Origin of the sequence: Polynucleobacter sp. AP-Sving-400A-A2 (assembly GCF_018688155.1) — a bacterium.
Taxonomy (GTDB): domain Bacteria; phylum Pseudomonadota; class Gammaproteobacteria; order Burkholderiales; family Burkholderiaceae; genus Polynucleobacter.
This window is the reverse complement of the sequence record NZ_CP061312.1, coordinates 1,254,785-1,370,127: the sequence shown is the minus strand read 5'-3', so window position 1 is coordinate 1,370,127 and position 115,343 is coordinate 1,254,785. Positions and strand designations below refer to the sequence as shown.

The window sequence follows — 115,343 nt, the reverse complement described above, 5'->3', positions numbered from 1 at the left end:
CTCTAAGTGATCTAGTGCATCTGTAGGGCTTAAGTCAAGCTGTTTACTGGCAATCCAGAGGGCTTCACTTTGCGCATCAATAGCACCATGACCATAATGTAAATCTGCTGTTTCTAGTTCTTGTGCAATCTGATCAATGCATTGATCAAGCGTCAGAGATTGCTGGGGCGCAGGGTCCATGAAGAGTTTTTTTATTTGAAAAGTAATTGACGAAACAGGCTTAAGCAACAAGTTGCTCGAGTGTCTTGCGATAAATATTTTTGAGTGGCACCACATCGTCCACAATCACGCACTCATCAATCTTGTGGCTAGTCGCATTGAGCGGGCCAAACTCAACCACTTCTTTGCAGATCTTTGCAATGAATCGACCATCACTAGTGCCGCCAGTGGTGGAGAGTTCTGTATCAATTTTGGTTTCAGCTTTAATAGCTTTACGAAGGGCGTCAGCAAGAGCACCATCACCGGTAATGAATGGACTACCACCTAAGACCCAATCAATTTCAAAATCAAGACCTGCGCCACTGAGAATGCCCTCTAGGCGACTGCGCAACTCTTCTGGCTTGCTCTCAGTGGAGAAGCGGAAGTTGAAATCAATCGCCAGCTCACCAGGAATGACGTTATTCGCGCCAGTGCCTGCATGTATGTTCGAAATCTGAAAGCTTGTGGGCTGGAAATATTGATTACCCTTATCCCACTCAGTCTCAACAAGCGCCTGAATCGCAGGCGCTGAGAGGTGAATCGGGTTTTTACCAAGGTGAGGGTATGCGATATGCGCCTGAATACCTTTCACCCTAAGCTTGCCTGAGAGGGAGCCGCGACGACCGTTCTTAATCATGTCACCGAGTTGATCAACTGAAGTTGGTTCACCAATCACGCAGTAATCTAAACGCTGACCTTGTTTTTGCAAGCGCTCGCACATGATGACAGTACCATCGTTCCCAGGACCTTCTTCGTCACTAGTAATCAAAAAGGCAATCGTGCCCTTGTGATCTGGGTGGGTGATGACAAACTCTTCAGTAGCGATCACAAATCCTGCAAGAGAGGTTTTCATATCCGCAGCGCCACGACCGTAAAGCACCCCATCTCTAATGGTTGGAGTAAATGGATCATTGGTCCATTTTTCCAGCGGGCCAGTAGGCACAACATCAGTATGACCGGCAAACACTAGAACCTTGCCCTGATCTCCAGATGCACCCTTTTTGATTGCCCACAAATTCGTAACCTGAAAGTTCTCAGGCCCACTCACAACGCTCTCAGTATGAAAACCAATGGCTTGAAGGCGCTTGGCAATGAGTTCCTGGCAACCTCCATCCGCCGGGGTTACCGAACGGCAGGAGATAAGGGCTTGTGTTAACTCTAGGGTAGCGCTCATGTAATTAGCTTTAAAACTTAATCACGTAAGAGTTCGTTAATCGCAGTCTTAGCTCTAGTTTGGGCATCCACCTTTTTCACGATGATTGCAGCGTACAGGCTGTATTTACCGCAAGCAGAAGGAAGGGAGCCTGGAACTACAACAGAACCTGCTGGTACACGACCGTAATGGATTTCACCGGTTTCGCGGTCGTAGATCTTGGTACTTTGACCAATGTAAACACCCATGGAGAGAACAGCATTTTCTTCAATGACCACGCCTTCAACCACCTCAGAGCGGGCGCCAATAAAGCAGTTATCTTCAATAATCACTGGACCGGCTTGGATTGGCTCCAAAACACCACCAATGCCAACGCCACCAGAAAGATGCACGTTTTTACCGATTTGGGCACATGAACCTACGGTTGCCCAGGTATCGACCATGGTGCCTTCACCGACATAAGCGCCGATATTGACATAGGAAGGCATTAAAACGGCATTCTTACCGATAAATGAGCCGCGACGAGCCATTGCAGGTGGAACCACACGGAAACCGCCATTGGCGAAGTCCTCTGCGGTGTAGTTTTCAAACTTGCTCGGTACCTTATCGTAGAACTGGGTATAGCCACCAGCGCCCATCGGTTTGTTGTCTTCCAAGCGGAAAGACAGCAAAACTGCCTTTTTGACCCACTGGTTTACTTCCCATTTGCCAACGCTACGGCGCTCGGCCACGCGAATACTGCCTGTATTTAGGCCCTCGAGTACGGCGTTCACAGCGTTGCGGATTTCCCCAGAAACGGCCTCTGGAGACAGGTTTGCGCGGTTTTCCCAGGCTTGATCGATGATGCTTTGTGGTGATTTGCTCATGCTTTTCAGTTAACTATCAGATTGTTAAGGGGTTTTGTCCCTGGATATAGATTGATCATTATATCGGTGGGGCAAAAACCCGTGTGGGGAGCCTTAAGCTTGCTATCATCTTCCCACTTTAGTAATAATTTTTACCCCCTTATTTGAACCCCTTTTTTCCCTGCAAAGTACGCCGTGCAACTGAAATCCATCAAACTTTCCGGCTTTAAGTCCTTCGTCGATCCAACCCATTTTGAAATGCCAGGTCAATTGATTGGTGTTGTGGGTCCTAACGGTTGCGGGAAGTCGAACATTATTGACGCCGTACGCTGGGTTTTGGGTGAGTCTCGCGCTAGTGAATTGCGTGGCGAATCGATGCAAGACGTGATCTTTAATGGCTCTGGTTTGCGCAAACCTTCGGGTCGTGCCAGCGTGGAACTCATTTTTGATAATTCAGAAGGACGCGCTCAAGGTCAGTGGAGTGCTTTTACAGAATTGGGCATCAAACGCGTTTTGACACGTGATGGTAATTCTAGTTATTACGTTAATAATCAAGTTGTGCGCCGTAAAGACATTCAAGATATTTTCTTGGGTACCGGTATGGGCCCCAGAGGTTACGCCATTATTGGACAGGGCACCATCAACCGCATCTTAGAAGCAAAGCCGGAAGAGTTGCGTGTGTTTTTAGAGGAAGCGGCTGGTGTTTCTAAATACAAAGAGCGCCGTAAAGAAACTGCATCCCGCCTTGAAGATACAAAAGAAAACCTAGTACGCGTAGAAGATATTCTGCGTGAGCTCGATCAGCAAGTGACTCGTTTAGAGAAGCAGGCCACTGTTGCTGAGCGCCATGCTGAATTATCTGCTTCAATGAAATCGCAACAGCAGTTACTCTGGTTTGTACGTCAGACCGAAGCTGGCAAGGAGCAAGAGCGTCACGCCAACGGTATTCGTGACACGCAAGTCAGCTTGGAAGAGCAGACTGCCAAAATGCGCCACGTGGAGACCGAGCTCGAGACAATGCGTACCGAGCAGTACGCCCTACAAGATAAAGTCTCTCAAGCTCAAGGTGATCTGTATCAAACCAATGCTGATGTCAGTCAGGTAGAGTCACAAATTCGTTATGTGCAAGAAGCGCGCCAGCGTCTACAACAACAATCTCAAGATTTACTAGCTCAACTGCAACGTTGGACCGTTCAAGAAACCGATGCAGCGCAAGCACAGCGCACTGCTGAGCATGAGCTCAGCCTAGCTGCAGAAAAAGAGCAAACATTAATCACGGATTTATCTGGCCTGCAAGAGCAAATGCCAGCCTGCGAAGAGGCCTATCAAGTTCATGTGCGCGAGCTCAATGATGCGCGCGAGAACTTAGCTACGATTGACCAGCGCTTAGCCAGTTTAGGCGAGCGTGTGAAAGCTATCACTTCACAAGTAGAAGAACTCAAGGGGCGCGATACCCGTCTTGAAGCTGAGCTTGCAGGTATGCGTAGACCTGATGCCGAAGCATTGCAAATGGCTATTGATCGTCATGCGATGGCGCAACGCAAGGTAGACGAAGCGAGACAAAAAGCAAGCGAGGCGCAACAACGCGTTCCTGCAGCTGATGAAGCTCGTAATACCGCACAACAACAGATTCAATCTGCTAACCAAGAGTTGGCACAAACCGAAGCTAAACTCACTGCACTGACTGCTTTACAAGCGAGCGTTCAAGCTCAAGGCAAGATTGGTCCATGGCTCGAGAGCAAAGGCTTAAAAGAGAGCAAGCGTTTGTGGCAAGAGCTCAAGGTGGAGAGTGGTTGGGAAGCTGCCTTGGAGTCCGTCTTGCGCGAGCGCTTAGCTGCGGTTACCGCTAAGAGTGTTCAAGAAACTTTAGCCTTAGCGAATGATGCGCCTCCAAGTCGTTTGGCGATTTTGCTCACAGAAGATATTTCTCCTGCTCACACTACTGTGCCAGCCGATTTCACACCATTATTAACTCGCGTTCAAAGCGCGGGTGCACCACGCGTAGCTGCTGTATTGCAGGAGTGGTTAGATAATATTTATATTGCTAATAGTTTGGAAGATGCATTACATCGCCGCGAGAAGTTACCTGCTGGCGGTGCTTTTGTTACTCAGCAAGGTCACTTAGTGAGCCGTGTGGGTGTGCAGTTGTATGCAGCGGACTCCGAGCAGGCCGGTATGTTGGCACGTGCTCAAGAGATGGAGGGTCTCGAGAAGCAATTGCGTGCACAGAAGTTAATTCAGAGTGAGTTGCAAGGTGAGCTGGATCAATGTGTTGCCAATTACCAAGCTGCCCATCAAGCTGCTGAACAAACCCGCATTGCCGCAGAGCATGCCGTACAAGAAGTACACGGCTTTGAAGTAGAAAGAATGCAGTTAACTCAGGCTGAAGAAAAGTATAGCCAACGCGCTGAACAAATCCAGGGTGAGTTAAGTGAGTTGCGTCAGCAAATGGAGCAATTGACCCAAACTCAAGCGCAATCCTCTGAGGAGCTCGCTCAGTCAGAAGAATCTAAGCAAGGCTTGCAAGAAAATCTCGCCATCGCGCAAGAAAAGTTGGAGTTAGCCACTCAAGAGCGCGATCGTCTTCGCGAATCTTTGCGTTCATCCGAGATGTCAGCTCAAGAAGCAGCATTTACAACCCGTTCTTTACAGCAGCGGATTGCTGACTTACAGCGTGATCAAAGTACTGCGCGTGTACAGATCATGGAGATTCAGGATAAGCAAGCTACCTCTGAGCAAGAGCTTGAAACTCTGAGTGATGAAGAGGCTCAAGATAAATTGCAGGGACTCTTGCTGGCTCGCAGTGCTCGCGAAGCCGCATTGGCAAATGCCCGTACAGAACAAGATGCACTGTTGCATCAATTACGTGAAGCAGATGAAGTGCGCTTGCAGATTGAACGCAGTCTTCAACCTATGCGTGACAAAGTAGTTGACTTACAGTTGCGAGAACAGGCTGCCCGTCTGAACTTTGAGCAGTTTGCGACCTTGCTATCAGACGCTGAAGCAGACTTAACTTCATTAGAAGCCAGCTTTAGCCCGGATTTGAAGGTTGGGGCATTGCAAACCGAAGTCAATCGCCTCAATTCTGAGATTCAATCTTTAGGCCCAGTCAATATGGCTGCCTTGGATGAGCTCTCTAGTTCACGTGAGCGTAAGCAGTTCTTGGATGCCCAATCTGCTGACTTAAATGAAGCAATGCAAACTCTGACTGACGCGATTGCTAAAATTGATGCGGAAACCCGTGATCTATTGCAGGGCACCTTTGATCAGGTCAATATCCATTTCGGTAAGTTATTCCCCGAGCTGTTTGGTGGTGGTCATGCGGAGTTAGTCATGACTGGTGAGGAGATCTTGGATGCTGGTGTTCAGGTCATGGCTCAGCCTCCTGGCAAGAAGCTTAGCTCCATCTATTTGTTATCCGGCGGCGAAAAAGCCCTAACCGCAATTGCCCTAGTCTTTTCTCTCTTCCTACTCAATCCTGCGCCGTTCTGCTTACTCGATGAGGTTGATGCGCCATTAGATGATGCGAACACCTTGCGTTATGCGCAGATGGTTGCCAAAATGTCTAATAAGACGCAGTTTGTATTTATTTCTCATAATAAGATCACTATGGAAATCGCTCATCAGTTGATTGGTGTCACCATGCAAGAGCAGGGTGTGTCTCGCATTGTGGCAGTGGATATTTCTTCTGCAGTATCGATGGTGGAGGCAGCTTAAGTGGCTCTAGAGCAATTCATGACAATGCTAGGTTTGTCTGACTTGCAATTTGCTTTAGCTGTTATCGGCCTACTGATTCTGATTTTAGTGGCTATTCTGAATATTAAATATGCTCGCGCACTGCGTAAAGCAAATGCGAGTGTTGAGTATTACGCCGCTGAGCGAAGTGCGCGTGAACCAACTTTTGGGGCCGGTTTTGCTGACCCCATACCGGGCGAACAGGTTGAGCCGCTTTTTAAACAAGTCGCCTTGCCAGTCTTTACGATTGATCCAAGAATAGATTGCGTTATTACTTTGCGTTTTTCCCAGCCAATTATGGGATCAGAGATCCTAAAAGAAATGCATTCCTGGGAAGATTTATCTGCTCCATCATCAGCCCGTTGGATGTGCGAGGGTTTCAATGTGGATCATGACTCTTCTGAGGCATGGGGTTTGCTTGTGCCTGACTCTTCTTATTCAGAGCTTCAGCTGGCTATTCAATTGGCAAGTCGTCGTGGTTCCATAGGCGTGCTCGAGTTATCCGACTTTTGTTCTAGAGCTCAGGCGCTTGCCTTAACACTTGGTTCTCAGATTGATATGCCAGGTGTCACTACGATGTTGGATAAGGCTAAAGATTTGGATTTCATGGCTGCCGAAAGTGATATCCAATTGAGTATTAATGTGCTCTTTGATGAAGCATACCCTTGGGCCAACCTAGATAATTTGATGCGTCAACGCGGATTTATCTTGTCGCGCAGTGGCCGCACTTATGATTACTTCAGTAATCGAGCACCTATTTTTAGTAGCAGCGACCTTAATCCTGGCAAGCCTGTGCAGCAACTTACCTTACTTCTGGAATTGCCCCTAGTTTCTTCTGAGGAGAGAGCATTCGAGCGCATGCTTGCCGAGGGACTTGAAATTGCACAAGTTGCTCATGGTCGTTTAGTTGATGACAACGGCATCAATTTATCTGAAATTTCTATTCAAAGCATTCGTAAACACCTCGATGGTTTATATGAAAACCTCGAGAGAAACGGTGTTCCTGCAGGATCCTCTGCTGCCAGCAGACTTTTTAGCTGAGGAATCACTTGTCGTCCTCTAATCCGACAAATTTAGCGGATCGCTATGCATTATTACAAATCGATCTAGCACGCTTTGAGCATGCCTACTACGTTCTTGATAACCCAATAGTTCCTGATAGTGAGTACGACCGCCTATATCGTGAGTTACTAGATATAGAGGCTTTGCATCCCGAATGGATTACAAAGAATTCACTTTCGCAAAGGGTAGGCGGCGCTGCGCTGAAGGAATTTGATTCGGTAACTCACGCAGTGCCGATGCTCTCTTTAAACAATGCGTTTGAAGATGCTGAGTTAATTGCCTTTGATCGTCGCTGCCGTGAAAGCCTTCATACTGATCAATTGGATTACGCAGGCGAACTTAAATTCGATGGCCTAGCAATCTCCTTGCGCTACGAGCATGGTTCTTTAGTCAGAGCCGCTACTCGAGGTGATGGCGCCAGTGGTGAAGATGTCACTGTCAACATTAAAACTATTCGAGCTATTCCACTCAAGCTGACAGGTGACAATATCCCGGCAGTATTAGAAGTGCGCGGTGAAGTCTTTATGTATCTAAAGGATTTCCAGAAAATGAATGCGCAAGCTGCTGCCCAGGGTGAGAAAGAGTTTGCGAATCCCCGAAATGCTGCAGCTGGCAGCTTGCGTCAGTTAGATTCAAAGATCACTGCAAAGCGACCGCTATCATTCTTTGCTTATGGGCTTGGGGCGCTAGAGCCACAATCTTGGTTGCCAAAAACCCATGAAGAATTACTCAATGCTTACGTCAAACTGGGTTTACCAGTTTGCGCAGAACGCCGTGTTCTCAAATCAGTAGATGATATTTTGGCTTTCTACAACCAAGTTGGCGCAAAGCGAGATGCTTTACCTTATGACATTGATGGTGTGGTCTATAAGGTTAACTCCTTTGCAGAGCAGGCTAAGCTAGGCTTTGTATCTAGGGCCCCACGCTTTGCCTTGGCTCATAAGTTCCCAGCACAAGAAGCTTTAACCACTGTGCTCGGTATTGATGTCCAAGTGGGGCGCACTGGCGCAATCACACCAGTTGCAAGACTTGCTCCCGTCGAGGTAGGCGGAGTGACTGTTACCAATGCCACTCTGCACAATGAAGACGAGGTAAAGCGTAAAGATGTCCGCATTGGCGATACCGTTTCCGTCAGAAGAGCAGGTGATGTCATTCCAGAAGTAGTTTCGGTGGTGAAAGAGCGTAGACCAGCCAATACATCAGAATTTGTCATGCCAACAAATTGCCCAGTATGTGATTCCCATATTGAGCGCTTAGCTGATGGAGCCATTGCCCGTTGCAGTGGTGGCTTATTTTGTGGCGCACAACGTAAGCAGGCATTAATTCATTTTGCACATAGAAGAGCTCTTGATATTGAGGGCTTAGGTGAAAAGATCGTTGATCAATTAGTCGATCACAATCTAGTCAGAACCCCGGCTGATCTCTATCGCCTCGGTTTTACTGCAATCGCCAACTTAGAGCGTATGGGCGAAAAGTCGGCTGATAATCTCATTCAATCTATTAACCAATCCAGAAACACGACGCTAGCGAGGTTTATCTTTGCCTTAGGTATACGTCACGTAGGTGAGACAACCGCCAAAGACCTGGCTAATCACTATCAGTCCATGCATGCCCTCATGGATGCCAAGCTCGAAGACTTGCTGACAGTAAAAGATGTTGGTCCTGTGGTCGCAGACTCGATAACCAGCTTTATGGAAGAAGCCCACAACCGTGAAGTGATTGAGCAACTCTTAGCTTCAGGAATGCAGCTCTCAGTAGAAGAAAAAGTCATCAGTGCAGCAGTTGCAGGAAAAACCTTTGTACTCACAGGCACATTCCCAACGATGACAAGAGATGAAGCAAAAGATCTTCTTGAAAAAGCAGGCGCAAAAGTTGCCGGCTCAGTCTCCAAGAAAACCGACTACGTTGTTGCAGGATCAGATGCCGGAAGCAAACTCACCAAAGCAGAAGAGTTAGGCATTCCAGTGATTGATGAAGCTGCAATGCTGGAGTTGTTGGAATAATTCACATTGTTACTTTTGGTTAACTTGTAGGCCATTTCTTACCAAAGATTCGGGTAGCAAATGTCTATTGAGCTCATTAAGATTTTGTATTTAGGAGTCTTAAATGCAAATGCCTTCAAGCTTTTTCCAATCAATTATTGACCCTTTACGTTATAAGGATGTGGATAGCGTAATTGTTGTTATACATGCTGGCGTTGAGGTAGATAACTTCTTGCAGGCGATATCTCAGTTCGCTAGGATAGCTGCTGTAATTCCAAAGAGCAGCTCCAAAAAATTTTCAAATTTAACTTTATTAAAGCAACGCTACCCAGTTGTTGATGTGGATCGTCATTACATAAAAAATCGCACCTCTAATTTTATTGATGTTGTGGATGGGTTAACTGCAAATGAGAGATTTGCAGTTGTGGATATGGGGGGTTATTTTTCACGAATAACTATCGATTTAGCGGTGCGATTTGGAGGCAGATTTATTGGGGTAGTAGAAGATACTGAGAATGGGCACCAAAAATATGATGTTGCTGTGCAAATACATAATCAATTCGAATCTATTTTTCCAATTATCTCGGTAGCCCGAAGCTCTCTTAAGGATCCGGAAGATGCTTTAGTGGGGCAGGCAATTGTATTTTCAGCAGAGTCCGTGATGCGTGAGCGCGGAAATATTTTATTGGGAAAGGTAGTTGGGGTTATCGGATTTGGCAAAATCGGACGATCGATTGCATTTTCACTTGTCTCAAGAGGTGCAAGGGTAGATGTATATGATACAAATCCAATTCTGGTTGCTACGGCACTTTCACTGGGTTTTCATGCGTGTTGTAGGTCTGATTTTTTAAGTCGAGCTGACATTTTATTTTGCGCAACAGGGAATAAGTCCATTTCAACTTTGGATGGTGTTTATTTAAAAAATGGGTTGCATATCTTTTGTGCAACATCATCTGATGATGAGTTATCAATTTGCTTTCGTAAAAAATTACATACCGAATCTTTTTTAGAGTCACCCCATACCCGCAGAGTAGTTTTATCCAACAAAAATATTTATATTCATAACGATGGAAATTCAATTAATTTTTTACATGGTGCAGTTGTTGATAAATTTATAGAGCTTGTACAGGGTGAAATTATTTATTCACTTGGGAGTTTGGGTGGGGCACCGCGTGGCCGGATCTCATATCTTCCAGATCTCGATAAAAAATATATTGCTCGCCAATGGATTTCTAAATACGGCCATGGTCGAGCATTATTATGCTGACGTATGAAGCTCTTCCAATGGTTGCATCACTCATTTCATCCATTAGCCGAGCAGGTTTAAATGTGGTTGATAGACAGCAATTTATAAATACCTCTATATGCCCTATTAATATTAGCTATTGGAATAACTTTCTTCCTGTTGTGTTGATGGCTCCATTGATATTATTTTCCCCGGCAGCGGAATTTTTGTCTGCAGATCTTATTTCCTTTTATGTTGTACTTCTGGCTTTATTAACCCAATTGGTTGCATATTCATTTGGCTATGCATTTAGAGCCCTGCGGGTCACCGATATAGCTATTCTTTCAAAGTCTGCTGATATTACCGTTCCGGCTTTCCTTTCTTTGGTCGGGGTTTATTCGATTCACTCGGGTGTGATTTGGATTTTGCCTGCAATACTATGTATGTTTGTATTGGCTGCTGGCATTCAAGCAGCAAAAAGATCAATTTGGGCATCTATTGCACTAGTGACCATACTATCCTCTCAGGGGATCTATTCATATTTTGTTGGTTTTAATTCGTCATTAGATAGTGGGCATTGGGGGCTACTATCTTTTACATTTGCAGTGCTAATTTGGCGATTTATTTTTTCATTTTTAATCTTAATTCAAAAAGAGGAATTTGCGAGAGCATTCAAATTTCCTGGGGAAATTTTGACTTTAGGTAGGTTTTATACCCGTGGCTTTTTAACGGCAATTACTCAAATTACATTTTTACTTGCAATTAGCGCTAATCAGCTGATGCTCGTATGGCCAATACTGAATACCACTGGTTTTATGGGGGCAATATTTGCATATTTATTCTTGGGAGAGAGGTTGCATGTGAGAGATTTGTTATTTATTTTGTTAACTTTCCTGCTTACAGTTTTGGCTATGTATTTGCTTAATTATGAAAAATTTCACACGTTTTTTTAGAAAAAGTTTTGATATTTCGATAGTCCCTGAACAATTTTTGGGGATATTTCTTAAGATTTCCTCTGAAGAGAATCCATTTTCTAGGCTTAATATGGCTGGCCACATTACAGCTAGCGGGCTTGTAATTAAAGATGACTTTGCGCTCTTAATCTACCATCCCTATATTAAGCAATGGTTCCAGCCTGGCGGCCATATTGATAATGGAGAGTCTCCAATTGAGGCGGCAATAAGAGAGGTTTATGAGGAGACGGGAATTCTTTGCGAGTCTACTGAAGGTCAATTAGATCCAGTTGATATTGATCTGCACGAAATCCCTGCAAATCCAAAAAAAGGTGAGGACGCACACTTGCACATCGATCTTTTATTTGTGTTGCAGGTGATTGAGGAGCGAGAGTCACCTGAAGATATTCAAAAAGCATGGGTACCTTTTAAACAAATTACTTGCCCACGTATTTGGCGGGCACTGCAAAAGCTGCAAGCTTATTCCTAAGCCCCTAAAGCCTCGAGTAAATCTGTCTCCAACAAGATCTGTAGCTTGGGGTTCTTGCTTAAGTTAGCTGCATCTAATAAAAATACGTCTTCTACACGCTCGCCTAATGTATTGATGCGTGCAGTGTGTAATGAGACTTGATGTTTGGCTAATACTCTAGAGATTGCATACAGTAAGCCGGTGCGATCACTCGTTGAGAGGGATAGAGCATAGTAATGACCACGCTCATCTGGAGTCATATGCACTCGTGGCTGAATGGGGAAGGTGCGGGACTGTCTCGAGAGTCTTCCCATGCTGGGTGATGGTAGCGGATCATTGATTTGCAGTGCAGCTGTGAGCTCGTACTCCACTAACTGAATCAGGTCGCGATAGCTTCCACCTTCATCTACTAAATTACTGCCTGAGATTTGGAATGTATCGAGTGCATAGCCATGCTTTGTTGTATGAATACGGGCATCCCAAATCGAGAAGCCATGACGTTCAAAGTAAGCACAAATTCTGGCGAAGAGATCTTCTTGATCCTTGACATAGACAGCAATCTGCAATCCTTCGCCAACTGGGGAGAGGCGAGCGCGTACGACCGGAGTTGCGCTATCCACCTTATTAAATAGATGGCGAGTCAACCAAGCAATATCAGCGGCATCTTGGCGCAAGAAGAAGGCAACATCTAATTGTTTCCAGAGATTTTCATAAGCAGAATCCTCAATTGCATTGAGGCGCAACATGGCGCGGGATTCTTCTTGATGTTGTGCGAGTTCAGAAGAAGCATCTGGCTTTGCACCACCCAATACTCGGAGAGTTACACGATAGAGGTCCTCTAAAAGCTTGCCTTTCCAGGCATTCCATACTTTAGGGCTGGTTCCACGGACATCCGCAACCGTTAATAGATACAGTGCAGTGAGATGGCGCTCATCACCCACCTTTTTAGCAAACGCTTGCACCACATCTGGATCGGTAATGTCTTGTTTCTGAGCTACTTGACTCATATTCAAGTGTTCTGAGACCAGCCAAACTAAGAGTTCAGTATCTGCTTTGTCTAAACCATGGTCTTTGGCAAACTTGCGCATGTCTGCCTTACCCAGTTCGGAGTGATCACCACCACGCCCCTTCGCAATGTCATGAAAGAGTGCGGCGATGACTAGTAGCCAAGGTTTTTCAAAATGGGCAATTAGGCTACTGCAGAAGGGAAACTCATGCGCATGCTCAACCACCATAAAGCGGCGTACGTTACGCAGTACCATCAGGATATGTTGATCCACTGTGTAAACGTGAAACAAGTCATGCTGCATCTGACCAACGATTCTTCTGAAGGCTGGCAGATAGCGACCGAGTACGCTGGTGCGGTTCATGAGTTGAAAAGCGCGACTGACTCCGTCAGGCTCTTTGAGGATTTCCATAAAGAGCGCGCGGTTGACCGGATCTTTACGCCATTGACTATCCATCTTTTGGCGAGCGTTATACAAGGCTCTGAAGATCGTTGCCGATAGACTCTTGACGTTTGCTGTTTGCGCAAAAACCAAGAAGGTCCGTAGGATCTGTTCTGGATGTTTCTGAAACAACTGAGGGTCAGTAATATCTAGGACGCCTTGACGCTCAATAAAGCATTCATTACCTTTACCAGCAATGGCATGGGTTGTTTTAGATTCTTGAGGGAAAAGGAGGGCCTCAATGTTTTGAAGTAGTACATCATTTAACTGACTGACTGCTTTGGCCGCCCAGTAGTAGCGGCGCATGATGGCCTCACTGGCTAGTCTAGATGACTCTTCTGTGATGCCCATGGTCGCTGCTAAGGGTGTCTGTAAGTCAAATACCAAAACATCCTGCCTACGCTTTGCTAGTAAATGCAAGTTCGCGCGTAGAGTTTCTAAAAAACGCTGGTTACGATTAAGCTCGGTCAACTCGCGTTGGGTAATGAGGCCGGTAAGACTGAGATCCTTAAATGTATTACCTAAGTGCGCTGCTTTACTTACCCAGGAAATCACCTGTAAGTCACGCAAGCCACCGGGACTCTCTTTGCAGTTAGGCTCCAATGAGTATGGTGTGTCTTGATATTTATAGTGACGCTGGATTTGCTCTGCTAGCTTAGCCTGAAAGAATGATTTTGGATCCAAAGTCTTTTCATAAACAGATTCAAACTCTTTGAAGAGGGCTTTCTTGCCGCAGATGAGTCTTGATTCCAGAAGGGAGGTGCGAACAGTGATGTCTTGCTCTGCCTCAGATGCACACTCGGCAACAGTTCGAACTGAGGAGCCAATTTCTAATCCGGTATCCCAGCATTGCGCTACAAACTTTTCAATCTTGCTGGCAAGAACCTCTTCAAAGTATTGCTTATCTGCGGGTAGCAAAATCAGAATATCAATATCGGAGTAAGGGAAGAGTGCGCCCCTGCCAAATCCACCAACTGCTACCAGAGCAACATCCGCATTTAAATCACAGGAATTCCACAAACTAATAAGAAGCTCATCGCTGAGCTTGCTCAGTTGCTTAGTTAATCGCCCAACCACTTGATTTTCACGAAAATCATCGTAGGCTAATTCTCGTGCAGCCTTTAGGCTGGCAATGTCTGAAATCGGTTTCATTGCTGCGAGAGTTCGACCCATTACGCTTGAGCTACTTCAGTAATCAAGCGTTGGCTAAATTTGGTCTAAATGAGAGACCCTTAACGCAATCAGGAATTGGATTACTGCCCTCTGACCAAGTTAATACTTCAACGCCAGTTGCTGTCACTAAAAGTGTGTGCTCCCATTGTGCCGAGAGGCTGCGGTCTTTAGTCTTCACCGTCCATTGATCAGGCATTGTCCGAATATCGCGCTTACCAGCATTGATCATCGGCTCAATAGTGAAAGTCATACCTTCTGTTAACTTTTCACCTGTGCCAGGACGACCGTAGTGAAGAATCTGTGGATCTTGATGAAACACCTTGCCAATGCCATGACCGCAGTATTCACGAACTACTGAATAGCCGGCCTTTTCAGCATGGGTCTGAATGACATGGCCAATATCACCTAGCGATGCGCCAGGCTTCACTTGCGCAATACCAAGCCACATGCATTCAAAGGTAATTTGAGTGAGACGTTTGGCTAATACTGAAACTTCACCAACCATAAACATGCGGCTGGTATCACCGTAGTAGCCATCAGGCGTAATGACGGTAATGTCGAGGTTGACAACATCGCCGGTTTTTAAAATCTTCTCGCCAGGAATGCCATGGCAGATTACATCGTTGACCGAGGTGCAAATGGATGCCGGAAAAGGTGGGTAGCCAGGTGGCTGGTAGTTCAGCGGGGCTGGGATAGTCTTTTGAACATCGCGCATGTATTCGTGGCAGATGCGATCTAGTTCAGCTGTACTGACACCTGCATTCACGTGCGGAGCAACGTGGTCAAGAACTTCACTGGCTAAGCGGCCAGCTTCGCGCATCCCTTGGATGTCTTTTTCGGCGGTAAATACACTATTCATGCCTTGATTATCAACGACTTGGGGCTTTTTGCCAGTAGGAATTTGCCCAAATAATAGGCAGATGCACCATTTAATGGCATTTCTGAGTAGGTTTTCTAGTGATGCGCTAGGGGTAGGGCGTCTAGAGCATTGATATTTAAGCTATAATTTTGTTCTCAAGTCAATTTTTGATCTGAAATAGCGGGTTGAGCCTTCCAGGGTGGCGCTTTTTAGCGTAGCTAGGACTCAATCTCAGAAACCAACCCTTAGGAGAAGTTATGTCAGTAACTATGCGTCAAATGCTGGAAGCCGGTTGCCATTTTGGTCACCAAACCCGTTTCTGGTCCCCAAGAATGGCCCCTTATATTTTTGGCCATCGCAACAAAATTCACATCATCAACTTAGAAAAAACATTGCCAATGTTTCAGGACGCCCTGAAATTTGCAAAACAAGTTGCTGCTAACCGTGGAACCATCTTATTCGTTGGTACTAAGCGTCAATCACGCGAGATCATTGCTGAAGAAGCTGCTCGTGCTGGTATGCCTTACATCGACAGCCGTTGGTTGGGCGGTACGCTCACCAACTTCAAAACTGTTAAAGGTTCCCTCAAGCGTCTGAAAGATATGGCAGTTGCTAAAGAAGCTGGCGACTGGGAAAAGCTTTCCAAGAAAGAAGCTTTGACTAATGATCGCGATCTCGACAAGTTGCAAAAAGCACTTGGCGGTATTCAAGATTTGAACGGCGTTCCTGATGCGATTTTCGTAGTGGACGTTGGCTATCACAAGATTGCAATTACCGAAGCTAACAAGCTTGGTATTCCAGTTATCGCTGTAGTGGATACCAACCATTCACCTGAAGGTGTTGATTACATCATCCCTGGTAACGATGACTCCAGCAAGGCTGTTCTTCTCTACGCTCGTGGCATTGCTGACGCAATCCTTGAAGGTAAGTCAAACTCTGTTCAAGAAATCCTGACTGCCGTTAAAGAAGGCGAAGAAGAGTTTGTTGAAGAAGGGAAAGCTGAATAATGGCTGCTATTACCGCTGCAATGGTTGGCGAGTTACGCGCCAAGACTGATGCTCCGATGATGGAGTGCAAAAAAGCATTGACTGAGGCTGATGGCGATATGGCTCGTGCAGAAGAAATTCTGCGTGTAAAGCTCGGTAGCAAAGCTGGTAAAGCCGCATCCCGCGTTACTGCTGAAGGTATTGTGGTTTCATTCATCAATGGCACTACTGGTGCTTTGTTGGAAGTGAACTGCGAAACTGACTTTGTTTCTAAGAACGATGACTTCTTGGCCTTTACTGCTGAATGCGTCAAGTTAGTTGCTGAAAAGAATCCAGCTGATGTTGCTGCCTTACTTGCATTGCCAATGAATGGTCAAACTGTGGATGAAGTTCGTAGCGCCTTGATCGGTAAGATCGGCGAGAACATCATGCCGCGTCGCTTTAAGCGTTTCGCTGGTAGCAGCAAGTTGGTCTCTTACCTCCACGGCACTCGTATCGGTGTGATGGTGGAGTTTGAAGGTGATGAGACTGCAGCTAAAGACGTAGCAATGCATATTGCTGCAATGAAGCCAGTGGCTTTGTCGATGGCTGATGTTCCTGCTGAAGCTATTGCTGTTGAGCGTAGTGTTGCTGTTCAAAAGGCTGCTGAATCTGGCAAACCACCAGAAATCGTTGAGAAGATGGTTGAAGGCTCTATTCAGAAGTACCTTAAAGAAGTTTCTTTGTTGAACCAAACTTTCGTTAAAAACGATAAGCAATCGGTTGAGCAAATGCTTAAAGCTGCTAACACCACAATCAAGAGTTTCACTATGTTTGTTGTGGGTGAGGGCATTGAGAAGCGTCAAGACGACTTTGCAGCTGAAGTGGCTGCTCAGGTTGCCGCTGCTAAAGGTGTTTAATTAGCCCCAAGCTTCCTGGACTCTTCCAGTATGGCTGTAATACCTAAAAGGGCATAGAAACCTCGGTTTCTATGCCCTTTTCTTTGATCTGTGCCAAGCCCTTTATAATTTGGGCAAGATATTAAAAGTACTTAAAGATCAATAAGCTAAGCAGATAATTTGCTTAGCAAATTACGGAAAATAAAACGATGCCAGCCTACAAGCGTGTTCTCTTAAAACTCTCTGGTGAAGCCCTCATGGGGGATGATGCTTTTGGTATCAACCCAATCACGATCGATTCCATGGTGAAAGAAATAGCCGAGGTAGTCAATAGCGGCGTTCAATTGGCTATTGTGATTGGTGGCGGAAATATTTTCCGAGGTGTAGCAGGCGGCGCGGCCGGCATGGATCGGGCAACCGCTGACTACATGGGAATGCTGGCTACCATGATGAACTCGCTTGCACTGCAAGATGCTTTGCGTCAAAAAGGGGTTGAAGCTCGCGTGCAGTCTGCTTTGAGAATGGATCAAGTGGTGGAGCCTTACATTCGCCCTCGTGCGATTCGTGCTTTGAGTGAGGGTAAGGTAGTAATCTTTGCAGCTGGTACGGGTAATCCATTTTTTACTACCGATACTGCTGCCGCTTTGCGTGGCGCAGAGATGGGGGTTGAGATCATGCTCAAGGCTACTAAGGTAGACGGCATCTACAGCGCTGATCCAATGAAAGACCCGACAGCTACCTTGTATAAAACAATGACTTTTGACGAGGCAATCATCAAAAACTTGCAGGTCATGGACGCAACCGCTTTTGCATTGTGCCGTGATCGCAAATTACCCATTAAGGTGTTTTCGATTCTCAAACCAGGCGCATTGATGCGTGTGGTTCAGGGTGAATCTGAAGGCACTTTAGTACACGTTTAATAGGAGGCCTGATGTCCGCAGCAGAAATTAAAACCACTACCGATCAAAAGATGCAGAAGTCTCTTGAGGCTCTGAAATCCAATTTAGCGAAGATTCGCTCTGGTCGTGCAAATCCTGGAATCTTAGAGCACATCCAAGTGGATTATTACGGCAATCCAACGCCACTAAGCCAAGTGGCTAGCTTAGGTTTGGCTGATGCCAGAACAATCAACGTACAGCCATTTGAAAAAACGATGGTTGGCGCAATTGAGAAGGCCATTCGTGATTCAGATTTGGGTCTGAACCCAGCCTCGCAAGGCACCGTCATCCGCGTACCTATGCCTGCGTTGACTGAAGAGCGTCGTCGTGATTTGACTAAGGTTGTCAAAAACGAAGGTGAAGATACGAAAATTGCTGTACGTAATTTACGCCGCGATGCCAATGAGCATTTAAAGCGACTCACCAAAGATAAAGAAATTTCTGAGGACGATGAGCGTCGTGCAACGGACGATATTCAAAAGATGACTGATCGTGCGGTGATTGATATCGACAAGATCGTGTCTGAAAAAGAAAAAGAGATCATGACGGTTTAATCGTCAGATTCATTCTTAATATTCGACTTATGACTCAGCACACTAGCTCAACCTTAGTTATTCCAAAGGTAAGTGCTATTCCTCGCCATGCCGCCATCATCATGGACGGCAATGGGCGGTGGGCCAGTAAGCGCTTCATGCCGCGAGTAGCTGGTCACTCAGAAGGTTTGAGTGCTGTTCGTAAGATTGTTCAAGAGTGCCGCCAACTAGGCGTGGAATATCTCACTCTGTTTGCGTTTAGCTCTGAAAACTGGCGTCGCCCTCCCGAAGAGGTTAGCTTTTTAATGAAGCTATTCCTGAAATCCTTAAAGGGTGAAGTCTCTCGTTTAGCTGAAAACGATATCCGTCTTCGTCTCATTGGGGATTTAAGCCGCTTTGATTCTGGGATTCAGGAGATGGTGCAGTTCTCGGAAGAAAAAACAGCTGCCTGTAAGGGTCTTACCCTCACTATTGCTGCTAACTATGGTGGGCGCTGGGATATTTTGCAGGCGATGCGCCAAGCTTTGGCTGCCAACCCAGGTTTGACACCAGAACAAGTATCTGAAGAATTATTGCAACCCTATCTGTCTATGGCTTATGCGCCAGAACCAGATTTGTTTATTCGAACTGGTGGCGAGCAGCGCGTCAGCAACTTCCTGCTATGGCAGTTGGCCTATACCGAGCTGTACTTCACAGATACTCTCTGGCCTGATTTTGATGAAGCTCAGTTACATAAAGCTTTTGATTGGTTTAGTCAGCGCGAGCGTCGCTTTGGGCGCACTAGCGCTCAGTTAGCATCTGAGTCATTGATTGACGCAGTCTAAAACTCTCCTTATTTCCCCATGCTAAAAACCCGAATCATTACTGCCACAATCCTGATGGCAGTGCTATTACCTATTTTATTTTTCTTGCCACCGATTTACCTAGGTATTTTTTTCCTGATTGCCCTGGTTGCTGCCGCTTGGGAGTGGAGTCGTATGATTGCTCCTGAAGCGAAAAAGGCGGCATGGCTCTACGCTGTTTTTTGTTTGGTCATCATCTTATTGTTGCTGGGCATGCAAGCAATCACATGGCAGTTTTCTTTGCTCATGATGGCGGTTTTGTTTTGGTTCTTTTTAGCGCCATTCATCTTGGCTAAAGGAATGGACCTCTCGCTTCAAAAATTCAAACCTTTCTACAGCATTGTCGGCTTGATCATTCTGCCAGCAACTTGGTTTGCATTAGTCTTCTTGCGTGAATTAGGCCTAGTCTTTTTACTGACAGCGATGGCCTTAGTTTGGGTTGCTGATATTGGCGCCTATTTTGTTGGTAAAGCTTTTGGTAAGCACAAGCTGGCCGCAAATATTAGTCCGGGAAAATCGATTGAGGGCGCGCTGGGTGGTTTACTCCTTTGCTATCTCTATGCATTCTTATGCGTTACTTATTTACCACTAGGCGATACTTTATTTGGTGCTTGGGCTATCCAATTTGGTTGGGTGCCAATGTTTCTGATGGTGACAGTATTAACAGCATTCAGCATCTTCGGAGATTTATTTGAATCCCAGTTAAAGCGTTTGGCTGGCGTCAAAGATAGTAGTCATTTGCTGCCAGGTCATGGTGGCGTACTAGACCGCGTTGATGCACTCATTCCAACAATGCCGATTGCTGCATTACTAGCAGGGTGGATTTAATGGCTCTGAAACAGCTTGCTATCCTAGGATCTACTGGATCGATTGGTGTTAATACCTTAGACGTCATCCGTGCCCATCCTGATCGCTTTAAGGTAGTCGCTCTGACTGCCGCAAAACAAATTGAGCGTTTAGCAGAGCAATGTATCGAGTTCAAGCCTGCTATTGCAGTGGTAGCCGACGCTGATGGCGCCTCTCAATTGAGTCAACTGTTGCAAGATAAAAAGATTTCTACTCAAGTTCTCTATGGACCAGAGGCTTTAGTTAGTGCAGTAACAGAATCTGGGTGCGATACCGTGATGGCAGCGATCGTGGGAGCCGCTGGTCTAGTCCCAACTTTGGCAGCAGCAAAAGCAGGTAAGCGAGTATTGCTGGCTAACAAAGAAGCGTTAGTGATGTCGGGCAATTTATTTATGCAGGCGATGAAATCGGGCGGCGGTGAATTACTTCCAATTGATAGCGAGCACAATGCGATTTTCCAATGCCTACCCGATCGCTTTACAAAAAACCCATCCGTCCATTTAGGCGTTGAAGAGCTCTGGTTAACTGCCTCTGGAGGACCGTTTAGGGATAGGCCTCTCGCAGATTTAGCGGCTATTACGCCTGATCAAGCTTGCGCCCACCCGAATTGGGTGATGGGCCGAAAGATTTCGGTTGATTCTGCGACGATGATGAATAAAGGTCTTGAAGTCATTGAGGCTTTTTGGTTATTTGGTTTGCCGCTAGAAAAAATTAAAGTTTTGATTCATCCACAGAGCGTAGTGCACTCGATGGTCCGTTATCGAGATGGCTCAGTCTTAGCGCAAATGGGTCAACCTGATATGCGCACACCGATTGCCTATGGACTAGCTTGGCCTGAACGGATTGCTGCTGGTGTTGCCCCCTTGAATCTGACACAGTTGAGTGGCCTTAGTTTTACAGAACCTAATTTTGCTCAATTTCCTTGTTTGAGCTTGGCCTTTACCGCTGCAAAAGCAGGGGGAACTTCGCCTGCTGTATTAAACGCCGCCAATGAGATAGCCGTTGCAGCTTTCTTAGAGGATGGATTACCTTACTTAAGTATTCCGAAGGTAGTGGAGCACTGCTTAAATGTTATGCCATCAACTCCTGCAGATTCTTTAGAGATCATTCTTGGGGCTGATGCTCAGGCTCGTCAAGCTGCCAATCAATTTATTCGCAACCTTCAGAAATAGATTGGTCTCTCGATGCAGGCCTTAATCACTCTTGCTGCATTCTTAGTCACACTCGGTGTGCTGGTCAGTTTTCACGAGTACGGCCATTTTCTGGCAGCTCGTTTGTGCGGAGTTAGAGTACTTCGCTTTGCCCTGGGATTTGGTAAGCCGCTTTTTACTTATCACGCTAGTAACGGTACTGAGTGGGTTCTGGCTTCCATTCCTTTGGGTGGTTATGTCAAATTACTGGACGGCCGTGATCGTGAGCAAATCATTTCAGCACAAGAGCGCTCCCAATCCTTCGATGTAAAGCCTCTGTGGCAACGTTCCACAATTGTGGCAGCAGGCCCCTTTGCTAATTTCCTGTTGGCAGTCATTTTGTTCTCAGTGATTTATGTCTCGGGTGTGCCTCAGCTTCCCGCTCGACTTCAAACTCCACCAGAGCAATCGATTGCTGCAAAACTGGGGGTAGCGGCAGGTGATCAGGTTATTGGTTGGCAATCCCTTTCATCTGATAACAGCGGCACCCCTATTATTGAAGAGTTTGACTCAGTCCCGAGTTGGAATGCATTGCGTTGGCTTCTCTTAGATGCCATTACCGGGGAGCAGGGTTTTGCCCTAGAGATCCGGGATGTTGCTGGCACCCGTCAGATCAAATCCTTCAGGCAGGGTGATTTACCCCCGATTGCACCTGAATCCGATCCATTTCAGGCGCTGGGCTTGTTTCCCCAAGTGAGCCCACCCTCGGAGTGGATAGAGCTCAAGTTAGGGCCGATAGATGCCATCGGTTTTGCGTATCAGCGGGTTTGCCTGATAAGCAAGGTCTCCGTAAGGCTCATGTTGGGTTTATTTACGGGTAAAACGACCTTAAAGCAGCTCGGTGGACCCCTAAGCATTGCGGATATGGCAGGTAAGTCTGCTCAGGTTGGCTGGCAACCATTTTTAGCATTTTTAGCCCTCATGAGTATCAGTATTGGACTCTTGAATTTAGTGCCTTTACCAATGCTCGATGGGGGTCAGCTCCTGTATGATGCATGGGAGTTGGTTGCTGGTAAGCGAATGTCTTTATCACTGCAGGAAAAGCTCCAAAAAGCGGGTTTTTTGCTTCTGATATCCCTTTCCTTACTAGCCTTGTTTAACGATTTGCAACGCTACCTTTCATCTTGAATTTTCTGATCCCATCTTTTCGCTCTGTAACTCGATTTGCTGCGCAAGCCGCTCTGATTATTGCGGCAGGTTTTTGTATTCATGCACAAGCTGCTGACTCCTTTGTGATCAAAGATATTCGCATCGAGGGTTTGCAACGGGTGGAGCCGGGAACTGTATTTAGCTATCTGCCTGTTCAAGTGGGTGATACCTTTACTGATGAGAAGAGTGCTGAGGCTATTAAGGCTTTGTATAGCACCGGTTTTTTCCGAGATGTACAGATTCAGGCCCAAGGCAATGTGTTGATTGTGATCGTTGAAGAGCGTCCCACCATCTCCCGGATTGAATTTACGGGGATGAAAGAGTTTGATCAAGAAATCGTCCGTAAATCCTTAAAGGCAGTAGGCGTAGCTGAAGCCCGCTTCTATGACAAAGCGCTGATTGACAAAGCGGAGCAAGAGCTTAAGCGTCAGTATGTTGGCAAGGGTATGTACGCCGCTGAAGTAGTTGCAACTGTTACCCCGGTAGAGCGTAATCAGGTGGCAATTTATTTCAATATTGATGAAGGGCCTGTAGCCAAGATTCAAGAAATTAACTTTATCGGCAATAGCGTCTTTAGCGAGAGCACCCTCAAAAGCGAGATGCAATTGAAGACAGGTGGATGGCTTTCTTGGTATAGCAAAGATAATTTGTACTCAAAGCAAAAGCTTACTGCCGACTTAGAGAACATTCGCTCTTATTACCTCAATCGTGGTTACCTCGAGTTTGTGATTGAGTCCACTCAGGTTTCCATTACTCCGGACAAAAAAGGCATCTTTCTTACGGTGAGTATTCGTGAGGGTAATAAGTTCACAGTGAAGAATGTGCGTTTAGCTGGGGATCTATTGGGTAAAGAGGCTGAGCTCATTCAGCTGGTAAGTCTTAAAGCAGGCGATACCTTTTCATCGGCTAAGTTGACTGAGAGTACCAAGGCGATTGCTGAAATTCTGGGTTCATATGGCTATGCGTTTGCAACCATCAACCCGCAGCCGGATATCCGTCGTGATTTAAGTGAGGTTGATCTCACTCTGGTAGTTGACCCTGGTCGACGTGTTTATGTTCGCCAAGTGAACGTCACCGGTAATGCCAAGACAAGAGATATGGTGATTCGTCGTGAGATGCGCCAGTTTGAAAGTTCTTGGTTCGATAGTGAAAAGATTGACCTGTCTAAAAAACGTTTAGGACGTTTGGGTTACTTTACCGAGACTGATGTTTCTACTCAGGATGTTCCTGGATCACCAGATCAAGTGGACGTCAATGTGAAGGTAACTGAGAAGCCAACCGGTGCCGTTACGATTGGTGCGGGCTTCTCTTCAACTGAAAAATTGATCCTTTCTGCTGGTATTAACCAAGAGAATGCATTTGGTACGGGTACTTCAGTCGGTTTGAATATGTCCTTGGGTAAGATTAATCAGAGCTTGGCCTTGTCAAACTACGACCCTTATTTCACTGAGGATGGCATCAGTCGTTATACCGATTTGTACTACCGATCATCCAAGCCTTTGTATTACGTTGGCGATCCTAATTATCAAATTAAGTCTGTAGGTAGCAATATCAAGTTTGGCGTTCCGTATACAGAAGTTGACCGGGTCTTCTTTGGAACGGGCATAGAGGCATTTCAGATTCAGACTACAAACAATACTCCCATCCCATATTTAAATTATGCTCAAAGCTACGGTATAGCTTCACCTGGGTATCCTGCTACATTGACTACTTATAACGTGCCCGTCACAGTAGGCTGGTCACGCGATGGTCGCGATAGCGCTTTAATTCCGTCTACTGGTTCTTTGCAACAATTAAGTGCTGAGGTGGGAACCCCTGTTGGAAATATGACTTTCTACCGTATATTCGGCCAGTACCAGAAATACCATTCTTTCTCAAAAGGCAATATTTTGTCCTACAACGGGGAGCTAGGTTACGGCGAAGCTTACGGCAACAATCCGTTTCCGATTACTAAAAACTATTATGTTGGCGGTATCGGCTCGGTTCGCGGTTACTCACCTGGCTCACTTGGACCCACTTATTACAACTCGTACATCGGTCGCTATCAGCCCACCGGCGGACAGTCAAAAATCGTAAATAATGTCGAGTACACCGTGCCAGTTCCAGGCTCTGGAGTGGATAAAACCCTGCGGGTATTTGGTTTCGTGGACGGTGGTAATGTTTATAACGAGAATATCAACCTCGTATTGCGATATTCTTATGGCTTAGGTTTATCATGGATATCACCTTTGGGTCCGCTCAAGTTTAGTTACGGTATTCCGATCAAATCATTGCCGACGGATAACATCCAGCGACTGCAGTTCCAGGTGGGTACAGCGTTTTAATTGTTTAAGGAAAGTTTTATGAAGCTTCGTCAATCTTCCAAATGGATTCAGTACGGCTTAATTGCTGTTTCATCATTCATCACTTTGCCATTGGCATTTGCTCAAGATGCTGGAACCCGGGTTGCAGCTGTGAACGTTGAAAAAGTATTCAACGAATCGAACATGGCCAAAGCTAGTCAGACTAAGTTGCAGAATGAGTTTACAAAACGCCAAAATGAAATTCGTGACAGCGCCCAAAAAATCAAATCTGCTGCAGAAAAGTTAGATCGTGATTCAGCTGTCATGTCTGAGGCAGAGCGTTCACGTCGTCAGCGCGAGTTAGCCGACCAGGATCGTGAATTGCAGCGTAAACAGCGTGAGTACACCGAGGATCTCAATCAACGTAACTTTGAAGAGCGTGCCAAGATTGCTGAAAAAGCCAATCAAGCCCTCAGGCAGATTGCTGAACAAAGAAAAATTGATGTCATTATTCAAGATCCAGCCTATGCCAATCCCAAGGTTGACGTTACTGATGATGTCATCAAGGCTTTGAATAGTCTTAAGTAAGTTTTATGCCCACCGCCATCGAGCTGGCCGAACAGTTTCAAGTAAGCTTGGTGGGGGATGGCTCCCTATTGCTTCAAGGCCTTGCTCCTCTCGAGCGTGCCCAATCCAGTCAAATCTCCTTTCTTTCAAATCCGCTGTATCGCCAACAGGCTAGTGATAGTTCTGCAGGCGGTTTGATTGTCAGTCAGGCGGACTTAGATTTTCTCCAGGTAAACCCAGGAAGCAACTCAGCGGGTAGAGTATTTTTTGTCTCTAAAAACCCGTACGCTACATTTGCCAGAATGGCGCAGCATTTTGCTAAAGCTTCTGCACCTGTTTATGCGCCCGGAGTACATCCCAGTGCCGCCGTTGACCCTAGTGTCAGTATTCCAGCTTCATGCCATATCGGCCCATTTGTACAAATCGGTTCTGGCGTTAAATTAGGTGAGCGAGTTGTTCTGTTGGGAAATACTTCTGTTGCCAGAAATTCCAATATTGGCAGCGATACCTTGATCTATCCCAATGTCTCTGTTTATTCAGAAACCAAGCTGGGTGAACGCTGCATTATTCATAGTGGAGCGGTGATTGGTGCAGATGGCTTTGGCTTTGCCCCTGACTTTTCTGCTACCGGTGCTGAGTGGGTGAAGATACCGCAAACAGGTGCTGTTGTTATCGGAAATGATGTTGAGGTGGGCGCTTCAAGCACAATTGATCGTGGCGCTATGAGTGACACCATTATTGGCAATGGGACCAAGATAGATAACCAAGTTCAAATTGCTCACAACGTAGTGGTAGGCAATTGCTGTGTGATTGCTGGTTGTGCTGCCATTTCGGGAAGTACCAAGATTGGCAACTTTTGCATTATTGGGGGCGCAGCCAATTTTGCTGGTCATCTCACGATTGCAGATAGAACAACAGTGTCCGGTAATACCTCAATTATTCGTTCAATTACTGAGCCGGGGCAGCATTACACGGGCGTTTACCCTTCAATGCCCCATAGTGCTTGGGAGAAAAACGCGGCAATTTTGCGGGGTCTTGATAAAATACGCCAACGCTTACGATTATTAGACAAATCTAAATAATTTCACCACCATATTTAAAAAACTAAAAACTTTATTCAGCAGGTAATTACATGAGCAAACCCATCGCTATCGACATCAATCAAATTTTGAAGTTGCTGCCGCATCGCTATCCATTTCTATTGGTTGATCGCGTATTGGAGATTGAGCCTCGTCAAAGTATTACCGCGCTGAAGAATGTCACCATGAATGAGCCATTCTTTCAGGGTCACTTCCCAGATTTTCCAGTCATGCCGGGAGTGTTGATTATTGAAGCGCTTGCCCAAACTGCAGCTCTCTTGACCTTTTCTGAAGTGCGTGAAGAAAATGCAGTTTATTACTTTGCCGGTATTGATGGTGCTCGCTTTAAGAAGCCGGTACTGCCTGGGGATCAACTGATCATGACGGCTAAGCTAGAGCGTGAACGTGCTGGCATCTATAAGTTCCAAGTGCAGGCGACCGTGGATGGCGAGTTGGCCGCCGAGGCGAATATCACTTGTGCCGTTCGTACGAAAGGTGCGTAATGACTCGGATTCATGCGACTGCTGTAGTTGATAGTAAGGCTGAGATTGCCAGCGACGTAGAGATTGGTCCATTCTCTGTTATTGGGCCAAACGTCAAAATTGGCGCTGCTTGCAAGATTGGCTCTCACACTGTGATCGAGGGTCACACCACGATCGGTAAAGAAAATAACTTTGCGCACTTCGCTGCCATTGGTGGCGCTCCCCAGGATATGAAATACCGTGGCGAACCTACCCAGTTGATTATCGGAGATCGCAACACCATTCGTGAGTTCACGACCATTCATACGGGTACATCGCAGGATGAGGGCATCACCAGAATCGGTGATGACAACTGGATCATGGCTTATGTGCATATTGCGCATGACTGCCAAATCGGTAACCATACGATTTTCTCGAGTAACGCACAAATTGCTGGTCACGTGAAGGTGAGTGACTGGGCGATTATGGGTGGCATGTCTGGTGTGCATCAATTTGTCCGCATTGGCCAACATGCGATGTTGGGTGGTGCCTCCGCCTTAGTGCAAGATATTCCACCATTTGTGATTGCAGCAGGCGATAAAGCATCCCCGCATGGCATCAATGTGGAAGGTCTGAAGCGCCGTGGTTTCTCAAGCGAGACGATTTCTGCATTACGTCAGGCATATAAGGTTCTTTATAAAGATGGCCTCAGCTTTGAAGAAGCTAAGGTAGAGATTCAGAAGATGGTGCTGGCCAGTGCATCCGATGCTCAAACTGCAGAAAAGCTGACCGAGTTCCATGACTTTATTGCCGCCTCTACGCGCGGCATTATTCGATAGAGAAAATCTAGTGTCTAAACTTGCTTGTGTTGTCGGAGAGCCTTCGGGTGACCTGCTGGCAGCGCCAGTATTGAGTGCACTAAAGCAGATCCCCAACACCTCAAATTTAGAGGTCTACGGTATTGGTGGTCCTCGTATGCAGGCAGAGGGCCTGCGCTCAGATTGGCCAATGGAGACATTAAGTGTCCGTGGTTACGTAGAGGCAATTAAACAGTTACCCGCTATTCTGAAACTGCGTAAAGAGTTGATTGCCAATTTCACTGGCGAAGGTCGCCCCGATGTCTATCTAGGGATTGATGCACCAGATTTCAATTTAGGCGTCGAGTTAGCTTTGCGTAAAGCAGGTATTCCAACTTTGCATTTTGTTTCTCCATCCATTTGGGCCTGGAGAGCAGGGCGCATTACGAAGATCAAGCAAGCAGTTGAACGCATGCTCTGTATTTTTCCCTTTGAAACTGAGATCTATGAGCGTGCTGGCATCAGCGCAACTTATGTTGGGCATCCACTAGCGAGCGAGATTCCCCTGGAGCCCAATCCAATAAGCGCTAAGCACAGAATAGAAGAAATCCTAAACCTGCCAGCCAATACGTTAGATGGAATTGTGATTTCCGTTCTACCTGGTAGTCGCGGTTCTGAGATTGAACTGATTGCACCAGTCTTTTTTGAAACCATGGCCGAGCTTGCAAAGCGCATGCCAGGACAGCTTCTGCATTTTGTAATCCCGGTGGCAACACCACGCCTGCGTGAGCCGCTAGAGGTATTACTCAAAAGTACCCTCGAGAAAAATCCTGATCTCAAAATTTATCTGATTGATGGCGAGGCTGATGTAGTGCTTGAGGCCGCTGATGTTGTGCTGATTGCTAGTGGGACAGCGACATTACAGGCGGCGCTCTGGAAAAAGCCGATGGTGATTTCTTATAAGGTGCCTTGGTTGACAGCACAGATCATGAAACGGCAGGGCTATCTACCGTATGTTGGTTTACCTAATATTCTCTGTGGAGAGTTTGTTGTCCCAGAGCTTTTGCAGGATGATGCAACTCCAATGAAGTTGGCCGATGCCTTGCTAGCTTGGTTAAACAACCCCAGTAAAGTTACTCAACTCAAAACCCGTTTTGCAGAAATGCATGAGACCTTGCGCAGACCCACTGGTTTATTAGTGGCACAGGCCCTAGCGCAAACTATTACCGCCGTAAGAAATCGGGTTATTGTGTGAGCCTGATTTGGGTATGTGGTGTTGATGAAGCGGGGCGTGGCCCATTAGCGGGAGCAGTTGTCGCTGGTGCTGTCGTACTCGATCCTGATAATCCCATTAGCGGATTAAAAGATTCTAAGAAGCTATCGGCCGCAAGACGTGAGTTTTTGTTTGAGCAAATTCAGCTTAAGGCTAAAGCCTGGGGTATTGGGGAGGCGAGCCCAGTCGAGATTGATGAGATCAATATTTTGCAAGCGACGATGTTGGCAATGCGCCGTGCAATTGAAGATCTCACTACCCGTCTAGGTGGCTGGCCAGATAAGGCCTTGATTGATGGCAATCGCTGTCCTGAGCTTCCCATAGCAGCCGAGGCTATTGTGAAGGGTGATACTAAAGAGCCAGCAATTTCAGCGGCATCGATTTTGGCTAAGGTGATACGCGATCGTCAAATGATGGTCTTACATGAACTGCATCCCCAGTATGGCTTTGCTCAGCACATGGGGTACCCAACTGAAGCGCATTTCGCAGCACTAAAGGCATTTGGTGCGTGCGAGCAACATCGCCGTAGTTTTTCTCCGGTCCGTAATGTATTAGCACTGCATAGTCGATAATCCCAACTATGAAAATGGAATTTATCAGTTCAAAAGACAACTCCTTGTTTAGGGAGATTCGTCAATTACAAGCTACTGGTCCCAAAGGACAAAAGGCGAGATTTGCTTGTGGTCAGGCTTTGCTTGAAGGAATTCATTTAGTGCAGACCTGGGTGGGTAATCCGGCACTCAAGACATTGATTACCTCCGAGTTGGGTTTACAAAATCCTGAAATTGCTCAAGCCGTTTATGACCATGTAGAAATCTGTCCCGAGACTCGCGTCTATCAATTAGATAAGGGTTTATGGGACTTACTTAGTGATCTGGTCAATGCGCCGCAGATTGCAGGCCTGCTAGACCTTCCACAATCCGCATTAAACCCGCAAAAGTCAGTTGCTACGCTTGAAGGCGATGTCATTATTTTGGATCGCATTCAGGATGCAGGTAATGTGGGCTCTATCTTGCGCACTGCCGCGGCAGCAGGTTTTACTCAAGTAGTTGCACTATCAGGTTGTGCCCACCTATGGTCAAGCAAAGTATTACGCGCTGGTATGGGCGCTCATCGCTTGCTCGATCTTTATGAGGGCTGGTCATCTCAGCAAGTACTGAGTGCAGTCACTGCGCCTTTGCTCGCTGCTACTGCTAATGGCGAGCTCGATCTCTACAACATGCCCAAGGTATTGATTCATCCTGTTGCCTGGGTAATGGGAAGTGAAGGACAGGGCGTTTCTGAAGATCTGATGGCTCAAGCCAAAGGTGTATCAATCCCGATTGATCCCAGAGTTGAATCGCTTAATGTATCTACTGCTGCGGCAATCTGTCTATTTGAAACCGTGAGAATTCGTCGCAACTAAAATTAGCTAATACATTAGCCCAGAATTGTTTTATCCGACTTCATAGATTGCAAGACAGTAGTGGCAATCTCTTCAATTGATTTGCTGGTTGTAGCCACCCAAGGAATAGATTCTTTTTTCATCATGGCGGTGGCTTCATTAATTTCATAGCGGCAGTTTTCTAACTTAGCGTAATTACTGCCAGGGCGCCGCTCATTACGAATCTCTGACAAACGCTCGGCATCAATCATCAAGCCAAAGATCTTACTGCGAAACGGGATTAAATCTTTAGGTAGTTGCCCACGTTCGAAGTCTTCTGGAATAAGAGGGTAGTTTGCTGCTTTCATGCCATATTGCATTGCTAAGTAAAGACTAGTTGGTGTTTTACCAACCCGGGAAATGCCAACCAGAATGACGTCAGCCTCGGCTAGGTTTTTATTAGATTGACCATAATCATGGGCCAAAGAGTAGTTAATGGCCTCGATCCGATTTTTGTAGGCCTCAGTATCCGCATTGTGGTGCAGGCGGTTCATCGCATGGGTTGATTTAACCCCGAGAGCCTGCTCCAAAGGTGCCACAAAAGTTTGGAACATATCCAAAATCAGACCATTGGCTTTGCTGACAATGGCGTTCAGTTCGGGATTCACTAAAGTAGTGAAAACAATCGGCTGGACCTCATATTTAGAGGCTGCCTGATTGATGCTAGAGACCGCATCGTGGGCTTTGTCAGGACTATCTACAAAAGGTACCCGAATATGCTTAAAAGTGGCCTCAAATTGGGCCAAAATTGATTGGCTGAAGTTCTCGGCAGTAATGCCGGTGCCATCAGAAACAATAAAAACAATACGCGTTTGGGTAGACATGAGATTGGCCTAGAGGTCTTGGTCAGCACTACAATATGTAGTTAATGAAGTATGCCGCATTTTATCCGGCCGCTCGACCAGTTTCCTTATCCTTAGAGAGTATTTTATGTCCAACCAACAGCAACAAAGTAACGATGTAGCAAATGCCTATGTTCTGCCTTTTGAGCAACTCCGCATGACCGATGTTGAGTCAGTCGGCGGTAAAAATGCCTCACTTGGCGAGATGATTTCTCAGCTGTCCTCCACGGGTGTTCGTGTGCCTACTGGATTTGCCACTACCTCATTGGCATTTCGTGATTTCTTAGAGCACAACAACTTAACTGAGCGCATTCAGAAGCGCTTAGAAAATCTCAATATTGATGATGTGCGTGCGCTAGCCGAGGCCGGAAAAGAAATCCGCGGCTGGATTGAGACTGCCCCATTTCAGGCGCGTCTGGATGAAGAGGTTCGTACCGCATTCAAAACATTAGATGACTCTGGTAAAGGCTCCTTTGCAGTGCGCTCTTCTGCGACCGCAGAAGACTTGCCTGATGCTTCGTTTGCCGGACAGCAAGAAACTTTCTTGAACGTTGAAGGCATTGATGATGTTCTCAAGAAGATTCGTGAAGTATTTGCCTCCTTATATAACGACCGTGCGATTTCTTATCGCGTTCACAAGGGTTTTGCCCACTCTGAAGTAGCCTTGTCTGCCGGTATTCAGCGTATGGTGCGCTCTGACCTGGGTGCAGCTGGCGTGATGTTTACTTTAGATACAGAGTCAGGCTTCGAAGATGTGGTCTTTATCACTTCTAGCTATGGCTTAGGCGAGACAGTAGTGCAGGGTGCAGTGAACCCAGATGAGTTCTATGTGTTCAAAACTACCTTGGCAAAAGATAAGAAGGCGATTATTCGTCGCTCTTTAGGTTCCAAATTGATCCAGATGCAATTTGCCCCAGCAGGCTCTGCTGAGAAGGTGATGACTGTGGATGTTGTTCCAGAAAAGCGTAATCGTTTTTCATTGGAAGATGCTGACATTACTGAATTAGCAAAATACGCGGTCATTATTGAAAAGCACTATGGCCGTCCAATGGACATCGAGTGGGGTAAGGATGGTCAAGATGGCCGTATTTATATCCTGCAAGCTCGCCCAGAGACAGTGAAGAGCCAAGCTGCAGGTCAAGTGGAGATGCGCTACAAGTTAAAAGGTAGCTCCAAAGTGTTAGCCAAGGGTCGTGCAATTGGTCAAAAGATTGGCGCAGGCCCGGTTCGTATTATTCGTGACCCAAGCGAGATGGATCGTGTGCAGCCAGGCGATGTATTGGTTGCCGATATGACTGATCCTAACTGGGAGCCAGTGATGAAGCGTGCTTCTGCGATCGTCACTAATCGTGGCGGTCGTACTTGTCACGCAGCGATTATTGCTCGCGAGTTAGGTGTTCCTGCGGTAGTAGGTTGTGGTGATGCGACTGAGCATTTACAAGACGGCATGATGGTTACCGTGTCTTGTGCAGAGGGTGACGAAGGTCATATTTATGATGGCTTGATTGAAACTGAAGTGACTGAAGTTTCTCGTGGTGTATTACCAGAGATCCCAGTCAAGATCACCATGAATATCGGTAATCCTCAGTTAGCTTTTGACTTCTGCCAAATCCCAAATGCCGGTGTTGGTTTGGCCCGCCTCGAGTTCATCATCAATAACTACATTGGTGTGCACCCACGCGCTGTATTGGAATACCCAAACATTGATCCCGATCTCAAGCGCGCTGTCGAGAGCGTTGCTCGTGGCTATGCAAGCCCACGTCAGTTTTATGAGGATAAATTGGTTGAAGGTGTAGCAACGATTGCCGCAGCTTTTTATCCAAAACCCGTGATCGTGCGTTTGTCTGACTTTAAGTCAAATGAGTATAAGAAGCTTATCGGTGGTTCACGCTATGAGCCGGACGAAGAGAATCCAATGCTCGGTTTTCGTGGCGCATCCCGCTATGTATCGGCTGATTTTGGTGAAGCCTTTGCTTTAGAGTGCGCCGCAATGAAGCGTGTTCGTGAGGATATGGGTCTGGATAACGTTGAGATCATGGTGCCCTTTGTTCGCACCGTTAAGCAGGCTGAGCGTGTTATCGACATGATGGCTAAGTTAGGTCTCAAGCGTGGTGAGAATGGCTTGCGCCTGATCATGATGTGCGAGATTCCTTCGAATGCAATCTTGGCGGATCAATTCCTCGAGCATTTCGATGGATTCTCAATCGGTTCAAACGATATGACTCAGTTAACTTTGGGCTTAGATCGTGATTCCGGTATGGAATTGCTGGCAATTGACTTTGATGAGCGCGACCCCGCAGTAGAGTTCATGATTGCCCGCTCTATTGAAGCTTGCCTTAAGCAAAACAAATATGTTGGTATTTGCGGCCAAGGTCCATCAGACCACCCAGACTTTGCGCGCTGGTTAGTTGCTAAGGGTATTACTTCGATCTCTCTCAATCCGGATAGCGTAGTAGCTACCTGGGAAATGTTGGGCAAGAAGGAAGCTTAACCCCCCAACTGCTATTGACTAGCAAGATGAAAAAAATGCCTAGATGAAAATCTAGGCATTTTGCTTTGTGCTGAATATTATTAGCTTGAATAGCTAGGCACTCACTTGGCCAATCAAGCGTTGAGGTCGCCCCGAGCAATCCGACCCTTTTGAACTTCCCATTCACGCTCTTTGGTGGCGGCACGTTTGTCATGTTGTTTCTTGCCGCGGGCTAGTCCGATCTCGCACTTCACATTCCCTTTGGAGAAATGCAGGTTCAAAGGGACGAGGGTATAGCCCTTTTGCTCCACTTTGCCAATCAGTTTTTTAATCTCAATGGCATTGAGGAGGAGTTTGCGGGTACGGGTGCTATCGGGGACTATGTGGGTAGAGGCCGAAAGCAGGGGGGTGATGTGGCAGCCGATCAGAAACAGCTCCGCCTGACGGATGACAACATACGCTTCTTTGACGTGCACGCGACCGGCGCGGATGGCTTTAACTTCCCAGCCTTCCAGAACCAGCCCTGCCTCGAACCGTTCTTCGATAAAATAATCGAAGAAGGCTTTTTTGTTATCGACGATACTCATATTTATTTAGCTTCTCAAGATCGATTATGGCAGACGTCAACAAGACCGTTTTAATTGGCCAATCCGCAGACCGCATGTATGGTTTGGTAACTGACGTTGCCCGCTACCCAGAGTTCTTGCCCTGGTGCGGCGGCGTGGAAATTTTTGAGCAATCTGAGATTGTTTTGGACGCCAAAATCAATATCCACTTTAAGGGTATTAATCAGTATTTTCATACTCGAAACGCCAATCGTCGCCCCGAAAGCATTGATATGGTCTTTGTGGATGGCCCATTCAAGCATTTTTCCGGGCAGTGGAACTTCATTCCCCTCAAAGAAGATGCCTGCAAGGTGGAATTTAAGCTTCACTGGGAGTTTAAGAGCGTCATCCTAGATAAGATCATTGGCCCAGTCTTTGGGCATATTGCAGGCACCTTTGTGGATTGTTTCGTCAAGCGAGCTGAAGACCTCTATGGCTAGTCAGTCCATGGAAATTTGGATTTGTGATGCCCGCTTAGGTGAGCCTCGTTTAAACCCTTTCACACTGCACTTGTTGCCTGCCGAGGCCCCAACTGTAGGACTTGCCCTGATGAAAGCGGGAATCACGCAAGGTCCTCATGATCCCGTCTTAGCCAGAAAAGGCTGTTTTGGCGTCTTTGGCAAGCGTAAGGATTGGGACAGCCCTATTTACGATGGTGACCGCTTAGAGCTCTATTCTGCGCTCCTGGTTGACCCCAAGGCCGTCCGGCGCAAGAAGGCCAATCAGAACCAAGATGCCAAATTCCAGGCTGCCGCAGCTAAAAGAAAGGCGAGGAGGCTATAATCTTGTTTTGTGACTAGGGGTTTTGCATGCGACTCATTCAAAAAGCACTCACTTTTGACGATGTGCTCCTCGTACCGGCTTATTCTTCGGTACTCCCTCGAGATGCCAGCTTGGCAAGTAAGTTAACTCGAGAAATTTCACTCAATACTCCATTGGTGTCCGCAGCTATGGATACCGTTACTGAAGGTCGCTTGGCAATTGCTATGGCCAGTGAGGGTGGTATTGGAATTGTCCACAAAAATCTCAAACCTACTGAACAGGCTAGGGAGGTGGCTAAAGTTAAACGTTACGAATCTGGCATTTTGCGCGATCCTATTACGGTGGATCCACATGCCACGCTTCGCCAAGTCATTCAACTTTCTCGTGAGCATGGTTTCTCCGGATTTCCAGTGCTCACTGGCAAAGAGGTGGTGGGCATCATTACCAACCGCGACTTGCGCTTTGAAGAAGACTTAGATGCGCCCGTCAAATCCAAGATGACTCCCCGTGAGCGCTTGATTACAGTTAAAGAAGGTTGCTCGCTAGAAGAGGCGAAGCGCTTGATGAGTCAGCATCGCTTAGAGCGCGTACTAGTAGTCAACGATAATTTTGAACTGCGCGGCCTTATCACTGTTAAAGATATCTTGAAGGCTACCGAGCATCCAAATGCTTGTAAAGATAGCGAAGGTAAATTGCGCGTTGGCGCTGCAGTCGGTGTTGGTCCTGATAATGATGAACGTATTGAGCTTTTAGTTCGTGCAGGCGTCGATGTGATTGTGGTGGATACCGCACACGGTCATAGCCAAGGTGTCTTAGATCGTGTGAAGTGGGTTAAGAAAAATTACCCTCACGTACAAGTGATTGGTGGAAACATTGCCACAGGCGAAGCTGCTAAAGCATTAGCTGATCATGGTGCTGATGGCGTGAAGGTCGGCATTGGCCCAGGCTCTATTTGCACCACCCGGATTGTTGCAGGTGTTGGTGTGCCTCAGATTAGCGCCATCGTCAATGTGGCTGCTGCCCTCAAAGGTACAGGCATTCCTCTCATTGCTGATGGTGGTGTGCGTTACTCAGGTGACGTTGCAAAAGCCTTAGCTGCTGGTGCAAGCTCAGTGATGATGGGGGGTATGTTTGCTGGTACTGAAGAAGCTCCTGGTGAAGTGTTCCTCTATCAAGGGCGTTCATACAAAAGCTATCGCGGCATGGGCTCTTTGGGCGCGATGGCGGATGGCTCTGCGGATCGCTATTTCCAAAGCGATATCAGTGCGGCGAATGCTGAGAAGCTAGTGCCAGAAGGTATTGAAGGTCAAGTACCTTACAAAGGTAGCGTACTGGCTATCTTGCATCAATTGACTGGTGGTATTCGTTCTTCAATGGGCTATTTAGGTTGCAAGACGATTGATGAGCTTCATGAGAAAGCGAATTTTGTGGAAATCACTTCAGCGGGTGTACGCGAGTCACACGTTCATGATGTGAAGATCACCAAGGAAGCACCGAATTACCATATTGATTAAGAAGTAACAGCAGGCTGAATTTAAGGCAATCCTTTCGTGCACGACAAAATACTGATTCTTGACTTTGGTTCACAAGTCACCCAATTGATTGCCCGACGTGTGCGTGATGCGCGCGTCTATTCTGAAATTCATCCCTACGATTGCGATCCAGAATTCATTCGTAGGTTCATTCAAGAGCAGGGTGGCAAAGGGATCATTCTTTCAGGTGGACCTAGCTCTGTAACGGAAGAGGGTAGTCCTCGTGCACCGCAAATCGTTTTTGAACTCGGCGTTCCTGTTTTAGGTATTTGCTACGGTATGCAAACCATGGCAAGCCAATTGGGTGGCGCAGTTGCTTCCGCTGAATCTCTTGGTAAAGCCCGTGAGTTTGGTTATTCAGAAGTACGTGCCCATGGCCATACCAATTTGTTAAAAGGTATTCAGGACTTTTCTACCAGTGAAGGTCACGGCATTCTGAAGGTATGGATGAGTCACGGTGACTCTGTAACAACAATGCCACCAGCTTTTAAGCTCATGGCTTCAACCGATTCCTGCCCTATCGCTGGTATGGCTGATGAAGAGCGTCGTTTCTATACATTCCAATTCCATCCTGAAGTAACTCATACCTTGCAAGGTGAAGCTATCTTAGGCCGCTTTGTACACGAGATCTGTCAGTGCAAACCAGATTGGGTCATGGGTGACTACATCAGCGAAGCGGTTGACCATATTCGCAAGCAAGTTGGTGACGAAGAAGTGATTCTCGGTTTATCCGGGGGTGTTGACTCTAGCGTGGCAGCAGCCTTAATACATCGCGCCATTGGTGAGCAACTCACTTGTGTGTTTGTTGATCACGGCCTACTTCGCTTGAACGAAGGCGACATGGTGATGGAAATGTTTGCTCGAAACCTTGGCGTTAAGGTGATTCGAGTGGACGCCAAACAAAAGTTTATGTCTGAGCTTGCGGGTGTTGCAGATCCTGAAGCCAAGCGCAAGATCATCGGTAAAGAATTCGTAGAGATTTTCCAGGCTGAGTCCGGCAAGATTGCCAATGCTAAGTGGCTCGCTCAAGGAACTATTTATCCAGATGTAATTGAGTCTGCCGGTAAAGGCAAGAAGGGCGCGCATACGATTAAGAGCCATCACAACGTAGGTGGCTTACCTGAAGATATGCATCTCAAGCTGCTTGAGCCATTACGTGAATTGTTTAAAGATGAAGTGCGTGAACTCGGCGTTGCTTTAGGTTTACCACGTGAGATGGTCTATCGCCATCCGTTCCCAGGACCTGGTCTTGGTGTGCGTATCTTAGGTGAAGTAAAATCGGAATTTGCTGACTTACTTCAACGTGCTGACGCCATCTTCATTGAAGAATTGCGTAATACGATTGATGAAGCAAGCCAAAAATCTTGGTATGACCTCACTAGCCAAGCCTTTGCTGTGTTCTTGCCAGTAAAGTCTGTGGGCGTCATGGGTGATGGTAGAACCTATGAATACGTCGTTGCACTCAGAGCAGTACAAACACAAGACTTCATGACTGCACACTGGGCACACTTGCCACACGATCTGCTGGGCAAAGTATCAAACCGCATCATCAATGAAGTTCGTGGCATTAATCGCGTGGTCTATGACATCAGCGGAAAGCCGCCAGCAACCATTGAGTGGGAATAGGGTCGTAATCAGCTTATTGCTTTTGTACTTCTTGCTGTAAATTTTAAATAGAAATCTAACTTCTTAATATTGGCTATCAAAGCCTAAGCAGGAGGCTTTTAAATGCATTATTCCAGATACTTTTTTTGGCTCTCAACTGGCATACTTGCCCCCCTATCTTTTTCATATAGCCCATATTTAGCTATATTCTTCTTTGGATTGTTTTTGATTGGCCTAAAAGATTCAATTCAAAAGCATCATTCAATATTGCGCAATTACCCTTTGATAGGGCATTTTCGATTCTTACTTGAATATATCCGTCCTGAGATACGTCAATACTTCTTGGAGGATGATGAGGAGAAAATTCCTTTTTCAAGAAATCAAAGGGCTATGGTTTATAGCCGCTCTAAAAAGGACAACGATAAGCGGGGATTTGGTTCAATCAAGTCAATGTATGGTCCTGAGGGTGAATGGTTGGGACACTCAAATTCACCATGCCATCCTGACCCAAGTCAGTTTCGTATTCAAGTCGGTGGTTCGAGTTGTCTTCAGCCTTACTCTTTATCTATATTTAATATTTCTGCGATGAGTTTTGGGTCGCTTTCACCAAATGCAATTAGAGCGCTGAATAGAGGCGCAAAGCTGGGTGGATTTGCTCATGATACTGGCGAAGGCTCAATCTCTTCATATCATCGCGAGTTCGGCGGCGATATTATTTGGGAAATTGGATCTGGATACTTTGGCTGTCGCACCGTGGATGGTCGATTTTCAGAGGAAAAATTTTCTACCCAGGTAGTTGATCCGCAAATCAAGATGGTGGAAATTAAGCTATCACAGGGCGCTAAGCCAGGTCATGGTGGGGTCTTGCCTGGCGCTAAAGTTACTGCTGAAATTGCTGCGACTAGGGGTGTCCCGATTGCCGAGGATTGTGTCTCTCCAGCCCATCATGCTGAATTTTCATCTCCATTAGAGCTAATGAAATTCATTGCGCGTTTGCGTAAGTTGAGCGGCGGTAAGCCCGTTGGCTTTAAATTATGCGTTGGCCAGCCATGGGAGTTTTTTGGTATTGCTAAGGCGATGCTAGAGACAGGCATTAGCCCCGACTTCATAGTGGTTGATGGAAGCGAGGGCGGTACTGGTGCCGCCCCTGTTGAATTTACAGATCATGTGGGGATGCCGCTTCGTGATGGCCTTAGGTTAGTGCATAACACCTTGGTCGGAATTAATAAGCGCAAGGAGATTGCGATTGGAGCCTCTGGAAAAATTATTTCCGGCTATGACATTATTCGTGCACTTGCTTTAGGAGCCGATTGGTGTAATTCTGCAAGAGGGTTTATGTTTGCCTTAGGCTGCATTCAGTCACGAACATGTCATACGGACAAGTGTCCTACAGGCGTTGCAACTCAGGATTTGGGACGTCAAAGAGCATTGGTGGTCCCTGATAAGGCTGAGCGAGTATTTGCATTCCATCAGAATACTGTTGCATCTTTAGCGGATTTAATTGGGTCAGCAGGTCTCATGCATCCCAAGGAAATTACACCGGATTATCTTTTGTGCAGAGATGGTTCTGGCAAGATAACTTCATTAGCATCTCAGCTCCCAACCCTGTCTCCTGGAGCGCTATTACAAGGTGCTGACGCCCCATTGCAAAAAGATTTACCTCAGGAGTATCTTCAGTATTGGGATAGGGCTCAAACCAGTAAATTTGGCTTAGCCCCGCTATAAGACCTAGTGAATTCCAGCCACACTATTTGAGCTTGAGAGCACCAAATCCCTTTTTGTCTTAATATAAGCAAAGATTAATAATTCAATTGTAGGAATCAATATGTTTGTTAAAACAATACTCAGCGTTCTTTCTCTCGGTATAACGATCATAGGCTTAGTGCTATTTTTCAATACTGGCGAGTATTACATCTTCATTATTGGCATGGCATGCTATTTCTTAGCTACCGTATCAAGCTCTTTTTTCAAAAGCTGGAATAAATAGTTCTCAGTATTGGACGTATTTTATTTTCTAGAAATAGAAATCAAGCGGAGCGTCTAAACTAGTCCCTTAGGCAAAGAAAAGTTGATGTTTTCAGCGATGCCTTTCATGGGTAGCACCACACCTTTGGAAAGCGTTTTGATGGCTTTGATCACTTTTGCTGTTAATTCTTCGGGAGCGGATGCACCGGCTGTAATGCCGATATTGTTCACTCCAGCAAACCACTCTGGTTTTATCTCTAGTGGATCATCTACTAAAAACGCAGGAACCCGCATCTTTAAGGATAATTCCTGAAGTCTTTTGGAGTTTGAACTACTTGGGCTGCCCACAACTATCACGATCTCAACCAAAGGCAGCATTGCTTTAACAGCATCTTGTCGATTTTGGGTAGCGTAACAAATATCCTGTTTCTTAGGTACATGAATGTGCGGATATTTCTCTAACAGGGCGGCAGTGATTTCAGAGGTTTCGTCTACCGATAAAGTGGTTTGAGTAACGAAGGCGAGTAATTCACCTTCTTGAAAACTTAAGCCTTCTACATCAGCCACTTTTTCTATGAGATGAACCGGAGCATCAATTTGGCCCATCGTCCCCTCAACTTCAGGGTGTCCAAGATGGCCAATCATAATGATTTGGTAGCCACTCGCATTTAAGCGAATGACCTCAGCATGCACTTTTGAAACCAAAGGGCAGGTTGCATCAAAAACGGTTAGATTACGAAATTGAGCTTCATTTTTAACTGCTCTAGCTACACCATGTGCGCTAAAGATCAGAATAGCCCCCTCGGGTGCCTCTGCTACATCGTTGACAAAAATAACCCCTCTTGCCTCGAAATCTTTGACAACATAGGCGTTGTGAATAATCTCATGCCTGACATAGATAGGGCTGCCATATTTTTTTAAGGCTTCTTCAACAATCGTGATGGCCCTCTCAACACCAGCACAAAAACCTCTAGGCTGGGCTAAATAAATCTGTTTAGATTGATTGGTGTCTGAAGAAAGCATGGAGTATTTTCAGTTTTACTAGTCAACTACTGTCGGAGTGCTATTTAAACAATAAGCCTAAATGCCAATAATTTTTTCGTTAACTAGTGTTTACTCTAATCATCCGTATAAACCCTAGGGGTCTATGGAGTTCTCAACTCCCCAATGCATTCCCAGGGGGATATTCAGTTATCGATCAGTAAATTGAAGTTTAGCTAGACGAGCATAAAGCCCACTTCGTTCAATTAAATCAGCATGGGTACCGGTTTCAATGATCCGCCCATGTTCCAACACGATAATTTTGTCCGCCTGCTTTACGGTGGAGAGCCGATGAGCAATCACAATAGTCGTCCTATGATCCATTGCTGCCTCAAGCGCGCGCTGCACGAGTAATTCAGACTCGGCATCTAAGGCGCTCGTGGCTTCATCTAGGAGTAACAGGGCAGGATTCTTTAGTAGTACTCGTGCTATTGCAATCCGCTGTTTTTGCCCCCCAGATAAACGGATACCTCGATCACCTAAGAAGGTTTGATATCCCTCTGGGAGTTTAGAAATAAATTCATCTGCTATGGCGAGACGAGCGGCAGCTAGAACTTCATCATCAGTCGCGTCCATCCGGCCAAAACGAATATTCTCCATGGCATTGTCTGAAAAAATCACAATATCTTGGGGAACAACGCCAATCAACTTTCTCAGAGCCTCAAGCTCAAGCTTGCGAATATCGATTCCATTAAAAAGAATTTCTCCGCTAGTGGGGTCATAGAAGCGCTGCAATAGCTGGAAGAGGGTAGTCTTTCCCGCTCCTGATGGCCCTACGATAGCAATTCTTTGACCGGGTTTAATCTCTAGGGATAGATCAGTCAAAACACTATTTTGATTCGATGGATAGTGAAAGTTGAGATTGTCTATTTGCACTTCAATGCCAGCTGCATTGACTTGGGGGATTGATTTCACATTAGCAAGAGCTTGGACCGAAGACTTCACATTTAAGAGTTCTAGCAGGCGGTCGCTTGCACCAATTGCTCTTTGGGTATCGCCGATGACTTCAGAAATACCTGCTATCGCTCCAGCGACAATCACGGCATACAAAATAAACTGAGACAATTCTCCTGCAGTGATTTGATTGTCCATGACTGCATAAGCACCAAGCCAAAGCACCAAAATAATACTGGTAAAGCCAAATAATATGGCTACGAATGTAAGTAAGGATCTCGCCCTTGTGCGGGTAATGGCTGCATCAAGAGCGGTATGAATTGATTGATTAAAACGATTAATTTCTATTGTTTCATTTGTAAAAGATTGAATTGTCGGTATCGCATTTAACTTTTCACTTGCCAAAGCAGAGGCATTGGCAATCTTATCTTGTGAATTTCGAGAGAGCTTTCTCACTCGTCTACCCATGATCACAGTTGGAATGATGGTTAGTAATAGCGTAGCGAAAATCAGTACCGATAATTTAGGGCTGGTAATAAACATCATTACTAAGCCACCTGCCAATAGAAGAAGATTTCTGATGGCCATTGAAACGCTAGTTCCAATGAGCGTCTGAATCAGAATCGTATCCGTATTTAAGCGTGAGAGTATTTCACCGCTATGAGTGGACTCGAAGAACTCTGGACTCTGCCTGATGACGTGGCTATAAACTGCCGAGCGAATATCAGTCGTAATTTTTTCGCCTAACCAGGACACCATGTAAAAACGCAGAGAAGTTCCTAAGGCGACTAAGCCAGCAACAATAAATAGCGTTAAAAAAGTGGTATTGATTTGATTGCCGCTGTTAGTATTAAATCCCAAATCGATGATTTGTCTAAAAGAGAAGGGAACGGCCAAGGTGGCGCTTGCAGCAAGCACCAAACTAAAGACAGCCAAGACGAATTGTTTTTTATACGGCTTTAAAAAAGGGAGTAGCGCTGCTAGGGTGCGAAATCCACGGGGATTTGTATTGTTGCTCTGCTTGGTCATTGAATAATCCCTAATAATTATCTATGATAGTTCACTTGGATTAGATTGAATTTGTTTTTTAGTGATCACAGGAAGATGACAGGCGAAAGCTCCGTAACTCATAAAGAGCCCCTCTACAAAAGAAGTCCCTGGCTACCTCGAGGTCAAGTGCGTAGACTCATTTTTCTGGGACTCATTATATTTAGTGCCTATGGGTCTACTGAGCATTGGTCCTTCTACATCGTATTGCTTATTTCAATAATCGCACTCTCTCCAAAGGTATTGCTAGCCACCGCTTATTACTACGGAAGATCTGCATTATCTCTTGCCCAACTGTTTAGCAAATGAAGATCTTCTTGACTGGAGCTAGTGGTTTCGTAGGCAGTCATTTGATTGAGTCTTTGACTTCAGAGGGGCATGAGCTTGTATGCCACTTTCGTGCACCTCAAGCTATCAATAGTGAATCTCACTCCAATCCTGAGGTTTGGTCAGGAAGCCTGAATGATGTGGAGGGTTTATCAAAGAGGCTTCATGGTTTAGATGTTGTAATTCATTGCGCAGCAGAGATGAAGTTGTGGAATTCAGAAAAATCATTACTAGAGACTAACGTTTTCATGACGAAAAATATTCTAGAGTCATCAAGGCGGGCGGGTATTAAGCAGTTGATTTATATGAGTGATGCTTCAATTGCTAAAAATCCATTGGGTCAAAATCTGAACATTGCAGAATCTCGAGCTTTGCCATCATTACAAAACTTTCCTTATAGCCATAGTAAGTCGCAAGCAGAGCAGTGGGTTCTTCAAGCCGGTGATGAGACTTTTCGTACTCTGAGTCTGAGGCCCGCAACTATTTGGGGTAAAGGCGACGTCGTTGATCAGATCTTAGGCAAAGCTGCAGATCTCAATAAATTTGGCTGGTTTGATCAAGGTGATTACCTCTTCTCAACTTGCTATATTCAAAATCTTTGTGAAGCGGTTAAAAAAGCGCTGTTGTCGAACTCAAATCAAGAAAGTTTTTTTATCAGCGATGGACCGCCAATGCAATTTAGGCAATGGATGAGCATGAGACTGAAAGCGGGTCATTACAAGGTGCCAACCTTGTCCATACCCCGTTCCTTTGCCCGACCCCTTGCGCGTTTTACAGAAAATGGCTGGAAATACTTGCCACTTCGTGGTGAGCCTCCCTTAATTCGAGAAATGGTGCACTTAATGGCGCATCCTTTTTCTGTCTCCATTCAAAAGGCCAAAGATCAATTTGCTTATGAGCCGTGTCATGCCATGGAAGACGGCATGCTTGAGATAGAGAAATCAACTATTAGGCCAAGGGTATACCCTAGTAATGTTGACTCAAGCAAAGACGCAGTTTAAAGTTTTCACAACTATCCAAAAAATAATTATTCAATAATTTTTTGTATAAAAGTTATAAAACCTGAAAGGATGCTGAGTATGTTTAAATTTCACGACATGAGAGATCGGATTTCCAAGATAGCGGGATTTTTTGGAATGGTGGTCAGCATTACTGTTGCCTTCTATCTGATCTTCCCTACAGGTCAGACCCAATCCAAATTTGCCATGTTTTTAGTGTCGCTAGGCATTGCAATTGCTCTGAGTGTCCTGACGTTCAAGGCATTACTAAAGTCACAAAGATAAGGCTCTACTCTTAGGTAGTAAAAACCCCTAAATGCTCCAGTATTTGGGGGTTTTTCATTGGATTCGTGAATAAGTCATTTCTTGATCTTGGTTAATTGATGGGTATAAACACTTATATCTAATAGCTCTTTAGAAGCTTTTATTGTGTAAGATATTTGTTACATAACTATTTTCTCGCTGCCTGACCCTTTTTGAAATTAATCCCATGATTCACAGCTTTAATCTTCAATTCAAGTCGTATATCAACGCCAGGGGGCAGAATTGAATTCTGTAACCCAGGAAGTGAAGATAGATTTCCAGCCCTTAAAAGAGCGTGGTCAAAGAGAGGTTTTCTGCGGGCTCACTGGGATTATCTGGTTACATCGAAAAATTCAGGATGCTTTTTTTTTGGTAGTCGGCTCCCGTACCTGTGCACACTTAATTCAGTCTGCTGCAGGAGTGATGATTTTTGCAGAGCCTCGTTTTGCAACTGCCATTATTGATGATCGTGATTTAGCTGGCCTTGCAGATGCAAATGATGAATTGGACAAGGTGGTAAAGCAATTACTCGAGCGTCGTCCAGATATCAAACTCTTGTTCTTGGTGGGCTCTTGTCCTTCTGAAGTGATCAAGTTGGATTTATCAAGGGCAGCACAACGCTTGGGTAAAACATTTGCGCCGAATGTACGCATTCTGAATTACTCTGGCAGCGGTATTGAAACAACCTTTACCCAAGGTGAGGATGCTTGTTTGGCTGCGCTAGTGCAGGATTTACCTAAATCTAACCAATCTGATGAAGTTGAGTTATTGGTGGTGGGTTGCTTAGCTGATGTTGTCGAGGATCAGTTTCATCGTATTTTTAAAGATCTGGGCTTAAAGTCTTTTGCTTTTTTCCCGCCACGCGAATCTACGCAAAGAATCGTTGTCGGCCCAAAGACTAAATATTTATTAGCTCAGCCATTTCTGACGGATACCGCTAGATTTTTAGAAAATATGGGTGCTCAAAGAATTGCTGCGCCTTTTCCATTGGGGGTAGAAGGAACGGAAAAATGGTTCTCAGCCGCTGCTACAGCTTTGAATGTTTCTCCTGAGGTATTTGAAAAAGTGATTGCTCCACAAAGGGATCGTGCCAATAAATCACTTGAACCGCATCGCGCAGTCTTGCAGGGCAAATCTATTTTCTTTTTCCCAGACTCTCAGTTGGAAATACCGTTAGCGCGTTATTTAAATAGAGAGTTGGGCATGAGTTTGATGGAAGTTGGCGTTCCATATTTGCATCGTCAGCACATGGCAGAAGAGCTAGCGATGTTGGATCCCAAGACTCAATTGTCCGAAGGTCAAAATGTAGAGAATCAATTAGACCGTTGTCGTGAGCAACAACCAGACATGGTCGTTTGTGGACTGGGTTTGGCTAATCCATTAGAAGCCGAGGGCTTTACGACTAAGTGGTCTATTGAGCTTGTCTTTACGCCGATTCAAGGATTCAATCAAGCGGCTGATCTAGCGGAGTTGTTTGCTCGACCCTTAACGAGAAAAGCGAAGCTCATGATGGCGGAGGCCGCATGAAGTTAACCCTCTGGACCTATGAAGGGCCACCGCATGTCGGTGCCATGCGAATCGCTACGGCAATGGAGAAAGTGCATTACGTGCTTCATGCCCCACAAGGAGATACCTATGCGGATCTCTTGTTCACCATGATTGAGCGGATGAAAAAGCGGCCGCCGGTGACCTATACGACTTTTCAGGCGCGCGATTTAGGTAGTGATACTGCAGAGTTATTTAAAGATGCTGCAAGAACAGCTTATGCCCGTTTTAAACCCGATTTATTGATGGTAGGCGCATCTTGTACGGCTGAACTCATTCAAGATGACCCAGGTGGATTAGCTGCCGCTCTCGATTTGCCAGTGCCAATATTACCGCTTGAATTACCGGCATATCAAAAGAAAGAGAACTGGGGTGCAGCTGAAACCTTTTATCAGATGGTCCGCCTATTAGGGCAGTCATTTATTTTGCCTCCAGGCCAGCAACGTCCAACACGAGCATCTGGCGCAAAGCCAAGTTGCAATATTCTAGGCCCTACTGCTTTAGGGTTTCGTCATCGTGATGATGTCGAAGAAATTTCACGCTTATTGCGTGACTTGGGCATTGAGATCAATGTGGTTGCGCCACTGGGTGCTGATCCAGCAGGTATTGCGCGCTTGCATGAGGCTGACTTTAATGTCAATTTATATCCAGAGACTGCAAATACTGCGGTAACTTGGATGAGTCGCAGCTTTGGTCAACCCTCAACCAAAACGATTCCTATTGGATTTAAAGGTACTAAAGCATTCATAGCTGAAGTCTGCCAGTTAGCCGGTATTGAATGTGATGTCGAAAAATTAAGCCAATCATCTAAGGCGCGTTGGTATGCCTTATCGGTAGACTCAACCTATCTCACCAATAAACGAGTATTTATATTTGGTGATGCTACCCATGCAATTGCTGCGGCGAAAGTAGCAGCTCATGAAATGGGCTTTAAGGTAGTTGGATTGGGAACCTATAGTCGCGAATTGGCTCGTGAAGTACGTGAAGCAGCTGCCGAACTTGGGCTTGAAGCAATCATCACAGATGATTATTTAGAAGTTGAAGAAAAGATTACTGAGCTTCAACCAGAGTTAATCCTGGGTACTCAGATGGAACGCCATATTGCTAAGCGCTTGAAAATACCTTGCGCAGTGATCTCATCTCCAGTTCATGTACAAGACTTTCCGTCCCGCTATTCTCCCCAAATGGGTTTTGAGGGTGCTTGCGTATTATTTGATTCTTGGGTCCATCCTCTCATGATGGGTCTAGAAGAGCATTTAATTGGCATGTTTAAAGGGGATTTTGAATTTCATGACGGTGCCATGCCATCGCATCTAGGGCATGCCTCCGCTCCTGCCAAAGAAAACTTAGATAAATCACCTGCTATGGCCCCCTCTAAAAATGGGGCGCCCGCTTGGGAAACTGATGCAGAAAAAGAACTCAATAAGATTCCCTTTTTTGTAAGGGGTAAAGCCAGAAGAAATACAGAGAGTTATGCGGTAGAGCAGGGGCTTATGAGCATTACATTAGAAACTTTGTATGATGCAAAGGCACATTTTAGAAGTTAAATATCGACCTCGTGTCGAGAAGAGTGAAGGTTAGAAAGCATGAAAGCAATCAACATACCCGTTTCAGATTTTCGCAGCGCTCCGCCTGATGGCGAGGGCAGTCTTCAGGTTCAACTCGATCCCAACTTGAAAATTGGTAAGGCTAAAGTATTTGCAATCTATGGCAAAGGCGGTATTGGTAAGAGCACTACCTCATCTAACTTATCAGTCGCTTTTTCTAAATTGGGAAAACGGGTTATCCAGATTGGTTGTGATCCGAAACATGACTCGACATTCACTCTCACCAAAAAACTGATGCCTACCGTAATCGACGTACTTGAGAAGGTAGATTTTCATTCTGAAGAGTTGCGCGTTGAAGACTTTGTTTATGAGGGTTATAACGGCGTGATGTGTGTAGAGGCAGGCGGGCCGCCAGCTGGTACGGGTTGTGGTGGCTACGTTGTCGGTCAGACCGTGAAACTTCTAAAAGAGCACCATTTGCTAGACGATACCGATGTCGTGATTTTTGACGTTTTAGGTGACGTAGTGTGCGGTGGCTTTGCTGCACCATTACAGCATGCTGATCGCGCACTAATTGTTACTGCTAATGACTTTGATTCTATCTTTGCAATGAATCGCATTATTCAAGCAATTGGTGCAAAAGCAAAAAACTATAACGTTCGATTGGGCGGTGTCATTGCGAACCGTAGTAAAGATACTGATCAAATCGATAAATTTAATTCTCAAGTAGGATTAAAGACTATGGCTCACTTTCCTGATCTGGATGTGATTCGTCGTAGTCGCTTGAAGAAATCCACTTTATTTGAAATGGAATACTCGCCTGAGCTTGAATTAGTCCAGCAAGAGTACATGCGTCTAGCTGCAGCACTCTGGCTCGGAGCGGATCCATTGCCATCTATCCCGATGAAAGATCGGGATATATTTGATTTGCTCGGCTTTGATTAAATAGCTTATTAGCTGTTTAATCGCTGGGCATGCCAACGAGCTTGGCTGTAATTTCCCAAAGATCCTTGCTCAGTTTTTCACTCTTGGCCTTCATGGAGAGCTCTTGAGCAAAAGGCTCTCTGATAGCGGAGTTACGATTACCCCAACTCCAGTGAACGCCGGATTGGGTAAAGCGAGGATCTGCTACTACCTGAGCAACACGCTCGCCAGCCAGTTCTTGACTTACAAAACCTTTAGTGATGTTTTTCTGAAACCAAGGAAATATTTTCTGGAAGAGTGGGGGCGTATCTCGAAAGAGTGCCGTCTCAGCTACGCATCCAGGGTAGAGGGTATTGAAGATCACCCCAGTGTTTGCGTGATATCTTTTTTGCAACTCTCGATTCATGATCATATTGCATAACTTACTGTCTTTATAGGCTTTGCCTGGCTTAAAAGGCTTTCCATTGATCATGGCAATCGGTGCCTTAAATCCAGCCATGAGGCCTTCTAGAGCGCCAATATCTGCAGGGGCTGGAATCGGGACCTTGCCCCCGAATTCTTCTGAGTTTGCCGTCACAGTTCCCAAAGTTATAAGGCGAGCATGCTCACCTTTTGCTGCCGTTTTCTTGAGATTTTCTAGCAGCATTCTGCTTAATACATAGTGCCCAAAGTAATTCGTAGCTACGCTGATCTCAAATCCCTGAGGCGAGCGTGCTGGTTCTTTTAAGAGGGGTAAGTAGGTTGCGGCATTGCAGAGCAAGGCATTGAGTTTTTGACCGCTATCATTAAAGCGCTTTACAAATGCATGAACGCTGTCCAGATTGCCTAAGTCCAGTTGCCAGATTTCATATTGGCTTGAATCGAATTGATGGGCCTTGGCAACCAACTCCATTTTCTTTGGGTCTCGGACTGCCAGTATTAGCCTCCAATTTCGGGCTAGAAGGGCCTTGGCAGTATGTAAACCAACACCAGATGAGGATCCGGTAATAATTGCAAGCGGTTGAGTTGTAGTGGAGGTCATTTTTCTATTACAGTCTTAGTTTTGGTAATAATGAATTATTGTCATTTTAAGGCTAGACGCAATGTATCTAAAAGTACTCAAGATTATTGCTGTTGTAATAACGGCATTTCTATTTCTTGCTGCTCTCTATTTATGGACTCCTGACAAGTCTAAAGCAGAGTTGGAGAAAGTCTATGGATCACCTAAAACTGCTTATGTCAGTGCCTTGGGAGTCAATATTCATTATCAGGACACTGGACCATCTAAAAATCCAGTCCCCATTTTATTTTTGCACGGCTTCGGATCTAGCTTGCAGACTTGGGATGCCTGGACAGAGGCTTTAAGTAGTGAGTACCGTGTTATTTCCCTTGATTTACCAGGCTTTGCTCTGACGGGTGAGGACCCTAGTGGAATCTATACCGATCAGAGAAGTGTGGAAGTCATCGAAGCCTTCTTAAAAGCATTGCAGATTCCGAAGGTAGTGCTGGTTGGTAATTCAATGGGCGGAAAGTTTGCCTGGCAGTTTGCTGCACGTTACCCGGATCAAGTTGCCAAGTTGGTACTCATATCCCCAGATGGGTATGCCAGCCCAGGAATGGAGTACGGTAAAAAGACGGAGGTTCCCGCCATCGCTGAGCTTTATCGCTACTTCTTTTCTAAAACTTTTTTGGCGATGAATCTAGAGCCAGCTTACGCTAATCCAAAAACATTAAATGATGCTTTGGTAAATCGCTATTACGATCTAATGCTAGCCCCAGGAGTGAGGGGGGCAATTTTGGCTCGTATGCAGCAAACGGTTTTACAAGACCCAATTCCTTCTTTAGCAACTATCAAGGTGCCCACATTATTACTTTGGGGTGAAAAAGATGCTTTTATCCCTATTACCAATTCCAATGATTATTTGAAGGTGATGCCCAATGCTAAGAGAGTATCCTTGCCTAATATTGGACACTTACCGCAAGAAGAGCAGCCAGCCATCGGTCTTGCTGCTCTCAAAGAGTTTTTATAAGTCATGAAACGCATACCCTTAGATTGGCCCAATCGACAACATAGCAGGCTTATCTCTGTTGGAGATTTAGATTGGCATGTTCAGCTCACAGGTAAGGGCCCAGTAGTTTTGCTACTGCATGGCACTGGAAGTTCAACCCACTCTTGGTCAGATTTGATTCCTCTATTAGAGCCCCATGCGCAAGTGCTAGTGCCAGATTTACCAGGCCACGCTTTTACCCAGGGTGCAAAATTAGAAGACCTCAAGCTAGATGTCATTGCGCATTCATTGCAAAAACTCATCGAGCAATTGGGGATTGAAGCGCCCTCGATCGTAGTAGGGCATTCTGCTGGGGGGCCCCTAGCGGTACGTTTTGCGGTAGCTGCAGCAAAACAGCCAAAGCTAGTCATTGCTTTAAACCCGTCCTTTATACCACCACCACCTGTTTACACTAGTTTCTTTGGACCGCTCTTAGGCCCAATTACCAGATCTTCAACACTCTCTAGTTTGCTTGCTTCACTATCACCTAGTTTGGGAATGGTGGATAAGTTATTAGATTCAACAAATACCAATTTGCCAGAGGCCCGAAGAGTGTATTACCGCAAACTTTTTGAACGCTCAGACCACGTGCGCGGCTCAATGAATTTCATGGCAGCAGCAGACATTCAAAAAGTGTTAGCCGAGGCTAATTTGTATCACGGTAAATTAATTTGTGTATTAGGTAATCAAGATGCGTGGATTCCAGCGAGGCCTCTAGAGAAGATTATTGGGGATTATTTCCCGGCCGCAGAGATTGTGAAGTGGGAGGGCGGTCACATCATGCATGAGCTTGAGCCAAGCAGAGTGGCGAAGATGATTCTAGAGGGGCTAGCTTAGCTAAGCCTTTTTAAGCCCCTGCATAATTGCTTGAGAAACTTCGTTTGCACCTGCATTCGGCAAGGGCAGGTACATCGAGCCAAGCATTGCTGCTATTGCTTTACCTTCATCTCGAGCTTGCGGTGATGTATCAATCCATAAGGATTTAAAAGAGTAATGAGAAGCAGCGCGTGCTGACTGCTGAGCATCTTCCATTGCTTTCGGTCTGCCGGGAGAGCCATCTTTAGCAATGTTGGCTCGACCATCCGTTAAGAATACGAGAGCGGGAGTAAGGCCTTTTCTCATCGATGCGCTAGCTATCTCAAAAGATTCATCAATAGCCCGCGATAGAGGAGTGCCCCCTCCACCTGGTAACCCACTTAAGGCGCGCTTCGCCTTTACCAATGATCGTGTAGGGGCAAGAACGAGTTCAGCAACACTACCTCTAAATGACATCACTGCTACTTGATCACGCCTTACATAGCATTCAGCTAATAAAAGTTCTACAGCACCCTTGGCTTCAGCAAGACGATGCATCGCCGAGGAACCAGAAGCATCCACAATAAACATCGTTAAAGTTTGAGTCCGCTCTTGATAACGCTTGATTCTAAAATCTTCTTTGCGAATGAGGATTTTTCCTGCGGGGATAGATTTACCAGCCGCCTTCATTTCTGCTCTACGCACGCCTTGCCAAGGAACGGCAGCTCGCAAGGTATCAATAATGCTCAAGGTTTTACCGCCTTCAGGCATGCCGGGCATATTGCCTAGGGGGCGCCCACGCACACGCCCAACTTTGACAGCGCCTGTTTTTCCGCCCATCCCTTTAGGCGTTTTCAAATCCGCTAAATCAGCTAGGCGAGACAAGAGATCGGCAGGTATTGCTGCTTGAGCAGCTTCGAGAATTTCATCATCGAGAGCTTGGGGATTTTCTGAATCTGTTTTCTCAGGCTCATCCTCATCCTTCTCGTTCTCTTCCTTTTTTTCTTGATCCTGGCTTTGATCTTCAGTAGGTTCTGGCGGAGGCGGCTGATCTTGATCTACGTTTTCTTCTAGCTGCTCATCTGATTGTTCTTCATCAGTCGGAGCTTCGTTTTCATCTTCAGGCGGAGGCGCACTTTGCGGTAAGCGGGTTGCTCTGGGTGATAACACTAAAGCAATAGCGCGCTGGAGGTGCATGCTACTGACTTCTGATTCCCTATCAAAAGCAGCTAAACATTTCGCAGTATTGAGTGCTAAGTTCAAAGCACGAATTGAAAAAATACCGAGTTGCTCAGCAACGCCTACAAGCGCGCTCAAACTATCTTCGCTGATGCTGACATTTGAGAAATTTTCTCGAGCGTAATCCAGTGACTGCGTATCCGGCAAAAAATCATCATCTGTTTCTGGTAAATCTCTCCAGCCGATGATGTCGAGGTTTAAAAGAAAGGCAGTTCTTTGCCGAATTTTTTCATTAGGTTGTTCGTCATCCTCGATGCCTTCATCTAGAGCAACAACACCAAAGTGACTTTCAATTCTACGGCTTTGACCATCACGCTCAATCGCAATGAATCCATTGTCTAAGGCACTCACCACTTTTGCTACGGCACCTACTTCAACTCTTTCAGCCATTGGCATGAGTAATAACTGCTGATCACATTGAGCGAGGAGTCCCTGCCTGAGAACAGCTTTACCAGTTCGTAAAGTTTGATCAAGATCGATACCGCCAATCAGATTCTCATCAGAAATTCCAAGTGGCATTTTACGCAAGGGCATGCGCATACCGCCTAATTGAGCAACGGTATTGAGATAAGCTAGCCAACGATCTCTGACAGGCCCAGAACGCGCACGCAAAATCACGCCTCCCAGACCATGTGGATTGATGACTAAGAGTTGAGCAACCTGGAGCGCCCGCAACCAGGTTTCGAGTTTGGCACTCTTGCTGATCTCTTGGGTTTGTTCTGGAGTTTCCAAAAGACTGTATTTATTGATTGATCTTGCTTACTTACTTGCTTCAGGGAATAACTCTTCTAAGGCTCTTCTGACTCGCACAGCAGAGCTAGAATCATCTAGGGGGTTACGCCTGAGACGATGCTGCAAGGCGGGTACTGCAATCTTTTTCAGATGCTCAATCGTGACATGATTTTTTCCGCACAAGGCTGCATAAGCACGAGTTGCGCGCAGTAGTGTTAATTCGCCACGCAAGCCATCTGTTCCCAGGTGACTGCAAAGTTGAGTGACTTTCTCGAGCATATCGTCATCCACTTTGACTGAAGGCAATTTCTTTTTACCTGCTTGGATCTGTTGTCGAATGATCTCATCTTCTTTTTCCCAGATCGCCATGAATTTTTCTTGGTTGCGCTCAAACTCATCGCGACGTTTAATAATTTCTACCCGAGACTTTGGTTCTTGAGGCGTCTTGACTTCCACCGCAAGACCAAAACGGTCTAATAGCTGTGGACGTAATTCACCTTCCTCTGGGTTTCCGCTTCCGACTAATACAAACTTAGCTGGGTGACGAATACTCAAGCCTTCCCTCTCAACTACGTTTGCGCCAGAAGCAGCAACGTCTATCAATAAGTCGACTAGGTGATCCTCTAAAAGATTGACCTCATCTATATACAGAAAGCCGCGATGTGCTTTAGCAAGTAGGCCTGGCTCATATGCTTTTTCTCCAGAGCTCAAGGCTTTTTCAATATCTAACGCGCCAATCACTCGGTCTTCAGTGGCGCCTAATGGCAGGTCAACTACTGGCACAGCTTTCTTAATGGCCTTCAGTTTGCCGCCAACCTTGAGTTTGGCTCTGAGTTCATCGCACACTGGGCAAGTTCCGCTTGCAGCATTTGGATCGCAGGCATAGACACAATCTTGGACTGAGCTCATTTCTGGAAGTAATGCGGCTAGTGCGCGCACTGCTGTGGATTTGCCGGTACCGCGGTCGCCCATCACTAGCACGCCCCCAACACTCGAGTCGAGGGCCGCAATCAGGATTGCCAATTTCATGTCCTCTTGACCAACAATTGCCGAGAAAGGGTAGTTACGTGCCATTCAGATTCCTTGAAATTGTGTAATTCAAACCTGCATATTTGATTTATTGCACAGCAGCAAATCAATCAATGAGTGATTAATCCCATAAATATATGGCATTAAATTTTTACTAGGATTTACCCTTAAATGATAGCTTTATATGAAATAAAGTGTCAATTTTAGTTGACAGTATTGTAGGAATCTTAAAGAATCAAACTAAGACAAAAAAGTAAAAAGTAAATTTTTCAAATTTGACCTTTTTAATAAAACTTATTTAATGCTGACAAAAACAAAAGCTTCCAATCTGCATGAGTCTATCAAGCTGGTGCTTGTTACGATGGATACTCATTTAAATAGCGCCGCAAACCGTGCCTATGAGGACCTCAAGAAGACGATTCCGGGGGCGACTTTAAAGATTCACTCAGCCAGTGAGTTTGCCGGTAATCCAGAGCATTTACAAAATTGTAAGGATGACATTGCTAGTGGCGACATTGTGATTGCCACAATGTTGTTCTTGGAGGATCACTATTTACCCATCCTGGATGATCTCAAAGCAAGGCGAGAACATTGCGATGCCATGGTTTGCGCCATGTCTGCAGGAGATGTTACTAAGTTAACAAAAATTGGCAAGCTGGATATGAGTCAGCCAGCTAGTGGTTTAATGGCGATGCTCAAAAAGTTGCGCCCAAGCGCCAAAGATAAAGATGGCAAGAGTAAAGCTTCGACTGCTGGCGCAAAGCAAATGAAAATGTTGCGCGTGATTCCACAGATGTTGCGCTTTGTACCGGGTACCGCACAAGACCTCAGAGCTTATTTCTTATCGCTGCAGTATTGGTTGGGCGGCTCTCAAGAAAATATGTACAACATGATGGTCAACCTCATCAATCGCTACGCCTCAGGCTCGCGTGAGACTTTGCGTAAAAATGCTAAGGCACTTGATCCCGTTGAATATCCAGATTCTGGTGTATATCACCCCCGCATGAAGAATCGTCTTAGCAATAAGTTAAGCGATTTACCTAAGGTAGTGCCGGATGCAAAAGCGCGTGGCAGAGTAGGACTCTTAGTCCTTCGCTCTTACTTGGTGTCTGGTAATAGCGGTCACTATGATCCAGTTATTGCCGCATTAGAGGCTCAAGGCTTGCAGGTAGTGCCTGCTTTTGCTGCTGGCTTAGATGCTCGTCCAGCAATTGATGACTACTTTAGTCAAGATGGTAAGCCGACCATCGATGCCATGATTTCTTTAACGGGCTTCTCTTTGGTGGGTGGACCAGCCTACAACGATGCCCATGCAGCTGAGGAGGTGTTGGCTAAATTAGATATTCCCTACATTGCTGCTCACCCAGTAGAGTTTCAGAACCTGGAGCAGTGGGGTAGTTCTGAGCGCGGCTTACTTCCAGTTGAGAGCACCATCATGGTGGCTATTCCTGAGTTAGACGGTTCTACTATCCCGATGGTTTATGGCGGACGTCCTGGTGCATCTGGCACGACTTGCACTGGTTGTCATAAGCAATGTTCATTTACGGATGACCACAATCCTCAGGATATGTTTACCTGTACCGAGCGTGTTGGGATGCTAGCTGCACGTGTAGGTAAGTTAGTTGACCTGCGTCGTTCGGAACGCGCAGAGCGCAAGGTAGGTATCGTATTGTTTAACTTCCCGCCAAATGCCGGAAATATTGGTAGTGCAGCTTACCTCAGCGTATTTCAGTCGCTGCAGAATTTATTAGTCGGTATGAAAGACCGTGGCTACACCGTCGATGTTCCAGAATCGGTTGATGAGTTGCGCGACTCCATTTTAAAAGGCAACGCTCAGCAATATGGTGCAGATGCTAACGTTCATACCTTGATTCCCGTAGATGATCATGTGCGTCGTGAACGCTGGTTAAAAGAAATCGAAGCTCAATGGGGTCCAGCCCCAGGTAAGCAACTTTCAAACGGTAGCTCGATCTTTGTGCTTGGCAAACAGTTCGGCAATATACTGATTTCTGTTCAGCCTTCTTTTGGTTATGAAGGTGATCCTATGCGCTTGTTGTTTGAGCGTGGCTTTGCTCCGACTCATGCTTTCTCTGCCTATTACCGTTACTTGCGGGAAGACTTTGCTGCTACTGCAGTGATTCACTTTGGTACGCATGGTGCACTGGAGTTCATGCCTGGCAAACAAACCGGTATGAGTGGCGCGTGCTGGCCAGATCGTTTAATAAATGATCTACCGAATATTTATTTGTACGCATCGAATAATCCTTCCGAGGGTGCGATTGCGAAGCGTCGCTCTGGTGCAACGCTGATTAGTTACCTCACGCCTCCGGTAACGCAAGCAGGTTTGTATGCTGGCTTGGCAGATTTGAAAGCCTCTATCGAGCGCTTTAGATCCTTGGATGTAGATGCGCATCAAGAACGTCTTGATTTAGCTGAATTGATTCAGGCCCAAGCTGCAGAGATTGATCTATGTAAAGCGGAACCCGTATGGGACAAGTCTGATGTGGAGGGCTTGCAAAATACAGTGAGCAATCTCTTTAATGAATTGCTTGAGCTCGAGTACACCTTAATACCCCATGGCTTGCATGTAGTTGGGGCTGTACCTCCACTTGCTGAGCGCTTTGGTTTATTAAAAGCGATGGCTGATGTGGCATTGGATCACCCTATAGAGGATGTCGTAGTCGAGGCTCTCATGAATGGTGAGAAGTTTGACAAAGTGATCGATGCCAATCCGGAGTTACTTGAATTGGGTAGTCGTGAAACTCTAGAAGATTTATTTGGCAAGATGGTTAAGTCTAATGAACTGATGTCTGCAGAGACTGAGGTGACTGGGATGTTGGATGCCTTAGACGGGCGCTTCATTCGACCTGCTGCAGGCGGTGATGTGATGCGCAACCCCGAAGTGCTCCCTACAGGCCGTAATTTGCATGGCTTTGATCCTTTTAGAATTCCGAGCGTCTTCGCTGTTAAGGATGGCGCTAAGCAAGCTCAGCGCATTCTCGATAAGTACCAAGAGGATAGTCATGAGCTCCCAGAATCGATTGCGATGGTTTTATGGGGTAGTGATAACTTGAAATCTGAGGGCGGGCAAATTGGTCAGGCTCTCGCATTGATGGGCGCTAAACCACGCTTTGATAGTTATGGCCGATTGGCTGGCGCACAATTAATTCCTTTGAGCGAGCTTGGTCGTCCAAGAGTCGACGTAGTCATTACTTTGTCTGGAATCTTCCGAGACCTCCTACCTTTGCAGATTAAATTGTTAGCTGAGGCCGCATTTATGGCCGCCTCTGCTGAAGATGAGCCGCTTGAGCAAAACTTCATTCGTAAACATTCCTTGGCTTACCAAAAAGAACATGGATGTGACTTAGAAACTGCTTCACTCCGGGTTTATGGCAATGCTGATGGCGCTTATGGATCGAACGTGAGTAATATGGTTGAAAACAGCGTGTGGGAAGAAGAGGATGAGCTCGCTGAAACCTATACCCGTAGAAAAGGTTTTGCTTTTGGACGCGCCGGTGTGCCGATTCAAAATAACGCTTTGTTGAAGAGTGTTTTATCCGATGTACAAATGACATATCAAAACCTAGACTCGATGGAGTTGGGAGTTACTACGATTGATAACTACTTTGATACTTTGGGCGGCATTACTAGGGCAGTGAAGCGGGCAAAGGGTGGGGCTGATGTGCCGGTATTTATCGGTGACCAAACGAAGGGCGAAGGCGCCGTCAGAACTCTCTCGGAACAAGTTTCTTTAGAAACTCGTACTCGTATGCTCAATCCAAAATGGTATGAAGGCATGCTAGAGAGTGGTTACGAGGGCGTAAGACAAATTGAGGTTCATATCACCAACACCATGGGATGGTCAGCAACTACAGGCCAAGTTCAACCCTGGGTATATAAGCAACTGACTGAGACTTTCATGCTGAACCCAGAAATGCGGGAACGTTTGGCAAAGCTCAATCCTACTGCCGCGGCGCGATTAGCGAATCGCCTTACAGAGGCATCACAAAGAAATTACTGGCAGCCTGATGCAGAGATGCTGAAGCAGATGAAAGAAGCAAATGATGAGCTTGAGGATCGTCTCGAAGGTATTTATGACAACGTTGCTGTAGCCGCTTGAGGAAATGAATATGAATATGCTAGATCGAATCAACCAAAGCCTTGAAGATGCAATGCATTTGTCCTACTCTAAACAGGGTCCAAAGTTGTTGCAGGAGGCAATGCACTATTCAGTGTTTCCTGGTGGAGCCAGAATTCGTCCTCAATTGTGTTTAGCGGTAGCATCCGCTTGCGGGGATGATGATCCAGCTCTATCCAATGCGGCTGCTAGTGCGATTGAGTTATTGCATTGTGCGTCTTTGGTCCACGATGACTTGCCTTGTTTTGATGATGCGGAGTTGCGACGTGGCAGACCTTCGGTACACGCGGCCTATGGTGAGCGTATTGCTGTTCTCGCGGGCGATGCCCTCATCGTTTTGGCTTTTCAGTGTCTAGCAAGCTCAGGTACTCGTTCAATATTCCGCCTAGCCCCATTGATGAACACAATTGCAATGAGCGTGGGATCCCCCCATGGAATTGTTGCTGGCCAAGCCTGGGAGTGTGAATCAAAAGTAGATTTGGTTGATTACCAGCGAGCCAAAACTGGATCTCTATTTGAGGCGGCGACTGCTGCTGGTGCACAAGCAGCTGGAGCTGATGCAGCGACTTGGAGACCGTTGGGGGAGTGGCTCGGCGAAGCTTATCAAGTAGCGGATGATATTCGTGATGTGGTTGCAGACCAGAGTGTTTTAGGAAAACCTTGCGGTCAGGACATTGCTCATAATCGTCCCAGCTCTGCAAAAGATTTAGGTTTAACGGGAGCAGTACAACGTTTTGATGAATTAGTGCAAAAGGCAATTGCCTCGATACCGCATTGCAAAGGCGAGAAAATGTTGCGCGGCTTAGTGCGGCAAGAGTCGGAGCGGCTAGTGCCATCAGATTGGTTTAAGGATAAAGAGAGAAAGATTCTAGTTAGCCAAGCTAGTCATTCTTAAGCCGCACCCTGTTTTTTCTCATTCATAAATTGCCATTCATGGAACGTTTCTTCGATTGGCGTAATCGTCTAATTGCCTCACCGAGCTTTCAACGCTGGGCTACCCGTTTTCCACTCACTCGCTGGATAGTCAGAAGGCAAGCCTCCGATATCTTTGATTTAATGGCAGGCTTTGTCTACACCCAAGTTCTGCTTGCTTGCACCCAAGTTAATCTTTTTGACATCTTGGCAAAGGGTGCCGTGAGCTTTAACGATCTTCAAAAACAAGTATCCTTAAAGCCGGCCGGCTTAAGGCGTTTACTAGATGCAGCAGTTGCTATCCAGTTGCTGGTCAAGCGTAGCGATGATCGTTATGCCCTCAGTATGAAAAGCGCTCCATTAGTCGGCAATGTTGCCATTCTGGATATGGTCAAACACCATGCTGATTTTTATCGCGACTTGTCCGATCCAATAGCTTTGTTACAGGGCGATAAAAGTTCTGTTGCTCTAAATGAGTACTGGTCCTACATCACGCCTGAGCAGGGCGCCGCACCAGAAAATTTATCCGCAGAAACAGTTGCTGACTACTCTAGATTGATGGCTCATACCCAATCACTGGTGACGGATGAGATTATCGATGCCTATCCAATGGCTAAGCACGACATTGTTTTAGACATCGGTGGCGGCCAAGGTGTATTTATTAAAAGATTGGCTAAGCGCTACCCCCACCTTACTTTTAAATTATTTGATATTCCTGGCGTGGCAGAGCTCTCTAATGCCCACTTTAAGGAAATTGGTCTCTCGAATAGAGCGCAGGCCGTAGGCGGAAACTTTTTTCAAGACCCTCTACCTAAAGGTTGTGATCTGGCAACCCTTGTTCGAGTCATCTTTGATCATGATGACGCTCGAGTAAAGCAGTTGCTTGCCAATGTGTTTGACGCCCTCAATCCAGGTGGGACTTTATTGCTTGCAGAGCCTATGGCCGAGACCAAGGGATTTGAGGCAATGGGACATGCTTATTTTGGCTTTTATCTCCTAGCAATGGGCAGGGGAAGACCTAGAACTGAAGCAGAAATTAGTGGTTTATTACGTCAAGCTGGCTTTACGGGTATCAGACTACTAAATTCTTATATGCCGTTAAATGCTCAAATATTGCAGTGCAATAAACCTGGCTAAATTAGCTGATAAACCTTGTAAAAGACCTATCCGTACAGGTTTTTTCAAATTAATTGGGTTAGTAGAGAAAACCCCTAGATGACAAATTGGTAAATACAGGTTAAAAACAAAGTGTAAATATTTTTGTACACTTTTAATCCAAAAAAAAGAATCCTTAGCCAGAAATGACCAGTCAATATCAAACAAGAGCGATCGTTCTGGAAAGACCAGAAAGTGTTGCTCTTACCGATCTTGAATTAACCCCCATGACCCCCATTGATGTCTTGGTTGATATGGAGTGGAGCGGAATCAGCACTGGTACAGAAAAATTATTGTGGACTGGAAAAATGCCGAATTTTCCTGGCATGGGCTATCCATTGGTGCCTGGTTATGAGTCTGTAGGCAGAGTAGTGGAAGCGGGTGCAGATTCTAATTTAAAGATCGGTCAAAGAGTATTTGTTCCTGGAGCAAAGTGCTACGGAGAGATTAAAGGCTTGTTTGGTGGCGCGGCATCGCGGGTGGTCGTGGATAGTAATCGCGTAATTGCTATTCAAGATCATTTGGGTGAAGAAGCGATCCTTTTTGCTTTAGCTGCGACTGGCCACCACGTGACTTCTGGTCCTGGACAAGAGCAGCCAGATTTGATTATTGGTCATGGCGTATTAGGCCGCTTAATTGCACGGATTGCAGTTGCTAAGGGTAAGCGCCCGGTAGTGTGGGAGACCAATGCAGGGCGCCGTGAAGGTGCCGTAGGTTACGACGCAATAGATCCCAAAGATGATCAAGTTAAAAAATATAAAACGATTGTGGATGTCAGTGGTGATGCCCGCTTAGTTGATACGCTGATCAGCTGCCTTGCTCCTGGCGGAGAAATTGTTTTGGCAGGATTTTATGACACGATTTCTTTCTCATTCCCTCAGGCCTTTATGCGAGAAGCACGCATTCGCATTGCGGCGCAGTGGGCGCCTGGAGATTTAGTGGCAATAAAAGATTTAGTTGAGTCCGGAAAATTAAGTTTGGATGGTTTGATTACGCATCGTTCTTCACCGAATGATGCAAATGCCGCCTATCACACGGCTTTCAATAATGTTGATTGTTTAAAAATGGTTCTAGATTGGAGAAATCTGCAATGAGTTCATCAGACATCCCAGCAACAGCAACAATTCAGTTTATGGACTTAAAAAAGGAGGCTGCTATTGAGCCCGATCCAGTTTCCACTGGTCCAGTGACTAAAGAAACCCAAATCATTGCTATTTATGGCAAGGGCGGTATTGGTAAGAGCTTTACCCTTGCCAACCTGTCATACATGATGGCTCAACAAGGCAAGAAAGTTTTATTGATTGGATGCGATCCAAAGAGTGATACCACTTCACTCTTGTTCGGCGGTAAAGCTTGCCCAACCATTATTGAAACCTCCTCTAAGAAAAAATTAGCCGGCGAGTCTGTTTCGATTGGTGATGTTTGCTTTATTCGTGATGGTGTATTTGCGATGGAGCTAGGCGGTCCAGAGGTGGGACGTGGATGCGGTGGTCGCGGCATTATTCATGGCTTCGAAACATTAGAAAAATTAGGCTTCCATGATTGGGGATTTGACTATGTACTTCTCGACTTTTTGGGTGACGTAGTTTGCGGCGGCTTTGGTTTGCCGATCGCTCGAGACATGTGCCAAAAAGTGATCGTGGTTGCTAGTAATGATTTGCAATCTCTTTATGTTGCGAACAACGTTTGTTCAGCGGTGGAGTACTTCCGTAAATTAGGCGGTAACGTTGGTGTAGCAGGCATGGTGATCAATAAAGATGACTTAACCGGTGAAGCTCAGGCTTTTGCTGAGAAGGCTGGTATTCCAGTTTTAGCGGCTATCCCTGCGAACGAAGATATTCGTCGCAAGAGTGCTAGTTATGAAATTATTGGCCAGCCTGGCACACAGTGGGCTCCGCTATTCGAAGAGCTCGCTACTAATGTTTCAGAAGCTCCGCCAGTACGTCCAAAGCCTTTAACTCAAGACGAACTGTTGGGCTTGTTCTCCTCAGAAATTACTGGTCGCGATGTAGTTTTGAAGCCCGCTACCGTTAAGGACATGATGGGTAAAGACGAAGTCATTAAGAAAACACTCGAAGTTATCTACGACCAAGCCTAAAGAAATAGAGAGCAATACGCCGTTATGAATAAAACAATTATTCCCATTACCCCAGAGGAAAAGTTAAAAACTGATCCGACGCTAGGAGATGGCTTAGGTTGTCATTCTGGTGAAGCAGAGATGCTGGCTGCGGCAAAGGCTGCGGGTAAGTCAGAAACATTGCAGCAGTATGCAAAAGACTATCCCAAGGGACCACATGATCAGCCGCAAAGTATGTGTCCTGCATTTGGTGCATTACGTGTAGGGTTGAGAATGCGCAGAACTGCCACTATTCTTTCTGGCTCTGCATGCTGCGTTTATGGCCTCACTTTTACTTCCCATTTTTATGGCGCACGCCGAAGCGTTGGTTATGTGCCATTTAATTCAGAGACATTGGTTACTGGTAAGTTGTTTGAAGATATTCGTGATTCCGTCTATCAAGAAGCTGATCCAGAAAAGTATGACGCTATCGTCATCATTAATTTATGCGTACCAACTGCTAGTGGTGTGCCACTGCAATTGTTACCAAAAGAAATTAATGGTGTACGTATCATCGGCATTGATGTGCCAGGTTTCGGCGTGCCAACTCATGCTGAGGCAAAGGATGTATTGGCTGGCGCAATGCTCAATTACGCTCGTAATGAAGCGATGTCTGGTCCAGTCCAAGCACCTCGCGCTGGTCGCTCAAGCAAGCCAACGATTACTTTATTAGGTGAAATTTTCCCCGCTGATCCAGTTGGTATTGGCATGATGATTGAGCCGATGGGTTTAGCAGTCGGCGCTTCAGTACCTACTCGCGAATGGCGTGAAATGTATCAGGCGCTTGATTGTGTAACGGTGGCTGCATTACATCCTTTTTATACTTCGTGTATCCGTGAGTTTGAAGCGGCAGGACGCTCCATTGTTGGCTCTGCCCCAGTAGGTTACGAGGGTACTGCTCGTTGGTTGGAAGCTATTGGCAAGTCCACAAATACTCCACAAGATTTAATTGCAGCTGCACAAAACCGTATCCTCCCAGCAATTAAGGGTGTGCTTGCTGCTGCTCCAATTAAAGGACGCATTACCTTAAGTGGTTACGAAGGTTCAGAGCTTATCGTGGCACGTTTGCTGATTGAGAGTGGCGCTGATGTACGTTACGTTGGCTCAGCATGCCCACGCACTCCTTGGAGTGATGAAGATCGCGAATGGTTAGAGGCAAAGGGCGTTCACGTTCAATTCCGCGCCTCTTTAGAGCAAGATTTAGCTGCAATGAAAGAGTTCAAGCCTGACTTAGCAATTGGAACTACTCCAGTAGTTCAAGCAGCTAAGCAAGCCTCCATTCCTTCGCTTTACTTTACGAATTTGATTTCAGCAAGACCGTTGATGGGTCCTGCGGGCGCTGGATCGCTAGCGCAAGTGATCAATGCTGCGATTGGTAATCAAGCGCGCTTTGATGAGATGAAGGCTTTCTTTGGCGATGTTGGATCTGGTTATAAATCAGGGGTTTGGGAGAATGTTCCACAAGATCACCCAGAGTTCAAGGCCGAGGTCCGTCGCAAGCTTGAGAAAAAATTGAAGAAGCGCAAAGCTGAGGAGATGATGTAATGTTTGTCATCGATCATGATCGTGCTGGTGGATATTGGGGTGCAGTATATGTGTTTACTGCTATCAAAGGATTGCAGGTAGTTATTGATGGACCAGTTGGCTGTGAAAACTTACCCGTAACTTCAGTCCTGCACTATACCGATGCGCTACCTCCACATGAGTTGCCGATTGTAGTTACCGGTCTAGAGGAAGAGCAGTTAGGTCGTGAAGGCACTGAGGGCGCAATGAAACGTGCCCATGCCACTTTAGATCCTGATCTTCCGGCTGTAGTCGTAACCGGCTCTATTGCAGAAATGATTGGCGGCGGCGTTACTCCTGAGGGTATGAATATTGCCCGTTTCTTACCAAGAACCATCGATGAAGATCAATGGCAATGTGCTAATCGCGCAATGTATTGGTTATGGAGTGAATACGGCACTCGCAAGATTCCAGAACGTAAACCAAGAGCCGAAGGCGAAAAGCCCCGCGTGAATATTATTGGACCCTGCTACGGTACGTTCAATATGCCTAGTGATCTAGCCGAGATTCGCCGTCTAGTTGAAGGTATTGGTGCTGATATCAATATGGTCTTCCCATTAGGTTCTCACTTAGCTGAAGTTGAGAATTTAGTGAATGCAGACGTGAATATCTGTATGTATCGTGAATTTGGTCGTATGCTTTGCGAAGCTCTAGAGCGTCCCTATTTGCAAGCTCCACTGGGTTTGCATAGCACTACTCAATTCTTGCGCAAACTAGGTGAATTATTGGGCTTAGATCCTGAGCCATTTATTGAGCGTGAAAAACACACCACCATTAAGCCAATTTGGGACTTATGGCGTTCAGTGACTCAAGATTTTTTCAGTACAGCCAGTTATGCAGTGGTTGCTAATGAAACTTATACCCGAGGTATTCGTCATTTCTTATCAGATGAGATGGGTCTGCCTTGCAGCTTTGCAGTTCCTAGAAAGCCTGGAGAGAAAACCAATAATCAAGAGGTTCGCAAGCTCACCAAAGAGAAGCCACCGCTAGTAATGTTTGGCAGCTACAACGAAAGAATGTATCTGGCTGAAACTGGTAGTAAAGCCTCTTACATTCCTTCGTCTTTCCCTGGTGCGATTATTCGCCGTCATACCGGCACCCCATTTATGGGTTATGCCGGTGCGACATACATCATTCAAGAATTTTGTAATGGTTTGTTCGATGCACTCTTTTATATCCTGCCATTGGGTACCGATATGGATAAAGTCGATTCCTCATTAACGCGTACTTATCGTTCCAATGCCTTGCCTTGGGATCAAGATGCTCAAAAACTAGTGGCTGACTTTATTAAAACTAGACCGGTTTTAATCCAGATTTCTGCTGCTAAAGAGATGCGCGATCGTGTAGAGCAAGATGCAGAGAAGGCTGGCGAAGAGAGAATTACAGCTGCCAGAGTGAAGTCTTCTTGCAAAGAAATTACTGAGGAGGTCGAGGCATGAGTTCTTCCTCAACAAAAGTCAATTACAACAAATCAATTGGTTTGTTGAAAACGGAATGTGGCATGCCGTACGCTACAGCCCATGTCGCGCGGGTTAAGCGCGGTAACGGCCGCAAGGCTATTTTTGAAGGAGGTAATTGGTTATGAGCGATCACAGAACAGGTTCAATATCTGGCCTTACTGATGACGAAGCCAAGGAGTTTCACCAGTTGTATATCCAAGGTTTAGTTGGTTTTACTTCTATAGCTGTAGTTGCCCATATTTTGGTTTGGGCATGGCGTCCTTGGTTCCATTGAAATCGGAATAAATCTTAGGGGAATGATATGAAAATGGATCACGTTATTAGCAAAGAAAAAAATATGATTAGAGAAGACTCAATCACTTTTAATCTTATTTTTATTTTATGTTTCATAGTGTGTTTTGTTATTTCTTTATTTACCCAGATTTTGCCAACGAAGTGGAGTTCTTGGCTTCCTGGAGCTGAAGAAAAATCGCTTATCGATGGTACGAGGTCGGCAGTTTATGGTTTTATGTCTTATTTAAATTAGGAGAAGATTATGTGGAGAATTTGGAAACTTTATGATCCATTGCGATCAATGGTTGTTCAAGGTGTTTTCCTGTTTGGTCTTGCAGCAATGATTCACTTGATTTTGCTAAGTAGTGTTCGTTTCAACTGGTTGGATGGTTTAAGCCAAGCCCAGTTTAAGGCGATGGAAGCTAAATCAGGTTCTGCAATGCCACCATCAGTTCCAGCAGCAAAGTAATTTGTATAAAAAAATGGTGAATAGGGTTAGGTTAAATCGCTTCTTAGCTCAACCCTATTTATCCATTCATCGGAGAGCATAAAAAATGGCCATGCTTAGTTTTGAAAGAAAGTATCGCGTTCGAGGCGGTACATTAGTCGGTGGGGACTTATTCGATTTTTGGGTGGGGCCGTTTTACGTCGGATTTTTTGGTGTTACCACCGTTTTATTTTCTTTTTTAGGTACCGCACTGATTTTGTGGGGTGCTTCACAGGGTCCAACATGGAACCCTTGGCAGATCAATATCGCGCCACCGGACATTAGTTATGGACTTGGTTTTGCCCCCTTGCTAGAAGGCGGGCTGTGGCAGCTGATTACGGTTTGTGCTTTAGGTGCATTCCTTTCGTGGGCCTTGCGAGAAATGGAGATTTGTCGAAAGCTCGGTATGGGACTTCATGTTCCCTACGCCTACTTAATGGCGGTATTTGCTTATTTCACTTTGGTTATCGTTAGGCCAATACTATTAGGTGCATGGGGTCATGGCTTTCCTTACGGCATCTTGAGTCACTTGGACTGGGTCTCCAATACAGGCTATCAGTACCTCCATTTTCATTACAACCCAGCGCATATGATTGCGGTGACTTTATTCTTCACCACCACCTTTGCTTTGGTATTACACGGCGGTTTAGTTTTGTCGTCTACAAATCCACAAAAAGGCGAGTTTGTTAAAACGCCTGAACATGAAGATACCTTCTTTAGAGACACGATTGGTTATTCAGTTGGTACCTTAGGAATTCACCGAGTTGGATTATTTCTAGCCTTAGCAGCGGTTTTTTGGAGCGCGGTTTGTATTGTGATTAGCGGCCCATTCTGGTCTCGTGGTTGGCCGGAGTGGTGGGGTTGGTGGTTGAACTTGCCAATTTGGCGTTAAGAGGAATTTAAATTATGGAATATCAAAATCTATTTACTCAAGTTCAAGTAACTGCTCCGCCGCATCATGGGGTAGCTATAGATCCTCGTGATGAACGAGAGCGTTTTGGCACGCCAACTATGTTTCATTTGCTAGGGCGTTTGGGGAATGCGCAGCTTGGACCTATTTACTTAGGTGGTTTAGGCGTTGCTTCTTTATTTTTTGGCATTATTGCAATTCAGATTATGGGTTGGAATATGTTGGCCTCTGTGAATTGGAACCCAATTGAATTCGTGCGCCAATTATTCTGGCTCTCTTTAGATCCACCACTTCCAAAGCATGGCTTGTCTTTATTCATGCCCCTTAATGAGGGTGGTTGGTGGATGATGGCTGGCTTCTTCTTGACTGTCTCGATTTTATTGTGGTGGGCAAGAACGTATCGCCGAGCTATTGCTTTGGGTATGGGAACGCACATTGCCTGGGGTTTCTTGGCAGCAATTTGGCTCTATCTCGTATTGGGATTTATTCGCCCTCTCATGATGGGTAGTTGGAGTGAGGGTGTTCCGTTTGGAATCTTCTCGCACTTAGATTGGACTGCTGCGTTCTCATTGCGTTATGGAAATCTTTTCTATAACCCTTTCCACATGCTGTCAATTGTTTTCCTATACGGATCAGTACTCCTCTTCGCAATGCATGGCGCAACTATTTTGGCAGTCAGTCGCTTTGGTGGTGAACGGGAGATTGAGCAAATTGTCGATCGCGGTACAGCTTCGGAGAGAGCAGCTCTGTTTTGGAGATGGACCATGGGTTTCAATGCAACTATGGAATCGATTCACCGTTGGGCTTGGTGGTTTGCGGTGTTAACCCCTTTAGTCGGCGGTATCGGCATTTTGCTAACCGGCACTGTTGTGGATAACTGGTATTTATGGGCAGTGAAACACCATGTTGCGCCTTCTTATCCTTATGTTTTTGGTACTCCTTTACCGGACCCAGCAACTTCTGGATTTATCGCACCTGCCGCACCTACTTACATAGGAATAGGAGTTAAGCCATGAAGCAATTAAGAAGATATCTAATATTGCCGGCTTTATTTGCGAGTGTTTTGCTCCTGTCTGGCTGCGAGAGACCTCCAATGGAAACTGTTCAGCATGGCTTCCGTGGAACGGGAATGGATTTGATTTATAACCCGCGCATATTAGCTGAGCAAGCTGATAAAAATGCTGTGCCTGTTTCATATGGGCCAGCGCCAGCAGAGGGGCCAAAAGCAGGGGCTGTTTATCAAAACGTGAAGGTACTGAATAATTTGAGCGTTGCTCAATTTAGCGCATTCATGGTTTCGATGACTAGCTGGGTTGCGCCAGAGCAGGGCTGCACTTATTGCCATAACGCAGCAAACTTTGCAGATGACTCCTTGTATACCAAGAAAGTCGCGCGCAATATGATTTTGATGACTCAACGTGTGAATACCCAATGGCAAGACCACGTCGCTCAGACGGGTGTCACTTGTTATACCTGTCATCGTGGCAATAACATTCCGGAGCAAGTTTGGTTTAAGGAGCCTAAGCAACAAACAGGTAATGGACTTTTGGGTAATAAAGACGGACAAAATACTCCAGTTGCTGCCTCGGGCTATTCGTCTCTTCCGAATGCGTATTTCGATCAATACCTCTCAAAAAATAGCAATATTAGAGTGGCGGGAGATACGGCATTGCCAACCGGTAATAAGCACAGCATCAATGAGACTGAATCTACCTATGGATTGATGATGCATTTCTCTAAATCATTGGGAGTCAACTGCACGTATTGTCATAACAGTCGCAACTTCGCTTCTTGGGAAGAGAGTCCTCCCCAAAGAACCAAGGCTTGGTATGCTATTCGGATGGCCCAAGATATCAACAATAACTATATGGAGCCTATTCAAGGATTATTTCCTCCGCATCGTTTAGGTCCTACTGGTGATGTTGCTAAGGCGAATTGTGGTACTTGCCACCAGGGTGCATACAAGCCACTGAATGGTGTATCCATGTTGACGGACTATCCATTTTTAACGGGCCCCGCTAAGACAATGCAGAAGCCTAAAGATGCTCCACCATCAGCAAAATCGGTGGCAATGAAGTAATCTATAGTTTGTCCTAACTAATAGCGTCATAGGATAAATATGACGCTATTTTTTTGTAGAAAAGTTGGTTCTTGGAAATGTTAAAAAAAGCTGACTTGAGGGAAGATAAAGTATCCACTGCCATTGTGATTGGAAGTGGATTTGGCGGATTGGCATCTGCGATTCGTTTATCTTGTAAGGGCTACAAGGTCATTGTTATAGAAAAGCTAGATGCTCCTGGTGGTAGGGCATACGTACATCATCGCGATGGATTTACCTTTGATGCGGGGCCTACCATCATTACAGCCCCATTCCTACTTGAAGAATTATGGGAATTGTGTGGAAAGAAGATGTCAGATGATGTTGATCTGCGCCCAATGGATCCTTTTTATCGTATCCGTTTTGATGACGGTACACACTTTGATTACACGGGTGACCCCGCCAGAATGCGTGCTGAAGTTGCTAAGTTTGCACCAGAAGACTTGCCAGGTTATGAGCGATTTTTGGCTGAGGCCGAAAAATGTTACAAGCTTGGTTTTCAGGAGCTCAGCTCAACTGCGTTTGATTCAATCGGCGATTTAATTCGTGCAATTCCATCAATGATCAAGATGCGGGCTTGGGAGAGCATCTACAAGTTAGTTGCGCGCCATTTAAAAAATGACAAGATACGTCAAGTGATGAGTTTTCATCCGCTTTTGATTGGTGGCAATCCTTTTTCTGTCACTGCAGTCTATGCGCTCATCAACTCTTTAGAGCGACGCCATGGGGTCCATTCTGCAATGGGTGGAACCGGCTCTTTAATTAAGGGTATGGCTGGCTTGTTGGCAGGTAGGGGGGTGGAAATCCGCCTGAACTCTGAAGTGAAGCGTATTGAAGTGGCCGATGGTAAGACTCAAGGCGTAACCCTTGCCAATGGTGAATTTATTCCCTCAGATATTGTGGTCTCCAACGCGGATGCTGCTTGGACTTACAAAAAACTCATCGCACCAGAGCATCGAAAAGTATGGACTGATGCTAAGGTTGATAAGAGTAAATACTCGATGAGTCTTTTTGTTTGGTACTTCGGCACGGACAATCAATACCCGGACGTTCCACACCATATGATCTTATTGGGTAAGCGTTATAAAGAGTTATTGACGGATATCTTTAAGAGACATGTACTGGCAGATGACTTTAGTCTCTATTTGCATAGGCCAACTGCTACTGACCCATCCTTAGCACCTGCGGGTGGCGATGCCTTTTATGTATTGGCTCCAGTACCGAATTTAGAAAGCGGCACAGACTGGGCTAAAGAGGCTGAGCCCTATCGTCAAGCGATTGCCAAGTATCTAGATGAAAGCGTTTTGCCTGGATTTGAAAAGCATCTCAAAACATCCTTTCTCATGACCCCTCAAGATTTCCAAGATCGTCTCTTGTCAGTCAAAGGCGCTGCCTTTGGTTTTGAGCCGCTCTTACTTCAAAGCGCTTGGTTTAGGCCGCACAACCGTAGTGAAGATATTCAGGGGCTTTATATGGTCGGTGCTGGCACTCACCCGGGTGCGGGTATCCCCGGTGTTTTATCTTCAGCAAAAGCATTAATGTCTGTAGTAGCAGAACCTAAAAAAATCGCTGCATAAAGTTTAAATCAGTTTATTGAATTCTTTACAGTAAAGCGTCTAGCATGAATCAAAACATCAGTGACCTCCAAGAGTGTGTAGCAACCATGCGAGATGGATCAAAGTCCTTCTTCGCTGCCTCAAGAATTTTGCCTCAGAGAGTCAGAGACCCAGCAACAGCCCTCTATGCATTTTGTCGAATTACTGATGATGTAGCTGATGCAGTGGATGCAGAACCAGATGCGATTCCGAAACTGCGTGAGCGTCTTGATCGAATCTATCAAGGAAGGCCTGACGACATACCTGCTGACCGCGCCTTGTCGATTGTTGTTAAAGAATATGACCTCCCTATCAGTCTCCCTCTAGCCCTCATCGAGGGTTATGAATGGGATACGCAGTTCAGAACCTATAACTCCTTAGAGGATTTATTGGACTATTGCGCTAGAGTGGCCGGCACAGTCGGAGCGATGATGTGCGTCATCATGGATCGTCGCGATCCAGAGACCTTAGCAAGAGCTTGTGAACTTGGCTTGGCAATGCAATTAACTAATATTGCCCGCGATGTAGGTGAAGATGCTGCAAATGGTCGCATCTATTTACCTTTGGATTGGCTTAGGGAAGCTGGATTAGATCCTCAAGTTTGGTTAAGCAAGCCTGAGTTTAATGATCAAATTGCGAGTGTGATCGCTCGTCTTTTAAAGCATGCGGATGTACTATATTCCCGCTCGGAGAGTGGAATTTCAGACTTACCCTGGGATTGTCGTCCTGCTATTCAGGCCGCTCGCCTGATTTATTCAGAGATTGGCCGACAAGTAGAAAAGCTTAATTTGGATTCCGTTTCGACCAGAGCTTATGTACCCTCCAAAAGAAAGCTGATTCTTCTAGCAGAAGCTTTTACAGCTATCTCTAAGATATTTTCTCGGAAGCTTGAAGTGGATGCCGATAAAGCCATTCAGTATCTAGTAAATGCGGTGATTGAAGTCCCGCATGAAAAGCGTTTTGATGGAACAACGCATGATCATTTATTGTGGTTCGTTGATCTCATGGAGAGACAAGAGCGTCGCCGCAATACTCGTACGCATGGTAGAGCCCTACAGTAGCTATTAGCGCTAGTCACCACGTAATTCGCGGCATTCTCCAAGGTAGCATTAATTGAGTTGAAGTTAGGGTCAGCTTGGGTACGCTTAAGGTTTCATGAAATGAGAGCACCTTCTCACCCAGGAGTTCAGAATTTAAAACCGAGCGAGTGTAGAAGGGAGTATTTTCTAAAACCTTTTGCACCGCTAAGGTCTCAGCACTTTGATTGCGCATATGCCCTCGAATCCCCCACATCGTTTTTGGTAGAGCCTGCCTTGGAGGGGGTTCAAAGTGATCAATTGTTCCATTGGGGTTGAAAGTGAGTGCCAATAGATTTTCTTGAGAATTCTTTTCGCGCACATCATAAATTACTGAAGTTCTTCCACCACTCATTTCTGCTCTTGACCAATCCCATTCATGAAAAGCTTGACTGATGGGCTCATCTCCTTCGTTGGAATCTAAATAGGCATTTCCTTCCCACTGTAAGTCAGGGGAATTGAGTCGTACCTTAACTCTTGCTGAAGGAGCAAGAGGTCCCCAGCGATGTTTACCAGCAGCATCTAACGGTGTACTAAAGTTGAATAAGGTATTGGGATAGAGCTCAACAGTACCCGCAATCTTTTGCCCAAAAGGTACTGCGCGCTCCTGTATCTGAACAGTTAACTTATTGCCATCCCAATGCAGACTACTCGGACCAATGACAAAATCGGTAGAGTTACGGGAGACTTGTTTTTCTCCTCGCTCAGTCATAGCCCAACGATTTTTCCCTGGACTATAGATGGCAACATTCAGAGAGCAATGATTTTCGGGGTTGACTGAAGAATTATTTCTCCTTGCCCAGGCATAGTAGGGTGAGAAAACGCTACCAACAAATGCAATCAGGACTATGCCGTGCTTACCATCATCACTTAGAGCATCGATGTACCACCAGAGATAAGCGTTCTGCCCGACAGCCTGATCAAACCGAGGTGATCCATCAGGGTTGCGGCCGCCATTCGTCCCGATAGTGCTGCCATTGGCACTCCCGGACCTGGATGTACGCTGCCCCCCGCTAGATAAAGGCCCGGAATCGGGCTTTGCGCTGAAGCTCGCCCAAAAGTTTCCATCCAGCCATGATTGGCTTGGCCGTAAAGGGCTCCCCCCGTTGCTGGAAAGAGTTGATTGAAAAGAGAGGGCGTTGTGCGTTGACATATTTCGCTATCCAAGTCGATATTAAGACCACACTGTTGTAGAAGATTAAAAGTTTCGCGTTCACATGCGTCGATTTCTTGCGCACTAAATTCTGACTGATCGCCTTTTGCTGGTGCATTGACTAGACATAGCAGTCTTTGTGATTTCAAACTGGCTTGATATGTATCGCCTTGATCTTGTGCACATACGTATACCGTTGGCTTTTTTGGCAGACGTTGCTTTTGAAAAATATCATCAAACTCAGCACGGTAGTCTTGATTAAAAAACACATTATGTCGAACTAAAGGAAAGCCATCTGTTTTCGCATTGATCGACCAGGTAACAGCAGAAAGCGATCTTTTGGCAGCGCTAGGGGGGGTCATTTTGGTATTCAACGATTGTTTGCTAGACGGATTGAGTAAACCCGCTTGAAGCGCAGCCAGATCACCGTTAAAAATGACTGCCTTTGCTTGAATACTTGTGCCATCGGCCAACCTCACTCCACTAGCACGACCTCGCTCTATTAAGATTTCTTCGCAAGCTTGGCCAGTCTTGAATTGGACACCTTTATCTTGCGCTAACTTCTCAAGGGCCCTAACTAGGCTATACATGCCACCTTCAATTGCCCATACTCCTTGTGCCTCCACATCGGCAATTAACATTAAGGTGGCGGGGGCTTGATAGGGCGATGAACCACAATAGGTTGCGTATCTTCCAAATAGTTGGCGCAATCTGGGGTCATGGAAGTAGTCACCGAGTGATTTCCATAGAGTATTAAATAAGCCAATCTCGTATAAGACCTTAGATCCCGATATACCAAGATCAGTAATCATGCCCCCAAAGCTGGGCTTTTCAGAAAGCATGTAAGGTTTTTCAAGTGCCCGATAGAGTTTGCGACATTGCCTGGAAAATTGAAGAAAGCGATCTGCTTCGGCCGCAGAAGAAAATTCCTTGATCGCTTCTGCTGATTGGTCGGCATTAGCAAATAAATCTAGCCTTTCATCTTTGCTCCAGGCATGACGGGCTAAGACATCTAGCTTGGTAATCTTTAGTTCAGACTCTAAGGTGGTGCCCGCTTTTTGAAAGAGCGCATCAAAAACCCAGCGCATGGTAAAGACGGTAGGGCCAGAATCTATTAGCACCGGAGAGATGGGATCGTTAGAGCAATTTAATTGCCGAATCTTACCTCCCAGCTGATCTTCTTTTTCGATCAGCATCACCTCAACGCCAGAAGAGGCTAGATCGAGAGCGCAACATAAGCCACCAATGCCGCCACCGACAATAATGACTGGCAGTTTAGACAAGGGTGCGACCTTTCCAGCTTCCATCTACATCAAAAGGGATGAAGCGCGAAAACATGGACTCAGAAAAATAATGCCCACTTAAGGAGGCGCGAATTGCATTTTGATGGGCGCCTTGTCGGGCATATTGATCCATTGCTGCTTGGGACTCCCAAATAGTAAAAGTCGCTTGTCGAAAGAAAGGAGCTTCACCGACCCCAGCAGCAATAATGCAACCAGATGATTGTTCAAGTGAGATTTCTGCTGCAGGTTGCTTACGCCAAAAGGGGATGCAATATAGCGGCTTAATGGATGCTCTAGTAATCGATACGATCGGGCCGGAAGAGGGTGCTTCAGCTGTTATGTGTGGAGCAAAACCTGACCATTGGCCTTTAATCGAATATGCCTTCAGTTTGACTGAAAAAAAATCTTGAGCATGCGCTCTGTACCAGCGAATTAATCTTGAAGATTGGTAAAACTGTTCTAGGCTAGCTATGTCTTGAAAAACGCAAAATAGTGCCTGATGTGTTCCGCTTGGATGAATCGAGAAGCCACCGTTTCTTCCTGAGCCCATATGCTTATAGAATTTCAGTCCAGGAGTATTCCAAAGTCCTAGGCGGGCAAACATGAGTCTGAGAATACCGCTGATTTTTGCTGATAATTGGATATCAACCAGAACCATTAATGCAACTTGGCCGTTCATTACAGGCGTTCTAATCAATAGCCTTAATGTCGCTATCTACTAGGCCGTATTTCCGTAATTTAATGTATAGGCTTTGACGTGATAAGCCTAAGATTTCAGACGCTGAAACACGATTGTCATTACTTAAATCTAAAGCAGCTTTAATGCAGAGCTCCTCAATCAAGTCAGTTGTCTCGGTAAGGATATCTTTCAGAGGAACTTTTCCAACCAGCATGGATAGTTCTTCAGAGCTGCGCACCAGTTTTTTGTCTATGCGTTTTTCTTTATTTTCTCTCGAATCCATTTGACGGAAGATCATCCCAATACAGGCGCGAGGATGAGCCACGGATACCGCTGAAATATCGACCAATTTAAAGCCACTACTATTGTTGCTAATAGAGGAGATGCAGGATTGCGCGCTAGCTCTTCCCTTGAGGGATTGCATCATTCGATCAAAATCCGCTGTCTCTGAGCCTAGATAATTTTGTATAGAGGTACCAATTAATTCTTGCTCGCTCTTGCAGTTACTTAATTTAATAAAAGCTTTATTGGCTTTTAGAATCTGACCTTCCGGTGTACAAACAACAAAACCATAAGTATTGTTTTCTATGGCCTTCACGGTTAAAGAGTCAGACTCCAACATAAGGGCTGCTTGAGTGTGATCCAGTGGCTTGAGGTTCAGTAGTAAGTGAAGTTTTCCACTATTGGTAAAAGAGCTTACGCTAATTTGGATTTTTTTGCCACCAACAAAAGAAGTATCTAATTCTCTTGATTCGCCTATTTCGAGCATCTCTTGAAAAAAGCTAGTTACTTTACTGAGTTCATCGGCAGGTAGAAGAGATAGAAACGATCTTCCAACACAATCTTTTTTGGCAACTAACAGTTGCTTAATAGCATTGCTATTCATCTCGACAATTGGATATCCATCGTCTGCTTGAAGAATGATGATGGATTCAGATCCTATTTCAAAGATAGAACGAAAACGTTCTTCTAGCTGATTTATTTGCAGATAGTTTTGACTAATCTGTTTCTGAGCTGCAACCAAATCTTGCTGTAGCTGAGAGATTTCACCAAGATCTCTACCAATAACAATAATCTTTTGGTTCGATAGCGCTTTGATTGAGGCGCACATTATTGGTAGCGCTGTATCTTTTGCGTTGCTGGAGAGATTAATTTGTCTAAATTTGGAAATATTGTCTTGGTTGGCATCGTCCAACAAGTACTGAACTTTTTTTCTGCTGTCAGGCTCGACTACCTCCAACCATTTTTTTCCAATGAGGTCGTCTGGAATATGCTTGGCTAAGCTTTGTTTATGGGAGTAGATGTCTTGAATTGATCCAGAGTCATCTAATACAAAAGAGATATCAGCGGATGCTTGCGCTAAATGGCTAAGCTCTTCACTGCTTAAGTTCTGAAAAAGATTATGTGGTTGCGGTGAGATGGTCATCTTAATTCAAACGGTTTCTTTGTGATAACAGGTTAGAAACTCTCTGAATAGCTTCTTCTGCCGTAAGGGCGCAAACGTCTGCAGAGCAGGTGCTAACTAGCTCTGGTTTGAAGTCGAATAACGGTCCACCCACCATCGTCAGTATCTCTTTATTTTTTGAGACTATTTTTATTTCTTTCAACAACGATTCCATTGTATCCCACTGAGCCTCAGTTGAGACAGAAATAGCAACTAAATCACAGGCTTGTAAGCGAATTCGATCTTTTAACTCTTCACTGGAAATTTCAATTTCCACTGTTGTATTCCAGCCGGCTAGTTTGAAAAACTCGCCCAACATTAAGATGCCTAGGGTGTGCTGTGATCCTGGCACGTTAACAAGAAGAGCATTTCCCTGGAACTCGCTGAAATTACTTTGATTGACGAAGATGGGACTAAGTTGATGAATCAGATTCTGAGCACGCCCTAGGGCCAGCGTGACCTCCGTAAAGCTGTTTTCATCATTCTCCCAAAGCTCCTGTAAACGCCTAGTAGATGCTGGGATGAGATTTACATAGAGGGAGATAAGAGAATGCCCCGATTTTTTCATGCGCTCTATAAAAGAGAAGCATTCCTCTACAGGCCCATCTATTAATGTTTGGCAAAAGTCGACAATTTCTGATTGCTTCACCTCAATCTCAGTTTCATCGCCATTCAAACCATTGGCGGAAACTAATTTATGCCCCATAAGTAAGCGGGGGATGATTTCAGACTCAATGGTTTTATTGAGCCACAGCATCATTTCCGCATTATCTAATTCGCCTAAATTAGATTGAAATGTTTTTTTAAGCGATTCAGACAAAGCCCATCTCCCAAAGATGTAATTAGGAATACAAAGTAATAGGTGTTGAATGCTCACCAAAAAATGTTGCAGTGCAAAATATTCTCATTTGTCTTAAATATTGAACATTTGCTTGGATATCATTTAGCCTCCTTTTTGAGTAACTTTCCATAGGGAAAACACCACTTTAGGGTATTCCCGAGGACTTTCTTTTCCTAAATATCGTAAACTTTCTGTGACACTTTTGGGTTTAAAAAGTGCGTTAACGATTGTCTAAAAGTTGTTTTGGAAAATACAGCAGACTGTGCATGGAAAAAACATATAAGCCACTCTACACCCCAGAAGAAAGGGTAAAAAGAGACGCGACTAAATGGACCCTGGTTCAGGGAATCTTAGCGCCTGTTCAATTTTTGGTTTTTTTGGTGAGCTTGTATTTAGTGCTGCGTTTTTTGTGGACAGGAGAAGGGGAGTCCGCAGCCAATATCTCGGTGGTGGTGAAAACCTTAACGCTCTACACGATCATGATTACTGGATGCATTTGGGAAAAAGTCGTTTTCAATTGCTATTTATTTGCACCGGCATTCTTCTGGGAAGATGTCTTCAGTATGTTGGTATTGCTTTTGCATACTTTATATCTAGTAGCTTTAGCAACAGGCTACTTAGACCAATATCAATTAATGATTTTGGCATTAGCTGCCTATGCAACTTACGTAGTGAATGCAGGCCAATTTATTTGGAAGTTGCGGATGGCGCGTCTAGATCAAGAAAAGAAACAGCGCGAGTCTCAGCTTGGCGCTGAGGCTATTCGTCTTGAAGCTGCTCAAGCAGCAGGTATTAATAGCTCTCAAGCCACCTTAACCGGCTTAAGTGTGGATGAAGCTGAAGAGTTACATCGCAATCTAGTTCAAGGGACACAATTTTTTGGATTTATAGCAATCATTGCGCATCTCCTTGCTTATATATATTCCCCTTGGTTGAAATAATCTAAAAGACTCTAAGAACTAATGCAAAAAAACTCCTACACTCAAAAACGTAGCCAACTAGAGGAATACTTTGATCGAACGGCAGTTGATGCTTGGGCGAAGTTAACTTCGACTGCGAAGGTGAGCGGCATTCGTGCCAAGGTCAGAGCGGGTCGCGAAGAGATGCGTCACCTATTACTCAGTTATTTACCTAATGATTTGACTGGTCATCGAGTATTGGATGCTGGCTGTGGAACTGGCGTGTTGGCGGCCGATTTAGCTAAGCGCGGAGCACATGTCCTTGCGATTGACTTATCACCCACTCTAGTTGATTTGGCTCGCGAGAGAATTGGCAATGATTTTGGAGCAGGCTCTATTGAGTTTCGTTCAGGCGATATGCTCGATCCTGCCTTAGGTGAATTTGATCATGTCGTTTGTATGGACTCCATGATTCACTATCACCATTTGGATATTGCTGATGCTATGGCTAAGCTGGCCGATCGTACGCGAGCCAATATCGCTTTTACTTTTGCTCCTAATAATGCCGCACTAAGTACATTGCTTACTATTGGCAGCTTATTTCCGCGTAGTGATCGATCGCCATTTATCCAACCGATTTCGATGGAATCTCTCACTAGAACTTTTAGTCAGCATGATGGTCTTACTGATTGGGCGCCAGTGAGCACCCAAAAAGTACAGCGTGCTTTTTATTTTTCACAGGCTATGCGTCTCAGTAAGAAGCAGGCCAATCAAAATATAGCGCGATAGTAATGAAAATGTTTACTCTGACCTGGCGCGGCAAAGAGCTATTTGAAAATTGGAAGCGAGTGAGTCCAAGATTCTTGCCTTTTGCTGATGTTGCCACCAAAGAGTTGCCACTCAGTCGCCTCTTAAGACTATCGCTATTTCAAGTCTCAGTTGGTATGGCAATGGTGATGCTGATTGGTACCCTCAATCGCGTGATGATTGTTGAGTTGCAAGTAAGCGCCGCCTTAGTTTCTATTATGGTTGCCTTGCCACTTCTGTTTGCTCCATTCAGGGCGTTGGTTGGCTTTAAGAGTGATAGTCACAAGTCTTTTCTTGGCTGGCGCAGAGTGCCCTATATCTGGATTGGTGCTTGGCTGCAATTCGGTGGTTTTGCCATCATGCCTTTTGCATTAATTCTGTTGTCTGGTGACACCACCTGGCCGGCTTGGTTTGCACAAGGCGCAACGGGACTCGCTTTTTTATTGGTGGGCGCCGGTATGCAGACTACGCAAACTGCTGGCCTCGCACTAGCATCTGATCTCGCTCAACCTGAAGCCAGACCTAGGGTAGTTGCACTCATGTATATGATGCTGCTGGTTGGCATGGCAGTAAGTAGCGCCATCTTTGGTTATTTGCTGATCGACATCACACCGCTTCTGCTCATTCGGGTAGTACAAGGTGTTGCGGCAACTACCTTAATTCTCAATGTGATTGCAGTTTGGAAACAAGAGCCGCGTCAACCGCATTTAACGGCGTACTCAATTCCAACTCCCAGCTTTAAGGAAACTTGGGCGACTTTTACAAAACAAGGCAAAGTGATCCGTTTCTTAGTGGCCCTGGGCTTAGGTACTGCAGCCTTTAGTATGCAAGATATTATTTTGGAGCCTTACGGTGCCGAAGTATTGGGCTTATCAGTCAGCGCTACAACAGTGCTAACGAGCTTAACTTCCTTGGGTGCTTTAATGGCTTTTGGTTTAGCAGCGCGTTATTTAAATCGCTCTATTGATCCATACCGCCTTGCCGCTATTGGTGCCTTGTTTGGGATTCTGGCATTTAGTTGCGTCATTTTTTCTGAACCACTGCTTTCTCCGACGCTATTTCGTTGTGGTGCATTTTTAATTGGCTTCGGCGGCGGTTTATTTTCTGTGAGCACCTTAACTGCCGCAATGAGTTTTGAATCCGGCGGCATGAATGGTTTAGTGCTCGGAGCTTGGGGCGCGGTACATGCTACTGCATCTGGTATTGCAATTGCCGCTGGCGGGGTGATTCGAGATGTGATTTCTAGTTTAGCGACTAGTGGTTTTTTGGGCGATGGCCTTCTTTCTGCTGCTACAGGCTACAGCTTTGTATATCACATTGAATTTTATTTGCTGTTTATTACCTTGATCGCAATTGGGCCTTTAGTTGTCATGAATAAGCAGCCCATGATGAAGGCTTCTCGGAAGTTTGGTTTAGATGAATTACCAAGTTAACTAGCAGTAAAGTATTTTTCACGATAAGCATTATTGTTAAAAGGGAGAGCAAGATGGCAACCGGAGCAATTACAGAATATATAGATGTTGCGCAATTGGTTCTATATGCATTTTGGGTATTTTTTGCAGGTCTTGTGTATTACCTGACTATTGAAAGTAAGCGCGAAGGTTTTCCGCTTGAGTACGATATTCGGGGTGAAACGCGACGAGCTGAAGGTATTGCTGGTATGCCAGCGCCGAAGACTTTTCATACAGAATATTTTGGTGATGTAACTGTGCCCAAAGATGAGCCCCTTGAGAAAGTGGCTGCTCGACCTTCAAGCTACTTAAATGGCGCTCCTTTGGTTCCAACTGGAAACCCAATGTTAGATGGGGTTGGACCAGGGGCATTTACGATGCGCGCAGACATTCCTGACATGACATCGGAAGGTCAAAAGCGGATTCTGCCAGGGCGTTTACTCGGTCAATTTAGCGTTGCCAAGCAAGATCGAAATCCAGTTGGCATGGAAGTCAGAGGCGATGATGGTGTTGTTGCTGGCACCGTGAAAGAGTTATGGATCGATCAGGCTGAAGTAATGATTCGTTATTTCGAAATTGAAACTTTGCCCGAATTTGGCGGCAGAAGAGTATTGCTACCAATGAACTTCTCCCGAGTCCATCGCGATTACATTAACGTCAAATCGATTCTGGGCAATCAATTTGCTTTAGTGCCGGGTTTAAAGAGTCAAGATCAAATTACTCTGTTGGAAGAAGAGAAGATCATGGCTTATTACGGTGGCGGCACTCTTTATGCAACCCCTGAGCGCCAAGAACCTCTTATTTAAATCGTTTTAAAGAAAGTATTTTTGTGAGTCAACAACCTTATCAATCAGCAGAGTATGAGTTTGAGGCGGCCTTAGGGTTGCCTGAACCATTGCCACAAGATGAATTTATCTTGTGGCAGGGAGCTCCTAATTGGATCTCCATGGCAAAGCACGTATTTCGTTTGCAATGGCTAGGCCTGTACTTTGCAGCAATTGTGATTTGGCAATTGATTTCTGTAGCCCTTAGTGAGGGTGGCTTAGCCGCTGGATGGAGTAGCGTGGCACTTGCTTTTGCCTTAGCTGTGCTTGGGCTGATATTAGTTGGTTTCATGGCTTATTGGTCTGCAACTGAAGCTATGTACACCTTAACGAACCGCCGTATCGTGATGAGAGTCGGTATTGTTTTGACCGTCACATTTAATCTTCCGTACAAAACTTTAGGCAGTGCCGGTCTCAGGTTATACAAAGACGGTACAGGTGATATTCCAATGCAAATTTCCTCTGAGGATAAGATTGCCTACTTTCATTTGTGGCCTCATGCACGTCCATGGCGTTTAGCTGTTCCAGAGCCAATGATGCGTTGTGTTCCAGAGGCAAAGCAGGTGGCAGCCATCCTGACAGAAGCCTGGATTGCATCTGCTGGTTTGAGCAAAAAAGCAGCTCAAGAAATTCAAGTTGAGCAAGCTGGAGTGCAGACGGCATGAGTATTCTACAAAGCAAGGATTCTCTATCACCTGTAGCCAAGATACTGGTGGCCACTGGGATGGTCATTTTGTTGCTATTGGTATTTATTAACAGTCGTGACTTGAGTCAGGTAAGAGAGCCAGATGCAGTGCCTACCAAAGTATTGCAGTTGCGCTTTGAAGATCGTCCAGATGGTTCTATCGCAGTAATTAATTACAAAACTGGACAGGAGATCGATTCCGTTCAAGGTGAGGCGGGATTTGTTAGAGGTACTCTGCGTGGGCTTGCCCAAGAAAGAAAGCGCAGGGGATTGGATGGTGGGCCACCCTTTGAATTAATTTATAGAGCAGATGGCCGCTTGACTTTATTCGATACAGCGACCGGGCGCATGCTTGATTTAGAGTCTTTTGGACCTACCAATGCAGGAACATTTTTTAAGTTATTTGATGCATCACAGGCTGTAGCAGTTAGTAAATCATAAATATTTTTTTGGAGTGAGAAATGAATTTAGATAGCGCAGAAAGTATGTTGCAAAGTCAAATCCCTGCAAAGGGTGAAGTTAATCAATCCACCAAGATGGCATTAGAAGATGCAGTATTGAGCCCGCGCTTTTATACGACTAATTTTAAAGAGATGGATCGTATCAGCATTGATTCCTTGCGCCCTGAGTGGGATGCATTGATGGCAGAGTATGAGGGTGATAACAATCATGATCACTTTCAGCGCCCTGCTGATATGGACAAGGATTACTCTAATCTTCATCCGGCCTTATATGATGAGTTTGTTGACTTCTTGATCAGCTCAATTACTTCTGAGTTTTCTGGTTGCATTTTGTATGCTGAGATTAAGCGTAAGGTCACCAATCCTGACATGCGCATGTTGTTCGGTTACATGGCTAGAGATGAAAGCCGTCACGCTGGCTTTATTAATCAATGGCTCAAGGACTTCAACATCGGTATTGATCTAGGTTTTTTAGCGAAGGCTAAGAAATATACTTACTTTAGGCCTAAGTTTATTTTTTACGCTACCTATCTCTCCGAGAAGATTGGTTATGCCCGCTACATCACTATTTTCCGCGAACTTGAAAGTCGCCCTGAAACACGCTTTCATCCGATCTTTTTATGGTTTGAGCGCTGGTGTAATGATGAATTCCGCCATGGTGAATCTTTTGCATTAATCATGCGTGCCAATCCGAAGTTACTCCAAGGCGTAAATAAGCTATGGATTCGTTTCTTCATCCTTGCGGTGTATGCCACGATGTATGTACGTGACCATACTCGTATTGAACTCTATAAGGCGATGAAGATCTCCCCAACAGATTACGATAAAAAGGTACTTTTCATCACCAACGAAATTATTAAGCAAGTCTTCCCAATTTCCGTGAATTTAGATGACCCCCGTTTCTATCAGTATCTTGAAGAGATGAGAATGGTGTTTGAGAAGATGGATGTGTGCAAAAAAGAGGGTGGTTTAATCAATAAGTTGAAGACTGCCGTTTTAGGCGCGCGTGCTGGCATTATATTTTTGAAGTTGTACTTCATGCCAGTTCAAGACAATGCCTTGCCGGCTGATGTTCGTATGGTTCCTTCTTGGTAATTTGATGAGCATTGTCTGGCCCATCCTCTACTCCATTTTTATATGGTGGTTTAGCACGGGAATTATTCTCTTGCTAAACCAACGTCATCCTTCGACCTATAAAAATGCTTTTTGGGTAAGCGGTATGATTTTGGCTTTGGCTTTAGTTGGACTAAAAACTAGTGCCAATTTAAGTACTGTAGCCGGTGCTTATTGCGGCTTTACCTGTGCCATTTTGGTTTGGGGTTGGCAAGAAATCGGCTTCTTATTTGGTTACGTTACCGGTCCTCGTCGAGATCCTTGCCCAGAAAATTGTCGGGGCTGGCAAAAGGCCTATCTTGCATTTAAGACGATCCAGCATCATGAGATTGCCTTGGTAATTCTGGCACTTGCTGTGACTGTAATGACTTGGGGTGGCTCTAACCAGACTGGTTTTTGGACTTTTATGATTCTCTGGCTAATGAGGCAGAGTGCAAAGTTAAATATCTTCTTGGGTGTTTTGAATCTTAATGAACGATTCCTGCCTAATCATCTTAAATACATCTTTACGTATTTCACCTGCAAACCCATGAATCCATTGCTTCCAATATCTGTGATTGGTGGTGCTCTCTTTGCAATTCCATTATGGCAAGCTGCGCTTGATCCTAATGCAAGTGATTTCGTGGTTGCCTCAATGTCATTGACTGGCGCTATTTTGTCCTTGGCAGTCTTAGAGCACATTTTGATGGTGGTTCCTTTTTCTAGTGAAGGCTTATGGAAATGGGGGATGCGATCATAAATACGTCCACCATGCGCCGCTTTCCTGCGCCATCCGCAATTTTAGAGTTGTTAAAACCCATTACTTGGTTTCCACCCATGTGGGCGTTTGCCTGTGGAGTGATTGCAACTGGCGTTTCCTTTGAGGGACGTTGGCACTTATTAGTTGCTGGAGTCATTCTCGCTGGTCCGATGGTCTGCGCTGCTAGTCAGGCAGTAAACGATTGGTTTGACCGTGAAGTGGATGCAATTAACGAACCGCAGCGTCCTATTCCCTCTGGTCGGATGCCGGGGGCTTGGGGTTTATACGTTGCCATTATTTGGACTGGTCTCTCACTCTTGTTGGGTTGGTTCATTAGTCCCTGGGCATTTGTGGCAACACTACTCGGTCTTTTGCTGGCCTGGTTCTACAGCATGCCGCCATTACGCTTTAAGCAAAACGGTTGGTTAGGTAATGCGGCTTGTGGAATTTCCTACGAGGGCTTGGCTTGGTTTACAGGCTCAGCGGTGATGATGGGAGACTTATTCCCCTCTACGCCATCCATTCTGCTGGCTATTTTATATAGCATCGGCGCGCACGGCATCATGACCTTGAATGACTTCAAGGCGATTGAAGGCGATCGTCAAATGGGGGTACTTTCTTTACCCGTCCAGCTCGGTGTTGCAGGTGCCGCTGAAAATGCGTGTTTGATGATGTTGGCTCCCCAATTTGGCGTCTTTGGCCTTCTATTGATCTGGGGTGCTTACTGGCAGGCTGGCGTGATTGTGCTGTTGATAGCGGGGCAAATAGTGATGATGCGTAATTTCTTGCTAGATCCAGTTAAGCGCGCATTATTTCTGAGTGGTTTTGGTGTGCCATTGTTTGTTGCAGGAATGATGGTGAGTGCGTTTGCAGTGGCAGGACGTTTCTCGGTCAATTAATTCATTCCACCATGAACACTTCTCAACCCACCTATCTCACTTGGCCTCAAATCGCTCGATTAGGTTTAGTGCAAGCGTCTTTGGGATCCATTGTGGTGTTAACTACCTCGCTACTAAATCGTGTAATGGTAGTTGAACTAGCTCTGCCAGCAATCCTGCCTGGTGCATTGGTGGCGATTCATTATTTTATTCAGTTAATACGGCCCCGGATGGGTTTTGGCTCTGACCAAACGCGTAGAGCTACTCCTTGGATTCGTGGCGGAATATTAGTATTAGCGAGCGGTGGGGTACTTGCTGCTGCCTCAACGATTCTATTAAGTAGCTCAGTAGGATGGGGCATTGCGCTGGCCACGGTTGCCTTTTTAATGATCGGTGTTGGCGTTAGTTCAAGCGGCACCGCATTGTTGGTTCTTCTGGCAAAACGTGTAGAGCCGAAAAAGAAGGCTGCCGCTGCTACCTGCGTTTGGTTAATGATGATTTTTGGTTTTGCTTTTACGGCTAGTGTCAGCGGAAAGTTTCTGACGCCATTTTCATTTGAGCGTTTGTTAATGGTTTCCACCACCGTTTCTGTGATTGCAGTGGTGGTGACATTCTTAGCCATTTGGGGAATGGAGTCCCCACTTGTAAAAACGCAACAGTCTTCTTCTAGTGCAGATGAGGCTGAGTCAGCATCTAGCCCCATGAATGTTAGCTTTCGGGAAGCCTTTGCTGAGGTCTGGCAAGAGAGCAGGGTACGTTCGTTTACTTGGTTTGTCTTTGTGTCAATGCTGGCGTATAGCTCTCAAGATTTAATCTTGGAACCTTTTGCTGCAGTTGCCTTTGGGTTCTCACCCGCAGAGACAACAACATTGTCTGGCTTGCAAAATGGTGGCGTCCTCCTTGGGATGCTCTTTTTAGCCTTCATTACGAGCAAAGCTAAATCTCAGACTTTAACGTCATTGAGTACTTGGACTATTGGCGGCTGTCTTGCTTCAGCCTTGGCGATGTTGGGCCTTGTCTTATCAGGCCCCATTGAAAATGTCATGTTCTTTCAGGCGGCTGTTTTCTTATTGGGGATCTTTAATGGCGCATTTTCTATCGCCGCAATTGGATCGATGATGCAATTTGCCAGTATGGGCAGCGCTCGGCGTGAGGGTGTTCGCATGGGTATTTGGGGGGCATCGCAAGCGATGGCCTTTGGTTTAGGTGGAATTATTGGAACTGGCTTGAGCGATATCGCAAGGATTGTTTTAGGCGATCCCGCTTCGGCATATGCTTTTGTCTTTTTCTTAGAAGGTGTTTTATTTGTGGTGGCTGCTTACTTGTCATTTCAGACGCGTGCGCAAAAACAAACAAACGAGTTATCAAAGCAATTGGTTGGCGTTTAAGTTATCAATGAAGAATTAATGCACTCAATATATGGAGACCAGAATGAGTACTTTAGAAACTTTTGATGTCGTAGTTGTTGGTGGTGGTCCTACTGGAGCTACTGCTGCAAGTGACCTTGCTAAGAAAGGTCGAAAAGTACTCTTATTGGATCGCATGGGCCGAATTAAGCCTTGCGGTGGTGCTATCCCTCCACGCTTGATTAAGGATTTTGAAATCCCCGATGAGCTTTTAGTAGCTAAGGCCAATTGCGCCAGAATGATTGCTCCATCAGATAAGACGGTAGATATGCATATTGAGGGCGGCTTTGTGGGGATGGTCGATCGCGATAAGTTTGACGAATTTTTGCGCGTCCGTGCTGCCAACGATGGCGCCGAAAGAAGAACCGGTATTTTTGAAAAACTCAGCAGAGATGAAGATGGTTGCTCAGTGGTGCATTATGTCGTTCGCGGTGCTAAGCAGGGATTGCCTGATCATATGATGTCTGTACGTGCTAGAGCAGTGATTGGTGCAGATGGCGCTAAATCAGGAGTCGGACGCCAAGCTATTCCAGGTGCGAAGGATGTGGAATATGTTTTCGCTTATCACGAGATCGTCAAGGTCCCTGAAAATCCGCCAGCAGACTTTGATGGCAGCCGTTGCGATGTGTTTTATCAAGGCGCTTTATCCCCTGATTTTTATGGCTGGATATTCCCTCACGGTAATACCATGAGCATTGGTACAGGTACGGCTGATAAAGGTTTCTCTTTGCGCAGTGCAGTTGGCGCACTAAAGAAACAAGCCGGTCTTGAGGGCGCTGAAATGTTACGACACGAAGGTGCACCTCTTCCAATGAAACCATTAAAGAAGTGGGATAACGGTAGAGATGTAGTGTTGGCTGGCGATGCTGCTGGAGTAGTTGCTCCAGCCTCTGGGGAAGGGATTTACTACGGTATGTATGGTGGCCGTGTTGCTGCAGAAGCAGTAGAAGAACTACTCGTTACTGGCAATGGCAAGGTTTTAGCAAATGCCCGTAAAAAATTTATGAAAGAACACGGTACCGTGTTCTTAGTTCTCGGAATCATGCAGCGTTTTTGGTACAACAGCGATAAACGTCGCGAGCGCTTTGTCAAAATGTGTGAAGATAAAGATGTACAGCGCCTAACCTTTGAATCATATATGAATAAAAAACTTGTACGCCGTGACCCTATGGCGCACATCAAGATTTTCTTTAAAGATACTGCGCATTTATTAGGTTTTGCGAAAGTTTAAGGTGTCATTATTCAGCAGTAGTTGTAAATTAGTTCTAATTACTGAAAGGAAATAGAAATGAGAGATAACAGTGCAACAAACTTACGAAATAAAACCGGCAAAATCTATGTGATTGGGATCATCGCATTTTCAGGATTGATTATCGGAATTACCTTTATCAAATTCTTGTTTTCAGTTTAATTTTGCGGTGTCAGGCTCAGTTGTTCGAGACTGAAGCCGTTGTCATTTACTAGGCGGTTTAGCAGCGCCTGATACTTTTTGGGTTCAACCGTCTTGGTGCGGGAGAGAATCCAAAGGTATTGCCTTCTGGGGTCACTCACGGCTGCTAACTGATATTCGGGGTCGATATCGATTACCCAATAATCTCCCCAGACCATTGGCAAAAATCCGAGCCAAGCTGGAGCAAAGCGAACCTCCAGGGTGGGGGAGGTGGAGTTGCCAATTTGCCTTGCAGTACCCATGGCCTCGCCTTTTTCACCATTTTCAAAGGTGCAGCGATTAGTGACGCTGACATTGCCATCATCCTTGATCTTATAGGTGGCATTGGTATCGGCTATACATTTTCTTTGAAACCAATTTGGAAATTTGGCGATCTCATACCATGTACCTTGGTAGCGAGGTACATCGAGTGATGAAATAGTTTTAATAGGCGCAACTTGCTTTTGATCACCTTGCGCAATTGCAAGATTGTGAGTTAGACCAAATGCTAGCAGGGCGATGAGAGAGTAGATTTTTTTCATAATGTTTCTCGAGGAAAGGATGGTGAAGGTTATGAGGATTTCAGTTCCATTGAGCAGGATTCAATCCGCTCTTGCGCCTCACGTAATTGAATCAACTCTGTGCCCGCCTTATTAATTTTGAGTTGGCCAATATTGGGATCATAGCGCATCAATACTTGATAAAAATCTTTCACTTCAAGCAAGTTCACTTTGATTTCTTTGTCAGCTAAAAACAAATTCGCATCCAAAGAGCCTTTAGTGATTTCAAGCTTTAGCGGGCTACCATTCAGATTACATTGGATCACCTTATTCTGACTATTGATGGCCTCGAAGCTTGGACCACCAGCATCACACCCCCACAATAACAGGGGGATTAGGCATGAAAAAAGATGCTTGAAGTGCATACGGATCTTAGTCTTATCTGGATCCCAGCGGCGAAACTCCAATGAGATATTGATGTAGTCCAAAAATAAACGCAGCCCAAATCACAATTCCTGTGACAACAACAGTAATGGTTGCTTTAGTACTTATCACCGCCTTTTCTGGCATGTGAATAGGGCGCTTTCTAGCTGAACGGAAATCCAACACTGCCCACAGTAAAAAGGATCCAAATAAAATCAGGTCTACTAGGGTGCCGTTTGCTAACAGGTGTGCAAGCGCCCATACTTTGACACCCAAAATCATTGGATGCTTTAGCTTTAGCCGGATAGCATTATTGTTTGGTGAACTACCCGCCAGGAAAATAAAGGCAACCAGATTTAATAGGATGGCAATATGGGTAAGGTAAGTAGCAGGTTGCCACAGAACGACGGGTGTTTGTCTCGCTTGTCCGTAGCCAATGACGATCAATACCAATCCAATCAAGGAGATGATGGTGTACAGACCCTTCCATTTCACCTCACCTAAGCGATCAATCATGTGATTACGCCACGGTTCAGCAAAGATGCGACAAGAATGACTACCAAGAAAAATAATAAGACCAATGATGAGTAAAGACATGTAATGCTCCAGTAAGAATACTTATTCTAGGGTTTTATGAGTTTCAGATTTAGTCGGCTTGATACCATAGGGCTCAACTAGTGGCCAGATATGATTCGGAATCATCGAAGCCATTTTTGCGGGCTCCTCTCTTCTGAGATGGAGTACTGTTTCAATTGCTTTCATTTCTACCCGGGTTCGAGCAAACTCCAAGCCACGGGGACCAATCTTTGGCATCAACCATCCCACAATTGGTCTTAACCAATTCGGCATTTTTCTTAAAGGGAGTCCGCCTGCAGCGCGTTCGACATTCTTCATAAAACCTACAACGGCAGAGTGACGTTTACCTGCAGTACCCGGAGCAGATGTTGTGACTTCATCCCCAAGTAAATTAAGTAGTTCTTCACCACGGTGATTACGCACGATGAGCCATTGCTCTCCCTGCCCACCCATATAGCCAACCGTAATATCTGATAGAACGTTAGTGTAATCAACACAAGTGCGGCAGGTTAAAGGAAAGAAGTCATTTGGTAAAGTGGACAGCGGTAATTGAAGAAATGGTATTTCTTTCTTCTTGCCATTTTTAAAACGAACCTCAACATGATAGTCGGCCCTAAATTCAAGATAGTTAATCTCTTCGGGCTCCGAACTAATGAGCGATAGAAAGTGATGAAAGTTTTCTGTCGTCGTGTTATCTGAGCAGGGCGTCCCAATGACGTAGAGTTTTTCAAGCCCCAATTCTTTTTCAAGCGCTCTTAAGGCGTAAACCTGACAAGGGATGCCGATGACTGCCATTTTCTTGTAACCCTTGGCAATGGCTGGCTCCAACAGAGAGAGTAGCGGTGCGTATCCCATTCTCATGCCACGACATTTAGCCATATCAGATGCTTTATCAATAATGATGGGTAATGGCTTCCAGCGATCGTTAGGATCCTCAGTCATGGTCAGAATGGCATCAACTGCGCCAGTCTCCAGTAAGCGTTCACCAATGCGAGTGGTAATGCCTGTCCACTGAGCGCCCGTACTCGGATTTTTAAGTCCTGCACGCAGCATTTTGGTGAATGGACCAAAATGAAGTTCATCTGGTCGATTCACATCTCTGGGTCTACCGTGTACCTGTGTTTCTAGTTCGGGATATTTCGGCTTGATGAACTGGCAAGCGTCACCACAGCGTTTTGGATTACTGGTACGAGAGATCCCGCAGTCAGTACACAAGCTTCGATATGGTGCTGTATCCAGTGTCACGCTAGCCTTTCATTTTTCGGATTTTCGGGTGGGGCAAAGCTATATAGCTAAAGCTTCTCAATCCATTTATTATGACCTGAATATTCAATATTTGCAGAGCGTTTTAATCATTTTGGAGAATGAATTATGTTGCCGAATATCCCCCTCAAAAGACTCGATGGAGCCCAAGAAAATCTACAAGACTATGCAGGCAAGGTGCTTCTCATCGTCAACGTAGCTAGTCGTTGCGGGTTTACACCGCAATACCGCGATCTACAAAATTTGTATAAAGAAAATAAAGCCTATGGCCTGGAAATTTTAGGATTTCCTTGCAATCAATTTGGCGCTCAAGAGCCTGGCTCGGCGGATGAGATTCAAAACTTTTGCAGCGCCAGTTATGGCGTCACATTTCCGATGTTTGAGAAGATAGATGTGAACGGCGCTTCCGAACATCCTTTGTATGCATTTCTAAAGGAGCAGGCTCCAGGGATTTTAGGAACCACTGGCATTAAATGGAATTTCACTAAATTTCTGGTGAGCAAAGATGGTCAGTCCGTTACACGACTGGCATCTGCCGATGGCGCAAGCAAGATGGCAGAGGCGATTAAAAAAGAGCTGTAGATCTAGGCTCGTTTGATGAGTGCTACTGCTTGTGAGTAGCACTCAAAAGCAAAATTCATTTCTTTTTCTTTTTATCTGTATCAAGCCATTCGTTGACATCAGGGAAGGCATCACTGACTTCGCCCATAAACTCACGCACCATCAGATAAAGGCCGATTATCAATAGGCAAAAGACAAAAATGGAGATGACAAGGAGGGTGCTATCACTCATCTTTTGCGATTCAAAAGTGCAGATAACTTGAAATAAATTCCAAAACAGAAGATCGAGGGAATCCAAATCGCAGTGAAGATGGACTGTTCACGATCTTGCACCACAAACCATAAATAAGCAGATGTCATAAAAGATAGCGCGACGGCTAATAAGATGAAGTAATCTGATCTTTTAAACATATTCACTCCTTTGATTCATTATTAAAGTAATCCCCGATTCCATAGCCAATAGCACTTAAAAGGCACCCAATGATAGCGCAGCCGACTAAGACTCGAATGCCGGAGGAGAGCCCATACGCAAACTGCTCTACGGAAATAAAGCTCCATAAGCCGAGGATGATTAATATCAAACTAATGCAGCTGATCAAGAACCCGAGAGTAATTAAGGTCTTTTCAGTGAGTCGAGATAAAGGGGTCATCGGATTGATAGCAGCAGATGGCTTTATAGCCTAGTGAAAGATTTCAATTATGCAACCGATTGACAAGCTTTGTTGGCCGCATAAAGTTGGCCATTGCAGCGATGGTAATGCATAGCAGGATGATTTCTATCAGATAGACGCCACAGTAGCCAGTGGCTGGACTATTGAGTTCTTCGCCGAAATAATTTCTGGAGGCCATGCTGGCAATAATGTCCCGAAATACTCCACCGACACCCAGTGCAATACCCGCAGCAGTAGCTTGGACAGCCCCCCAGGCGCCCAATGCCAAACCACTTTGATTTTCTGGGGCATATCTCATGGTGGCAGTAAGGGTCCCATGGCTAAACAGACCATTACCAAACCCGATCATTAACACGCCGATAATAAAAATGAATGTGCTGCCCAAGGGGGCAGCTAAGATCACCAGAATAAATGCGGGAATACCCACTTTGGCGCCATTACTCGCCATCTGAAACGGATCATAGCCCGCACTTAACACTTTGGATGCAATGCTGAAACCAAACAAGCACCCCAGAGCTAGGGTAGCTGTTAAGACCGTAGTAGCACTGACGCTCATGTTGAGCAATTCACCACCATAGGGCTCAAGCAGAACATCATTCATACTAAATGCCATCGTGCCAAAGCCCACTGCAACAAGACGTCGAATAGCTTGACCACCCTCCTTGAAGGTAGCCCAAGATTCTTTGAAGTTTTGCTCTCTGGCAACAAGTGCTCGAGCACGGGCTTCTTCACGACTTTCCTGTTTCCATAAAGCAATAGCATTTAAGACAATCGTGACTACAGCGCTACCTTGAATGACTTGAATTAAGCGACCTGGACTATAGACTTCTAATAGCTGACCAAAAATGAGTGCACTTCCAATCATGCCAACTAACAGCATCACAAATATCAGGCCAACAATATTGGGTTGTGCTTTAGGCGGCGCAAGATCGCAGGCTAACGCCAGTCCAACTGTTTGAGTGGTATGAATGCCAGCACCAACCAATAAAAATGACAGTGCCGCAGCCGCCAAGCCAATCCATGCCGGTGCCTCACTGGCATTGCCTGCACCAGCTAAAACCAGTAAAGCAAAGGGCATGATGGCTAGGCCACCAAATTGCACCATCGTTCCCATCCAAATATAGGGAACACGACGCCAACCTAAAGCGGATTTATGGGTGTCTGAGCGAAAGCCAATCAAGGCTCTAATCGGAGCAAAAATAATGGGTAAGGCAACCATAATTGATACTAGTGATGCTGGAACACGAAGCTCAACAATCATCACTCGATTTAAGGTGCCGACTAATAGCACGAGGGCCATACCAACTGATACTTGAAACAAAGAGAGTCTTAGTAATCTGCCTAGTGGAAGTTCAGCAGAAGCAGCATCTGCGAATGGCAAAAAACGAGGACCTAAATTAGCCCAAGTGCTGATAAATTTTTGACTAAAACGATTCATGTGAAACTGATCTTAACTGACAGATGCACAAATAAAAAAACATAAGACCTAGATATTGAGATCTAGGTCTTATGAAGGAGGGTACAACTTATTTTTTTGCTAATGGTGCTGCAGGTGCCGTAGAGGCGGCGGTAGCTTTTGCAGCTTGACCACCCTCTAAAAAACCTTTCACCCAGGTTGTATTATTTAATAGTGCTAAATGCACTGAAAAAGAACCAACAGCTACTGCACCCAAAAACAATGGAATACCAACAGTTGGCCTTACAACAGTCCACATTTTTCCGTAGATCATCTTAAGCTCCTTAAATTATTTCAACCAAGGTGAATAGATGTAAGCAAGTAAATGGGCGAGTGCTGCAATCATCCCAAAAAATTGCGTACCTTGTATGAGGTTGCGATGCAACTCTTCCGCCTCCTCAACACTCAGACCTGTAAGAGTGTCATTTGTCATAGCATTTCCTCTCAAATCTAACTGCGTCGTGCTAACCCACACGAGGGCACTGAATTAACCTTCTTCACTACAAGGTGAATTTTATACCAATGTGTATAAAAATATTTACAGTTTTATCGGGAGTTTCCCTAATAAGTTGTTCTATTGCGGTGCAAAAAACTTATTCGTAACAGTGATTTTTAGGGGCTTTTTAGTCCACATGGGATATAGAATGGGTACCGTCAAAGGCTGTTTAGGGGCATCAAATAGTCAAACTAGTGAGCGATTTGTCATGTTAAAAATAGTAATAGAGATGGCTTGTGCTGCAACCGGATTCGCCATGTCTTTGTTGTTTGCCAAGCAACTGGATCTGGGTGCGGTCCCTGCCGTGTTTATGGGGCTGATGGGGGCAATCTTTACCTTTATCCTTGCCCAAGGCCTTACAAGCTTCATTTTTCGTATACTGAGACGCGATTAATATGGGGCTCAGCCTCTTTAAATATAAGGATAGAAAATGAACGAGCAATCTGAATCTGGGCAAGTGGACGCAAAAATGAAGAGAAGCATGCTTTGGCTCAAATTTGCCATTGTGATATTCCCTTTAGCCTTGATTGGTCAGATCTGGATTCTGTATCAGGAATACTCCTTCACCAATCTAGTCTTTGTATTGATTACCGCTTTTGCCTTGTATTCCACTATCAGTTCGTATAAAAAATTTAAGGCCTACGAGGCTGCAATCAAGAACCAGGAGTAGTGACCCCTATGCGGGTTTTCCCTATTAGGTAATACTCAAATAGGTGTCAATCTTGATTGACATATTGCGAATGAAGAGGAAGAATCATTTCTATGATTTTTCTTGATCCGCCCAAGCTATTTTTGAATAGCTACTAGCATGCAAATAATGAATCTTGGTGTCAACCACCATACAGCTCCAATTGATATTCGGGAAAGTGTTGCTATTGCCCCAGAAAACTTACGGGACTCCTTATTGGATCTTCGTAATTACTTAAAAGGGAAACATTCAGATGTGATGCCAGAGGTGGCTATTTTATCGACCTGCAATCGCATGGAGATTTATTGCGCTGCTAATGACGCTACCTATCCTGAGCATTATTTAGAAGAGCGCACTTTTGATTGGCTGACTTCTCAAAAGCGTTTGCAGGGTGATGCATTAAAGCCCTATATTTATTCTGCAAAAGAGACTGATGCTGTAAAGCATGTATTTAGAGTGGGCTGTGGAATGGACTCCATGGTGTTGGGTGAGACTCAAATATTGGGTCAAATGAAGAAGGCTGTGGAATTAGCTGACCAAGTGGGCACACTAGGATCGTATCTAAAACCTTTATTCCATAAAACCTTTTCAGTTGCTAAAGCGGTTCGATCCTCAACGGATATTGGTACGCATTCAGTATCCATGGCCGGCGCTTCTGTTCGCTTGGCCGAACGCATTTTCGGCGATCTTAAGAACTCCAAAATTTTATTTATTGGTGCAGGTGAGATGATTCAGCTATGCGCATCTCACTTTGCCGGTAAGAGGCCAAAAGAAATTGCGATCAGTAACCGCACAGTTGATCGTGGTGATGAGATGGCAAGAGTTTTTGCTGCAAAAGGTTTGCAAACAGATTCTTTTCCATTGCAATCTTTACCAACTCGCCTACATGATTTTGATGTCATTGTTTCTTGTACGGCAAGTACATTACCTATCATTGGTATGGGCATGATTAAAACAGCCTTGAAAGCCAGAAATAGTAGGCCAATTGTGCTGATCGATTTAGCGGTACCACGTGATATCGAGCCAGAGATTCGATCCCTCAAAGATGCCTATCTATATTCAGTCGATGACTTGGGTGGCGTTGTCAATGAAGGTCGTAATATTCGCGAGCTCTCTATGGCGGATGCTGAAATCATTATCGATAAAGGCGTCAGTGAATTTTTTCAGACACTTCAAAAAAGAACGCTAGTGCCGATTATTCAATCCTTGCAGACCACTGCAGAGCGGCTTAAGGAAATTGAATTAGAAAAAGCAGTTCGTCGCATTAAAAAGGGTGAAGATCCCGTTGAGGTTCTATCCATCATGGCTCAGGCCTTGGCCAACAAATTTATGCATGCCCCTATTAACGCATTACAAAATTCACCGAATAATGAGATTGAAGACTTTAAACGAATCCTCTCTAGCATCTACTCTCAAAAATAATTACGGTATCGAATATGCTTAAGGCGACTAACTTACTTCATACAATTAATTCTTCACAAGAATTAAAGCAGCTCGAGCAGTCTCAATTGCCACTATTGGCAGATGAACTACGTGAATTTATCCTCCAGTCTGTTGCCAGTACTGGTGGACACCTGTCTTCCAATTTGGGAACAGTGGAGCTGGCAATTGCCCTGCATTATGTTTTTGATACGCCTGAAGATCGCATTGTGTGGGACGTAGGGCACCAAAGTTATGCCCATAAAATTTTGACTGGGCGCAGAGAGATGATGCCGAGTTTGCGTCAGTTTGGAGGATTATCTGGATTTCCGAAACGCTCAGAAAGTCCATATGATGCTTTTGGCACGGCACATTCTTCCACTAGTATTTCAGCGGCTCTTGGGATGGCAGTGGCCAGCAAAGTTAAAGGGGAAAAGCGGAATGTAGTAGCAGTGATTGGGGATGGCTCAATGAGCGCTGGCATGGCCTACGAGGGTTTAAATAATGCCGGGGTTGATAAATCGATTCCCTTAATCGTGATTCTGAATGATAACGAAATGTCGATTTCTCCAGCTGTTGGAGCCCTTAATCGATATTTAGCAAAACTCATTAGCGGCTCTCTTTATGGCGCCACTAAAAAAGGCTTGGATAAGATGCTTTCCTACACGCCTCCGTTGAGAGAGTTTGCTAAACGACTTGAAGGTCATGCTAAGGGGATGATTGGACCGGCCACTATTTTTGAGGAGTTTGGTTTTGACTACTATGGCCCAATCGATGGTCATAATCTGGCTGATTTAGTTGTGACGCTGAGTAATTTGAAAAAAATTGCTCAGACTGATGGACCACAATTCTTGCATATCGTTACCAAGAAAGGTAAAGGATACGAGAGGGCGGAGTCCAATCCGATTTCATATCATGGCCCGGGAAAATTTAATCCTAGTGAAGGTCTTAAGCCTTCTGCGCCAGGCAAAAAAACCTATACCGAAGTCTTTGGTGAGTGGCTGTGTGATATGGCCAAGCAAGATGAACGTCTTATTGGTATTACGCCAGCAATGCGCGAGGGTTCGGGCCTAGTTCAGTTTGAGAAGCAATTTCCCAATCGTTACTTTGATGTTGGAATTGCAGAGCAACATGCGGTTACTTTTGCGGCTGGTATTGCGTGTGAAGGGCTAAAGCCAGTAGTAGCAATCTACTCTACCTTTTTACAAAGAGGTTACGACCAGCTCATACACGATGTGACATTGCAGAATTTGCCAATTGTCTTTGCCATTGACCGAGCTGGTATGGTCGGTGCAGATGGGCCAACCCATGCTGGTGTATTTGATATTGCTTTTTTAAGATGTTTGCCAAACTTAGTCGTCATGACGCCGTCAAATCAGGCGGATTGTAGAAATATGCTGACGACTGCTTTTAGTTTGAATGGCCCTTCTGTAGTGCGCTATCCACGCGGATCTGGTGAGGGTCCAGAGGCATCTCAGGCACTGGAGACCATTCCTGTTGGAAAGGGATCCATTGTTCGTTCGATAAAAAACCCAGAGGCTGTTGAAAAAAAGATTGCCTTTGTTTGCTTCGGCCCATTGCTCTACAGTGCGCTGAAAGCGGCAGATGAGCTAGATGCCACTGTTGCTGATATGCGCTTTGTGAAGCCCTTAGACGAAGCATTGCTGCTAGATCTTGCAAAAAATCATGATGCTTTGGTTTTTATAGAAGATAGCGCAATTCAGGGGGGAGCAGGTAGCGCCTGTTTAGAGGTGCTGTCTAGTCATCATGTTCAGATACCCACTCTACAAATTGGCTTGCCTGATGAGTATGTTGAGCACGGCGATATCAATCTGCTCTTAGATTTATATGGGCTATCCCCAAAGAAAATCCAGATCAAAGTACAAGAGCATTTTCAATTAACACTCTAACTACCTTACTTTTATGTTTAATAAAGAAAACGCACACATTAACGGCTTATCAAAAGAGAAGAAGTGGGAATATATTGGTAAACCTGTTGCCATCATATTTGGTAGCCTGAACCTCTCTATTCTGATATTTTTCTTAATCTCCTATTACGCTTAAGTGCTGAGATAAAGGCCTACTCAATTCTATGATGATTAAGAGAATGGTAGTGCCATTAGCCTGGGGTTTAACGGTAGCGATTTTGGGTGGCCTATCTACAGATCTAGGCCCCTGGTACCAAGCCTTAAAAGAGCCCTTTTGGAAACCTCCTGACATCGCATTTGGCCCAATCTGGTCAACTATTTTTGTTTTGTCTGGCGTAGCTTGGGTGGCAGCCAAATATTGCACTTCAGATCTTGTGATTCTGGGTCGCTTGAATATTTTGTTTTGGGTAAATGGTTTACTAAATATCCTTTGGAGCGTTCTATATTTTCGCTTACAAAGACCGGATTGGTCTTTATATGAATCCGTATTTTTATGGCTTTCAGTGCTTGCCATATTGCTGACCATTAGAAAGATTTCTCCTAAATATAGCCTGTATATGCTGCCCTATTTAATATGGGTGAGCATTGCCATTGCTTTAAACTGGGACACGGTTCGACTCAATGGACCCTTTGCCTAAAACTTTAATATCTTTTGAGATTCAAAAGAGGGGCTCAGTGTTGCAGGCTATCTATACAAAGATGCCAAAGACAACAATCATTTAGAGTTTCCACTATTGAGCTATTTAATAAATTTATTTTTTGAGAATATCAGAAACGCAACAGATAAGATGCCCAAGGAAAACAGTAAAAAAGAGCCTGTTTTCACAAAGACAGCAAAACCCAATAGCACCAAGCCAAATGCAAATAATCCTAACTTATCTCTAGACATTGAATCGCCTCCTGAATAATTGAATTGGACCTGAACCGTACTTTGTGCAAAAAAATCTTAAGATGATCTCATTCAAATAATAACTGAAGATTTTTATTTTTTCGCTATGAAATTGGCTATTAATCATCCAAATTTCAGAAAACACCCAGATCATCCCTATTCCCGCTCTACAAGCTTAAGTATCTGCGTACAATACTTTATTCATCAGCTCTTCCACTTTGGCTAAACACAAAATCACCAAGCTAGTGAAGTAAACGTTAAGCAGATCTATTTAATCCCTACGGCCAATATTTTTTTGTATTTAATTCTATAAATGATCGAGTTACGTCAAGCTGCGCTTGAGATACTAGCGCTTACTGATGCCCAAATCAAAGTCAGTCGATTATTTGGGCTATTTGACGATTACCAGCGACAACTTGTCGGCCTCAATATTTCTGCAACTTTTAGCTCTCAAGATCTTGAATTGCCAGGCCGCCCTGAAAAGCCCGAGCTTATTCCACCCCTACAGGTTCCCAAAAGAAGAATGGATAGCGTAGAGGGCAGAGCTTCTTTGTTGCATTCACTTGCACACATCGAATTCAATGCGATGAATCTTGCACTTGATGCCATTTGGCGTTTCCCTGATATGCCTAAGCAATATTACGAAGATTGGCTTCAGGTTGCCAAAGAAGAGTCTCACCACTTCACGTTGGTGAATGAATACATTCAGACATTGGGATTTAAGTACGGCGATTTTCCTGCCCACAATAGTTTGTGGGAGATGGTTGAGAGAACTACCGATTCAGTGATTGCCAGAATGGCGTTAGTACCCAGAACGATGGAGGCCAGAGGCCTTGATGCGGTTCCTGGAATTCGGGATAGGTTTAAGCAAATCAAAGATGATAAGGCAGTAGAGATATTGGAGATTATTCTCCATGATGAAATTGGTCATGTGTTCATTGGAAATCGTTGGTTTAATTATTTATGTGGGAATAGCGGTTTATCCCCGATCACTGCTTATAGAGAATTAGCCAAAAAATATCAGGCGCCCACTTTGAGGGGGCCATTTAACTTGGTTGCACGTCAGCAAGCGGGATTTACTGCGGAAGAGTTGGATTTGCTTAGATCTCTTAGCGATAAGCGGTCACAATCAGTATGAAAATTCTGAGTCTCATCCCACCGATGACACAGCTAAACACGCCGTATCCATCGACAGCCTATCTCACTGGGTTTTTGCGATCCCAAGGATTTAATGCTGTTCAAGAGGATTTGGCATTGGCACTAGTGCTCGGGTTTTTTACTGTTGATGGCTTGGCAGAGGTGAGAGATGCAGCAATAAAGCTTCCAGAAGAAAATCGTAGTGCTAGCGTCAACTTTTTCCTGGATTATTTTTCAGACTATCAAAGTACTATTGCGCTAGCCATTGCATTCTTGCAGGGGCGTGACAGCACTCTTGCTCATCGCATCAATAGTCGAGCTTTATTGCCGGAGGGTCCGAGGTTTGTACCTTTGGATACTTATGGTGAAGAGGAGGGTGGTGATTCACTGGCTTGGGCCTTTGGTGCTCTGGGCTCTCAGGATCGGGCACGTCATCTGGCAACGCTTTATCTCAATGATTTATCGGATGTATTGCGGGATGCAGTAGATGCTCGTTTTGAGTTTGTCCGTTATGCAGAATCTTTGGCAAGTAGCCAGCCGACCTTCACACCTTTGGCACAGGCTTTAGCAGCCCCGCCAACGTTAATGGATCGCCACCTTCAAGAGCTCACCAAAACAGCCGTTATTAAACATCAACCGAGTTTGGTGTTGTTGTCAGTGCCATTTCCCGGCGCGATGTATGCTGCATTACGCATTGCTCAAACGATCAAGGAAAGCTATCCAAGTATCAAGATTGGCCTTGGTGGTGGTTACGTTAATACTGAATTGCGTGAACTCGCTGAGCCACGGATCTTTGATTATGTAGATTTCATTACCTTAGATTCTGGTGAGAGACCCTTATTGGCTTTAATAGAGCATCAGAATGGTAAGCGTTCACAGCAACGTTTGGTTCGTACCTTCATACGAAATACCGACAATCAAGTACGTTATATCAATTGGCAAGAGCCTGATGTTCCCTTTGGGGAGGTTGGTACCGCAACTTGGGATGGATTGCCATTAGATTCTTATCTATCATTATTGGATATGCTTAATCCGATGCATCGGCTTTGGAGCGATGGTCGCTGGAATAAGCTGACCGTTGCTCATGGCTGCTATTGGAAAAAATGTAGCTTCTGTGATGTGAGTCTGGATTACATCTCGCGTTACGAAACTGCTTCAGCCAGTCTATTGGTTGATCGCATCGAGGCAATTGTTGCAGAGACCGGTCAAACTGGATTTCATTTTGTAGATGAGGCTGCACCACCAAAGATTTTGAAAGCACTTGCTGAAGAATTAATCCGCCGCAATGTAATCATTTCTTGGTGGGGCAATATTCGTTTTGAAAAGACCTTTACTCCTGAACTATCTGAATTGCTGTCGCAAAGTGGTTGCATAGCTATGTCTGGCGGCTTAGAGGTGGCTTCCGATAGGCTACTCAATCTCATGAAAAAAGGGGTTTCAGTAGACCAAGTTGCTCAAGTGACCAAAGGTTTTTCTGACGCCGGGATTTTGGTCCACGCCTATTTGATGTATGGCTTTCCAACCCAAACCGTTCAAGAAACTGTAGATGCCTTGGAGTATGTCCGTCAGTTATTCGAAAATGGCTGTATTCAGAGTGGATTTTTTCACCGCTTCACTTGTACCGTGCATTCACCAGTAGGGCTTGACCCAGCAGATTATGGAATTGAGCTTGCGCCATTGCCCCCCATTTCTTTTGCAAAGAATGATATTTCTTTTATAGACCCGACTGGCGTGGATCATGATGCCTTAGGTGTCGGTTTGAAGAAGGCGATTTATAACTTCATGCATGGCCTAGGATTTGAGGTGAAGGTTCATGATTGGTTTGAGATGCCAAATATTCCTAAAGCCTCTGTACCAAGAAATAAGATAGCTAAAATTTTGGGCTATGTATAAACTTTTAGAACAGATTTCAATTCCATTTAACTCATGCTCCTAACCAATCTATGAATCTTTCCCGTCGAACCTTTATTGCTTCCGCTGCATTAGCTCCAGTAGCTTGTGGCGGTCTATCTTATGAGCATGGCACACCAGTAGCTCAGCCAAAACCATTGCCGATGGTTCGCCCTCCGCAAATAGGACAAGAATGGATTTACATCAAAAAAGATATCTTTGACGGCAAAACGCTAGATGTGATTAATGAGCGAGTTGCCAGTGTTAGTACAACTATTGTGCTTGAACGTTCCACAGCGAATGGATTCCGCCTGCCTGATGAGATTCAGTCTTCATGGGGTATGGTTTCAACAGATCCTCAGTGGCCACGCTTACTGAACTTCAATCCACCTCTACCACTCTGGCCTGAAACGCTCTCCACGACATGGACAAAACAGTTCAATAGTAAATACAGTATCGCTGGTTATTCTGAATCCAGAATGGGCTGGCAAGAATATATGAGCGTACAGGGTTGGGAAAAAATTACAGTTCCTGCGGGCGAGTTTGTAGCATTGCGTTTTCAGAGTCTCATTAACTATGAGAGTGAAGATCCTAATAAAGTGGATTGCATCCGCAAGGAGACTGTTTGGTTTGTGCCGCAGATTGGTCGCTGGGTTGCTCGAGAAACTTCTGGGTCCTATCAACTTCAGGGGCAAATTGGAGCAGTGATTTTGGAAGGCAGTTACCAGTGGCAACTGACATCATATAAATGAAGCTATTGCAAAAGATCAGTTTCATATTTCTGCCGGCATTGCTGGTGGCATGTATTTCTGCGCAACCTTATCCAAGTGGTGTAGCCCTACCTCAACCCGTAAATCCGCCGCAAGTGAGAGCTCCTCAAATAGGTCAGCAATGGGTTTACAACGTTCGCAATGTTTTTAATCAAGAGATTGTGGATATTGTTACAGAGAAAGTAGTTGCTGTTGGTCCGCAAGTGCGGATTGAGCGAACGGGGCTTAAGCGCGGACGCTTGCCCGATGAAATCCAGCAGCCTTGGGGTTTTATTCTGCAAGATCCTCATTGGAATCCCCCGCAAAAGTTTTTACAGCCCATGCCTTTATGGCCTGAGCAATTAGCCTCGGGTTGGTCTGGTTTTTATCGAAATCGCTATCAAGTAGTAGGTTATCCGGATAATGATTATTACTTGGGCTTAAATATCGACGTATTGAAATGGGAACGCGTAAGGGTTCCTGCAGGCGAATTTAATACTTTGCTCTATCGTAATGGCATGCCATTCTTCACCAGTAATGACTTCTCACGAGTAGCGAATATTCGCAGTGAAGATGTCTGGCTTGCCCCTGAAATTGGTCGCTGGGTCATAAGGCGAAGTTCTGGCCAATACCTTTGGGCTGGGATGTTCTGGGGCGATGCCCTCTGGGAAGATTATCTGGAATGGGAGCTTGTGTCCTGGAAGTAAGTAAAGCGCTTAAAATCAGCACATAGCTATGTATACCGTTAAAGAACTCTTTCCAACCCTGCAGGGTGAGGGTGCCCACACTGGGCGCGCAGCAGTGTTTTGCCGTTTTGCTGGATGCAATCTTTGGAGTGGGCGTGAGGAAGATCGTGCATCGGCAATTTGCCAGTTTTGCGATACCGACTTTGTGGGTACTAACGGCATAGGTGGAGGTAAGTTCGAAACCGCCTCCGAGTTAGCCGAATCGATTGCAAGGGCCTGGACTAGCAATGATGCTGGGCCACAGCAACGCTATGTAGTGTTTACTGGTGGTGAACCTTTACTCCAGTTAGATGCTGCCTTAATTGACGCTCTCCATCTAATAGGGTTTGCCATCGCTATCGAAACGAATGGGACGATTAAAGTGCCCAAAGGGGTGGATTGGGTTTGTGTTAGTCCTAAAGCGGGTTCTGAACTGATTGTCCTTCAGGCGGATGAAATTAAGTTAGTTATTCCTCAAGCAGGCCATACCCACATCGAAACACTCCTAGCCAGATTTGAAAAGATGGACTATCGCAATCGTTTCTTGCAGGCAATGGATGGACCTCAAATTCAAGAAAACTTAGCCTTGGCGATCAAGCTATGTCAAAAACGGCCTTTGTGGCGTTTGAGTGTGCAGACCCATAAAATGATCGGTATTCGCTAGCTAGTATCAGCAGGTGAATTTTTAGAAAAGTGAACATGACTACTAAGCAAGAAGCTATTTCGATTACTCGGCGACTAGAGTTTGATGCGGGCCATCGCATTCCTAACCATGACGGTCAGTGCCGCCATTTGCATGGTCACCGTTATGCAATTGAAGTGACTTTAATGGGTGTTGTTGCCGATCATCCTGGTAAAGCAGATGACGGTATGGTTTTGGATTTTGGAGAGATTAAGCGCCTTACCAATCAACATGTAGTGGAACCCTGGGATCATGCCTTCTTAGTTGCAAAGGAAGATACAGGTTTAGTAGATTATTTAAATTCCATTCCTAATCATAAAACTGTCGTGATGGATCATGTGCCCACAGTAGAGAACTTGGCCAGTGCTGCATTCAGACTTTTGCAACCCGTATTTGATAAGGCATTTGATGGTCGGCTGAAGCTATCATCGATTCGCCTTTACGAAACCCCCAATTGTTGGGCAGACGTTTCGCATTCATAGCATCGATTCAATTGACCATGCAAGCGGAGCTTGATCGCCAATACATGCAGCAAGCCATAGAGCAGGCTATGCTCGCTGCTTCTGCTGGCGAGGTGCCGGTTGGCGCAGTTCTGGTTCGCGATGGCAAAGTCATTTCTAAGGGCTTCAATCAGCCTATCTCCAACAGTGATCCCAGCGCTCATGCTGAAATGCTTGCCTTAAGAGGGGCGGCTCAATCAGAATCTAACTACCGATTACCTGGGACAACACTCTATGTCACCTTAGAGCCCTGCACCATGTGCGCAGGCGCGATGTTGCATGCCAGGATCGATCGAGTCGTTTTTGGTGCTAGTGACCCAAAAACAGGTGCGGCAGGTAGTGTTCTCAATGTATTCTCGGAAAAGCAAATTAACCACCAGACCCAGGTTGAGGGTGGCATTATGAGTGAAGAGTGTGGCCAGATCTTGCGTCAATTTTTTAAGGAGCGACGTTGAAGCAAATTCATTTGATTGCTCCATCAGGAGCGAGTCTTGATACCCGAAGTCCTGAAGTTGGTATTAGTTGGTTAAAGCAGCAGGGGATTGAAGTTTTAAACGCTGATTGCGTTACTCGAGTTGAGCAGCGTTTTGCTGGTACTGATGCACAACGCTTAGCTGAAATCAATCAGCTTGCGAAGCTTCTTCCGCAGGTAGTCGTTGTTGCCATGCGAGGTGGCTATGGCTTACATCGCTTACTTCCAGATATCGACTGGGCTAGCATTGCTAAGGCTGTTCACAATGGACTGCAGATTTGTGGCCACAGTGATTTCACAGCATTCGAGTTGGGCTTACTGGCAAAGACTGGAGCCATCACGCTAGCGGGACCCATGCTGAACTTTGACTTTGCTTGTCAGGGTGAGCAGGGTGAAGGTATTACACCAAATGCATTTATGTGGCAGCATTTTCAAGAAGCAGTGACAGAGCGTTCATTGCAATGCAAGATCACTGCAACACAGCGATATCTTCAGCAGGCAGAAGGTCAATGCTCAGGTATGCTTTGGGGCGGTAACCTCACCGTCCTGTCTGGTCTGGTGGGTACCCCCTATTTGCCAAGTCATGAGCAAACTAAGGGGGGCATTCTATTTCTTGAAGATGTGAATGAACATCCCTATCGGATCGAGCGCATGCTAATGCAATTGCTTGACGCAGGTGTACTGGCTAGTCAAAGTGCCATTCTTTTTGGCGGCTTCTCTGCTTATCGCCTATACGATAACGATCGTGGTTATAACTTAGATAGCGCTATTGAAACCATCCGTAAACGCCTGCCAAGCCATATCCCAATGCTAACGAACCTTCCTTTTGGGCATCAGGCTGAAAAGTTAACCTTACCAGTGGGTGCGCAAGCACACATGGAATATCGTACGACAGGTTTTAGTATTCACTCTTCGTGGTAACGCATGAATCACTTAGGACCCTCTTTGAAAGCGCTATTCTTATTAAGCAGCATTTTGATCGCAGGCAGCACAATGGCAACTGAAGAGCCAAAATACACCCTCCTAGAAAAATCAGAGCCATTCGAGTTGCGGGCCTATGCTCCACAGTTGATTGCTGAGGTCAAGGTCGAGGGTGACTTAGATCAAGCTTCAGGCCAAGGATTTCGTTTGATAGCTGCCTTTATCTTTGGTCAAAACCAAGTGAGTGAAAAAATTGCGATGACTACTCCGGTTGGGATAGAGTCAAATAATCAGCAGAAAAGTGCAAAAATTGCGATGACTGTTCCAGTGGGCATTGAATCTGCCAAGCCAGAAAAGGGTGCCGCTAATCAATGGACCATATCGTTTGTCATGCCCTCCGAATACACTCTAGAAACTTTGCCTAAACCCTTAAATCCTCAAGTCAAAATCAGGCAACTGCCTGCAGAGACCAAGGCAGCCATTACTTTCTCTGGTTTTTATAGCGAAGATACAGTTTTGGAAAAAACCAAGGCCCTAGAAGATTGGATGAAGAGCAAAAATATACAAGCCATCGGCTCGCCGCAGTTTGCGCGTTACAACCCGCCCTGGGCACTGCCTTTTATGCGACGTAACGAGGTGATTATTCGGGTTCGCAATTGAGGCTTAAGCCCCCAAGCTCCGGGCTTTGCTTGAAATAAAGGAGTCTAGGGAAAGTACTTAAGATATTTCATTTGAGTATCGTCACAAATGAGCTTATAAAGTAAATATTCCCATTTATAGGCTCTTAGGCAGTCAAGGTGATCTCAAGTAGTGATTTGAGACTGCGATCTGATCAAGTGATGTTCATGAATTTATCCAAACTGGTGAGTATCGCTAAATCTAAAACCAAATCTAGCCAATGCGACTCTAAATATAACCAAAATTCCCCTTCAAATCAGTCCAATAGTATTTGGAAAGATGCCTCGGAAAAGGCAACTTGTTATGTTCAGCGATTGCGCTAGTTAATAGGTATCAATGTATGGCGGCAGAATTAGAGAACGATCTTTTTTTAAGGGCTTGTTTTTCTCAAAAAACAGAAAGAACGCCTGTTTGGTTAATGCGACAGGCTGGACGATATTTACCAGAGTATCGCCAAACCAGAGCTAAGGCAGGAAGTTTCCTCGACTTAGCTAAAAGCCCAGAGTACGCAACGGAAGTCACCTTGCAGCCTATCGATCGCTATGGCCTAGATGCCGCGATACTATTTTCGGATATTTTGACTATTCCAGATGCAATGGGCTTGGGCTTAACTTTTGATAGTGGTGAGGGGCCTAGATTTTTGCGCCCATTAAGCTCCGAAGAAGATGTAAAAAAGCTTCCAGTGGCCGATATGGAACAACTGCATTATGTATTTGATGCCGTGGCATCCATCTCAAAGGCACTCACCTCCAATGTCAAACAGCAAGTCCCCCTGATTGGATTTTCAGGAAGCCCCTGGACTTTAGCTTGCTACATGATTGAAGGCGGTGGATCAAAAGACTTTGCCAAGACAAAGAAGATGCTCTACGACCGCAAAGATCTCATGCGAAAAATATTGGATATCAACGTCAAATCAATCACTGAATATCTGACACTTCAAGCAGATTCTGGTGCTCAGGCTCTCATGATTTTTGATACTTGGGGTGGCCTATTAACCGCAAGTGACTATCTTGAGCATTCACTAGCCCCCATGACGGCAATCATCGGCAGCATTAAAAGTAATCCTAAATACAAAGACCTGCCTATCATTTTGTTTACCAAAGGAGGGGGTCTTTGGTTAAGTGAGATTGCACAATCTGGCGCCAATGTGATTGGTCTGGATTGGACTATTGACCTTAAAAATGCGCGCCAAACTATCAATCAAGCTTCAAAGAACCCAATTGCGATTCAGGGTAATTTAGACCCCTCGATTTTGTTAGCTAACCCTGCTGAAATAGATGCTCGGGTGAAGCAATTATTTGAGGGGCTATCCAAAGCAGTTGTTTCAGATGGAAGTCCACTCGATGGACATATTTTTAATCTGGGCCATGGGATTTCACAATTTACTCCCCCGGAAAATGTTGCCGTTTTAGTCGATGCCGTAAAGCGTTATTCAACAAGCCTGAGGGCAAGCGCTCAATAAGAGAAGTCATTTTTTAAGGTCAGATTCTGAGGTGAAGCAAGGGAACTAATATGACGATTATGAAATTTTGTACAGTGTTTGAGGCTCTGGGTAGCGAAATCAGATTACAAGTTTTTGATTTCATCATGCAGGCGGGCGAGGAAGGTGTTGCACCCAAGGAAATAGTTCAACAGTTTGGGGTGGACTCAGGTACTCTGCAATTTCACCTTAAAAAACTCATGAACGTTAATCTTGTCAGTAAAAAAAATACCAGAAGAAACAGGCGCTACTACTGCTCAAGTAATATCCCAGCAGTTTTTCAGCAATTAGTCTTACAAAGCGACGCTACTTAATCTCTCTAATGTCTATTTAAGGTACACATAGTATGAAAATTTATGACTGGATTACTGCAGCCGAAAAAGGAATTTTGATTCTCATTGCATTCTTTACTATTTTTAGTGTCGGCATAGAGATGTATAACGTTCTTCTGAATGGAAAAATTACTTTAACCGATCTGTTACTCATGTTCATTTATGCCGAGGTGTTAGGTATGGTGGCGGCTTTTTACAAGTACAACAAGATTCCAATCACTATCCCCATCTTCATCGCCATTACAGCACTTTGCAGACTTATTATTTTGCAGGGCAAGGGAATTAGTACGATTGACTTGATATATGAGAGTGGAGCAGTATTGTTACTGGCTCTTTCAGCGATCATCATCAAAAAAGCCATGAGTACCAAAGAATCAGGGGAATAAACCCCTTTAATGGATGCTGACTAATAGCTCAACTCAGCTCAGACCTCAAAACTCTTCAATACAAATGAGGCGCCGCTATCTTGTCCTAGTGCCTTAACAAGAATAGGCAAGCTTTCTGATAGTTGCCTTTCTAGAGTCCACGGCGGATTGATGATGAACATCCCGCTAGCCTGGAGTCGGCGCTCTTTGGGGGCGTTCTCAACCCGAAGCTCAACTTGCAAGCAAGAGCGCTTATGAGCCGTCGCAATCTTTTTCATGTGATCCGGTAGAGAGGCGGATTCTCTTCTGGAAAGGCAGGGATACCAAATTGCGTAGCAACCCGTAGCGAAACGATGCAAAGCCTCTTCGATCGCCGTTTCGAGATAGCGATAGTCCTGCTTATCCTCATAAGAGGGGTCAATCAATACTAGGCCACGCCTACTGGGTGGTGGCATCAAGCCTTTCAGTCTTGCAAAGCTATCTTCTGCATAAATGTCGACTTGCTTTGATTGCTTGAGCTGGCTGATATTGTGACGCAAGATATCAATTTCTTTGGGATGTAACTCAAAGAGCTTCAGACGATCTTGTGCTCTCAGTAGCTGTGCCAAGATGAACGGAGAGCCAGGATAGACGGCAATCTCATGATCGGTATTCTCGGAACGAACGAGGTCGAGATAATTCGCTATGCCAGGACTGACTGAATTGTTCTCTGCAAATTTAGCCAAACGATAAATGCCTTGATCAGCTTCTTTGCTGACGGTTGCAAAGCCATCAATCAGGCTATAGATGCCAGCACCAGCATGCGTATCGACAATCGTCAAAGCGCCAGGCTTTTCTTGTAGATATTCAACTAAATGAATCATCACCAGATGCTTCAGAATATCAGCATGGCTGCCGGCATGAAAAGCATGGCGATAACTAAACATCTTTAGGTAGCCTTGGGTTTTTGCGCTTTAATAAACAAAGCTAGAGTAATGCTAATTAATGCTACACACGCATATTGCAAAGACTGATTGAGCTCTGAATCTAGGGTTTGCGTAAGGAGAACATAGATAGTTGCAAGTCCGCCTAGAGCAAGCAATCTAGGCCCGATCTGATGAGGTGTCATCTGCTTTTCTGGAATAAACCCGGCTAATAGGGCTCCCAGCATTCCAGACCATATTCCAATAGCGCAACCGGCCAACACATCAGTGAGCCAGTGTGCACCAAGCGCATTGCGAGAGATGCCTGAAAAACTTGCAATGATGAAAATCCACCAGAAGGAGCTTCTTTTATCTCGATCGCTAGCAAAGTAGATTCCAGAAACTACTGCAAAAGCAGTCAGCGTATGGCCAGAGGGCATCGCTTTATGTAATAGAGGCTCGCCGATGCTATAAAAGTCTTCTAAGCCAAGCACTCCAGCGGGACGCGGAAGATCTAATAGAGGCTTGATGATTTGACTGATGGCACCACCAATCAAGGATGCCAGCAGTCCAGCGCTGAGTAATCGAGGTGCTAGCAACAAGAGGGGGAAGCACAGTGCAAAGATGCCCCAGCCATTGCCGATAAACGTGAGCCAGGTCCAAAAAGTATCTGGAAGTAACTGGGTATAGCGATTAATAAATAAAAATGTCGGGGTTTGCAACCCACCAAAGTAAATGGCAATTGCTAGACTCAGCGGCAGAAGCGGAACACACCAAACCCAAATGGAGGCAATTACTAAAGCCGATTTGCGCTGCTCAGCCATGCGATTTAATGTGCCCGCTCTTGATCGGCTTCGTTTAATTGATGCGCCATCTTTTCTAATACCTGAGTAACGGTAATGGCTTGCATGCAGATATTGTCATGGCACGGTGTTTTACGATGATTAGCGGCACTAACGCAGGGTGAACATGCCAGATTGGCAGTAATGGCAATCGATTTACCAATAGAGCCATACAGTGCTGGCGTCTCTGGTCCGAAGAGGACAACTGTGCGAAGTGGAGTAACAGCGGAGAAGTGACCAGGCCCAGAATCGTTGGTGACCATCACATCAGATAGGGTGTAGAGTGGCGGTAATTCTGCAAAGCTTACTTGGCCTGCAAAGTTCAGCGCATTTTTAACATTGGCAATTGCGCGTACTTTTTCAACATAGTTAAATTCAGCTGGGGAGCCAGCGATCAGAATGAGATCATTTGGATAGCGTTGATTTAATCCCTGAATCAGCTCAGAAAAGCGCTGTTGAGCCCAACGCCTTTGTGGCAAGAGATCACTGGCATTGGGGTTGACCAAAATGAGGCGTTGCTCACCTTGCTTAAACGCAATGCCAAAACTCGCACTTAGTTTCTCGATTCGTTCACGGACTTTGCTTAATACTGTTGGATCAATTACCGCTTGCTCTAAGCGAACTTCTGAATCTGCAATATGTATTTTGCTAAACGGTAGCTCAATCTCCTGAGCAAATGCCGCATGAATCAGAGAGAGGAAATTCTTCGTAATGTGAATATGCGGGTTGTAATGCACTTTTCGCGTCAGCATAAAGCCGCGCCACAAGCCTTCACCATGAAAGATGTGATAACCCACGCGGCTGCGTGCACCGCACAAACCGGTCAGCAGTGCAGTAAAGCGAGAGAACAATTCCAAATCAATCACGGTATCAATACGGTGCTTGCGAGCTACTAGTAAAAATTTCAGCGTATCTTTAATTAAGCCGCCTAAGCTTGAAGAGTCAATTGTGAAAATATTTTCAGGCTTAACGGTGTTTAGTAAAGTGAGGCTGGCACGATTGCTTTTAAAGATCAGGAAAAATAATTCAGCGCCACGAGCTTGTGCATTACGCATCGCAGGATCTACCAAGATTGCGCTGCCCATTTCAGATAGCTCAATAAAGAGTAATTTACGGGGCGCTTCTGGAGTGCTAGCAAAGATATTCTTCACGCCATCCATTAGGGCAACGACTGGGCTTGCTATTGCGCAAAGTGGTACGCCGACCCAGTGGTCAATCGCACGCATGGTGTTGACGCTAATACTCATATTGGGGCTCTAAAAGAATTATTTCCGTTTTAATAAAAAGTAAGCACCAGGCAAAACCGATAAGACGGTAATGGCACCGTAACTAATAGATGCTAATACTGTCATGGAGGGGCTAACACCCCACAATGCCAGCACAGAAGAGAGTGTAGCTTCACGCAAGCCCCAGCCGGAGATGCTGATCGGTAACATTAATAAAAGACTTAAGGCAGGCAAGCCAATCATGAGGGCTTCAATCGGCGCATCAACTCCATAGGCCTTGAGGCAAAAGAGCAGCGTCAGAATAGTCAGGGAGTGAATGCCAATCGCAAATGCGGCTTGAGCTACATTCATGGGCCAAGAAAATGCGAGCTTGATACCGGGTAGGGCGTGACTCATTTGTACGCGGTCTAATAATTTTTGCAACAAATGACAGCTAGGCCCCCATGCCAAAATAGCGGCGAGCAATAAACCTGCCGCCACCATGACGCCGGTGACTGCATACCCCAGGTCGGTGCCCCAGGCGGCTAAGGTCGCGCCACCCAGAATCAGGCCAAGTCCGCCCAGTAAATTATTTCCTGCTAAGCCAAGTAAGCGATCCACTAAGACCATGGAAAAACTGAGGCGCAGTTTAGGGGTTGCGTGCTCAAGGTCAACCGAGTGATGCAGCTCCTCATCAAGCTCCTTCGCCTCAATCAACTTGCCACTGCTATTTAAGTGAGTGGCAGTAATAGCACGATAACTATCACCACCTAGGGTGCTGGGTAAGCCTTGATTAATCAGTCCACCGGCAAAGTAGAGCGCAATAAAATTTGCGAGACTTCCTTGAAAGCCCACCTGACGCATCAAAAATCCCCAGCGTAGTCCACCACAAACAAACGCTGAGATCATGGTGAATACGGCCGCCAAAAACCACCAAGGCTTCATCTGAATATCAGAATTTAATAGAGCGTGCCAATCAATTCCGCTGGTAGCCTTCCAGAGAAGAGCAACCGACAACAAAATACGAATGGTGGGCCAGGCCCGCTTGAGGATTACTTTCCACCCAGATGTGGCTTTGGGGGTGGCTTGGGGTTGTGAACTCATAGGCGTAAGGATAATGCCTATGGCCCCTAAGGTCTTGAATTTGGGGAATTAACGCGCTACACCCGCATCCTGCCAGTTCCGGCAGAGGCTGTAGTCAAATTTAGATAAAACTTGCCCAAATCGAATAATTTCCAGCTGGTCCAGTGGTTCGCAGACTTCAAAGGCCAGATTTCCGCCGATAGGCGGCCTAAAACTCATTCCCGACCAGTTAATCAGTAAGACGTTTGCACCGGCCGGCAATTGCCCAAACCAAAGGTCAAACTGATCCTGTCTTTGGTCCAGCACAAAGACCGGGAGAGGTTGAGCGTACCAGGCAGCACGACTGCCTAGAGTCCAGTTTTGCACTGCAATTCCGTTGGCCTTAGTAGCTTGCGCTAATTGAGCTGCTTTCTGGCCAGCAAGCTTCCAGCCGTAGAGATCGGCAATAGGGTTCGATTTCACTGCTGAACTAGTGATGCCTCCAGCCAAAACAAAACCAAAACCGAGCAAGCAAATCAATAACTGCCCAAGCAGCAATATCCGAATTGCTACACGATGTTGCATAGCCCATGCTTTAGCTAGACCAATGCCGGCAAATGGCGCAAGACAAAACCAGGCAGGCGTAGTCCAGTGGGGCAGGCTACCTCCACCAGAGAGAGCAGCGAAAATCACAAAGGGAATTGCGAAGAAACTCAGCAGAGCAATCAGAACCAACTTGTGCGAGTGGAGGCAATGCCTTAAAAAAGTATAGGCACCCAAAAGCAAGAGGAGTCCAAAGCAGGCAATCTGAATACCCACAAAGGCGCCGACTCTACGCCACTCCCAAGCACCACCACTGCCATGAGCAATTTGATACTTGAATGAGATCCAATCATTGACCCAGTTCCAATAGAGTACGGGGCTAATTACGATTAAGGCAATTGCTGCAGCAAGCCAAAAACCAACTTCAGTAATCCAGACTTTTTTGGGTGAAGCTAACAATACGAAGAGCAAAGCAAATGCAGTAAACGCAGCGGTGTACTTACTCAGACCTGCCAAGCCCAGTATTAAGCCAGTAATGATCCAGTCTGCAATGGTGAAGTAATCTTTTCGGGTCCAACGTAAAGCCATCAACATTAAGCCAAGACTTAAGGGGGCAAGTAAGGTATCAGGCAAAAGACCGATTGCTAAAACATGGGGCAGTGGCGCTGTAATGATGGCTAATACCGCCATCAATCCACACAGGTTTGCTGAGGGAAGAGCGGTAGTTAAGTAACCCGCATTACGCCCTTGTATCAAGCGGTGAATTTCAAGGGTCACTCGATATACCAAGAAAGCCGAGAGCACCCAGAGTAATTCTGGGATCAAGCGAATGATTCCCTCAGATGATGTCAGGCTCACTAGTGGCCACTGGATCCAACCCACCAGTGGCGGGTGATCAAAATAACTCCAGGCAAGATGTTTTGCGTATAAAGCGTAGTGCGCCTCATCGACAGAAAACTCAATCGAGAAACCCAAGGCAAAATGCACTAGTGCAGCCATGCAGATACTGATGACTGCCCAGCTTGAGGGTGATTGATGGCGCATGCGATGATTTTAGACTTAAGCAAGCTATTCTTTGGGACAATGAGGTAGATGCCTATAAAAATTCCTTTTCAATCCCTGCTGCTTTTGACTGCCATAGCCATCTCCTTGGCAGGCTGCGCGGGTTTGACTGGAAACTCTATTGAGAATGAGGCGGGGCAGCCATTCAATGCGGATCAGTTACCAGCTCAAGAGGATTTACCGAAATTCTCTGTGGAGAGGCCAAAAGATGGGATGCCGAATGGTTGGCATTTCTATCGCATCGCACCGTATAAAAAGAATACGCTTTACCGCCTTGAGAATTATCAAGGTCGCACAGTACTTGCTGCTAATTCCAAAACTTCAGCATCTGGTCTTGCGGTAAAACTTCGCCCCCGCTCAGCGCAGAACTTATGGTTGCAATGGGAGTGGAAGGCGATAGGTGTAATACCTCAGGCAGATAATGCAGACAGCCAGTATGACGATGCACCGTTGCGGATCTTAGTAGCCTTTGATGG

Annotated in this window: 112 protein-coding genes (2 of these 112 running past the window's edge); 81 read left to right on the top strand and 31 right to left on the bottom strand. The window is 45.4% G+C overall.

The genetic code is table 11. The annotated features are described in order from the left end of the window. The 3 genes in view from prmB to dapD are tightly spaced (at most 40 nt apart) and all read right to left on the bottom strand, a layout consistent with a single transcriptional unit that may run on beyond the window. Positions 1-180 carry the start of a 50S ribosomal protein L3 N(5)-glutamine methyltransferase gene (gene prmB / locus C2758_RS07195; protein ID WP_215327578.1) on the bottom strand. The gene continues 717 nt to the left of window position 1, outside the view, so the window shows 180 of its 897 coding nt (coding positions 1-180); its start codon is at positions 178-180; its stop codon lies off the left edge, out of view. 40 nt (positions 181-220) lie between these two features. Beyond that, the gene (gene dapE, locus C2758_RS07190) at positions 221-1,372 is read right to left on the bottom strand and encodes a succinyl-diaminopimelate desuccinylase (protein ID WP_215327577.1); all 1,152 of its coding nucleotides are present in this window, start codon (positions 1,370-1,372) and stop codon (positions 221-223) included. A gap of 17 nt (positions 1,373-1,389) precedes the next feature. After that, on the bottom strand, positions 1,390-2,217 hold the full coding sequence (gene dapD, locus C2758_RS07185; protein ID WP_215307856.1) for a 2,3,4,5-tetrahydropyridine-2,6-dicarboxylate N-succinyltransferase: 828 nt from the start codon (positions 2,215-2,217) through the stop codon (positions 1,390-1,392). Between the two features lie 174 nt (positions 2,218-2,391). Here dapD and smc point away from each other — a divergent pair, with 174 nt between their 5' ends. From smc to C2758_RS07155, 6 genes are all read left to right on the top strand, one after another. Continuing rightward, on the top strand, positions 2,392-5,913 hold the full coding sequence (smc, locus tag C2758_RS07180; RefSeq protein WP_215327576.1) for a chromosome segregation protein SMC: 3,522 nt from the start codon (positions 2,392-2,394) through the stop codon (positions 5,911-5,913). 18 nt (positions 5,914-5,931) lie between these two features. Further along, on the top strand, positions 5,932-6,972 hold the full coding sequence (locus tag C2758_RS07175; protein WP_215327575.1) for a cell division protein ZipA C-terminal FtsZ-binding domain-containing protein: 1,041 nt from the start codon (positions 5,932-5,934) through the stop codon (positions 6,970-6,972). A gap of 8 nt (positions 6,973-6,980) precedes the next feature. Beyond that, positions 6,981-8,996: an NAD-dependent DNA ligase LigA gene (gene ligA, locus C2758_RS07170; protein WP_215327574.1), complete on the top strand. Its 2,016-nt coding sequence runs from the start codon at positions 6,981-6,983 to the stop codon at positions 8,994-8,996. A gap of 103 nt (positions 8,997-9,099) precedes the next feature. Then, positions 9,100-10,242 (top strand): NAD(P)-dependent oxidoreductase, encoded by a 1,143-nt coding sequence (locus C2758_RS07165; protein WP_215327573.1) that lies wholly within the window; start codon positions 9,100-9,102, stop codon positions 10,240-10,242. A gap of 17 nt (positions 10,243-10,259) precedes the next feature. Beyond that, complete coding sequence (locus tag C2758_RS07160; protein WP_215327572.1) at positions 10,260-11,153, top strand: hypothetical protein; 894 nt, start codon at positions 10,260-10,262, stop codon at positions 11,151-11,153. A gap of 91 nt (positions 11,154-11,244) precedes the next feature. Beyond that, positions 11,245-11,643, top strand: a complete 399-nt coding sequence (locus C2758_RS07155) for an NUDIX hydrolase (RefSeq protein ID WP_251369166.1) — start codon at positions 11,245-11,247, stop codon at positions 11,641-11,643. On the opposite strand, the gene C2758_RS07150 is transcribed toward C2758_RS07155, so the two are convergent. Both C2758_RS07150 and map read right to left on the bottom strand, forming a co-directional pair. Next, a complete protein-coding gene (locus C2758_RS07150) occupies positions 11,640-14,222 on the bottom strand; it encodes a [protein-PII] uridylyltransferase (RefSeq protein WP_251369165.1) in 2,583 nt (860 codons plus the stop codon). The genes C2758_RS07155 and C2758_RS07150 overlap by 4 nt on opposite strands. A 43-nt stretch (positions 14,223-14,265) precedes the next feature. Beyond that, a complete protein-coding gene (gene map / locus C2758_RS07145; protein WP_215327569.1) occupies positions 14,266-15,102 on the bottom strand; it encodes a type I methionyl aminopeptidase in 837 nt (278 codons plus the stop codon). A gap of 257 nt (positions 15,103-15,359) precedes the next feature. Between map and rpsB the strand changes: the two genes are divergently transcribed. The 16 genes from rpsB (at position 15,360) to C2758_RS07065 (ending at position 30,328) form a co-directional block, all read left to right on the top strand. Then, positions 15,360-16,109 (top strand): 30S ribosomal protein S2, encoded by a 750-nt coding sequence (gene rpsB, locus C2758_RS07140; RefSeq protein ID WP_015421433.1) that lies wholly within the window; start codon positions 15,360-15,362, stop codon positions 16,107-16,109. Further along, entirely contained in the window at positions 16,109-16,987 is an 879-nt protein-coding gene (gene tsf / locus C2758_RS07135; protein WP_215327568.1) for a translation elongation factor Ts, read from the top strand. Before rpsB ends, tsf begins: the two co-directional genes overlap by 1 nt. 188 nt (positions 16,988-17,175) lie before the next feature. After that, positions 17,176-17,886: a UMP kinase gene (gene pyrH, locus C2758_RS07130; RefSeq protein ID WP_215327567.1), complete on the top strand. Its 711-nt coding sequence runs from the start codon at positions 17,176-17,178 to the stop codon at positions 17,884-17,886. Positions 17,887-17,897: 11 nt separating this feature from the next. Further along, positions 17,898-18,458, top strand: a complete 561-nt coding sequence (gene frr, locus C2758_RS07125) for a ribosome recycling factor (protein ID WP_215304563.1) — start codon at positions 17,898-17,900, stop codon at positions 18,456-18,458. A 29-nt stretch (positions 18,459-18,487) separates the two neighbouring features. Next, positions 18,488-19,261 carry an isoprenyl transferase gene (locus C2758_RS07120; protein WP_215327566.1) on the top strand — a complete coding sequence of 258 codons (774 nt, stop codon included), beginning with the start codon at positions 18,488-18,490 and terminating at the stop codon, positions 19,259-19,261. Between the two features lie 18 nt (positions 19,262-19,279). Then, entirely contained in the window at positions 19,280-20,107 is an 828-nt protein-coding gene (locus C2758_RS07115) for a phosphatidate cytidylyltransferase (protein ID WP_215327565.1), read from the top strand. Beyond that, positions 20,107-21,297 (top strand): 1-deoxy-D-xylulose-5-phosphate reductoisomerase, encoded by a 1,191-nt coding sequence (gene ispC, locus C2758_RS07110; RefSeq protein WP_215327564.1) that lies wholly within the window; start codon positions 20,107-20,109, stop codon positions 21,295-21,297. Before C2758_RS07115 ends, ispC begins: the two co-directional genes overlap by 1 nt. A gap of 12 nt (positions 21,298-21,309) precedes the next feature. Next, positions 21,310-22,443 carry an RIP metalloprotease gene (locus C2758_RS07105; RefSeq protein WP_215327563.1) on the top strand — a complete coding sequence of 378 codons (1,134 nt, stop codon included), beginning with the start codon at positions 21,310-21,312 and terminating at the stop codon, positions 22,441-22,443. Next, complete coding sequence (bamA, locus tag C2758_RS07100; protein WP_371817690.1) at positions 22,440-24,788, top strand: outer membrane protein assembly factor BamA; 2,349 nt, start codon at positions 22,440-22,442, stop codon at positions 24,786-24,788. The genes C2758_RS07105 and bamA overlap by 4 nt, the downstream gene beginning before the upstream one ends. Positions 24,789-24,806: 18 nt before the next feature. Beyond that, positions 24,807-25,334, top strand: coding sequence for an OmpH family outer membrane protein (locus tag C2758_RS07095; protein ID WP_215327562.1), 528 nt, complete (start codon positions 24,807-24,809; stop codon positions 25,332-25,334). Between the two features lie 5 nt (positions 25,335-25,339). Then, positions 25,340-26,395 (top strand): UDP-3-O-(3-hydroxymyristoyl)glucosamine N-acyltransferase, encoded by a 1,056-nt coding sequence (gene lpxD, locus C2758_RS07090; RefSeq protein ID WP_215327561.1) that lies wholly within the window; start codon positions 25,340-25,342, stop codon positions 26,393-26,395. 50 nt (positions 26,396-26,445) lie between these two features. Then, positions 26,446-26,895: a 3-hydroxyacyl-ACP dehydratase FabZ gene (gene fabZ / locus C2758_RS07085; RefSeq protein ID WP_046330453.1), complete on the top strand. Its 450-nt coding sequence runs from the start codon at positions 26,446-26,448 to the stop codon at positions 26,893-26,895. Beyond that, the gene (gene lpxA, locus C2758_RS07080) at positions 26,895-27,692 is read left to right on the top strand and encodes an acyl-ACP--UDP-N-acetylglucosamine O-acyltransferase (RefSeq protein WP_215327560.1); all 798 of its coding nucleotides are present in this window, start codon (positions 26,895-26,897) and stop codon (positions 27,690-27,692) included. The genes fabZ and lpxA overlap by 1 nt, the downstream gene beginning before the upstream one ends. 10 nt (positions 27,693-27,702) lie before the next feature. Next, on the top strand, positions 27,703-28,905 hold the full coding sequence (lpxB, locus tag C2758_RS07075) for a lipid-A-disaccharide synthase (RefSeq protein WP_371817689.1): 1,203 nt from the start codon (positions 27,703-27,705) through the stop codon (positions 28,903-28,905). After that, the gene (gene rnhB, locus C2758_RS07070; RefSeq protein ID WP_215327558.1) at positions 28,902-29,495 is read left to right on the top strand and encodes a ribonuclease HII; all 594 of its coding nucleotides are present in this window, start codon (positions 28,902-28,904) and stop codon (positions 29,493-29,495) included. The genes lpxB and rnhB overlap by 4 nt, the downstream gene beginning before the upstream one ends. Positions 29,496-29,509: 14 nt before the next feature. Next, positions 29,510-30,328 (top strand): RNA methyltransferase, encoded by an 819-nt coding sequence (locus C2758_RS07065; protein WP_251369164.1) that lies wholly within the window; start codon positions 29,510-29,512, stop codon positions 30,326-30,328. A gap of 14 nt (positions 30,329-30,342) precedes the next feature. Here C2758_RS07065 and C2758_RS07060 read toward each other — a convergent pair whose 3' ends face one another. Beyond that, a complete protein-coding gene (locus tag C2758_RS07060) occupies positions 30,343-31,170 on the bottom strand; it encodes a pyruvate, water dikinase regulatory protein (protein ID WP_215327556.1) in 828 nt (275 codons plus the stop codon). A gap of 106 nt (positions 31,171-31,276) precedes the next feature. On the opposite strand from C2758_RS07060, the gene ppsA reads away from it, so the two are divergent. Further along, complete coding sequence (ppsA, locus tag C2758_RS07055) at positions 31,277-33,679, top strand: phosphoenolpyruvate synthase (RefSeq protein WP_215327555.1); 2,403 nt, start codon at positions 31,277-31,279, stop codon at positions 33,677-33,679. 113 nt (positions 33,680-33,792) lie between these two features. Here ppsA and smpB read toward each other — a convergent pair whose 3' ends face one another. Beyond that, on the bottom strand, positions 33,793-34,245 hold the full coding sequence (gene smpB / locus C2758_RS07050; protein WP_046330447.1) for an SsrA-binding protein SmpB: 453 nt from the start codon (positions 34,243-34,245) through the stop codon (positions 33,793-33,795). Between the two features lie 26 nt (positions 34,246-34,271). On the opposite strand from smpB, the gene C2758_RS07045 reads away from it, so the two are divergent. From C2758_RS07045 to C2758_RS07025, 5 genes are all read left to right on the top strand, one after another. Continuing rightward, positions 34,272-34,703 carry a type II toxin-antitoxin system RatA family toxin gene (locus tag C2758_RS07045; protein ID WP_215327554.1) on the top strand — a complete coding sequence of 144 codons (432 nt, stop codon included), beginning with the start codon at positions 34,272-34,274 and terminating at the stop codon, positions 34,701-34,703. After that, positions 34,696-35,046, top strand: a complete 351-nt coding sequence (locus tag C2758_RS07040; RefSeq protein WP_215327553.1) for an RnfH family protein — start codon at positions 34,696-34,698, stop codon at positions 35,044-35,046. Before C2758_RS07045 ends, C2758_RS07040 begins: the two co-directional genes overlap by 8 nt. 26 nt (positions 35,047-35,072) lie before the next feature. Further along, on the top strand, positions 35,073-36,539 hold the full coding sequence (gene guaB / locus C2758_RS07035) for an IMP dehydrogenase (protein WP_215327552.1): 1,467 nt from the start codon (positions 35,073-35,075) through the stop codon (positions 36,537-36,539). Positions 36,540-36,575: 36 nt separating this feature from the next. Next, entirely contained in the window at positions 36,576-38,183 is a 1,608-nt protein-coding gene (guaA, locus tag C2758_RS07030; RefSeq protein ID WP_215327551.1) for a glutamine-hydrolyzing GMP synthase, read from the top strand. Positions 38,184-38,285: 102 nt separating this feature from the next. After that, the gene (locus C2758_RS07025) at positions 38,286-39,887 is read left to right on the top strand and encodes an FMN-binding glutamate synthase family protein (protein ID WP_215327550.1); all 1,602 of its coding nucleotides are present in this window, start codon (positions 38,286-38,288) and stop codon (positions 39,885-39,887) included. Positions 39,888-40,202: 315 nt separating this feature from the next. Here C2758_RS07025 and ispH read toward each other — a convergent pair whose 3' ends face one another. Continuing rightward, on the bottom strand, positions 40,203-41,150 hold the full coding sequence (gene ispH / locus C2758_RS07020) for a 4-hydroxy-3-methylbut-2-enyl diphosphate reductase (protein WP_215327549.1): 948 nt from the start codon (positions 41,148-41,150) through the stop codon (positions 40,203-40,205). A 168-nt stretch (positions 41,151-41,318) separates the two neighbouring features. Then, complete coding sequence (locus tag C2758_RS07015) at positions 41,319-43,091, bottom strand: ABC transporter transmembrane domain-containing protein (RefSeq protein ID WP_215327548.1); 1,773 nt, start codon at positions 43,089-43,091, stop codon at positions 41,319-41,321. A gap of 335 nt (positions 43,092-43,426) precedes the next feature. Here C2758_RS07015 and C2758_RS07010 point away from each other — a divergent pair, with 335 nt between their 5' ends. From C2758_RS07010 to bchL, 5 genes are all read left to right on the top strand, one after another. Then, positions 43,427-44,437 carry an NAD-dependent epimerase/dehydratase family protein gene (locus tag C2758_RS07010; protein ID WP_215327547.1) on the top strand — a complete coding sequence of 337 codons (1,011 nt, stop codon included), beginning with the start codon at positions 43,427-43,429 and terminating at the stop codon, positions 44,435-44,437. Positions 44,438-44,515: 78 nt separating this feature from the next. Beyond that, positions 44,516-44,719, top strand: coding sequence for a hypothetical protein (locus tag C2758_RS07005; protein WP_215304520.1), 204 nt, complete (start codon positions 44,516-44,518; stop codon positions 44,717-44,719). Between the two features lie 261 nt (positions 44,720-44,980). Next, the gene (locus tag C2758_RS07000; protein WP_215327546.1) at positions 44,981-46,264 is read left to right on the top strand and encodes a ferredoxin:protochlorophyllide reductase (ATP-dependent) subunit N; all 1,284 of its coding nucleotides are present in this window, start codon (positions 44,981-44,983) and stop codon (positions 46,262-46,264) included. Further along, positions 46,261-47,829 (top strand): ferredoxin:protochlorophyllide reductase (ATP-dependent) subunit B, encoded by a 1,569-nt coding sequence (bchB, locus tag C2758_RS06995; protein WP_215327545.1) that lies wholly within the window; start codon positions 46,261-46,263, stop codon positions 47,827-47,829. The genes C2758_RS07000 and bchB overlap by 4 nt, the downstream gene beginning before the upstream one ends. A gap of 39 nt (positions 47,830-47,868) precedes the next feature. Beyond that, a complete protein-coding gene (gene bchL / locus C2758_RS06990; protein WP_112294323.1) occupies positions 47,869-48,774 on the top strand; it encodes a ferredoxin:protochlorophyllide reductase (ATP-dependent) iron-sulfur ATP-binding protein in 906 nt (301 codons plus the stop codon). Positions 48,775-48,790: 16 nt separating this feature from the next. Here the strand turns inward: bchL and C2758_RS06985 are convergent, their stop codons facing one another. Then, positions 48,791-49,774 (bottom strand): protochlorophyllide reductase, encoded by a 984-nt coding sequence (locus tag C2758_RS06985; protein ID WP_215327544.1) that lies wholly within the window; start codon positions 49,772-49,774, stop codon positions 48,791-48,793. Between the two features lie 61 nt (positions 49,775-49,835). On the opposite strand from C2758_RS06985, the gene C2758_RS06980 reads away from it, so the two are divergent. Further along, positions 49,836-50,762 carry an alpha/beta fold hydrolase gene (locus tag C2758_RS06980; RefSeq protein ID WP_215327543.1) on the top strand — a complete coding sequence of 309 codons (927 nt, stop codon included), beginning with the start codon at positions 49,836-49,838 and terminating at the stop codon, positions 50,760-50,762. Positions 50,763-50,765: 3 nt separating this feature from the next. Then, entirely contained in the window at positions 50,766-51,617 is an 852-nt protein-coding gene (bchO, locus tag C2758_RS06975; RefSeq protein ID WP_215327542.1) for an alpha/beta fold hydrolase BchO, read from the top strand. On the opposite strand, the gene C2758_RS06970 is transcribed toward bchO, so the two are convergent. After that, positions 51,618-53,546, bottom strand: coding sequence for a magnesium chelatase subunit D (locus tag C2758_RS06970; protein WP_215327541.1), 1,929 nt, complete (start codon positions 53,544-53,546; stop codon positions 51,618-51,620). 27 nt (positions 53,547-53,573) lie between these two features. Beyond that, positions 53,574-54,620, bottom strand: a complete 1,047-nt coding sequence (bchI, locus tag C2758_RS06965; protein ID WP_215327540.1) for a magnesium chelatase ATPase subunit I — start codon at positions 54,618-54,620, stop codon at positions 53,574-53,576. A 256-nt stretch (positions 54,621-54,876) separates the two neighbouring features. Here bchI and C2758_RS06960 point away from each other — a divergent pair, with 256 nt between their 5' ends. The 15 genes from C2758_RS06960 (at position 54,877) to C2758_RS06890 (ending at position 72,343) form a co-directional block, all read left to right on the top strand. Then, positions 54,877-58,695, top strand: a complete 3,819-nt coding sequence (locus C2758_RS06960) for a magnesium chelatase subunit H (RefSeq protein ID WP_215327539.1) — start codon at positions 54,877-54,879, stop codon at positions 58,693-58,695. Between the two features lie 10 nt (positions 58,696-58,705). Next, positions 58,706-59,608, top strand: coding sequence for a polyprenyl synthetase family protein (locus C2758_RS06955; protein WP_215327538.1), 903 nt, complete (start codon positions 58,706-58,708; stop codon positions 59,606-59,608). Positions 59,609-59,646: 38 nt separating this feature from the next. Beyond that, positions 59,647-60,762, top strand: a complete 1,116-nt coding sequence (locus tag C2758_RS06950; protein ID WP_215327537.1) for a methyltransferase — start codon at positions 59,647-59,649, stop codon at positions 60,760-60,762. Between the two features lie 164 nt (positions 60,763-60,926). Beyond that, positions 60,927-61,874 (top strand): chlorophyll synthesis pathway protein BchC, encoded by a 948-nt coding sequence (gene bchC, locus C2758_RS06945; RefSeq protein ID WP_215327536.1) that lies wholly within the window; start codon positions 60,927-60,929, stop codon positions 61,872-61,874. Next, positions 61,871-62,878 carry a chlorophyllide a reductase iron protein subunit X gene (locus C2758_RS06940; protein WP_215327535.1) on the top strand — a complete coding sequence of 336 codons (1,008 nt, stop codon included), beginning with the start codon at positions 61,871-61,873 and terminating at the stop codon, positions 62,876-62,878. Before bchC ends, C2758_RS06940 begins: the two co-directional genes overlap by 4 nt. A gap of 24 nt (positions 62,879-62,902) precedes the next feature. Continuing rightward, positions 62,903-64,441 (top strand): chlorophyllide a reductase subunit Y, encoded by a 1,539-nt coding sequence (gene bchY / locus C2758_RS06935; protein ID WP_251369163.1) that lies wholly within the window; start codon positions 62,903-62,905, stop codon positions 64,439-64,441. After that, positions 64,441-65,898 carry a chlorophyllide a reductase subunit Z gene (bchZ, locus tag C2758_RS06930; RefSeq protein WP_215327534.1) on the top strand — a complete coding sequence of 486 codons (1,458 nt, stop codon included), beginning with the start codon at positions 64,441-64,443 and terminating at the stop codon, positions 65,896-65,898. The genes bchY and bchZ overlap by 1 nt, the downstream gene beginning before the upstream one ends. Beyond that, positions 65,895-66,044, top strand: coding sequence for a hypothetical protein (locus C2758_RS06925; protein ID WP_215327533.1), 150 nt, complete (start codon positions 65,895-65,897; stop codon positions 66,042-66,044). The genes bchZ and C2758_RS06925 overlap by 4 nt, the downstream gene beginning before the upstream one ends. Then, positions 66,041-66,193 carry a light-harvesting antenna LH1, beta subunit gene (pufB, locus tag C2758_RS06920; protein ID WP_112294336.1) on the top strand — a complete coding sequence of 51 codons (153 nt, stop codon included), beginning with the start codon at positions 66,041-66,043 and terminating at the stop codon, positions 66,191-66,193. Before C2758_RS06925 ends, pufB (C2758_RS06920) begins: the two co-directional genes overlap by 4 nt. 261 nt (positions 66,194-66,454) lie before the next feature. Then, positions 66,455-66,661: a light-harvesting antenna LH1, alpha subunit gene (pufA, locus tag C2758_RS06915; RefSeq protein ID WP_215327532.1), complete on the top strand. Its 207-nt coding sequence runs from the start codon at positions 66,455-66,457 to the stop codon at positions 66,659-66,661. Positions 66,662-66,746: 85 nt separating this feature from the next. Next, the gene (gene pufL / locus C2758_RS06910) at positions 66,747-67,571 is read left to right on the top strand and encodes a photosynthetic reaction center subunit L (protein ID WP_215327531.1); all 825 of its coding nucleotides are present in this window, start codon (positions 66,747-66,749) and stop codon (positions 67,569-67,571) included. A 14-nt stretch (positions 67,572-67,585) separates the two neighbouring features. Then, positions 67,586-68,605 carry a photosynthetic reaction center subunit M gene (gene pufM / locus C2758_RS06905; protein ID WP_251369162.1) on the top strand — a complete coding sequence of 340 codons (1,020 nt, stop codon included), beginning with the start codon at positions 67,586-67,588 and terminating at the stop codon, positions 68,603-68,605. Beyond that, positions 68,602-69,669 carry a photosynthetic reaction center cytochrome PufC gene (gene pufC / locus C2758_RS06900; RefSeq protein WP_215327530.1) on the top strand — a complete coding sequence of 356 codons (1,068 nt, stop codon included), beginning with the start codon at positions 68,602-68,604 and terminating at the stop codon, positions 69,667-69,669. The genes pufM and pufC overlap by 4 nt, the downstream gene beginning before the upstream one ends. A gap of 77 nt (positions 69,670-69,746) precedes the next feature. Next, on the top strand, positions 69,747-71,264 hold the full coding sequence (locus tag C2758_RS06895; RefSeq protein ID WP_215330171.1) for a phytoene desaturase: 1,518 nt from the start codon (positions 69,747-69,749) through the stop codon (positions 71,262-71,264). A gap of 44 nt (positions 71,265-71,308) precedes the next feature. Then, positions 71,309-72,343, top strand: a complete 1,035-nt coding sequence (locus C2758_RS06890) for a phytoene/squalene synthase family protein (RefSeq protein ID WP_215327529.1) — start codon at positions 71,309-71,311, stop codon at positions 72,341-72,343. A gap of 13 nt (positions 72,344-72,356) precedes the next feature. Here the strand turns inward: C2758_RS06890 and C2758_RS06885 are convergent, their stop codons facing one another. The 5 genes from C2758_RS06885 to C2758_RS06865 form a co-directional block, all read right to left on the bottom strand. Continuing rightward, positions 72,357-73,070 (bottom strand): carotenoid 1,2-hydratase, encoded by a 714-nt coding sequence (locus C2758_RS06885; protein WP_251369161.1) that lies wholly within the window; start codon positions 73,068-73,070, stop codon positions 72,357-72,359. A 158-nt stretch (positions 73,071-73,228) separates the two neighbouring features. Further along, positions 73,229-74,794, bottom strand: a complete 1,566-nt coding sequence (crtD, locus tag C2758_RS06880; protein WP_251369160.1) for a 1-hydroxycarotenoid 3,4-desaturase CrtD — start codon at positions 74,792-74,794, stop codon at positions 73,229-73,231. Next, positions 74,787-75,473 (bottom strand): spheroidene monooxygenase, encoded by a 687-nt coding sequence (locus tag C2758_RS06875; RefSeq protein ID WP_215327527.1) that lies wholly within the window; start codon positions 75,471-75,473, stop codon positions 74,787-74,789. Before C2758_RS06875 ends, crtD begins: the two co-directional genes overlap by 8 nt. A 10-nt stretch (positions 75,474-75,483) precedes the next feature. Then, the gene (gene ppsR / locus C2758_RS06870; RefSeq protein WP_215327526.1) at positions 75,484-76,899 is read right to left on the bottom strand and encodes a transcriptional regulator PpsR; all 1,416 of its coding nucleotides are present in this window, start codon (positions 76,897-76,899) and stop codon (positions 75,484-75,486) included. Position 76,900: 1 nt separating this feature from the next. After that, on the bottom strand, positions 76,901-77,737 hold the full coding sequence (locus C2758_RS06865; RefSeq protein ID WP_215327525.1) for a B12-binding domain-containing protein: 837 nt from the start codon (positions 77,735-77,737) through the stop codon (positions 76,901-76,903). A 287-nt stretch (positions 77,738-78,024) separates the two neighbouring features. Here C2758_RS06865 and bchF point away from each other — a divergent pair, with 287 nt between their 5' ends. Genes bchF through C2758_RS06805 form a run of 11 tightly spaced genes read left to right on the top strand, consistent with a single transcriptional unit; the run spans position 78,025 to position 88,252 of the window. Next, entirely contained in the window at positions 78,025-78,699 is a 675-nt protein-coding gene (bchF, locus tag C2758_RS06860) for a 2-vinyl bacteriochlorophyllide hydratase (RefSeq protein ID WP_251369159.1), read from the top strand. Between the two features lie 21 nt (positions 78,700-78,720). Continuing rightward, positions 78,721-79,446 (top strand): magnesium protoporphyrin IX methyltransferase, encoded by a 726-nt coding sequence (bchM, locus tag C2758_RS06850; protein ID WP_215327524.1) that lies wholly within the window; start codon positions 78,721-78,723, stop codon positions 79,444-79,446. Between the two features lie 2 nt (positions 79,447-79,448). Beyond that, complete coding sequence (locus tag C2758_RS06845) at positions 79,449-80,897, top strand: BCD family MFS transporter (protein ID WP_305849017.1); 1,449 nt, start codon at positions 79,449-79,451, stop codon at positions 80,895-80,897. Positions 80,898-80,950: 53 nt separating this feature from the next. After that, on the top strand, positions 80,951-81,721 hold the full coding sequence (puhA, locus tag C2758_RS06840) for a photosynthetic reaction center subunit H (RefSeq protein ID WP_215327523.1): 771 nt from the start codon (positions 80,951-80,953) through the stop codon (positions 81,719-81,721). Between the two features lie 23 nt (positions 81,722-81,744). After that, the gene (gene puhB / locus C2758_RS06835) at positions 81,745-82,404 is read left to right on the top strand and encodes a photosynthetic complex putative assembly protein PuhB (protein WP_215327522.1); all 660 of its coding nucleotides are present in this window, start codon (positions 81,745-81,747) and stop codon (positions 82,402-82,404) included. Further along, positions 82,401-82,865, top strand: coding sequence for a photosynthetic complex assembly protein PuhC (gene puhC, locus C2758_RS06830; RefSeq protein WP_215327521.1), 465 nt, complete (start codon positions 82,401-82,403; stop codon positions 82,863-82,865). The genes puhB and puhC overlap by 4 nt, the downstream gene beginning before the upstream one ends. Before the next feature lie 20 nt (positions 82,866-82,885). Continuing rightward, positions 82,886-83,980, top strand: coding sequence for a magnesium-protoporphyrin IX monomethyl ester (oxidative) cyclase (gene acsF, locus C2758_RS06825; RefSeq protein WP_251369158.1), 1,095 nt, complete (start codon positions 82,886-82,888; stop codon positions 83,978-83,980). Beyond that, on the top strand, positions 83,940-84,737 hold the full coding sequence (gene puhE / locus C2758_RS06820) for a putative photosynthetic complex assembly protein PuhE (protein ID WP_371817688.1): 798 nt from the start codon (positions 83,940-83,942) through the stop codon (positions 84,735-84,737). Before acsF ends, puhE begins: the two co-directional genes overlap by 41 nt. A gap of 11 nt (positions 84,738-84,748) precedes the next feature. Further along, a complete protein-coding gene (gene chlG / locus C2758_RS06815) occupies positions 84,749-85,636 on the top strand; it encodes a chlorophyll synthase ChlG (RefSeq protein WP_215327519.1) in 888 nt (295 codons plus the stop codon). Positions 85,637-85,647: 11 nt separating this feature from the next. Further along, positions 85,648-87,003, top strand: coding sequence for a BCD family MFS transporter (locus C2758_RS06810; RefSeq protein WP_215327518.1), 1,356 nt, complete (start codon positions 85,648-85,650; stop codon positions 87,001-87,003). Between the two features lie 43 nt (positions 87,004-87,046). After that, positions 87,047-88,252 (top strand): geranylgeranyl diphosphate reductase, encoded by a 1,206-nt coding sequence (locus C2758_RS06805; protein WP_215327517.1) that lies wholly within the window; start codon positions 87,047-87,049, stop codon positions 88,250-88,252. Positions 88,253-88,428: 176 nt separating this feature from the next. Here the strand turns inward: C2758_RS06805 and C2758_RS06800 are convergent, their stop codons facing one another. The 4 genes from C2758_RS06800 to C2758_RS06785 are packed head-to-tail and all read right to left on the bottom strand — an operon-like array spanning position 88,429 to position 91,194. Then, entirely contained in the window at positions 88,429-88,992 is a 564-nt protein-coding gene (locus C2758_RS06800; RefSeq protein ID WP_215327516.1) for a lipocalin family protein, read from the bottom strand. A gap of 29 nt (positions 88,993-89,021) precedes the next feature. Continuing rightward, positions 89,022-89,375 carry a hypothetical protein gene (locus C2758_RS06795; RefSeq protein WP_215327515.1) on the bottom strand — a complete coding sequence of 118 codons (354 nt, stop codon included), beginning with the start codon at positions 89,373-89,375 and terminating at the stop codon, positions 89,022-89,024. Positions 89,376-89,388: 13 nt separating this feature from the next. Beyond that, entirely contained in the window at positions 89,389-89,970 is a 582-nt protein-coding gene (locus C2758_RS06790; RefSeq protein ID WP_215327514.1) for an NnrU family protein, read from the bottom strand. 21 nt (positions 89,971-89,991) lie between these two features. Further along, positions 89,992-91,194, bottom strand: coding sequence for a Coenzyme F420 hydrogenase/dehydrogenase, beta subunit C-terminal domain (locus C2758_RS06785; RefSeq protein WP_215327513.1), 1,203 nt, complete (start codon positions 91,192-91,194; stop codon positions 89,992-89,994). Between the two features lie 123 nt (positions 91,195-91,317). Between C2758_RS06785 and C2758_RS06780 the strand changes: the two genes are divergently transcribed. Beyond that, positions 91,318-91,794, top strand: a complete 477-nt coding sequence (locus C2758_RS06780; RefSeq protein ID WP_371817717.1) for a glutathione peroxidase — start codon at positions 91,318-91,320, stop codon at positions 91,792-91,794. A 55-nt stretch (positions 91,795-91,849) separates the two neighbouring features. On the opposite strand, the gene C2758_RS06775 is transcribed toward C2758_RS06780, so the two are convergent. The 5 genes from C2758_RS06775 to pufB (C2758_RS06755) all read right to left on the bottom strand — a co-directional run bounded on the left by C2758_RS06775 (position 91,850) and on the right by pufB (C2758_RS06755) (position 94,333). Further along, positions 91,850-92,005 carry a hypothetical protein gene (locus C2758_RS06775; protein ID WP_215327511.1) on the bottom strand — a complete coding sequence of 52 codons (156 nt, stop codon included), beginning with the start codon at positions 92,003-92,005 and terminating at the stop codon, positions 91,850-91,852. Next, positions 92,002-92,184 carry a hypothetical protein gene (locus C2758_RS06770; RefSeq protein ID WP_215327510.1) on the bottom strand — a complete coding sequence of 61 codons (183 nt, stop codon included), beginning with the start codon at positions 92,182-92,184 and terminating at the stop codon, positions 92,002-92,004. Before C2758_RS06770 ends, C2758_RS06775 begins: the two co-directional genes overlap by 4 nt. Before the next feature lie 282 nt (positions 92,185-92,466). Beyond that, a complete protein-coding gene (locus tag C2758_RS06765; protein ID WP_215327509.1) occupies positions 92,467-93,882 on the bottom strand; it encodes a PucC family protein in 1,416 nt (471 codons plus the stop codon). An 88-nt stretch (positions 93,883-93,970) separates the two neighbouring features. Next, the gene (locus C2758_RS06760) at positions 93,971-94,174 is read right to left on the bottom strand and encodes a light-harvesting protein (protein WP_215327508.1); all 204 of its coding nucleotides are present in this window, start codon (positions 94,172-94,174) and stop codon (positions 93,971-93,973) included. 15 nt (positions 94,175-94,189) lie between these two features. Beyond that, on the bottom strand, positions 94,190-94,333 hold the full coding sequence (pufB, locus tag C2758_RS06755; protein ID WP_088526258.1) for a light-harvesting antenna LH1, beta subunit: 144 nt from the start codon (positions 94,331-94,333) through the stop codon (positions 94,190-94,192). A 211-nt stretch (positions 94,334-94,544) separates the two neighbouring features. Here pufB (C2758_RS06755) and C2758_RS06750 point away from each other — a divergent pair, with 211 nt between their 5' ends. The 18 genes from C2758_RS06750 (at position 94,545) to C2758_RS06665 (ending at position 109,272) form a co-directional block, all read left to right on the top strand. Further along, the gene (locus C2758_RS06750; RefSeq protein WP_215327507.1) at positions 94,545-94,790 is read left to right on the top strand and encodes a hypothetical protein; all 246 of its coding nucleotides are present in this window, start codon (positions 94,545-94,547) and stop codon (positions 94,788-94,790) included. Positions 94,791-94,826: 36 nt separating this feature from the next. Then, positions 94,827-95,066, top strand: coding sequence for a hypothetical protein (locus C2758_RS06745; RefSeq protein WP_215327506.1), 240 nt, complete (start codon positions 94,827-94,829; stop codon positions 95,064-95,066). Positions 95,067-95,204: 138 nt separating this feature from the next. Beyond that, the gene (hemA, locus tag C2758_RS06740; RefSeq protein ID WP_371817687.1) at positions 95,205-96,506 is read left to right on the top strand and encodes a glutamyl-tRNA reductase; all 1,302 of its coding nucleotides are present in this window, start codon (positions 95,205-95,207) and stop codon (positions 96,504-96,506) included. A 14-nt stretch (positions 96,507-96,520) separates the two neighbouring features. Then, positions 96,521-98,413 carry a 1-deoxy-D-xylulose-5-phosphate synthase gene (gene dxs / locus C2758_RS06735; protein ID WP_215327504.1) on the top strand — a complete coding sequence of 631 codons (1,893 nt, stop codon included), beginning with the start codon at positions 96,521-96,523 and terminating at the stop codon, positions 98,411-98,413. A 13-nt stretch (positions 98,414-98,426) separates the two neighbouring features. Continuing rightward, a complete protein-coding gene (locus tag C2758_RS06730; RefSeq protein WP_215304439.1) occupies positions 98,427-98,567 on the top strand; it encodes a hypothetical protein in 141 nt (46 codons plus the stop codon). A 28-nt stretch (positions 98,568-98,595) separates the two neighbouring features. Then, the gene (locus tag C2758_RS06725) at positions 98,596-99,069 is read left to right on the top strand and encodes a TspO/MBR family protein (RefSeq protein WP_215327503.1); all 474 of its coding nucleotides are present in this window, start codon (positions 98,596-98,598) and stop codon (positions 99,067-99,069) included. A 564-nt stretch (positions 99,070-99,633) separates the two neighbouring features. After that, positions 99,634-100,458, top strand: a complete 825-nt coding sequence (locus C2758_RS06720; RefSeq protein WP_215304435.1) for a ferritin-like domain-containing protein — start codon at positions 99,634-99,636, stop codon at positions 100,456-100,458. Continuing rightward, entirely contained in the window at positions 100,455-102,350 is a 1,896-nt protein-coding gene (locus tag C2758_RS06715; protein ID WP_215327502.1) for a radical SAM protein, read from the top strand. Before C2758_RS06720 ends, C2758_RS06715 begins: the two co-directional genes overlap by 4 nt. Before the next feature lie 50 nt (positions 102,351-102,400). Further along, the gene (locus C2758_RS06710) at positions 102,401-103,099 is read left to right on the top strand and encodes a hypothetical protein (RefSeq protein ID WP_215327501.1); all 699 of its coding nucleotides are present in this window, start codon (positions 102,401-102,403) and stop codon (positions 103,097-103,099) included. Further along, on the top strand, positions 103,096-103,803 hold the full coding sequence (locus C2758_RS06705; RefSeq protein WP_215327500.1) for a hypothetical protein: 708 nt from the start codon (positions 103,096-103,098) through the stop codon (positions 103,801-103,803). The genes C2758_RS06710 and C2758_RS06705 overlap by 4 nt, the downstream gene beginning before the upstream one ends. A 28-nt stretch (positions 103,804-103,831) precedes the next feature. Next, entirely contained in the window at positions 103,832-104,485 is a 654-nt protein-coding gene (gene queE / locus C2758_RS06700; RefSeq protein ID WP_215327499.1) for a 7-carboxy-7-deazaguanine synthase, read from the top strand. Between the two features lie 35 nt (positions 104,486-104,520). Next, positions 104,521-104,985, top strand: coding sequence for a 6-carboxytetrahydropterin synthase QueD (queD, locus tag C2758_RS06695; RefSeq protein WP_215327498.1), 465 nt, complete (start codon positions 104,521-104,523; stop codon positions 104,983-104,985). Positions 104,986-105,002: 17 nt separating this feature from the next. Further along, positions 105,003-105,458, top strand: coding sequence for a tRNA adenosine(34) deaminase TadA (gene tadA, locus C2758_RS06690; RefSeq protein WP_215327497.1), 456 nt, complete (start codon positions 105,003-105,005; stop codon positions 105,456-105,458). After that, positions 105,455-106,396 (top strand): LD-carboxypeptidase, encoded by a 942-nt coding sequence (locus tag C2758_RS06685; RefSeq protein ID WP_215327496.1) that lies wholly within the window; start codon positions 105,455-105,457, stop codon positions 106,394-106,396. Before tadA ends, C2758_RS06685 begins: the two co-directional genes overlap by 4 nt. Positions 106,397-106,399: 3 nt before the next feature. Beyond that, positions 106,400-107,056, top strand: a complete 657-nt coding sequence (locus C2758_RS06680) for a heme-binding protein (protein WP_251369157.1) — start codon at positions 106,400-106,402, stop codon at positions 107,054-107,056. A 358-nt stretch (positions 107,057-107,414) separates the two neighbouring features. Beyond that, positions 107,415-108,536 (top strand): uroporphyrinogen decarboxylase, encoded by a 1,122-nt coding sequence (hemE, locus tag C2758_RS06675; RefSeq protein ID WP_215327495.1) that lies wholly within the window; start codon positions 107,415-107,417, stop codon positions 108,534-108,536. A 50-nt stretch (positions 108,537-108,586) separates the two neighbouring features. Continuing rightward, the gene (locus C2758_RS06670) at positions 108,587-108,868 is read left to right on the top strand and encodes a winged helix-turn-helix domain-containing protein (RefSeq protein WP_215327494.1); all 282 of its coding nucleotides are present in this window, start codon (positions 108,587-108,589) and stop codon (positions 108,866-108,868) included. Between the two features lie 32 nt (positions 108,869-108,900). Then, a complete protein-coding gene (locus C2758_RS06665) occupies positions 108,901-109,272 on the top strand; it encodes a phosphate-starvation-inducible protein PsiE (protein WP_215327493.1) in 372 nt (123 codons plus the stop codon). A gap of 38 nt (positions 109,273-109,310) precedes the next feature. Here C2758_RS06665 and C2758_RS06660 read toward each other — a convergent pair whose 3' ends face one another. From C2758_RS06660 to C2758_RS06640, 5 genes are read right to left on the bottom strand one after another with little or no spacing between them, the layout of a single operon-like run. Further along, positions 109,311-110,177 (bottom strand): 23S rRNA (adenine(2030)-N(6))-methyltransferase RlmJ, encoded by an 867-nt coding sequence (locus C2758_RS06660; RefSeq protein ID WP_215327492.1) that lies wholly within the window; start codon positions 110,175-110,177, stop codon positions 109,311-109,313. Between the two features lie 2 nt (positions 110,178-110,179). Then, complete coding sequence (locus C2758_RS06655) at positions 110,180-110,977, bottom strand: phosphatase PAP2 family protein (protein ID WP_215327491.1); 798 nt, start codon at positions 110,975-110,977, stop codon at positions 110,180-110,182. 5 nt (positions 110,978-110,982) lie between these two features. Beyond that, entirely contained in the window at positions 110,983-112,242 is a 1,260-nt protein-coding gene (locus tag C2758_RS06650; protein ID WP_215327490.1) for a glycosyltransferase family 9 protein, read from the bottom strand. 18 nt (positions 112,243-112,260) lie between these two features. After that, entirely contained in the window at positions 112,261-113,304 is a 1,044-nt protein-coding gene (locus C2758_RS06645; protein ID WP_215327489.1) for a lysylphosphatidylglycerol synthase transmembrane domain-containing protein, read from the bottom strand. Between the two features lie 48 nt (positions 113,305-113,352). Further along, positions 113,353-114,849 (bottom strand): glycosyltransferase family 39 protein, encoded by a 1,497-nt coding sequence (locus tag C2758_RS06640; protein WP_215327488.1) that lies wholly within the window; start codon positions 114,847-114,849, stop codon positions 113,353-113,355. 48 nt (positions 114,850-114,897) lie between these two features. Here C2758_RS06640 and C2758_RS06635 point away from each other — a divergent pair, with 48 nt between their 5' ends. After that, positions 114,898-115,343 carry the 5' portion of a DUF3047 domain-containing protein gene (locus C2758_RS06635; protein WP_215327487.1) on the top strand. The gene runs 361 nt beyond the window's last position, so 446 of the gene's 807 nt are visible here — the first part of the coding sequence; it begins with the start codon at positions 114,898-114,900; the stop codon falls past the right edge of the window.

Excerpts from the sequence above, each read along its gene's own strand:
- C2758_RS06765 (WP_215327509.1), bottom strand. The coding sequence starts at position 93,882 with ATGAATCGTTTTAGTCAAAAATTTATCAGCACTTGGGCTAATTTAGGT.
- C2758_RS07005 (WP_215304520.1), top strand. The coding sequence starts at position 44,516 with ATGTTTAAATTTCACGACATGAGAGATCGGATTTCCAAGATAGCGGGA.
- C2758_RS06650 (WP_215327490.1), bottom strand. The coding sequence starts at position 112,242 with ATGAGTATTAGCGTCAACACCATGCGTGCGATTGACCACTGGGTCGGC.
- ispC (WP_215327564.1), top strand. The coding sequence starts at position 20,107 with ATGGCTCTGAAACAGCTTGCTATCCTAGGATCTACTGGATCGATTGGT.
- pufL (WP_215327531.1), top strand. The coding sequence starts at position 66,747 with ATGGCCATGCTTAGTTTTGAAAGAAAGTATCGCGTTCGAGGCGGTACA.
- C2758_RS06950 (WP_215327537.1), top strand. The coding sequence starts at position 59,647 with ATGGAACGTTTCTTCGATTGGCGTAATCGTCTAATTGCCTCACCGAGC.
- C2758_RS07065 (WP_251369164.1), top strand. The coding sequence starts at position 29,510 with ATGGAATTTATCAGTTCAAAAGACAACTCCTTGTTTAGGGAGATTCGT.
- hemE (WP_215327495.1), top strand. The coding sequence starts at position 107,415 with ATGGCGGCAGAATTAGAGAACGATCTTTTTTTAAGGGCTTGTTTTTCT.
- C2758_RS07155 (WP_251369166.1), top strand. The coding sequence starts at position 11,245 with ATGGCTGGCCACATTACAGCTAGCGGGCTTGTAATTAAAGATGACTTT.
- C2758_RS06925 (WP_215327533.1), top strand. The coding sequence starts at position 65,895 with ATGAGTTCTTCCTCAACAAAAGTCAATTACAACAAATCAATTGGTTTG.
- bchZ (WP_215327534.1), top strand. The coding sequence starts at position 64,441 with ATGTTTGTCATCGATCATGATCGTGCTGGTGGATATTGGGGTGCAGTA.
- C2758_RS06980 (WP_215327543.1), top strand. The coding sequence starts at position 49,836 with ATGTATCTAAAAGTACTCAAGATTATTGCTGTTGTAATAACGGCATTT.
- ispH (WP_215327549.1), bottom strand. The coding sequence starts at position 41,150 with ATGCTTTCTTCAGACACCAATCAATCTAAACAGATTTATTTAGCCCAG.
- tsf (WP_215327568.1), top strand. The coding sequence starts at position 16,109 with ATGGCTGCTATTACCGCTGCAATGGTTGGCGAGTTACGCGCCAAGACT.
- C2758_RS06890 (WP_215327529.1), top strand. The coding sequence starts at position 71,309 with ATGAATCAAAACATCAGTGACCTCCAAGAGTGTGTAGCAACCATGCGA.
- C2758_RS07160 (WP_215327572.1), top strand. The coding sequence starts at position 10,260 with ATGGTTGCATCACTCATTTCATCCATTAGCCGAGCAGGTTTAAATGTG.
- queE (WP_215327499.1), top strand. The coding sequence starts at position 103,832 with ATGTATACCGTTAAAGAACTCTTTCCAACCCTGCAGGGTGAGGGTGCC.
- C2758_RS06955 (WP_215327538.1), top strand. The coding sequence starts at position 58,706 with ATGAATATGCTAGATCGAATCAACCAAAGCCTTGAAGATGCAATGCAT.
- C2758_RS06795 (WP_215327515.1), bottom strand. The coding sequence starts at position 89,375 with ATGCACTTCAAGCATCTTTTTTCATGCCTAATCCCCCTGTTATTGTGG.
- dxs (WP_215327504.1), top strand. The coding sequence starts at position 96,521 with ATGCTTAAGGCGACTAACTTACTTCATACAATTAATTCTTCACAAGAA.
- C2758_RS06720 (WP_215304435.1), top strand. The coding sequence starts at position 99,634 with ATGATCGAGTTACGTCAAGCTGCGCTTGAGATACTAGCGCTTACTGAT.
- C2758_RS07045 (WP_215327554.1), top strand. The coding sequence starts at position 34,272 with ATGGCAGACGTCAACAAGACCGTTTTAATTGGCCAATCCGCAGACCGC.
- frr (WP_215304563.1), top strand. The coding sequence starts at position 17,898 with ATGTCCGCAGCAGAAATTAAAACCACTACCGATCAAAAGATGCAGAAG.
- C2758_RS06750 (WP_215327507.1), top strand. The coding sequence starts at position 94,545 with ATGGGTACCGTCAAAGGCTGTTTAGGGGCATCAAATAGTCAAACTAGT.
- bchI (WP_215327540.1), bottom strand. The coding sequence starts at position 54,620 with ATGGCACGTAACTACCCTTTCTCGGCAATTGTTGGTCAAGAGGACATG.
- C2758_RS06760 (WP_215327508.1), bottom strand. The coding sequence starts at position 94,174 with ATGATCTACGGAAAAATGTGGACTGTTGTAAGGCCAACTGTTGGTATT.
- C2758_RS06775 (WP_215327511.1), bottom strand. The coding sequence starts at position 92,005 with ATGAGTGATAGCACCCTCCTTGTCATCTCCATTTTTGTCTTTTGCCTA.
- fabZ (WP_046330453.1), top strand. The coding sequence starts at position 26,446 with ATGAGCAAACCCATCGCTATCGACATCAATCAAATTTTGAAGTTGCTG.
- C2758_RS06745 (WP_215327506.1), top strand. The coding sequence starts at position 94,827 with ATGAACGAGCAATCTGAATCTGGGCAAGTGGACGCAAAAATGAAGAGA.
- ppsR (WP_215327526.1), bottom strand. The coding sequence starts at position 76,899 with ATGACCATCTCACCGCAACCACATAATCTTTTTCAGAACTTAAGCAGT.
- C2758_RS07015 (WP_215327548.1), bottom strand. The coding sequence starts at position 43,091 with ATGACCAAGCAGAGCAACAATACAAATCCCCGTGGATTTCGCACCCTA.
- bchM (WP_215327524.1), top strand. The coding sequence starts at position 78,721 with ATGCAAAAAAACTCCTACACTCAAAAACGTAGCCAACTAGAGGAATAC.
- C2758_RS06845 (WP_305849017.1), top strand. The coding sequence starts at position 79,449 with ATGAAAATGTTTACTCTGACCTGGCGCGGCAAAGAGCTATTTGAAAAT.
- bchC (WP_215327536.1), top strand. The coding sequence starts at position 60,927 with ATGACCAGTCAATATCAAACAAGAGCGATCGTTCTGGAAAGACCAGAA.
- C2758_RS07095 (WP_215327562.1), top strand. The coding sequence starts at position 24,807 with ATGAAGCTTCGTCAATCTTCCAAATGGATTCAGTACGGCTTAATTGCT.
- pufB (WP_112294336.1), top strand. The coding sequence starts at position 66,041 with ATGAGCGATCACAGAACAGGTTCAATATCTGGCCTTACTGATGACGAA.
- pyrH (WP_215327567.1), top strand. The coding sequence starts at position 17,176 with ATGCCAGCCTACAAGCGTGTTCTCTTAAAACTCTCTGGTGAAGCCCTC.
- rpsB (WP_015421433.1), top strand. The coding sequence starts at position 15,360 with ATGTCAGTAACTATGCGTCAAATGCTGGAAGCCGGTTGCCATTTTGGT.
- pufC (WP_215327530.1), top strand. The coding sequence starts at position 68,602 with ATGAAGCAATTAAGAAGATATCTAATATTGCCGGCTTTATTTGCGAGT.
- puhE (WP_371817688.1), top strand. The coding sequence starts at position 83,940 with ATGCCTTGCCGGCTGATGTTCGTATGGTTCCTTCTTGGTAATTTGATG.
- dapE (WP_215327577.1), bottom strand. The coding sequence starts at position 1,372 with ATGAGCGCTACCCTAGAGTTAACACAAGCCCTTATCTCCTGCCGTTCG.
- C2758_RS06680 (WP_251369157.1), top strand. The coding sequence starts at position 106,400 with ATGAATCACTTAGGACCCTCTTTGAAAGCGCTATTCTTATTAAGCAGC.
- bchL (WP_112294323.1), top strand. The coding sequence starts at position 47,869 with ATGAAAGCAATCAACATACCCGTTTCAGATTTTCGCAGCGCTCCGCCT.
- bchY (WP_251369163.1), top strand. The coding sequence starts at position 62,903 with ATGAATAAAACAATTATTCCCATTACCCCAGAGGAAAAGTTAAAAACT.
- bchB (WP_215327545.1), top strand. The coding sequence starts at position 46,261 with ATGAAGTTAACCCTCTGGACCTATGAAGGGCCACCGCATGTCGGTGCC.
- C2758_RS07120 (WP_215327566.1), top strand. The coding sequence starts at position 18,488 with ATGACTCAGCACACTAGCTCAACCTTAGTTATTCCAAAGGTAAGTGCT.
- C2758_RS06770 (WP_215327510.1), bottom strand. The coding sequence starts at position 92,184 with ATGTTTAAAAGATCAGATTACTTCATCTTATTAGCCGTCGCGCTATCT.
- C2758_RS06790 (WP_215327514.1), bottom strand. The coding sequence starts at position 89,970 with ATGTCTTTACTCATCATTGGTCTTATTATTTTTCTTGGTAGTCATTCT.
- puhA (WP_215327523.1), top strand. The coding sequence starts at position 80,951 with ATGGCAACCGGAGCAATTACAGAATATATAGATGTTGCGCAATTGGTT.
- C2758_RS07175 (WP_215327575.1), top strand. The coding sequence starts at position 5,932 with ATGACAATGCTAGGTTTGTCTGACTTGCAATTTGCTTTAGCTGTTATC.
- map (WP_215327569.1), bottom strand. The coding sequence starts at position 15,102 with ATGAATAGTGTATTTACCGCCGAAAAAGACATCCAAGGGATGCGCGAA.
- bchF (WP_251369159.1), top strand. The coding sequence starts at position 78,025 with ATGGAAAAAACATATAAGCCACTCTACACCCCAGAAGAAAGGGTAAAA.
- lpxD (WP_215327561.1), top strand. The coding sequence starts at position 25,340 with ATGCCCACCGCCATCGAGCTGGCCGAACAGTTTCAAGTAAGCTTGGTG.
- tadA (WP_215327497.1), top strand. The coding sequence starts at position 105,003 with ATGCAAGCGGAGCTTGATCGCCAATACATGCAGCAAGCCATAGAGCAG.
- C2758_RS06940 (WP_215327535.1), top strand. The coding sequence starts at position 61,871 with ATGAGTTCATCAGACATCCCAGCAACAGCAACAATTCAGTTTATGGAC.
- C2758_RS06885 (WP_251369161.1), bottom strand. The coding sequence starts at position 73,070 with ATGACTGAGCGAGGAGAAAAACAAGTCTCCCGTAACTCTACCGATTTT.
- C2758_RS06810 (WP_215327518.1), top strand. The coding sequence starts at position 85,648 with ATGAACACTTCTCAACCCACCTATCTCACTTGGCCTCAAATCGCTCGA.
- lpxA (WP_215327560.1), top strand. The coding sequence starts at position 26,895 with ATGACTCGGATTCATGCGACTGCTGTAGTTGATAGTAAGGCTGAGATT.
- C2758_RS06875 (WP_215327527.1), bottom strand. The coding sequence starts at position 75,473 with ATGAACGGCCAAGTTGCATTAATGGTTCTGGTTGATATCCAATTATCA.
- C2758_RS07150 (WP_251369165.1), bottom strand. The coding sequence starts at position 14,222 with ATGAAACCGATTTCAGACATTGCCAGCCTAAAGGCTGCACGAGAATTA.
- C2758_RS06800 (WP_215327516.1), bottom strand. The coding sequence starts at position 88,992 with ATGAAAAAAATCTACTCTCTCATCGCCCTGCTAGCATTTGGTCTAACT.
- C2758_RS07060 (WP_215327556.1), bottom strand. The coding sequence starts at position 31,170 with ATGTCTACCCAAACGCGTATTGTTTTTATTGTTTCTGATGGCACCGGC.
- acsF (WP_251369158.1), top strand. The coding sequence starts at position 82,886 with ATGAATTTAGATAGCGCAGAAAGTATGTTGCAAAGTCAAATCCCTGCA.
- C2758_RS06710 (WP_215327501.1), top strand. The coding sequence starts at position 102,401 with ATGAATCTTTCCCGTCGAACCTTTATTGCTTCCGCTGCATTAGCTCCA.
- C2758_RS06725 (WP_215327503.1), top strand. The coding sequence starts at position 98,596 with ATGATGATTAAGAGAATGGTAGTGCCATTAGCCTGGGGTTTAACGGTA.
- ppsA (WP_215327555.1), top strand. The coding sequence starts at position 31,277 with ATGTCCAACCAACAGCAACAAAGTAACGATGTAGCAAATGCCTATGTT.
- smpB (WP_046330447.1), bottom strand. The coding sequence starts at position 34,245 with ATGAGTATCGTCGATAACAAAAAAGCCTTCTTCGATTATTTTATCGAA.
- bchO (WP_215327542.1), top strand. The coding sequence starts at position 50,766 with ATGAAACGCATACCCTTAGATTGGCCCAATCGACAACATAGCAGGCTT.
- pufA (WP_215327532.1), top strand. The coding sequence starts at position 66,455 with ATGTGGAGAATTTGGAAACTTTATGATCCATTGCGATCAATGGTTGTT.
- C2758_RS07025 (WP_215327550.1), top strand. The coding sequence starts at position 38,286 with ATGCATTATTCCAGATACTTTTTTTGGCTCTCAACTGGCATACTTGCC.
- queD (WP_215327498.1), top strand. The coding sequence starts at position 104,521 with ATGACTACTAAGCAAGAAGCTATTTCGATTACTCGGCGACTAGAGTTT.
- pufB (WP_088526258.1), bottom strand. The coding sequence starts at position 94,333 with ATGACAAATGACACTCTTACAGGTCTGAGTGTTGAGGAGGCGGAAGAG.
- C2758_RS06715 (WP_215327502.1), top strand. The coding sequence starts at position 100,455 with ATGAAAATTCTGAGTCTCATCCCACCGATGACACAGCTAAACACGCCG.
- puhC (WP_215327521.1), top strand. The coding sequence starts at position 82,401 with ATGAGTATTCTACAAAGCAAGGATTCTCTATCACCTGTAGCCAAGATA.
- dapD (WP_215307856.1), bottom strand. The coding sequence starts at position 2,217 with ATGAGCAAATCACCACAAAGCATCATCGATCAAGCCTGGGAAAACCGC.
- C2758_RS06660 (WP_215327492.1), bottom strand. The coding sequence starts at position 110,177 with ATGTTTAGTTATCGCCATGCTTTTCATGCCGGCAGCCATGCTGATATT.
- pufM (WP_251369162.1), top strand. The coding sequence starts at position 67,586 with ATGGAATATCAAAATCTATTTACTCAAGTTCAAGTAACTGCTCCGCCG.
- C2758_RS07165 (WP_215327573.1), top strand. The coding sequence starts at position 9,100 with ATGCAAATGCCTTCAAGCTTTTTCCAATCAATTATTGACCCTTTACGT.
- C2758_RS07040 (WP_215327553.1), top strand. The coding sequence starts at position 34,696 with ATGGCTAGTCAGTCCATGGAAATTTGGATTTGTGATGCCCGCTTAGGT.
- C2758_RS07115 (WP_215327565.1), top strand. The coding sequence starts at position 19,280 with ATGCTAAAAACCCGAATCATTACTGCCACAATCCTGATGGCAGTGCTA.
- chlG (WP_215327519.1), top strand. The coding sequence starts at position 84,749 with ATGCGCCGCTTTCCTGCGCCATCCGCAATTTTAGAGTTGTTAAAACCC.
- C2758_RS06645 (WP_215327489.1), bottom strand. The coding sequence starts at position 113,304 with ATGAGTTCACAACCCCAAGCCACCCCCAAAGCCACATCTGGGTGGAAA.
- C2758_RS06655 (WP_215327491.1), bottom strand. The coding sequence starts at position 110,977 with ATGGCTGAGCAGCGCAAATCGGCTTTAGTAATTGCCTCCATTTGGGTT.
- C2758_RS06665 (WP_215327493.1), top strand. The coding sequence starts at position 108,901 with ATGAAAATTTATGACTGGATTACTGCAGCCGAAAAAGGAATTTTGATT.
- C2758_RS06730 (WP_215304439.1), top strand. The coding sequence starts at position 98,427 with ATGTTTAATAAAGAAAACGCACACATTAACGGCTTATCAAAAGAGAAG.
- C2758_RS06705 (WP_215327500.1), top strand. The coding sequence starts at position 103,096 with ATGAAGCTATTGCAAAAGATCAGTTTCATATTTCTGCCGGCATTGCTG.
- C2758_RS06805 (WP_215327517.1), top strand. The coding sequence starts at position 87,047 with ATGAGTACTTTAGAAACTTTTGATGTCGTAGTTGTTGGTGGTGGTCCT.
- C2758_RS06960 (WP_215327539.1), top strand. The coding sequence starts at position 54,877 with ATGCTGACAAAAACAAAAGCTTCCAATCTGCATGAGTCTATCAAGCTG.
- C2758_RS06895 (WP_215330171.1), top strand. The coding sequence starts at position 69,747 with ATGTTAAAAAAAGCTGACTTGAGGGAAGATAAAGTATCCACTGCCATT.
- guaB (WP_215327552.1), top strand. The coding sequence starts at position 35,073 with ATGCGACTCATTCAAAAAGCACTCACTTTTGACGATGTGCTCCTCGTA.
- C2758_RS07105 (WP_215327563.1), top strand. The coding sequence starts at position 21,310 with ATGCAGGCCTTAATCACTCTTGCTGCATTCTTAGTCACACTCGGTGTG.
- hemA (WP_371817687.1), top strand. The coding sequence starts at position 95,205 with ATGCAAATAATGAATCTTGGTGTCAACCACCATACAGCTCCAATTGAT.
- C2758_RS06985 (WP_215327544.1), bottom strand. The coding sequence starts at position 49,774 with ATGACCTCCACTACAACTCAACCGCTTGCAATTATTACCGGATCCTCA.
- C2758_RS06670 (WP_215327494.1), top strand. The coding sequence starts at position 108,587 with ATGACGATTATGAAATTTTGTACAGTGTTTGAGGCTCTGGGTAGCGAA.
- C2758_RS06640 (WP_215327488.1), bottom strand. The coding sequence starts at position 114,849 with ATGCGCCATCAATCACCCTCAAGCTGGGCAGTCATCAGTATCTGCATG.